A 115343-nucleotide genomic window follows, 5' to 3' on the forward strand; every position below is an offset into this window, starting at 1 on the left:
GAGCGTCCCGCCGCCGAGGTCGGCCCCCTCCGAGTTCGCCTCGGCGCGCGCCGCGCGCTGCGAAGGGGGCAGCAGGTCGGGGAACGGCTCCGACCAGTCGTTTTCGCAGTAGAAGCGCACTGCTGTGCAATATGCCTCAAACATCTGTTTGGCTATTTTGTCATCAAGCAATTCGGAAACGTAATCCCACGCCAAAAGCAACCCGTTTTTATGATCGTATATCTGATGATCCAGCAATACCTGTGGTGTTTCTGCTAGCATCTTCGACAAGGGACCGAAAACATCTTCCACTTTGTTGGAGATAAATTGGGTGCCGATATTGCTAGCGAATACAACAGGGGCTTTCTTGGGATCGTTTGGGCAACGGTGAGAAAGCTCTCTCAAAACCTCTACAGCTCCAAATGAAGAGTGCGCAACATCCTGCTGAAAGCGTCCTTGCATTTGAGAAGCTAGTTCAAGAAGGGAAATTGCGTTTGCGCAATCAGCCTCAAGAAGGATAAGAGAGGTGAAGTCGGATACGATCTTGTCAACGTCTGGGTGAATTGGTTTTCTGTTGAACAGCGGAAGGTTGAGAAGAAATTTCTTGTCTTCGCTCCATCGAGAAAGAGCCTTGGCATAAACAGCGGCGATGCCCATAGATTGGGTAACCCCGATTTGCCGTCCTTTCTCGGTGAAGTTCTTCCAAGACTTAGAATCAATTAAGTACTCCATACGAGTGAATTGAGATCTTTTGACACTCTCCATAGGGGCTTTCAGTGGCAAAGAGGGGCCGCCTGGCATGTTGTCTATTCGATTCAGCCAGTATTCTCTATCCTCGTTTCGTGCGTCTTCTCCGATTCCGGTTCTTCTCGCATACTCCATGAAGTCTATCTCGATGGGGGCGAGATCCGTTCCGTCGTAGAGATGCGCTAGATCCTCTAAGAGAACTTGGATGCTAAGCACATCAGCTGCAAGAAGATCGACGTTGATATGCATGATAGTGCGTTTCGGTGATACGACAGTAAGGCGTACATCTATGAGATCGTCTTGCTCGATGTCGAAACGTAGGTGACTTAATTCTTGGCGAATACCTTCAATCCTCGAGTCGGGATTGCCTGCTCCTTCCACTCTGTAGGTGGTTAGTCCCTTCCAAGTTACTTTGTCTTCGATGCGGGCTGTTCCGTCATCAGAGAACCGGGCGCGCAGCATGGGATGCCTTAGAATAAGAAGTTCCACTGCGCGTTCGAGTTTGGCCGCATCGAGAGATCCGCATTCGAATTCCATATAAGCGTGACAAGCGGTTCCCCCTAGCTCCTGTCCGTCTCGCCTTCCAACCATATAGGCATGTTGGACGGACGTGATCGGAAAGGGGTCGCCTTTGCTGTAATTTGCGGAACCGAGGAGAGGGCTGCCATTAGACGAGCTTCTCGCAGACCTCTCTCTTGCAAAATTTACCCAAGAAGCCATACAGGGATTCGAAACCAATTCTGAAAAGGTAACATTGCAGCCATTCTTTGTTAGCAACCCAGCTATTCTCATAATGTCAAGAGATCCTAGCCCCAAACTGATAAGATTATCCGAAGGGCTTAGTTCTTCTTTTGACAGTCCGAGCATTTCCCCAACAAGCTTTCCAACTAGCTCCACGCATACTTCAGACATGCCAACCGCCCTTTCAAGCAATAAGTCTTTGAATATAAGGCATACTAACATAATGTTAGCTATAGTATACTTATAGCGAAAGGGTTGTTGTTTGCAAATATTGCGCAAATATCTTCTAAGGCTTCGGATGGCAGAAGGGGGTTTTATGAGAAGGGCAACCGACGTTGGTTTCACTCTTGTTGAACGTATTGCGCAATGGGAGCGTGAATATGGGGCAAATATTGCGGTTCGCGACAGAGAAACCACGTATACTTACACTGAGCTATTTGATGCGGCAAGGCGATTCGCCTCTTGCCTTGCTTCGGAGGGGATAGAAGCTGGGGACAGGATCGTCCTTCAGCTTCCGAACAAAGCTGAATCTCTTATAATCTTGTTCGGGTCAGTAATGAGAGGATGCATCCCCGTACTTGCTTTGCCGACTCATCGCAAAGCGGAAATCTCTCATTTCTGCTCAAAGTCAAATGCATCCTGCCTAATTGTTCCGTGTTCTTCCCCGGCTTATGATTACGAGTCCTTAGCAAAAGCCATCAAAAAGGACAATCCAAGGCTAAAATGTTTTGTCATCGGATCTTCCGATCAATATCGATCAGTTTCGGATATGCGCGGAGAGCTCTGGCAAGCCACAGCACCCCACTCCTCATCAATTTTGTTCCTGCTTCCGTCGGGTGGTACAACAGGACTCCCTAAACTTATTCCTCGCTCAAATTTCAGCTATGTGTACAATTTCGTGGAAGCGGCTTCCCGATCGCTTTTTTCCGAAAAAACAAAATACCTAGCAGCTTTGTCGATATGCCATAATTTGCCGCTCGCATGCCCCGGCGCACTTGGTGCGCTAGAAAAAGGAGGCACCGTCATTTTGGCGGAAAGCGTGAGTCCCGATGAAGTGTTTCCATTGATCTCTTCTGCAAAAGTGACGACAATAACAGCAGTTCCATCGGCGGTAAACCTCTGGATGGACGCACTCGACTGGTATCCTGTTGATCTTTCAAGCCTTGAGTCCATCCATGTAGGAGGTGCGCGATTTACCGCAAAAGATGCCAAGAGGCTTTCTGCCGCTTTCTCTTGCGCTGTCCAGCAATCATACGGCATGACTGAAGGAATATTGACGCTGACAAGCCCTGAAGCGCCAGAGGAAATCGCCTTTACCACCCAAGGCTTCCCCCTTTCCGAAAACGATCGCCCTCTTATCATCGGACAAGATGGGCAACCTTGCGCAGACGGCGAAGAAGGGGAATTGATATGGAAAGGACCGTATCTGATGAGTGGATATTACGAAGATGAATATTCTACTCTGCGCTCTTTTGATTCGGAAGGATTTTATCATACGGGGGATTTAGCGGTGAGGGATCCCTGCGGCAACTTCAAAATCACGGGACGTCTGAAAAACACAATAAACCGTGGCGGTGAGACTTTCTCGGCGGAAGACGTAGAGGCAAGTCTTAGAGAAATGCCCGGCATCGTAGACGTAGCCGTCTGCGGGATACCGGATCAAGCCCTTGGCGAAAAGACGTGTGCGTTTATCGTTTGCAGCGGCGATGCGCCCAACTTGGAATCCATAAGGGAGTTTTTAAACAACATAGGAATCGCCCCATTCAAGCATCCAGACAGAGTAGAGATTCGTGAGTTGTTGCCCCTGACCCCCATAGGAAAAATTGATTTAAATGCTCTTAAGACCTCGATACGCTAGTCAGCCCTTTAAAAAAATCTCTTCCAATCCGCCGAGAAGAGCATCGAGAAGGACTGAGAACTGATGATCAAAAAAACTTCTCCTCAGGCTTTCTTCTTCGGTCAGGAGTTTGACCGTTTTTGCCAAAGCGGCAATACCGGGATCGGACGCAGAAAGCGCACTCGCATACGAACCCCCCACCTCTTTGCGCACATCGTCCATTTTGTCCCTGTCATCCTCGGTAGCAACGAACGCGCAAGTTTGGCAAAGCAAAACGGAATAAACAAGAGTGGACCAATCGCCAAACCCAGCATCTCTCAGCACTTGAATGCCGCAATTGATAATGCGGTCGGATTCCCCAAGGCCAGGACCTACGGCAGCGAGTCTACGAGCGACTCCGGGGTACTTTCTCAGGGTGGAACGCATCCCCTCAAGAAGAAGCTTGAACCATCGTTTCCAATTCTCGCGAGGCTCAGGAAGGTCGATTTCGGCATTAACGTGCTCGATAACAAGATGTACCACATCTTCTCTTCGACCAACGTGGTAATTAATGACACCTGGGTACGCGTTAATTTCTTTAGCCAGTTGACGAATAGACCAACCATCTATGCCAAATTCTTTGGTGAGCTTCAAGGCGGCATCGCAGATAGAAGTCACGTCAATTGCTGGCAAGCCGGCTGTCTGGCGCGTCGACCCCATATTCAGCACCTTTCTATTTGCTGGTTGCGACAGAATACCATTTTTTTGCACCCCCAGCGTAACGCGGTCAGTTTGCGGAAATATTCAAGTCGCTGCAAGTGCAAAACAACGTCCTGGTAATAGAGCAGGAGGAGAAATGACGGAACAAAGCCCAGAGAACAAAAAGTCGAAACGCAAAGCACCCCATCCGCTGTTCAGGTTGCTTGACTTCGCAGGGCCTTACAAAATCCTCACCGTGGTGGGCTGCGCCTTGTCTGGTCTGCATTCGTTGCTTGCTGTGATGCCCCTTGTGTGCGTCTGGTTTATCATGTCGCAGTTTGTCGCAGTGGCTCCTCAATGGAGCGAAGCGAGTGGCGCGGCCTTTTACGCATGGCTGGCAGTCGGATTCGCGGTGGCCGGAGTGGTGGTGTACTTCGCGGCGTTGATGTGCACTCATATCGCGGCATTCCGAACCGGCAACAACATGAGGAAGGCCGCGACCCACCATCTCTCCAAGGTTCCCCTTGGCTACTACGACGAGCATTCGACCGGCGAACTAAGGAGGGTGATCGACGGCTGCGCCGGCCAGACCGAGTCCGTGCTTGCCCATAAGTTCCCTGATTTCGTGGGAGCCCTCATCACCCCCGTTGTGTTTGTCGTCGTGATGTTCATCTTCGACTGGGCCATGGGTTTGGCGTGCCTGGTTCCCATCGCGGTGTCCTTCGCGTGCATTTGGAGGATGATGGGAGGGGGAGGCAGCGATGAGAACTCAAGCTATCTGACTTTCGTGTCGAACTACCAGCAGGCATTGAACCGAATGAACGCCGCTGCGACCGAATATGTTCGAGGCATGCCCGTCGTCAAAGTGTTCCAGCAAACGGTCGATTCGTTCAACGCATTCAAGGAGGCCATCCTGCAGTACCGGGATATGGCCCATGGCTATTCGAAGTTGTGCGAAAAACCGCAGGTCGTGCAGATCGTGGCGATCAACTCGACCTTTGCTGTGCTGGTTCCCGCCAGCATCCTGCTTGCGGGGGCAGCAGGGGACTTCGCGTCGTTCTTCACGGACTTCCTCTTCTACGTGGTGTTCAGCGCGGTGACGACATCGATGATGACCAAGATACTGTACGCCTCTGAAGCTGCGGCGATGGCCCAAGATGCCGTGATGCGAATCGAGGGGATCCTATCCACGCCGGAGATGCCTTGCTGTTCTGCGAAAGGCGGGAGGGCGAGCGGGACGTGCGATATCGTTTTTGAAGGGGTGTCTTTCACGTATCCGGGCGCTGACGCACCTGCCGTCAAGAACGTGAGCTTTGCGATTCCCGAAGGAGAAACGATGGCGCTCGTCGGGCCGTCGGGAGGAGGCAAGAGCACCATTGCAAGCCTTGTTCCGAGGTTCTGGGACGTCGATGAAGGACGGGTGCTTGTCGGCGGTGTTGATGTGCGGGATGTTCCCCGTTCGGAACTGATGGATTCCGTTTCCTTCGTCTTCCAAAACACACGGCTTTTCAAGCGCAGCCTCATTGACAACATCAGATTCGCGCGCCCGTCGGCTACGCGCGCGGAGGTGGAGGCGGCCGCGCACGCGGCGCAATGCGACGACATCATCGCGAAGCTGCCCGAGGGCTTGGACACGGTGGTCGGCGCGAAGGGCGTCTACCTGTCGGGCGGCGAATGCCAGCGTATCGCGCTTGCCCGGGCCATTCTGAAAGATGCGCCTATCGTGGTCTTGGACGAGGCCACAGCGTTCGCCGATCCGGAAAACGAAGCCCTTATCCAACGTGCGCTCGCGCGTCTTACGCACGGCAAGACCGTTCTCATGATTGCACACCGGCTATCGACCGTGGTGGGCGCGGACAGGATCTGCGTCGTGGAGAACGGGGCCATCTCGGAATCGGGATCCCACGGGGATCTTGTCGAAAGCAAGGGAGTGTATCGCCGGATGTGGGAGGACTATCAGAAATCAGTCTCTTGGAGAATCGGAGGGGGTGCCAACGATGCTGCGTGAGAAGTTCGCTTTGACCGAGCGGGGTGCTTTCGAGTTCAAGAGAGGCGCGTTCTTCTGCGCTCTCGCCAACCTCGTCATGATGGCACCCATTGGCGTGCTGTGCATGGCGACCAACGACTACCTGGATCATCTGCTCGACCCCTCGAAGCCCCTCCCTGCTCTTGGTGGCTATCTTGCAGCCATCGTCGTCATACTCCTGCTCATGCTGCTGACCCAATGGCTCGAATACCATTTCACCTACAATGTCGTGTACGGCGAGAGTGCCAGAAAGCGGATCGAGCTTGCCGAGGTGCTGCGCAGATTGCCCCTTTCCTTTTTCGGAAGGCGCGACCTCTCGGACCTCACCACCACCATCATGAAGGACTGCGCCGATCAGGAGCGCATGTTCTCCCATATCATGCCCCTTTTGTTCGGAACCGGCGCGTCGACCATATTGATCTCGATCATGCTTCTGCTCTTCAACTGGAAGATGGCCATCGCCGCCCTCTGGGTTCTTCCCATCGCCTTGCTCATCATCGCCTTCTCTCGGAAGAGCCAAGATGCGAAGGGGCAGTTTCTCATCGACCGCCAGCTTGACGTTGCGGACGGCTTGCAGGAGTACCTCGAATGCGCCCAAGAGATCACGGCGGCGAACCAATCGGAAACGTATCTCGAGCAACTGGATCAGAAGATCGATCGCGCGGAGAAGGCCCAGATCGTCTCGGAGCTTTCGAGTGCCGTTCCCGTGTCGGCCGCGCAAGCGTTCCTCAAGCTCGGAATAGCTTCGACCGTCCTCGTCGGAGCCCTGCTTTTGGCATCGGGGGAACTAGAGTTCATGGTGTACTTCTGCTTCCTTCTCGTGGTGACGAGATTCTACGATCCGATCAACACCGTGCTTGAAGTTGTGACGGAGCTTCTCAATCTCAAGCTCGGAATCAAGCGCATGCACTCCATCGAGCACGAGCGGCCTCAAACCGGGTCGATGGAATTCGAGCCGGCGAATCACGACATTTCTTTCGACAACGTGACTTTTTCGTACGAAGGAGGCGAGAAGGTTCTCTCGAACGTCTCATTTGTTGCGAAGGAGGGCGAGGTGACCGCCTTGGTCGGTCCGAGCGGGGGCGGCAAGTCCACCGCGGCCAAGCTGGCTGCCCGTTTCTGGGATGCCGACGATGGCGTTGTGAGCATCGGAGGCGTGGACGTTTCGACCGTCGACCCCGAGGCCCTTCTCGTCGATTTCGCCCAAGTGTTCCAGGATGTGGTTCTGTTCGACGACACGATCATGCAGAACATCCGACTCGGTAGGCCAGATGCCACGGATGAGGAGGTGTTTGCGGCGGCTCGGGCGGCGAACTGCGATGATTTTGTCTCCCGCATGCCGAAGGGCTATGAAACGAGGATAGGCGAGAACGGCGCGCTTTTGTCCGGAGGCGAGCGCCAGCGCATATCGATTGCCCGGGCGATCCTCAAAAACGCCCCCATTGTTCTTCTGGATGAGGCGACCGCTTCACTTGACGTTGAAAATGAGACGAAGGTGCAGGAGGCGCTATCGTGTCTCCTTGAACGCAAAACCGTGCTGGTCATCGCGCACCGGATGAGAACCGTGATGAGCGCCGACAAAATCGTGGTGCTGGATGGAGGCCGCGTTGCCGAGCAAGGAAAGCCGTCGGAGCTCATGGAGCGCGAAGACAGCCTGTTCAAGAAAATGGTGGAGCTTCAGTCGTCGACGGGTCGGATTTTGAATTAAGTGAGGTGGAACTGATGACTTTGAGTGAGTCAAGGGAAGACTATCTAGAAAACCTGCTTATTCTCGAAACTCGTTCTGGTGGTTTTGTAAGGCAAGTGGGTATGGCCAGTAGAATGGGTTTTTCCAAGGCGAGCATATCAAAAGCTATGTCCTCCTTGAGCGCGGAAGGATATGTTGAATTTAGGCCTCGAGGTTTGGTTCGCCTTTCAAATGGGGGACGCAAAATCGCTGAAAGAGTTTACGACCGCCATTGCTTCTTCTTCAAGGTTCTTACCAACCTTGGCATTCCGACTGAAATTGCACAAAGGGATGCCTGTCGCATGGAGCACGCAATGAGCGAAGAGTCATATCAGACTTTAAAAAAGGAGCTGTCGAGCAAGATGGACGTCCAATAAGGGTCATCAACCTAAATAAGCTGGATAATGGGCAATCTAAAGTATAGAGAGAATTGAAATGACGATAGAGCAAAGGCCAAGCTTATCGATCGCTTTGCCAAAATCCTACCTGTTCACGTCCGAATCCGTCACCGAGGGGCATCCCGACAAGATGTGCGACCAGATATCGGACGCCATCTTGGACGCCATCATCTCCAAGGAGATAGAGCTCGAGCGCGAGGGCTACATCGCCCCCAGCGGGCAGCCCGCCGACGTGTCGCGGATGCGCTGCGCGTGCGAGACGCTTGCGACCACGGGGCTCGTGGCCGTGGCGGGCGAGATCCGCACGCAGGCGTACGTGGACGTGCCGGCCATCGTGCGCGAGGTGGTGTGCGGCATCGGCTACGACCGCGCCAAGTACGGCTTCGACGGCACCACCTGCGGCGTGGTGAACGCCATCCACGAGCAGAGCCCCGACATCGCGCAGGGCGTGGACGAGAGCTGGGAGGCGGCCCACGGCGGGGCCGCGGACGACCCCTACGAGCGCATCGGCGCGGGCGACCAGGGCATGATGTTCGGCTACGCCTGCGACGAGACGAGCACCCTCATGCCCATGCCCATCTACCTGGCCCAGCGCATGAGCGAGCGCCTCGCCGCCGTGCGCAAGGACGGCACGCTCGACTACCTGCGCCCCGACGGCAAGACCCAGGTGAGCGTGCGCTACGAGGACGGCGCGCCGAAGTGGGTGGAGAAGGTGGTCGTGTCCACGCAGCACGCCGAGGAGGCGCCCTACGAGCGGCTGCGCGCCGACGTGGTGGAGCAGGTGGTGCGCCCGGTGCTGGCCGGCGAGGGCGTGGCGCTCTCGCCCGACGCGGAGATCCACGTGAACCCCACGGGCCGCTTCGTCATCGGCGGGCCGATGGGCGACTGCGGCCTCACGGGCCGCAAGGTCATCGTGGACACCTACGGCGGCATGGGACGGCACGGCGGCGGGGCCTTCTCCGGCAAGGACTGCACGAAGGTGGACCGCTCGGCGGCCTACGCGGCGCGCTGGGTGGCGAAGAACGTGGTTGCCGCGGGCCTGGCCGCGCGCTGCGAGGTGCAGGTGGCCTACGCCATCGGCGTGGCGCGCCCCGTGTCGCTCATGGTGGAGACGTTCGGCACCGAGAAGGCGGCGGTGGGGGCCATCGAGCGCGCGGTGGCCGAGGTGTTCGACCTGCGCCCCGGCGCCATCATCGACGCGCTGGATTTGCGCCGCCCCATCTACCGCAAGACGGCCGCCTACGGCCACTTCGGCCGCGAGCTGCCCGAGTTCACCTGGGAGCGCACCGACCGCGCCGAGGATCTGCGAAAGACCTGCAGGCTAGCATAAGGGGCTAGCACCCCCTTGGAAGGAGTTCCATGATTTACGATAATGTGCTGCAAGCCATGGGGCATACACCTCTCGTTCGTCTCAATCGGTTATCTGAAGCGAATGCCGCACAGATACTCGTTAAGTTTGAGGGCGTTAATGTAGGAGGCTCCATTAAAACGCGCACGGCATTACAGATGATTGAATCCGCCGAACGCCGCGGCGAAATTGGGCCAGATAGTATTATCGTTGAACCTACAAGCGGCAATCAAGGTATAGGGCTCGCGCTTGTGTGTGCTGTGCGCGGTTATCGTGCGCGCATCATTATGCCAGACAGCGTGTCGGAAGAGCGTCGTAAGCTTGTTCGCCACTATGGTGCTGAGGTAATTGTCGTACATGATGCTGGCGATATTGGAGAGTGCATATCCAAATGCATCGCTCTGGCTAAGCGTATGGCTAGCGAGGATCCTCGTGTTTACGTGCCACAGCAGTTCGAGAACAGGGATAATTTACTAGCGCATCGCTATCATACAGTACTTGAGATCTTAGAGGACGTGAAGGGGCCCATACATGGATTCTGCTCGGGCATTGGTACAGGTGGTACTATTTCCGGTATAGGGCAGGCACTCAAACGTCTTTTTCCTGATGTATGCATTTGGGCCGTTGAGCCGGAGAGCGCAGCGATTCTTTCGGGAGGAAGCGTCGGAACGCATTTGCAGATGGGTATCGGCGATGGGCTTATTCCCGATATCCTTGATCAGGGCATCTATGACGATATCTGCGTGGTTTCCGATGAGGAAGCTATCAACGAGGCTCGCGCGCTTGCTCGTGAGGAGGGTTTGCTTTGCGGCGTATCGGGCGGTACAAATGTGGTTGCCGCACGTCAGCTTGCTCGGCAACTTGGTTCGGGCAAGACAGTGGTTACTTTACTGCCCGATACGGGCGAACGATATTTTTCCACTGAATTGTTTGAGGATTAATCGACGCCAAACCAGACATAGGATCAGTCGATAACATAAGAAAGAAGCGCCATGACCGAGAGCTACGACATCAAAGACATCGACCTTGCCGACGCAGGGCTTGCCCGCATCGAGTGGGCGGCGCGCGACATGCCCGTGCTGGCGTCCATCCGCGAGCGCTTCGCGAAGGAGCGCCCGCTTGAGGGCGTGCGCATCGGCGCGTGCATGCACGTGACCACCGAGACGGCGAACCTCATGCGCGCGCTGGCGGCCTCGGGCGCCGAGGTGGCGCTGTGCGCCAGCAACCCGCTTTCCACCCAAGACGACACCGCCGCCTCGCTCGTGCGCGACTTCGGCATCAAGGTGTTCGCCGTCACCGGCGAGGACATGGACACCTACCGCCGCCACATCGACGCGGTCATCGCCACGAACCCGCAGATCATCATGGACGACGGCGCCGACCTGGACACCGCGCTGCACACCACCCACATTGACAAGCTGGAAGGCGTCATCGGCGGCACCGAGGAAACCACCACGGGCGTGGTGCGCCTTGTGTCCATGGCGAAGGAGGGCACGCTGGGCTACCCCGTGTTCAACGTCAACGACGCGAACACGAAGCACTGCTTCGACAACCACTACGGCACGGGCCAGTCCACGCTCGACGGCATCGTGCGCGCCACGAACCGCCTTTTGTGCGGGCGCACCATCGTGATCTCGGGCTACGGCTACTGCGGCAGCGGGCTCGCCCTGCGCGCCAAGGGCATGGGCATGCGCGTGATCGTGTGCGAGGTGGACCCGCTGAAGGCGCTGGAGGCGCACATGGAGGGCTACGAGGTCATGCCCGCCGCCGAGGCGGCGCGCTTCGCCGACGTGTGGGTGACGGTCACCGGCAACTGCAAGGTGGTGGACGCGCCCGCGTTCGAGAACATGAAGGACGGCGCCATCGTGTGCAACTCCGGGCACTTCGACAGCGAGATCAACCTGGAGTGGCTGCGCGAGCACGCCGTGAAGGTGGAGGAGATCAAGCCGCTCGTGGAGGAGTACACGCTTGCCGACGGGCGCACGGTCATCGTCCTGGCGCAGGGGCGCCTCGTGAACCTGAGCTGCGCCGAGGGGCACCCGGCGTCCGTCATGGACATGAGCTTCGCGAACCAGGCGCTCGCGGCCGAGTACCTCTTCCAGCATGCGGGCGAGCTGGAGAACAAGGTGTACGACGTGCCCGCCGCCATCGACGACGGCGTGGCGCGCGTGAAGCTGGAGACTCTGGGCGTGAAGATAGACACCCTCACCGAGGAGCAGATCGCCTACATGAACAGCTGGAACTTTTAAAGTGTATACAAGGGTGTATAGTTCATACTAGGGGTGGTGCTGTGATTGGCTTTCCTAAATTCAATTCCGGTTTTTTAGCCTCCTTACTACCAGAGGAAGTGTTTTCTTCAGAATACCTGGGGTCTTTTTACGGTTTTCCTCTTATTGGGAAAGAAAAGGAAATATCACGAAGTTTTTCTTCTAAACGCCTGAAAGAGTTTTCCGTTGGGCGCAAATGTGCTCGCAACGCTCTCTCGCATCTGGGCTTCAATGACCCTCCTATCCTCATCGGTACCAACCGAGAACCGATTTGGCCCAAAAACATATGCGGGAGCATTACGCATTGCAGAGGATATGCCGCTGCCGCAGTCACCTCAGATTACCGATTTCGAACTATCGGGATTGACGCCGAGCCGAATAACCCCATTGAATCAGAGATATACAGTTTGATAATGAGCAAGAAGGAGATAAAACAGATGGGTGAGCTTACCTGCAGTCAGCCAAATATATCTTGGGATAGGCTGACTTTCAGCGCGAAAGAATCTGTCTACAAGGCATGGTTTCCAACGTATGGGAAGTGGCTCGATTTCACTGATTGCGAGGTCATGTTTTATCTGGATTCACATCGTCCCAACAACCAACCCAAAGAACTGGTTGTTGGGCGCTACCATGCCCAACTGCTTAAATCAAAAAGATCATATTCCTGCAACGGACAATGGGCATTTGTGCCATTTTTCAATCTCCTCATAACGACAACAGCAGGCTCTTTGACGGAATCTTGATTCGATACGTCACTCCGTATTATAACTGTCGACATTCGCAGTTTAGCGCAAGTCGCAGATTTCACCCTCAGATTAAAGTCGCGCTTTGTACTTCGTTCATCAGGACTATCGCTTGGCTCTTTGCATCATAATGCAATTCATTTCTTTCTTGTTAAAGCTTGTCGAAAAGGATATCGAGTTAAACTCCCGCTCGATATTCCGTTCCAGCTTCATGCCAAAGACCGAAAAGTAGCAGAATCGCTCCAACAACCTTTAAGACAAAATATTGGATATTTATGCATTGTGCTGCAGCATGACGCCCAAGGGGTTGTTGTGGCGTAAGCAAAATCTCCCGCAACAACCCTAAACACTTGCGAACCGATAGACCGAGCGAGAATCTTCCGTCAGTTTAGCGGTGACGATGCATTACCCATCCGTCTCGTAGAGCACCCCAAGATCGACAGTCTGCGGAGCACCATTGTCGAACCAGACAGAATTTTGACTTTTCAAGTCGGGACGCTATGTGGTCAAACATGACATCATGCTCCGTCAGAGAGGAGGTGGCTGTATGCAAGACGTAAGGAATGCGCTCGGCAAGCTCGTCTGTCGGGCAGATAGAAAGCTGCGTCGCGTAGAAATAGTACGCAAGGGCCAGCTTACCGTGCTTACGTTCGAGAGCAATGGGACTATGCGCATAACGAATTTGCCCAAAACGTAGCACATCCTTGAGGATGTAAATAAATACCCGCCGATCCGCCAGACGGACAGGAGCCAAACGTCCTGCCCGTCCTTTTTTGCGCTTTCGGCCGGTTGCTCCTGCGGGTCTGAACCGAAGGAGCAATATATGGCCCGATTTTACGAAAGCAGGAACATTGACGACTCCCAAGCCCAATATCGCATTGTGGTGAGGACGCCTGACGGCAAACGAACCGAGATAAATCTGCCCAGGCAAGTATTCGAGGGCATAGAGGAACTTCAGCGTGAGTTCTGGCGAACGGAGCGCCGCGAGACAAGACACTCACTACACTTGGCGTCGATGGACGAAGCCTCTCTTGCCCCCAACAATCCCGAAAAAGACCCAGAGTTAATCTTTATGGAGAAGCTGGAATCCGAAGCGCTGTTTCAAGCGTTCCAGCAGATACCCGCCGCACAACGCAGGCGTTTTCTGATGAGGCACTTGCTTGGTATGCCCACGGCGAAGATAGCCGAAGTAGAGAGGTGCTCCGATCGCGCAGTGAGACGCAGCATCAGTCTTGCGCGAGAGAACCTGAAAGAGATTCTCTCTTCCGGTTTCTAGTGTTTTTCTCCGTGCGGGGTTCCGTTTCGCCCACCTAGCTGTCCGTCTCTATGAGGGAGGAAATCCCTCGATGGAACCTTGACAGCCCCATACCCGCCCGCCCTTGCAAGGTCAAGAGCGCGCCACGCCATGAGGGGCCTCGTGGGCGAGCGGGAGCCGCGGAAGCGGCGTTTCAGGCGGCCGCGGGTCGGACGACCCCGACTCTCGGCCGCAGTTACATATTGAAACGAAGGAGGTGCCTCATGGACGACCATCCGCGCAGGGGCGATGTGTTTTTCGCTTTCCTCGACCCCGTTCTGGGATGCGAGCAGGGAGGCACGCGTCCCGTCCTCGTCGTGCAAAACGATGCGGGCAACAGGCGCAGCAAAACTATCATCGTCGCCGCCATAACCGGCAAGCCCAAGGCGAACCTCCCCGTGCACGTACCCGTGCCCGCGTCGGCCGGGCTCAGGGAGGGCTCGGTCGCCCTCCTGGAGCAGCTGCGCACCATCGACAAGCTGCGCCTGCGCGGGAGGGCGGGGCACATCGGCGCCGAGCAGATGAGGCTTGTGGACGCTGCACTCGCCGTGAGCCTGGGGCTCAAAGGGCCGGGAGACGACTTCATGCTGCTCACGCTGTGCAGGAAGTGCCATCAGACGTTCTGCGACTCGGACGACTACCTGGTGTGGCGCGCGGACTTCGAGCAGGAGCAACGCGAGCCCTGCACCATCTGCAATACCCGCACGGGCTACGACTACAAGGTCGTGAGGAGATGACCGCGCGGCCTTTCGTCCCTTGTCAAGCATGCGATGCGGAAAATCGCATCGTTTCGCGCTCTGCCGAAATGGCTCATTATGAGCGTCGCGCGGAGGCGGCGTTTGACGACGAGGCGCTTTGCGGGGCCGACCCTGGCGGGCTGTTCCTGCCCGCGCTCGAACCGTACCCCTACATGATGACCCCCTGCCAGATAGCCGAGTTCACGGGCCTCACGTCGCAGGGCGTGAGGAAGCTGTTGGCGGCGGGCGAGATGCGCGGGGTCAAGTTCGGGTCGAAGTGGCTGGTTCCCAAGCTCTGCCTCCTACGCTATCTGAACAGGCGCGAAGATGGAGGAGAGAATGACGAAGACGCTCAAATGCGACAAGCCCGTGGATCTCGATGAGGCGAGGAAGGCGAAGGGGCTTCCCCGCAGGAAGCGCGACGACCCGAAAGCGACCGCCTACGAACTGCGCATCAGGGTGCCCGCCGAGTTCCAGGGGGTCATGGGGCGCAAGAAGCTGTCGCGGACGGTGTTCGCCCGCAACAAGCGCGAAGAACTCAGGGCGCGCATCGCCGAGTTCGAGGAAGATGCCAACAGAATGCTTGAAGATAGGACGACGGGGGTGGGCATTGGGGCGCAAGACGTTTCACCGCTGAGTCCCGCAACGCCTTTCGGAGAGTACGTTGAGCGTTACATTGCGCTCCGCAGCAATGGGGCCATAGGAAGGCAAACCCTAGCCAACGAGCGGCGATACGCCGAGTACCTGCGTGAGGTAATAGGGCTTATCCCCCTTCGCGATTTGACGGCGATGGACGTGGAGCGATGCCTGCTTCAGGTGCCCGAGATTTCGCGGCGGTGGGCAAACGAGCGCGTGGAGGAATGGAAAAGGAAACGCGAGCAGGCGGTGCGCGAGGGGAATCGACGGAAGAAGAAGCCGCTCGGCTCCCCGCGCGTTGCCGGGCCCGATATGCAGCACAAAATCCTCAAATTCTGCCGCGAGATCCTCAACGACGCGCTGGATAGGGAGCTCGTGCAGAAGAACGTGGCGAAGGCGCGCTTCCTCTCCAAGAACTTCAAGAAGAGCCGCCCGCTCATCGACCCTCTCATGGAGGAGGATGCGGCGCGGTTCCTCCACGAAGTGAAGGCGCTTCCCCTGTCGCCTTTCAAGGTGGCGTGCCTCGCCCTTTTCTCCAGCGGGATGCGCCCCGAGGAAGCACTCGCTTTGAAGATGGGCGGCGTCAACGTCGGCGGCGTCCCTTCGGCGAGAATCACCGGGTCGCTCGAACACGGGACGGCGGAAATCGTTGAGTATACGAAGTCCGATTCGTCGTACCGCACGGTTCCTATCGACGATTACACCTCCCGCGAGATAGGCAGATGGATAGAGGAGAAGAGCAGACGCCTGCGCGCCATGGGCATCAGGCCCGGCCCAAGCACGCCTCTCGTGGGAGAACTTGACAAGCCCCTCACCTACAACGTGCTCAAGAAGCAGTGGCAAAGGTTCGTGGAGAAGGTGGGGTTCGAGGGCGTGCGCCCCTACGCGCTGCGGCATACGTTCGCCACCATCAACCTCGCTCGCGGCGAGAACATCAAGACCATCTCCGTCATCCTCGGACACGCGTCGCCGTCCTATACGCTCGACCTCTATGTGGGCTACATCCCCTCGACAAGCAGGGAGCTATCCAACAGGTACGTCTCACGGCTCGAATCGCTGCCGCAGGCCGCATAGTTTTGGAACTTTTGTATTCCGCTGCGTTTTGCTTGGGATGCGTTATAATTCAAGCGCTGCGTTTAGTCAGCGAATGAATTGCGGGCGTCGCCAAGTGGTAAGGCCCAGGCTTCCCAAGCCTGTACCGCGGGTTCGAGTCCCGTCGCCCGCTCCAGCAATCAACGAAGGGCATCGGCGTTTGTCGGTGCCCTTCGATTTTTCTCTTGCAGATGTCCAGTTTTGAAAACAGTTGAAATTTGACGAACTTTTTGACGAACTTCTCGCCATGCGCTAAACTCTAAAAGCGATTTTGCAGGTGACGAGCGGTTTTCTCGGAAATGGAGCTCGGGATGGAAATAGCTTCCCAAGCTTGTATTCGCGGGTTCGAGTCCCGTCGCCCGCTCCATGAACTTCCCGACCCCGCCTTCCGGCGGGGTCGTTCGTTTTTTGGGACGCGGATATTGTTTCGAGAGCGAAAGACCGCTGCTTGGCGTGAGTCAGGGGGACGGCCCTCTGACTCACTGATGCGCGGGCGAGTTCCTTCTCGCCCATAGCCGGAGGTATGCGAAGCCGATGAGGGCGGGCGGAACCGGCGCCGCCGCCTGCGCCGCATAGATTCCGATGAATCCGCAGCCCAAGGAGGCCGCCAGGAGCCAGGCTAGCCCCATCCTCATGATGAAGGCGTCGATGAGAGAGACGTCGGAAACATCCTGCGCAAACGCGAGTACGGCGGGGAGTTGTTCGGAAGTTTTGTCGTCCACTACTCGCTCAAGGTCGGAGGATCAGGGAAGGACGTCTGGTGGGAAGACGGCAGATGGTTCTCTCGCGAAGGGGCATAAGGTATAAGGCAGAAGACCGAGGTTAACCTTCCCAGATCGGACTGAATTCCCCGCATGACTTCACAAGATCGTCGGCTATTGTGGCGCGCCCCTTTCGAGGACGCGCCACGAAACACTTTTGCTCGACCCCCGTACGGCAGACGAGCTCGGTCATACCAGCACTTCGGGTCATAGCCTGAAGGTCGTTGGCTCGAATGCAGCCCTCGCGACCAATAAAACACCAGGTCGGAACGTAATCTCTGACCATATTTATTCTCTTGAGCAGCTCTATGTGGGCGAATATGGGCTAATTATTTGGCTAAGATACCGTGGAACAACCTGCAACCTGGGAAACCCCGTGAAACGCCAGGGTCATTAACCCAAAACCCTGCCAATCGGCGATCCTGCGATTCCATATTGCGAACGCAAAGCTTCGCGTCCTCCTCCCTTCGTAGAAAAATCCTCTCGCGCCCCTCCGATGGGGCGAATAGAACCGAAAAACACCCCTCTCGTTTGCTGCTTACCCGTCCATTCCCAATAATCTAGCCAAGCATCAAAGAAGGGATGTTTCTTTTCGGAAAGCCGAAGACGGAGAAACGAGCGGGGGGATCTCAGCAGCTTTTTCAAATACCAAAGCGATGGGGGCCGCTAATGGGTCCGGCGATCGCAGCCCTGCTGGTTTGATTTGATAGGCAGGCCGTAGCGTTGCTCAATCTTGAATCGCGTTTGCCTCAGCCGCCCGGCGATGTGCAGATGAGCTGAATGACGGAGCAGATCCGGTGTTTTCCGGATCTGCTCGGTATCGCCAGGTCAAGTGGAAGAGCCGGTCTTCATAAGAACTCATGCTTCATCTGCAACTGCCCAGAAGAAAGGCGGCAGCCGCAATTGCTAGTTCAACGTTACGTCGTAAGATGCCAGCGTCTCGTAAGTGTCATTATCCCAGACCTCAATAACCATCTCGACGTTCGTCATTTCGCTAACGCTTGCGACATCATCGGAATCGGCATAGAAGAACGCGCCCTCTGCCAGCTTGCCAGGCAATACGACTTCGCCGCCCCAGAAATCGACCATCTTGCCATTGACGGAGCACGCATCAGAGGGAACCGTTACGTAGATGGGCTTGTCGGATTTATTGTTCACGTCAACAACGTAGCCCGAGCCTCCCCATTCGTCGCTCTTCTTCGCCACGACGTCAATCGTCCACATGTCGTCGTCAACAACGGTGACGGGAGTGAAGGAGGCATCGTAGGTCACTCCGCTGTCGGCAGAAGTAGCGTCATCTCCCTCGTCGCTAAGGATGCCCTCCATGCTCGCGGCATCTTCTTTGATCTTCGCTGCCTCTTCTGCGCTGACCTTCTGGAAGGTCATCTCCTCGCCATCAACAGCAATCGTAAGCTCTTCGCCATTCAGTTTGCCCGTTGCGGAACTGCCTTCGATGGTCAGCGTGAGTTCGGTACTGCTTTTTGCTTCCCAAGTGCCCGATATTTTCTCGCCCATCATATCAAGAACAGCAGTTTTGTCTTCGTTGAGGTCGAGTACGACGCTTATGCCGAACGCCTCCATGGCCGCAATGTCGTCTTCGGTTGCGCCTGCTACGTTCGTCATCTTCCAGCTTCCCTGGAAGTTCGCCGAAGCGTCTTTTTGCGCGCCGCTGCAGCCGGTAAACGCAAGGCTCAAAGCGATTACGAGCGCCAGCGCGGTGATCGATAACAGTCTCTTCATGATTTCCGTCCTCCTCAGTTCGAACGTTTTGTTCGTGAGACGGTTGCCTCACACCGCTATTGATACACTTCGAAAGTCTGCTAATCCATTACCTCGTTGGGTATTTTCTTGGGGCAAAAGAAAAAATACTTAAATTGAGTAGTGTCGCTGTCTTATGCATAACCGCAGTTCAATCACATGATTTCTGAATCCAAGGCCTAAATCGAATACTTCGGTTCTGAAAGTTGATGCGCGGACAATGTTTTGCTGGCATAATGAGCCGTGAGACTCGATCTTTTTCCTATCTGCTGCAAGCAACGATATGTATGGGGGGTTGTGCGTATGAGAAGGATAGTCGGCATCATTCTTTCGTTGGCGCTCGCCTGCGGGCTGTTGCTCGGTGCCGGCTGCGTCCGCTCGCAGAGCAACCAGCCGACCACCATCACCATCTGGCACGTCTACGGTGGCCAGACGGATTCTCCGCTCAACGATCTCATCGATGTTTTCAACAACACGGTTGGTGTCGAAGAGGGCATCCAGGTTGAGGTCGCCATGGTGTCGGACAACAAGAACATCCACAACGGCATCATTGCCGCAGCGGCGGGAGAGCCAGGGTCGCCGAAGCTGCCCGATATGTTCGTTTCCTACCCGAAGACCGTTCTTGCTCTGCCTGATCAGAGCATCCTTGTCGATTATCGCGATTACTTCACCGAAGACGAGCTTGCAGCCTTCGTGCCGGCTTTTCTGGAAGATGGCGAAGTCGACGGCCATCTTGTGTGTTTGCCCGTTGCCAAGTCAACAGAGTTGTTCTTCGTCAACAAAACCGATTTCGACCGCTTTTCCGCTGCAACAGGCGTAACCCTTGACAGTTTGAGAACGTGGGAGGGTCTCTTTGACGCTTGTTGCGTCTACGAGGAATGGACCGACAGCCTTACGCCGGATATCGAAAGCGATGGGAAGGCGTTTTTCGCCCATGATTACCACTTCGATTACTTCCAAGTGGGCATTGAGTCTCTCGGAACGTCGTTTTTCGACGGTGACGACATCTCGTTCAACTCGACGTTCGCCCGCGTGTGGCAGCCTTATGCGCGCGCGGCAATCAGCGGAGGCCTGTGGCTGGGAGGCGGCTATGCGACCGATCCCCTTCGGACGGGGGAGGTGGTTGCCAGCGTTGGCTCTTCGGCGAGCGTTCTGTATTACACCAACGAAGTTATTCGCGCCGACAACACCTCCGAAATCGTCGAGTTCGACATCATGCCCGTCCCGACATTCGCCGGCGGGGAGAAGATGGTGATGCAGCGAGGGGCAGGGATATGCACGGTAAAGTCGACGCCCGAAAAGGAGCAAGCCGCCATCCGGTTCCTGAAGTGGCTTACCGACCCCGAGCGCAATAGCCAATTTGCCGTAAGCACCGGCTATATGCCCGTTGTTCAGGAGGCGTACGATTCCTATTTGCCACAATGCATTGAAAAGCTAACCGACCAAAGATACGTTGAGCTTTATCGCGCCTACATAGAAACCCAGCGGGACTACCTGTTTTACAAAGCCCCTCAAACCGATTCGTATCTGCAGCTTGAAGATGCTTTCGAGTCGAACGTGCGAAAGCATCTCTCGGCGGCGCGCAACAGCTTCATCGAATCAGGAGACGAAAGCAGCGCGGCTCTCGACAGGCTCATCGCCGATAGCTACGAGCAGTTCAAGAAGGGAGTCTGATAATCCGGCAGCATGGATCCCGGTTACGAGCCATGCGATCGCGGAATGATGGCCTAGCATCTGTTTGTCGGGAGGTCAGATTCCCATAGATTGAAACCGGATTCTCGGTTGGCGAAAGGAGGGAGTCGCGCATGAACCGCATACGGCAGACGATCGAGCTTATGCATGCGACGTGCAAGGAAGTCTCCATGCGGCGCAAGCTTGTCGCATATTGGGCTTCGATGATCTTCGTCCTGCTTGCTGCGATGCTCATCCTCGCCAGCTTGTTCGGCGTGTTCTCCATCAGGGAGAGCAACCTCCGTCATGCGCTCGACGCCCATCATGCCAGCACAGTGGCAAGCGTCAAAAAGCAAACGAGCGTGCTTGCCGCCCATGCCATCGCGTTGTCTCAGGAATCTTCGAACGCCCTTGATCACCAGCTGCTCACCCATCCCACATCCAAGCTCAACGACGACCCGGAGGGCATTGCCCGCGCCGAACGCGCGTTGTTCTCCGTGTTGCGCACCGCGCTTGAGACGAGCCCGTGCAGCGGCGCTTTCGTCATCATCGACGCCACTGTCAACACACAGATCGACAACGCCGAAAACTCTCGCGCCGGCGTGTACATCAGGTTTGCGAATCTCAGTGTAAGCGAGGTTGTCGGTCAAGATATCGTTCTATTTCGCGGGACGCCCCAAATCGCTCGGGAAAACAGCCTCGAGCTCCATAATCGGTGGAGGCTGGAGTTCGACAGCTCTCTTATGCCCGGATACGAAACGATGCTCCGCGGTTCGACCGGGAGGGTTTCGGAAAGCTGCCGATGGACAAGCCGTTCGCAGCTTCCCGGCACCTGGGAGGGCGTGGCCATGGTCGTCGCTCCTGTCTGCTCTTCGAACGGAACGGTTCGCGGGGTGTGCGGTCTGGAATTGAACGATTTGCTTTTCAGCCTGTCCTATCCCGCGCAAGATAGCGAGTACGGCTCTGTGATGACGGCCGTAGCCCCTGTAAGCAACGACGTTGTGGACTTGCCCAAGGGCATGACCGGAGAGCTCAAATCAACGTATCTGTCCGACGCCGAAAAACTCTACGTTCGCGAGGACTCCGGCTTCAACGTGTATGAGGCGTCAAACGGCACGTTCGTCGGCCTTCACACGCCGCTTGGCCTGCAGACAACAGACGGCGAGGACGTGTGCGCCATCACCCTCGTTCCCCGAGAGTATTACAGCGCGATGGCCTTCGCCGACCGCATGAAGATCATCGTCGCCTCTTCGCTCCTGTTCGTCGTCGCGCTTATGCTGTCCCGGTATTTGTCGCGTCGATTCGTAAGGCCGATATCCGATGCGGTTGACGCCCTCAAGGCGGACGGATCCATCGGGGACGGCCTGACGGGTTTTTCCGAAATAGACGCGCTCGTTTCAGTATTGGATTCGAAAGCGGCGAGCATCAAGCCGAGCTTGCTTCCTCCCGATGTCGCCTCTTTGCTCGATGAGTTTTCGGCTCGTTTCGCCACGCTTACCGCCACGGAGCGCAAGATAGTAAAGCTTTATGCCGACAACTTGGAAACGAGCGAGGTCGCCGAGCGTCTGTTCATCAGCATCCATACCGCACGCAAGCACAATGCGAACATATATCGCAAGCTGAACGTCGGCTCGCGTGAAGAGTTGGTGCTCTATCTGGAGCTGTTCCGCCGATGCAAGAAGCTCGATGCCCTCTTCGGCGAAGGGGGCGCTTCGCAGAATCCGGAGGCTTAGCTGCCGGTCAGGCTCCTGATCAAATTAAGTACTTTCCCGCGTTCGCGTTGAAATACCCAATAAGGTAATGGAACTTCGCGGACCTCCCCCCGCATAATGCAGTCAACGGAAGGGCTCTCGCCCTGACCTCGCCCCGCAATTCAAACCCCGTCTCGGCGCTCGCCAAGAACTGCGCGGCAGCTATCAAGCGGGCTAGGAATGCAGGCGGCCCTTCCTCTGTGGCGTCGCAGTGGCTGAATGCTGCATTCGGTAAGGGAGGATGAACCATGGGACTGTTCGGGAAGCTTTTCGAGAAGAAAGAGTGCGCTATCTGCGGCGGAGAAATCGGTCTTTTGGGCAACCGCAAGCTTGAGGACGGCAACATGTGCAAGGCGTGCGCAGCCAAGCTGTCGCCATGGTTCGATGAGCGCCGGCACTCGACCGTCGCGCAAATCGAGGAGCAGCTTGAATACCGCGAATCTAACAAGGAAAACGTCGCCGCGTTTCGCACGACGCTATCGCTCGGTGAAACCGCCAAGGTTCTTGTCGACGAAGACGCAGGCCGCTTCATGGTTACCTCGGCGCGCAATTACTCGGAAGCGAACCCCGATGTGCTCGAGCTTTCCGATATCACGGGATGCACTTACGATATCGACGAGGGCATCGACGAGGTGACGCGTTTCGACGAGAACAACGAGGCCGTAAGCTACGATCCTCCGAGATTCACCCACTCCTACAATTTCTATGTAACCGTTTACGTCAACAACCCGTATTTCGACGATATGCGCCTCAAGGTGAACAGCCGAACCGTCGAAGTCGAAGAGAGGCGCGGGCCTGCGGTTTCTGCGAACCCGGGCAGCATCAACCTCGTTATCGGCTCGCTTTCGGGAGCAGAGACGTTCAATCCCGAAGCCAGCGTCGAGTACTGTACGTACCGCGACCTGTGCGAAAGGATAGTAGCAACCCTTCTTGAGAACCGCCAAAGCGCACGTGAGGAAATCGCAGCGGCGGCGGCGCCCAAAGCAGCGGTTGCGTGCCCGTATTGCGGTGCGACAACAACGCCCACAACGACGAACTGTTGCGAGTTCTGCGGCGGAGCCCTTGGCGATTAGGCTTCGCGCTGAATCGGACACCGGGCAACTGATCAACGGAGGCGGCCATGGCTTCGAGCGTGAAAAACTACCAGTGCCCTTCCTGCACGGATCCTCTCGGATTCGATGCGGAAACAGGGTTGCTCGTATGCCTCCGACGCCATAGAGGCCCTCTATGGCGTGCGCACCGAACCCGAGGCATCGGCTGAAAAGGCCGACATGGGTTCCAAAGAGGGCGGTTCGCCTTGGAGCCTGGCGAGAACAGGGGGTTCGACGATGCGGAAGAGCAGGAGATGCGATCATGCTGCTGCCCCTCGTGCGGGGCCGAGCTCGTTTGCGATCATGCGACCATAGCCGCGTCGTGTCCCTACTGCGACAATCCGACCGTGATCCGATCCAGGGTTGCAGGCGCGCTCAGGCCCGATCTCGTTATCCCGTTCAAGTTGGAGAAAGATGCGGCCGTTGCTGCGCTGAAGAAGCATTACGTGAAAAGGCCGTTTCTGCCGAGGTGCTTCAAGGATGAGAATCGAATTCAATCGATCAAAGGGATCTACGTCCCGTTCTTCTTGTTCGACTACACTGCTTCCGGGATCTCTGATTTATATAGTAAATAGTGCATATTTAGACAAAAGGAGAGGCCTCAGCCTCTGTATTTTTTGAGCTCATCTTTCTTGTGCTATGCTGGGCGCGGCAACTTCGCTGAAAGGACTTCCATGGCCGTCTCGCAACTCGACTCTTGTGCGCTCCTTCCCTTTTCCGCCGGACAGCTCACGCCGATGCAGGCGATTGAGGCGCGCCATGCCGTGCGCAGCTACATCGACGAGCCCCTCGCGCCCGAGGCGGTGGAGGTGCTGCGAGAGGCCATCGCCCGGGTGAACGAGGAAGCGAACCTGAACATTCAGCTTGTGCTTGATGAGCCGCGGGCTTTTACCGGCTTTAAGGCGCGGCTTGTGAACTTCACAAATGTGCGCAACTACCTGGCGCTTGTGGGGCCTGAGTGCAAGGAGCTCGACGGCATTCTGGGTTACTACGGCGAGCAGCTGATGCTGCTGGCCCAGTCGCTCGGGCTGAACAGCTGCTGGGTCGGGGGCACCTACAAGGTGGTGAACCGCGCTTACAATGTGGATCTGGGCCAGAAGCTGGCCGCCGTGATAGCGCTCGGATATGGGACCACGCAGGGGGTGCCGCACCGGTCGAAGGCGCCCCAGGCGGTGGTCCCGGGCTACGACGGGGCACCGGAGTGGTTCAAGCGCGGGGTGGACGCGGCCCTGCTCGCTCCCACAGCCTTAAACCAGCAGAAGTTCTCCTTCTCGCTTGACGGTGAAGTGGGCGACGTGCCGGTGGTGCGCGCGTCCACCAGGCGCGGTGCATTTGCCCAGATGGATCTCGGCATCGCCCAGTGCCACTTCGAGATAGGCGCCGGCCCAGCCCTCTACCGCTGGGCGGAATAACCGACTTGAAGAGCCAAGAGAACCGCTCTCTTGGCTCCCGCTCAGATCCCCGTAGGGGGCGACCTTGGTCGCCCCTGTTTTGTCGTGAGTGGTTGTCCCGCTCGCGAGGGCTGACCAAGGTCAGCCCCTACGGGGAGGTGCGGCGGGAAGAAGGGCGCAGCGCTCGCTACTTCCCCGGCATGACCAGCTTCAGCAGGCGCATCTTCCTTTCGTTGAAGGGCGGGTTGCGGATGCCGGTCTCGATGAGGGTCGACTTCTTCATGGTGGACTTGTAGTGAGTGAACGCGTCGAAGCCCACCTTGCCGTGATAGGCGCCGATACCGGAGTTCTGCACGCCGCCGAAGCCCATGGCGTTACTGCTCGCGTGAATGACCACGTCGTTGATGGTGGCCCCGCCGCAGCGCACCGCGTCCAGGATGTGCCGTTGGAACGCGCGGCTCTCCGAGAAGATATAGCAGGCCAGCGGATGCTTGATCGACCGCACAATGTCCAGCGCCTCGTCCACATCGCGCCAGGTGATGACGGGCAGCGCCGGACCGAAGATCTCCTGGCTCATGAGCGGGTCGTCAATGGACACGCCCGTCACCACGGTGGGCTCAATCTGCAGCGTCTCAGGATTGCGCCGGCCGCCGAAGGCGATGCGGGTGCCCTGGGGACGGTCGTCAATGAGCCGGCACACCATGTCGAAGTGCTTCTGATTGATCATGTGCGGGTAGTCGGGGCTGGCCAGCACGTCCTCGCCGTAGTACTCGTGAATCCACCGCTGCAATTCTTCCACGAACTCGTCGGCCGCATCCTCGTGCACAAGCGCGTAGTCGGGCCCCACGCAGGTCTGACCCGAGTTCAGGCACTTGCCCCAGGCGATGCGCTGGGCGGCGCGGCGGATGTCGGCATCGGCGGCGATGAACACAGGGCTCTTGCCGCCGAGCTCCAGGGTGACGCTTGTCAGGTTCTGGGCCGCGGCCGTCATGATCTCGCGCCCCACACGCGGGCTGCCGGTGAACATGATTTTGTCGAATTCCACCTGCAACAGCCAGTCGTTCATGTCGTTTGATCCGTGCCAGCAGTACACGTAGCGCGGGTCGAACAGCTCGCGGCACATATCGCGCAGAAACTGCGACGTGTGCGGCGAGGTCTTCGACGGCTTCATGGCCACGCAGTTGCCCGCGCCGATGGCGTCCACTAGTGGAATGAGCGTCAGCTGCAGCGGGTAGTTCCACGGCGAGAGCACGGCGGCCACGCCGAAGGGGTAGGGGTACACCGTGGACGAGGAGGGGAAGTGCGCAAGTGGCGTAGGCACGTGCCGCGGCCGCGCCCATTGACGCAGCTTCCGTAGGTAAAGGCGAATCTCGTCGTAAACGAGCCCCAACTCGGTGGCGTACGACTCGAAGGCGGATTTTCCCAGGTCGGCGTGGAGGGCATCCAAGGCTTCCTGCTCGTGGGCAAGCAAGTAGGCTTGCAGCCGGCGCAGCTGGCGCAGGCGGAAATCCACGGGTAAGGTGGCGCCGGTCTCGAAGAAGGCTTCCATCTCGTTGATCTGGTTCTGCACGTCAGCCATGGAGGTGGCAACGCCGTAGTTGTTGGGGATGGGGGTCGTGGAAGGCGTGGAAGAGGTATCGTTCATGAGGGGGTTCCTTTCGAGGGAAAGTTACAACCGACGCAGCACGTCCCAGCCGGCCATGGTGATGCAAGAGGGAACGACCTTGCCGATGAGGCGCAGCGCCGCCGACTGAGGGCTCGCGCAGGCCACAGCGAAATGGGCCTTGTTCGCGCAAAGCGCTCGGTGCACCACGTCCTGCGGCGTTTGCTCGCCGAGGAGGTGCCCCACGTCGTGGCCGCCGCCGGAGGTGCGCGCCACCTTCTCGAAGCCGGTCTTCACCCAGGTGGGGCACAGCGCCGTGGCGGTGATGCCAGTTCCGTGCAGCTCCCAGCGCAGGGCGCGCGTGTAGTGCAGCACGAACGACTTGGTGGCGGCGTACACATTCATATGGGGCAAGGGCGTGAAAGCAGCGGCGGAGGCCACCTGGATGATGCGGCTGCCCCGTTCCATATAGGGCAGCGTCGCACGAGTCATATCCACCAGCCCGCGGCAGTTCAGGTCGATCATGGAATCCACCGCGGCATCGGAGATGGTCTGCCAATCGCCGAACTTGCCGAAGCCGGCCGCGTTCACCAAGAACGTGACGCGGGGGTCTTCCGCGGAAAGCGTTGCGCGAATGTTCGCGATGTCGGCCTCGCTGGTGAGGTCGGCGGCTACCGCGCGGGAGGGCGTGTCCAGCTCGCCGGCCACGTCTGTCAGGGCCTTCTCGTTGCGCGCAACAAGCCACAGCTCGTCGGCCACCTGCTGCGCATCTAGCTGCCGCGCGAACTCGCGCCCCAGCCCGGAGGACGCGCCCGTGATGATGGCTACTCGTTTCGAAGGATTCATGGAAAGTCTCTTTTCTGAACAACCGTGGGTTTAACCTAACAGTCAGAAGGCTGTTTCCGCATTGGAAGCGGGCAACCGTTACAATGATGTGGCTCTATAAAAGCTTGAAAGGACCAAAGCCTCATGGCTGCTGAAAAACCAACGCCGCCCTTCGATACGTTTGTGTTCGATGTGGACGGCACGCTGCTCGACACGCTTGACGACCTCGTCGTGCTCACTAACGATGCGCTCGCCGAATTCAACCTGCTCCCGCGCACCCGCGAGGAGATCAACTCCTATGTGGGCAACGGCGTGAAGGCGCTCATGTACCAGGCAGTGCCCGAGGGCACGCCCCAGGACGTGGCCGACGCCTGCCTCGCCCGCTGGAAGGAGAACTACGGCACCTATCCCAACGACCTGACGAAGCCCTATCCGGGCATCCCCGCCCTGCTTGCCGAGCTGCGTCGGCGCGGTTGCAAGTTGGGTGTGCTGTCGAACAAGTTCGACGGCGGCGTGCAGTTCATCATGAACAAGTGCCTCCCCGATGCTGTGGATGTGCAGCACGGGGAAGGCGGCCCGCAGAACTTCCCGCGCAAGCCCGACCCCACGGGTCTGCTCGCCACCATTGAAGAGCTGGGAAGCACGCCGGCGCGCACGGTGTACATCGGCGACTCACCGGGCGACATCCACGTGGCTCGCAACGCCGGCTGTTATGCGGTCGGCGTGGATTGGGGCTATCACGACCCGGCCGATTTCGCCGCCGAAGGCTGGGAACCCGACCTGCTCGTAAGCGATCCGGAGCAGATTCTCGCTCTCGCTCCGGAAGCCTAGCGCCTGTGTCGCAGCGAGGCCGCCTCATACTCTCATGGGTTATCGTTGCCCTGTGGGCGGTCGTGATCTTTTTCATGTCCGCCCATACCGACAGCGATTTCGACGGCACCGGCCCCTTGGCCGCGATCAAACGCTGGCTCGTGGGTCTGGCGGCCCCCGTTTTCGGCCCCGACACCGACATCGTGAACGTGGCGGCCCACTTTACCGAGTACCTGGTGTTTGGTGGGCTGCTCGTTTTGGCCGCGCGGCGCACATGGCCTGCGCTGGGTTGGGGAAAGCTCGCCCTCGTCGCCATCGCCCTCGCCAGTCTTTACGCCGTGACCGACGAGTTCCACCAATCCTTCGTCCCCGGCCGCGTGTGCGACCCCGCCGACTGGCTCACCGACACCCTGGGAGCCGCATTAGGAGCTAGCGCTGCTGTTCTTGCGCTTGAAAAGATGTTGGCAAAGAGGCAAATGGGTTGATCGGGCGAGGCAAGCGGCGGGATCAGAGAGCGAAAGTCTCCGGCAGATCTGGAGGGCGATTTCGGGCGGAAATTTCGACTTGTTAGGCATGTGCATAGGTTCAAGTACGCACCGAATTGCTATGTATAATGTAATTCATGTATTAATATGCGAATCGAATACGATCATCTAATTCGCACTATTATTGAGCGCCTGGCAAACTCTAACAAGTCGAAATTATTGTCCTCGCAAAGCGCTAGTTCTGCGAGAAATGGGCACGAGAAGCTCCTGCGCCTATTCCGCGTCCCCGTAGCCGTCGGGGTTCTGGGACTGCCAGCGCCAGCCGTCTTCGCACATGCGGGCCATGTCGTATTCGGCCGTCCAGCCCAGCTCGTCGCGGGCCTTCGTGGCGTCGGCGTAGCACTCCGCGATGTCGCCGGGGCGCCGGGCCATGATGCGGTAGGGAATCTCGTGACCGCACGCAGCCTCGAAGGCGTGAATCACGTCGAGCACCGACGAGCCCTTCCCCGTGCCCAGGTTGAAGATACCCACGCCCCGGCGCGTTCCGTCTTCCGCCGGCTCGCCGGCCACCGAGCCCACGCCGATCGGCGCGCCGGTACCCACGCGCCCGGCCATCCAATCGAGCGCCGCCACATGGCCGCGGGCCAAGTCCACCACGTGAATGTAGTCGCGCACGCCGGTGCCGTCAGGGGTGGGGTAGTCGTCGCCGAACACACCGACCTGCTCCAGCTTGCCTACGGCCACCTGAGCCACATAGGGCAGCAGGTTGTTCGGAATACCCTTGGGATCCTCGCCGATGCGGCCGGATTCGTGGGCGCCGATGGGATTGAAGTAGCGCAGCAGCACGACGTTCCACTCGTTGTCGCCCGTGTACAGGTCGGAAAGGATCTGCTCGAGCATCGATTTGGTCCAGCCGTAGGGGTTGGTGGCGTCGTGCTTCGGGCAGCTTTCGGTGATGGGCACGAACTCCGGCTCGCCGTACACGGTGGCGCTCGACGAGAACACGATGTTCTTGCAGCCGTGCTCGCGAGCAACTTCGCACAGAACCAGGGTGCCGGCGATGTTGTTCCAGTAGTACTCAAGCGGCTTGGCCACCGACTCGCCTACGGCCTTGAAGCCGGCGAAGTGGATAATGACGTCCACGGCGTGCATGGTGAAAATGGTCTCCAGGGCGGCGCGGTCCAGAATGTTCGCCTCGTAGAAGGTGAGAGAGGGCCCCGGCGCAACCTCGCGTACCGCAGCGCCGGCCGCAGCCGCGACGGCCTCGGCCTCTTCCTCGTTGGGCAGATCGGCAAACACGGGCGCCACGCCGGTGATTTCGCCCACGCGCCGCACGGCCTCGCGACTGGAATTGCTCAGGTCGTCCACGATGACGACCTGGTAGTTACGCTCGAGCAGTTCCACCACGGTGTGGCTACCGATGAACCCGGCGCCCCCCGTCACCAGTACGCAGGTTTCGGCGGGATCTTTCGCAAGCAGGGCGTTCGCCATGGGAGCCTTCTTTCTTGGAAACGACGACGCAGGTTTTGCGCTCTTGAATCGCATGACGCTATGGTATCAGGTTGGGATGGCTTGCCGCTATATTTGATGGAAAGCGCATGGTCAGGGCGGCCAGCGAGTCAGGGGGGTCTCAGGAGTCAGGAGAACCGCCCCCCGACTCACGCCCCGCCTCACCCGCGCCCAAAGAAAGCCGCCTTCAACGAAAAAGCGACTTCCACGGCCCGCATCCTCTATAATCGTTCTCGCAACAAAACTCGCAGGAAAAGCCCAGGAGGCATTGCTCATGGCTGACATTCATTTCGGAACCGACGGCTGGCGCGCCATCATCGGCGAGGATTTCACGCCCGACAACCTGAACCGCGTCGTCGCGGCGGCGGCCCGCATCTTCAAGGAGGAGGCTGTGGCCGCAGGTCGCGACGCCGATGCGCCGGGTACGCTCATCGTCGGCCATGATTGCCGCCAGGATGCCCACGCCTATGCCGAGCTGGCGGCCCAGGTAGCCGCAGGCGAGGGCTTCAACGTGCTGCTCACCGAGGACTATTGCCCCACGCCCACGCTGTGCTGGTCGGTGGCCCATAACGACGACGCGGTGGGCGGCATCATGCTCACGAGCTCCCATAACCCCGCCGAGTATTTGGGCGTGAAGCTGCGCATGGCCGATGGCGGTGCGAGCCCCGCCGAGTTCACCGATCGCGTGGAAGCCGTGCTGCCGCCGGAGCCGACGGACATCCTCGGCCCCTTCCAAACGGCCGACCTCATGACTGACTACCTGGCCGCCCTGCGCGAGCTGGTCGATGTCGAGGCCATCCGCGGCGCCAACCTGCGCGTGGTGTGCGATCCGCTTTACGGCGCCGGCCGCCACTACCTGGCCGACCTTCTGCGCGACATGGGCGTGGAAGTCGTGGAAATCCACAACGCGGAAGACCCCACCTTCGCCGGGCTGCATCCCGAGCCCATTCAGCCCTGGGTCGATGAAGGCCTCACGAAAGTGGGCGAGCTGGGCTACGATGCCCTGTTCATCAACGACGGCGACGCCGACCGCATTGCCGCTGGCGACTCGCGCGGCAACTACGTGAACGCCCACCGCATCATCACGCTGCTTACCAAGCACATGGTCGACCGCGGCGAGACGGGCCGCGTGGTGTCCACGGTGACGGCGTCGGCTATGCTCGACCGCATGTGCCGCAAGCTGGGGCTGGAGCTCGTCAGTACGCCCGTCGGCTTCAAGTGGATCTACGGCGAGATGGAAAAGGGCGGCGTCATGATCGGCGGCGAGGAATCCGGCGGCATCGGGCTTCCCGATCACGTGAAGGAGCGCGACGGCCTGCTCATGGCACTCTTGCTCACGGAATGCATGGCCCAGTCGGGGAAGGACTTGGGCGCGATCATCGACGAGATGCTCGCCGATATCGGCCGCTTGGAGTTCGCTCGCCGCGGCCTTTCCATTACCGACGAGCAGATGGCCCGCTTCCGCGCCGAAACCGTGCCCGCGTACACGGCCGACGAGATCGCCGGCAAGCGCGTGCTGGACGTGGATCGTCGCGATGGCGTGAAGCTGCTTTTGGAAGGCGACGCCTGGGTGATGATGCGCCCCTCCGGCACCGAGCCGCTCGTGCGGATCTACGCCGAGGCGGCCACCACCGACGAGGTAAACGAGCTTCTGGATGCTGCCGAAGCGGTGGTCACGAGCCTGTAGGCCGTCTCGGCACAACGCGCACGAAAGGCCGCCAGAGCCACTGTGCCCTGGCGGCCGCCCGACTTTTGAAGTGCTGTTTGTAAAACAACCAAAATAGCGAAAAAATAGTGAAATTGGAGTTTCGCTATTCGCTATTCAGAAGGTCTCTCTACCGCAGCTTTTTTAGCAGGGCCCAGGCCCGTTGCTTGTCGGCGGGGGTGTTCATCATGCCTTCGAAGTCTTGGAAGATGATGGTGGTGCGGCCGAGGAGGCGATTGTCGGCATCCAGGGTCACGGGTGTGCGGTAGGCGGCCGAAAGCGCCTCGGCGGCGAAGGCGTCGCAGGCCACAAGCGCCACCGGGTCGAGGCCTTCCACGATAGTTCGCACGTCTTCCGCGCCCAGCTTGCCCTCGTCGGTTTCCACGACCACCTGCGCCAGAGGGGCAGTGCCGAACTCCAAGCTCACCGCCGATTTCTCTAGGGCCTCCAAGGCTGCGTCGCCCAAAGGGGTCTCGCTCAGCACGAGCAGCGTGGAGGTTGGCGCGCCGGTCAGGTGGCTGCCGTACAGCATGAGCACCGATTCGCCCGTTACCTCAAAAATGTTACTCTTCACGGAAGAAATCACACTCCCTCTTGCGCTGCGCTCGCACTCGCGATAAAACATTCCTGTATATAGTAGCAAATTCCAAGGAGGCGCCCATGTGCACCAATGGAGTCAACACCGGCCAGCTGGAAATGATGATCGACCAGATCGACGACCACATTAAGCTCGAGCGTCGCCATGCGCACGATCTGGGGCATTTGGCCTCCGACGCCGGGTTTGCCACGGTGGGGGAAAAGCTGCATGACGTGATGCGCCTGCTCGACGAGGTGCGCGCCGCACTTGACGAGGCCAAAGAGGCCATGGAAGATGACGCGAAGGATGCCGCCGGCTTCACCGTCGCCCGCGTCTAGGCGGCGCGACCGATGAGCAACGACCTTGTTCGTTTCTCCGTGGCCATGCCCGAGGGGCTGCTCATGGAATTCGACCAGCTGGTGGCTCGCCGCGGCCTGGCGAAGAACCGCAGCGAAGTGGTGCGCGATTTGGTGCGCGACGCCCTCGTGGAAGAAGAGTGCGCAACGCCTGGGGGCCTTGTCATGGGCACGCTCACCATTATTTACGACCACCACTCCAACGATCTGCAGGAGAAGCTGCACACCATTCAGCACGACTACTTCGACACCATCATCTCCACGATGCACGTACATGTGGACGAGCATATGTGCTTGGAGGTTATCGTCATGCGCGGTGAAGCGGGTCTCGTGCAAAGCGTGGCCAACCTCATTTTGGGCACCAAGGGCGTGAAGAACGGCAAGCTGGTGCTTACCACCACGGGAAGGTTTATGTAATGGCAGACGAGAAGGTAATGCTGGGGCATGGTTCCGGCGGTTCCATGATGAAGCGCATCATCGACGAGGTGTTCTTCGAGGCCTACGGCACCGACGAGCTTCTGCGCGGCGATGACGCGGCGGTGCTACCGGCCCTCGCGCCGGGTGAGCGCATCGCCTACTCCACGGACAGCTTCGTGGTGACGCCGCATTTCTTTCCCGGCGGCGACATCGGCCGTTTGGCTGTGTGCGGCACCGTGAACGACGTGGCCACCTCCGGCGCCCGCCCGCTGTATCTCTCCTGCGCCTTCATTCTGGAAGAGGGCTTTCCCATGGATGACCTGCGCCGCATCTGCGCTTCCATGGCCGAGGCGGCGCGCGAGGCCGGCGTACGGTTCGTCACCGGCGACACCAAGGTGGTGAACCGGGGCCATGGCGACGGCATCTATATCAACACGAGTGGCGTTGGCTCCCTTGCCGAGGGCGTGAACCTCGGTGGTGCGCAAATTCGCCCCGGTGATGCAGTGCTGGTGAGCGGCACCTTGGGCGACCATGGCATCACCATCATGAGCTGCCGGGAGGGCTTGAATTTCTCCGCGAACATCGAAAGCGATGCGGCACCGCTGAACCACCTCATCGCCGATGTGCTGGCCGCGGCGCCGCACACCCGTTGCTTCCGCGATCCCACGCGCGGCGGCATTGCCTCGACGCTGAACGAGCTGGCCGAGCAGTCCGGCACCGACATCACCGTGGACGAGGATGCCATTCCCGTGAAGGACGCCGTGCTGGGCGCCTGCGAGATGCTCGGCTACGACGTGATGCAGGTGGCCAACGAGGGCAAGATGGTCTGTGTGGTGGCCGCCGATGAGGCTGAGGCGGCGTTGGCCGCCATGCGGAAGAGTCCCTATGGTGCTGACGCCGCCATCATCGGGCGCGTGACCGAGGCCGACCCGGCCCGCGGCCCCAAGGTGTTCCTGCGCACCGCTTTCGGTAGCACCCGCATCTTGGACATGCTCGTCGGCGAGCAGCTTCCCCGTATTTGCTAGTTCGTTACGCACTCCTTAGCCGCCCCCTGAAAAGTTTTCTATTTCTACTTGCGCTTTGGCTCTTTCATGGTATCTTGCGCAGTGAAGTAACGGGGGGCGGAAAGCCCCTGCTTCATAGACGAGGATTATCACCCGAGAACGAAGGAGCTTCCCATGTCTCATCCCGTAATTGAAGCTGACGAGTGCATCGGCTGCGGCATCTGCGTTGACGCGTGCCCCCAGGAAGTGCTCGAGGTCGTCAATGGCGTTGCCGACGCCGTGAACGAGGAAGCTTGCATCGCTTGTGGCGACTGCGTCGAGGAGTGCCCCATGGGCGCTATCCCGGAGATCGTCGAGGACTAGCTCTCAATTTTCGGTAAGTGCGATTGAACGCGGAGTCTTCCGGAGTCTCTTTTATCGAAATCCATTGAAAGCCCGTTGCTGCTGCAGCGGGCTTTCTTGCGAATTGAGTAAATGAACACGCAAAATGAGGTAGCCTGTCGTACCTTAAAGGGGTAAAATTGGCGAAATGAAAATGAGTTACCCCACGAGAAGCAACATTCAGGAGTCACGTCGTATGCGAAAGAGCAACTGGATGATAGCCGCTGTGCTTCTGCTGGCTTCCGTTGCCTTCCTCTGGATTTGGCATGCGCTGCAGTTCGATCTCGTGGACAACCCTCTCGATATCGTGGTGACGGTTGTCTGGTGGGTCGTTATTGTCGCTGCCTGCGTTGCCATTCACTGGGCCGAAAAGAAGCGTCAGGAACGAATCCGCACAATCTTCGTTGCGCCGGGGCTGCTCTACAACAGCGAGATGGGAGTGGTGCGTCTGAGCCCCGATGATGAGGTGGTCGACGCGTTGCAGGCGATTCTCTCGAACCTTACCTATGGGTTCGAATTAGCCGAGCTGCCTGCCAACTCACGAGTGCGCTTCCAGCGCATCGTGCATTCCTCGAAGTTCGGTGACGCGGGAGCTACCTGGGAGGGCGATGTCGTGGAGGTTTCACGCCCCGATCGCCCCAGGGAGTTCCATGATCGCAATGAATTGGCCTCTCTGGTTCGCGGCGCCGTTTAGCAAATTTCTCTGAAGGACTTTCCTTATGGCGGCTTCGGCCGCTTTTTCTTGCCTGTCATTTCCATTTCAGAACAGAAGAATGACAAATTCATATCAAATGCAATGTCATTACCCTATCAATATCCTATCAACTTACCGCAAAAAGCGACTTCCTCTTTAAAGCTGCGTAGAATTCTCATCGATATTGAAATCACTCTGCATTATGCGTATCGCCAGTGTTTTCGGTATCGCACTCACAGCCTGAAATGTGAGGATGCAAGGCGGCGAAAAAGCCGCCGGGGTTAAGGAGAAGTTGGTGGAAATGAACACAATACAGCGATTCGCCGACGCGCGTAACTGCCTCGAGGGAAAGATCGTGGCGGTCGCGCTCTCTCTGCTTATGGCGCTCTCGTTCCTGAACGTCTCGGTGTTTGCCGATGCTGCGCTGGCCGTCGAAGGCTTCGATGGTGAAGTGGGCGAGAAGACGACGGAGCCAACGCCGCCTGAAAATGCTCCGGAGAAGGCGTCCGAGAGCGTTTCGACGCCGACGAATGATGGCGCCAGCGAGACGCCCGCCCAGAAAGACGACGGCCCCCTCGATTCTCCGACGTCCGATGGCCTGCAAAACAATGCGGCCGTCCTGACCGTCGACACCGATGATGTGACGGTGGAGCTGACCGCTGCGGGTGCGCTTCCCGAAGGAGCGCGGCTGACGGTTGATGTGGCGGTAAACGACGAAGGCAAGACCGCCATGGAGAAGGCTCTGGAAGAGGGATACGGGCTGTACCGCATCTACCGCCTCGGCCTTGTTGACGAGGCAGGCGACCCGCTCACGCTTTCTGACATGGGCTACCGCGTTACCGTGACGTGGAATGGCATGTTTGCGGGCGAAATGAAGGCGTATCGCATTGATGGTCCCGACACGGTCACTGAAATAACGCTGGAAAAGCCCCTTACGACTCAGGGCGATATCAACCCCAGCGCTCTCACGTTCTCCACTGATGTGCTCAATGCTCCCTTTGCGTTCGCCATGCCGACGCCCAGTGACGATGAGGGCGACAAGCCGAGCGGGCCTGCCGACCCGACCAATCCTGAGCAGTCCGTAATTCCGGATGAGAACACCGGTGAAGGCGACGGCGACAACGCCGAAAACGGCAACGGTTTCGGCAAAGAAGGCGACGTGCCCGGCACCGATAACGGCGATACCGGTACAGGCGCTGACGCTGACGTGGACGCTCCCGAGCAGCCTGTGCTGTCCGAGCCCGCCGCGAACAAGCCCGTCGATGACTCGGATAACGAGCATCAGCTCACCCTGTATGTGGGCGAGGTTCGCGATCTGCACCGTTTTGCCGCTTCTGGCGGCACGTGGACTTCCGAAAACCCGGCTGTGGCCGAGGTTGCCACCACAGGCAAGGTGACAGCGATCGCTCCGGGAGACGCGGTGGTGCGCTGCGGCGAGGTTACGATCAACGTCACGGTGCGTCCGGCTCTGACCGAAGACGCCGAAGGCCCCCAGCTTGCCTACTTCTACTTCCTGCCGCCCTCCGAGAATGGTTTGAACGGCGGTGCCGCGGTGGCGGCTGGCAGCGACATGAGCGGCGCTACGTTCCTCGGGTCGGGCGCCGCGCAACTGCCCTCGGGCTATGACGGACACAGCGCCCTGCTCAATGGCACGGTGCTGCCTCTCAGCAAGGATGCCAACGGCAACGAGATCCGCAACAATTACGACGTGCAGGTTGTTCCCGGTACCTTCACCATCGGCCCGGCCGGCTCTACGGTGGTGCCGCCGCGCAACCCGCTTCTGCCGCCGCGTTCGAGCCTGGGCGCGGGCATGCCGGCGGGGGCCACGACTCCGGCTGATGCCATTGCCGGCGTGGTGACGACGATGGTCGGAAGCCAGCGCGCTGCTGCCGTGGCCGAGCAGTTCGGGGCTGTGGCGGGCATCATTCTCGACGAGGACGTCCCCATGGCCGCAAGCGTCTCCTTCGATAACGAGGAGCCCGCGGTGACGCGTGTCGGCGGCGAGGTCATCGAGGACGACGCCACGGCTCTGGGCGCCTTCGACGAGCCCCACTGCTGGGTGCACTGGGTGATGCTCATTGGCGTTCTGCTCACGGTGGGCTACGCTGCCGTGGTAGTGGCGAACCGCCTCGGTTACGCCCGCAGGATTGACGACTTCAACAACTCGCTTACCAGCACGGTTACGACGGGAGCCGAAGATACTCGCGCGGCCCGAGTCGCCCATAAGGCCTAAGGGCGCAAGCGGCCGCAGAGGCCGACGAGTCGCACGGATCAGGACGCGCGACCGGCGGCCAACTCCATGGACTGCCCGCACGGATCAGGACGTGCGGGCAGTCTTGTTTTCAGATCTGGTTGAGCAAGTTCGAAGAAGGGTGCGACGGGCTATTGAACCTGCCAGAACCCCGACTTGTCGGAGCCGACGCGGGCGATGAGCCCCAAATCGCGCAGTCGGCGGAAGCTGCGGCGCACGGTGCTCTCGCTGATGTTGAGGTTCTTGGCGATGCGCGGTGCGGTAAGGCGTCCGTCGATATCGAGCATGGCGAGCACTTTCTCGTCATTCAGCGTGAGGCTCGTGTCCTGCTGGGTCGCCCGGGCTCGCGCCGTTTGCTGCACCTCGGGCAGGTCGGGTCGGGCCACGGGCGCGGCGTTGATGGCGTTCGCGTGCGTTATCGAGGCGGTCAAAAGGCTGTCTGAATCCATGGGGAAGCACACCATAGTCTCGTCGTCGCGTAGTTCGAAGATGGGCTCGGGCGTGCCGGCTTCCATGCAGCTCATGCGGATGCGCGAGACCCCGTTGCCCCAGCCGTCGATGATGCCGAGCGAGCGCAGGGCCGCCACGAGATTGGGGTTGTTGGGCCGCGATGTGTGGCGTCCGAGGAGCGCGCCCACGGTCCAGGTGCGGGGCGGTCGGCCCACGTTGTCGATGCAGAGGCGGTCGGTGAACACGCTCACCTGCACGGGGGCGCCGCTGTCGTAGTTCTTGTGGGCGAGCGCGTTCAGCACGGCTTCGTGCACCGCATCCCGAGGCGGTCGACCATGGCCACCGGCGGTGCCGAGACGGTAGGTGCCGTGCGGGGCCGGCTCCTCTTCCGGTAGGTACTTCTCAAAGAGCAGCTCGACGGTTGAGTGCACTTGCTCGATGAGGGAACCGAAGACCTCGTCCTCGTAGATGGGCGTGCCGCCGTGACTTCCAAAAAACCCGATGCGCACCGTGGCGCCGGGGATGTACTGGTGCGGCCGGTTATGCAGCAAAAGGATGCCGGCATTGGTGGGGGTGCCGACGCCGGTCATGAGGCCCGCATGGCGCAGCGTCTGCTCGATGGCCGAGGCCTCGTCAAGGTCGACCGTGAGGTCGGTATCGCGGGCCGCGCCGGTGAAGCGCGTGACGAGGCCCATGTTCAAATCGTCCAAGCTGGCCTGCACCACGGGACGCTGCTCCCACTTGACGTCGGCCTCCATATCGCGCTGCATGAGCCGATCGAGCGCCTCGTCGTCAAGGATGTGGTTCTCGCCATCTTTATAGAAGAAGAAAATACCGCGGAAGCTGATAGGGTCGTTGGCCGGCGGAATAACCACCTCCAAACAGAAACGACCGCTGTCGAGCACCAATTCCACCGCGCAGGTGAGGTTGAGCGATTGCGCGATAAGCCCGGGAATGGTTTTCATGAGGCGGCTTGTGCGTCGCTTCACGGCGCCGCGGCTGTCTACGTCGGCATCCAGAATGAGGCGACCTCCACCGGCGTTGGCGATGCCGCAGACCAGCTCGAGGCATTCCGTGTCACGCCAAGTGGCCCGGCGCGCGATAGGAAGCGAAGATTCGGATGGGAGCATAATGGCCTCTCTTACCCTGGCAGTACCGTCGCATTACATTATATATAAACAGCTGCTCTCTGTTCGACAGCGAGAAGAAGGGAATGCCGGGCTCGTTTTGCAATGAGCGATCGACTCATAGACATAAATCGTTCATATATCGCTTCACGAGAGGCGCTTAGGAAAGTGAAGAGGCACGCGCTCAATTTCTTTGAATTCCCCCTGATAACAGCATTGTTTTAGTTTGGCAACAGAAGCTTCGTGTCGTGTCTGCACCATATTTCGGCGCGTATTGTGCTGGGAAGTGAGCTTGTCTCACTGAATGTTGTTGAGAAAACTTGACAGCACCAGACTAAGGTTTTATAGTGCATCTCAACATCATTCATCTATACGTGAAACTGTGAAAGCGAGGCAGTACACAATGGCTAAGATTCTTGGCATCGACTTGGGCACGACGAACTCCGCCATGGCCGTCATGGAGGGCTCCGAGCCCGAAATTCTGGTGAACGCCGAGGGCGATCGCACCACCCCGTCTGTGGAGGGCTTCCGCAAGGACGGCGAGCGCGTCGTCGGCAAGGCCGCGAAGAACCAGGCGGTCACCAATCCTGAGAACACCGTCTCTTCCGTGAAGCGCTTCATCGGCCGCTCCTACGACGAGACTCCCGAAGAGCAGAAGACCGTCAGCTACAAGGTCCAGAAGGGCAAGGACGGCCGCGCGGTCATCGATATCGACGGCAAGGACTACACTCCCGAGGAGATTTCCGCCATGGTGCTTCAGAAGCTGAAGACCGATGCGGAGAAGCAGGTGGGCCAGCCCATCACCCAGGCTGTCATCACCGTGCCGGCTTACTTTAACGACGCTCAGCGTCAGGCCACCAAGGACGCCGGTAAGATCGCCGGTCTGGAGGTCCTGCGCATCATCAACGAGCCGACCGCTGCGGCGCTCGCTTACGGCCTCGACAAGGTCGACCATGACGAGAAGATCCTCGTCTTCGACCTGGGCGGCGGCACCTTCGACGTGTCCGTGCTGGAGCTCGGCGACGGCGTGTTCGAGGTGGCCTCCACCGCTGGCGACAACCACCTGGGCGGCGACGACTGGGATCAGCGCATCATCGACTGGATGGCCGACAAGTTCCAGGCCGAGAACGGCATCGATTTGCGTAAGGACCCCATGGCCCTGCAGCGTCTGAAGGAAGCGGCCGAGAAGGCGAAGATGGAGCTGTCCTCCACCACGCAGACCAACATCAATCTGCCCTTCATCACCGCCGACGCCTCCGGCCCGAAGCATCTTGACTACACGCTGACCCGCGCCGAGTTCGAGCGCATCACCAAGGATCTGCTCGACCGCTGCAAGAAGCCGGTGGAGCAGGCGCTGAAGGACGCTGGCCTGAAGATGGGCGAAGTTGACGAGGTCATTCTCGTCGGCGGCTCCACCCGTATGCCGGCCGTGCAGGAGCTCGTGAAGCAGCTGACCGGCAAGGCCCCGAACATGTCCGTGAACCCGGACGAGGTCGTGGCCATGGGCGCCGCTGTTCAGGGCGGCGTGCTCGCCGGCGACGTGCAGGGCATCCTGCTGCTCGACGTCACCCCGCTGTCCCTCGGCGTTGAGACCATGGGCGGCGTGATGACCAAGATGATCGAGCGCAACACCACCATCCCGACCCGCAAGACCGAAATCTACTCCACAGCGGCCGACAACCAGACCTCCGTCGAGGTGCACGTCCTGCAGGGCGAGCGCGAGATGGCCGCGGGCAACAAGACGCTGGGCCGCTTCCAGCTGACCGGCATTCCGGCTGCCCGTCGTGGCGTGCCGCAGATCGAGGTTACCTTCGACATCGACGCCAACGGCATCGTGAACGTGTCCGCTAAGGACCTCGGCACCGGCAAGCAGCAGCAGATCACCATCTCCGGCTCCACCGCCCTGTCCGACGACGAAGTGGATCGCATGGTGAAGGACGCCGAGCAGCACGCCGAAGAGGACGCCGCTCGCAAGGAAGAGGCCGAGGTGCGCAACAACGCCGACGCTCTGGTGAACGCCACCCAGCAGACGCTGGACGAGCTGGGCGACAAGGTGCCGGCCGACGCCAAGGCCCAGGCCGAGGAGGCCATCGCCGAAACCAAGAGCGCTCTTGAGGGCACCGACGTCGACGCTATCAAGGCGGCCACCGAGAAGATCCAGCAGGCCGGCTACAAGCTCGCCGAGGTCGTGTACTCCACCGAGGGTGCGGCCGCCGGCGCCCAGGCCGCCGCTGCCGAGACGGCTCCGGCCGATGACACCATCGAGGCCGACTACGAGGTCGTCGATGACGAGAACGAAGGGAAGTAAGAACGATGACTGAGCCCGAGAAGGACCAGGTCACCTCTTCTACTCCTCAGGACATGGCCGCCGATGTGGCGGCCACCGCCTCCGCCGATGACGCCCGCGCGGCCGAGGTGGTTGCCGACGCCGAGGTGATCGAGGCCAACGAGGCCGGTGAGCTGGATGCCGAGCTCGAGCAGGCCGCCGCTGAAGCGGTGGCGAGCGCGATCGAGGAATCCGAGGAGCTGGCCGCCGCCAAGGCCGAGGCCGCCGATTGGCAGGACAAGTACGTGCGCCTGCACGCCGAGTGGGATACCTACCGCCGGCGCATGACCGAGCAGCGCGAGGCCGAGAAGGTCCGCGCCACGGAGAAGCTCATGGAGAGCCTTATCCCGGTGCTCGACGACTTCGCCCGCACGGTGGACTACGCCGAGACCAACGGCGAGACCGGCTTGCTCGGCGGCGTAAAGGCCGTGCAGACCAAGCTGTCCGATACGCTGGCCAAGGGAGGCCTGGTCGTGATCAGCCCCGCCGGTGAGGCATTCGACGCCCTTGAGTGCCAGGCCGTGGGTACGGTGGACGATCCGAGCGTTCCCGATGAAACAGTGGCCCAGGTTTACCAGCCCGGATACAAAATGGGCACTAAGGTCATCAGGCCTGCCATGGTGACGATCACCACGGGCGGCCCCAAGAGGGAAAAGCCCGAAGAAGAGTAAGACGAACGAGGGCGGCCGCAGCTTGGCCGCCCTCGTGCTTGAAAGAGCAATTCTAAGTAACTAACTAAGGTAATGGAGGTGGAACGAATGGCGTCTACGCCCGATTATTACAAAACGCTAGGCGTTCCGCGCACCGCCACGGCCGATGAGATAAAGAAGGCGTTTCGCAAGCTCGCTCGCAAGCATCATCCCGATGCCGGCGGCGACGAGGCCAAGTTCAAAGAGCTGAACGAGGCCTACGAAGTCTTAAGCGACGAGAAGAAGCGCGCGCTTTACGACCAGTACGGCACGGCGAACGAGAACCAGATCCCCCAGGGATGGGGCGGTGGCCAAGGCTTTAACGTCGAGGATATCTTCGGTGGCGGTGGGGCCGGCGGCTTCGGCGGCAGTTGGGCCGACATTCTGGAGAGCATTCGCCACGGTGAAGGTGCGTTTGGGGGCAACTGGGACTTCGGCGGCGGTTTTGGCGGCCAGCCTCAGCCCCGTCGCGGCCAGGATATGAACGTGACGTTGAACGTGACGTTCGACGAAGCGTTCAACGGCACGGAGAAGCGCATCACCGTGCGCATTCCCGGCAAGAGCGAGTCCGACACCCACACGGTGAAGGTGCCCGCCGGTGCTGTCGATGGCGGCCGCGTGCGCCTGAAGGGCCAGGGAGCTCCTGGCGAAAACGGTGGTGCGGCGGGCGACTTGCTCATCACCACTAAGATTGACGCGCATCCCTACTTCGGTCGCGATAAGGCCGACGTGACGGTTGATTTGCCGATCAATGTGGCGGAGGCAGCGCTCGGTGCTTCCATCGTGGTGCCCACGCCCGACGGCAAAAAGATCAAGGTGAAGGTGCCCGCTGGCACGCAAGACGGCAAGGTGCTCACCATTAAAGGCAAAGGAGCGCCCGATCTGAAGAACAAGGGGCAGTTCGGCAACTTGAAGATTCAGATTCACGTTGAAGTGCCCACGGACATGAACGACGAGCAGAAAAAGGCCATGGAGGACTTCCTCGCCGCGACGGGAGAGGAGAAGCGCCCATGGGCCTAGATGACAAGAACCGGCCGCTGTACATGATCAGCATTGCCGCGGAACTGGCGGGCGTGCACCCGCAGACCCTGCGCTCCTACGAGCAGAAAGGTCTGGTCACGCCGCGGCGAACCAGTGGCAACACGCGCATGTACTCCCAGGCCGATATCGATCGGCTCAACCTGATCAACGAGCTGACGAGTGAGGGCATCAACCTCGCCGGTGTCACGCGCATCCTTGATCTGCAGAGCCGGTTGGATGAGCGCGAGGAAGAAGTGGAAGACCTGCACGCGCGGGTGCGCCGCCTCGCCGATCGCGTTCGCGAACTTGAGAACCGCACGACCGTCGGCGCCATCGTCCGCGTAACGCCGACGCGACGGCTCCCCTGACCTGTCCGGCGCGAGCTGCGGGGCATACCTCCCGTGCTCAAACAGCATTGAAGTGCAGGTCCCTTCGAGGGCCTCGGACTTTCCCCCGTGCACTTCAATGAACTGCGCGCGGGAGGCACGCCCCGCATCTCGCGCCTCCTCAGCCAAGGTTGAGCGAAGCGGGATGCGGGGTGCCGCTCACCAAGCGAGTTCCGCAGATGGTATCGAAGGCGGTAAGTGAAAGGGAGCGAGTAGCCTCAGCGCCTTCGATACCAGCGAGGACTGTCTGAGCGACTGAGCGGTACCCCGCAGCCCGCCCCCGGGAGTTTCAACAATAAAAAGGAGAACGCACATGAGACTAGATAAATTGGCGGTGACGGCGCAAGAGGCTTTCCAGAACGCGATGGGCGTTGCTGGTGAGGCCGATGCCGCCGTTATCGAGCCCATTCACTTGCTGAAGGCGCTGCTCGATTCCGACGAGAACAACCTCGCCGCTATCGTGAAGCGCATCGGCGCCGACCCGGTCTGGCTGTCCCAGAACGTGGCCGACGAGATTGCCAAGATGCCCAAGCAGACCGGCGCCACTCCCATGGCCATCCCTGGCCAGGACCTTATCAAGGTCATCGACAACTCGGTGAAGATCGCCGAGAAGCTCGGTGACAGCTACGCGACGAGCGAGCACCTGCTCATTGCCCTGTCCGAGGACAAGGGTGCCGCGGGTCGCATCCTCACCACGGCGGGCGTCACCCGCAAGAACATCGAGGCGGCCTACGAGAGCCTGCGCGGCGACACCCGCGTGACCTCGCAGACCGACAAGACCCAGTTCGAAGCGCTGGAGCAGTACGGCCAGAACCTCACCCAGCAGGCCCGCGAGGGCAAGCTCGATCCGGTTATCGGCCGTAACGAGGAGATTCGCCGTACCATTCAGGTGCTGTCGCGCCGTACGAAGAACAACCCGGTGCTCATCGGCGAGCCCGGCACCGGCAAAACCGCTATCGTCGAGGGTCTGGCCCAGCGCATCGTGGCCGGCGACGTGCCCTCGTCGCTGAAGGATCGCGAGATCGTCTCGCTCGATCTGGGTGCGATGATGGCCGGCGCGAAGTACCGCGGCGAGTTCGAGGACCGTTTGAAGAACGTGCTGCGTGAGGTGAAGGAGGCTGATGGCAACATCATCCTGTTCATCGACGAGCTGCACACTATCGTGGGTGCCGGCGCCGGCGGCGATTCGTCGCTGGATGCGGGCAACATGCTGAAGCCGGCTCTGGCTCGCGGCGAGCTGCGCGCCATCGGTGCCACCACCCTGGACGAGTATCGCAAATACATCGAGAAGGATGCCGCCCTGGAGCGCCGCTTCCAGACGGTGCTGGTGAGCGAGCCCACGGTGGAGGACACCATCGCCATCCTGCGCGGCCTGAAGGAGAAGTACGAGATCCATCACGGCGTGCGCATCACCGACGGCGCCATCGTGAGCGCGGCGGAGCTGTCCGACCGCTACATCACCGATCGCTTCCTGCCCGACAAGGCCATCGACCTCATGGACGAAGCGGCCAGCCGCCTGCGCATCGAGATCGACTCCATGCCGGAAGAGGTGGACGCCGCCGAGCGCAAGCTCATCCAGATGCAGATCGAGGAGCAGGCCCTCATGAAGGAGACCGACATGGCCTCCCAGGAGCGCCTGGAGAAGCTGCGCCACGACATCGCGGCCGCCCAGGAATCTCTCGATTCCCAGAAGGCCGAGTGGCAGAACGAGAAGGACGCCATCGTTGGCGTGCAGAACCTCAAGGCCGAGCTCGAAAGCGCTCAGCTCGATGAGGAGCGCGCCACCCGCGAGGGCAACCTGCAGCTCGCCTCCGAGATTCGCTACTCGCGCATTCCTCAGCTGCAGCAGCAGCTGCACGTGGCCGAGGAAGCCGTGAAGATGAAGCAGCAGGACGGCGCTATCCTGAAGGAAGAGGTTTCCGAAGAGGAGATCGCCTCCGTTGTGGCCGCCTGGACGGGCATCCCCGTGGCCAAGATGATGCAGGGCGAGATGGAAAAGCTCGTCGACCTGGAGGAAGTGTTGAAGGGCCGCGTCATCGGCCAGGACGAGGCTGTGGGTGTGGTGGCCGGTGCCATCCGCCGCAACCGTGCGGGACTTTCCGACCCGAACCGTCCCATTGGCTCTTTCCTGTTCCTCGGCCCCACCGGCGTGGGCAAGACCGAGCTGGCCAAGACGCTGGCCGAGTACCTGTTCGATTCCGAGAAGGCCATGGTGCGCATCGACATGTCCGAGTACATGGAGAAGTTCTCCGTGCAGCGTCTGATCGGAGCGCCTCCGGGATACGTGGGCTACGACGAGGGCGGCCAGCTGACCGAGGCCGTGCGCCGCAACCCCTACTGCGTGGTGCTGCTCGATGAGATGGAAAAGGCCCATCCCGACGTGTTCAACATCCTGCTGCAGGTGCTCGATGACGGACGCCTCACCGACGGCCAGGGTCGCGTGGTGAACTTCAAGAACTGCATCATCATCATGACCTCCAACGTGGGTTCGCAGATCATCCGCGAGCATGCGGCCGAGGGACGTGCCTACGACGAGGCTCAGGCCACCGGCGGCGAGACCATGGGCGAGATGGCCGAGAAGATGATGTCCATGACGCCTGAGCAGGCCGCCAAGCGCATGCAGGAGTTCACGAACAAGATCCAGGACGCCCTTTCCACGACGTTCCGCCCCGAGTTCCTGAATCGTATCGACGACGTGATCACCTTCAACGAGCTGTCCATCTCGGCTATCGAGCCCATCGTGGATTTGCAGCTCGAGCAGGTGCGCGACCGCCTGCAGGCCCGCCACATCACCTTGGACGTGACGCCGGCGGCCATGGAGCACTTGGCCATCGACGGCTACGATCCGGTGTACGGCGCCCGTCCGCTGAAGCGTCTCATCCAGCGCGAGGTGGTCGACCGCATCGCCGAGAAGGTCATCTCCGGCGAGCTGCGCGACCGCAGCCACGTGCTGATCGACCTGGACGCCGAGGGTGATTACACCTGCCGAGTGGAAGGCCCCATGGACTTGGACGGCCTGAACCTGGACGACCCCAGCTTCCTCACGGCCGGCTCCGATCCGAAGGAGACCTTGCAGGATCTGGATACCCTGAGCAACGGCGACCTCGGTGAGGATCCCATCGCTTAATCCGCATACCCCTTTCACAGCAAGCGCCCGGGCAGCCAAGACCCGGGCGCTTTTGCGCGATTGCCGTCGCCTATTGTGCCCCCTATGCCGTTTTCGACTGCTTCTCAGCCTTCCGCGGCTTGCTGGTGACGCAAACCGGTGGCGCCAACACCTATCCAACTTATATAGGCACTCCCTGAGCGGGGGCTTGGTGTTCGAGATCGCACTCACCCTTCCTGGTGACAAAAACGTCTTCTCTGGCGCACATTTTTCGACTTATACAGGCATTTTGATTCTCGCTAAGATTCCGCATAGTGCAGTTTGCTCGATTGAAGCTCCGGTGACCTGGGGTAATACGCCAACCTTCATTCATGGTTAAGCCTCCGGGTGTTTTGGTGATTTAAGAATGCCTGTATAAGTCAAAAAACGTGCGTAGAAGGCCCTTGTCGTGTCACCGTATCTCCGAGAGAGAAGTTAGGACGAAGTTGAGCAAGGTTCGAGATGTGTGACATTTACGATCTTGCAAGCAGGCAATGGCATTCAATGTGCGCTATGTTATAAACATCGCCTATGAATATCTATCTCTCACATATCAGCGCATGGTTGTTCTGGATTTGGTGGTCCAAGATGAATGCCATCCCTTTGGGGCTGTTTCATTCGGGAAAGTGCTTCGCACGCGATCGAATGCCGTCGTTTTCGTTGCCGACGGTTTCAATAATCAAGAATGCCGCCGGTTCGAAGCGCGAAGTTCGGCAAATACTCAATGCCAATGGCCAGAGCGTGCGACAGCTGTTGGTGCGCGCTGGTATTGGCACTGGAGCTGATGGCTGTCTGTACGTTTGCGTTCCGTACGTGAAGGGCAGGCGCTGTTCGGAGAAAAATATCCACTTCCACCAAGTGAGTTGCGCGCTGCCTCGGCGATCGTTTGTGAAAGTGGCAGAAGGCTTGTATGTTGCTTCGCCCGAGCTCACGTTTGTGCAGATGGCGAGCGTCCTAGAAGAAGGGGCACTGTGCGCCTGCGGTATGGAATTGACGGGTGGGTATCCTCTGGATGCCGAGTTTCGCCCCGATGGAGAAGTCGTCTACGTGCGGGCGCCCGTCACGTCGCAAACGCTCCTCGCGGCTTACGCTGATCGCTACCAGGGCCGAGGCGGTACCAATAAGGCCCGGCGGGTGACGCGGCATCTTTGCGACAAATCCGCGTCGGTGAAGGAAACTGAGCTGGCGCTCCTCGCTCTTCTCCCGCGCCACTATGGAGGTCTCGGCGCGAAGGAGGCGCTTCTGAATGAAGTTGTGACGCTCAGTCCCGAGGCGGCAACGATTGCGCGCCAGAAGAAAGTCGTCTGCGACCTTAAGTTCAAAGATTCGAATGTTGTCGTGGAATACGATGGTGCAACCCATGGTGACGCCGAAGCGCGAACAACCGATTCTCGTCGCCGGGATGCCTTGCGAGCAGAAGGCTACAACGTGGCTACGCTCACCAACGCGCAGCTGCAGAGCCCGACGGAATTCCAGGCGATCATCGTGCCGGCCTCGCGGAAGGCGGGAAAGAGAACGCGCTACCTCTCCGAGTGCGACATGCCGCGCCATCGGGCCCTCCGCTCGCAAATCGCCCGCTATCATGCGCGAGGATTTTAGAAGATCGTTTATGCCCTTTCTACCTTCACGGCGGTGCCGGTGACGGTGGCACCGAAGAGGTCTTGGCTCAGAGCTTGGTTCAGCTGGCTCAGCTGCTCGATGGCCACCGCCGTGCCGGTGACCGAGGCGCCGAAAAGTCCCTTCGGCAGCATGTACACGTCGTAGCGTATGGCCAGAATGCCGTTGGCCCCGGCTTCGTGGGCGCGGAACAAAAGCTCGTTCCAGGCGATCCGCTTGGCCCGTTCCATCTTGCTGCCGAGCAGAAGGGAACGCTGGTCGGTGAGGTCGGAGACGATGGCGTCAGCCTCGGCGGGAAGGCCCGCGCCCACGACGGCGTCGGTGGACAGCGTGCCTCGGTACTCCGTCACGCGCCAGCCCTCGAAGGAGCTACCAGCCGTGGTCATCATGAGGGAGGGGTTCTTTTCCAGCGCGTCGAGGAACGCCTGTTTGGCCTGCTCGCGCTTCTCGTCGGCCTCGAGGGCCTGCTTGCGCTCTTGGGGAGAAGCGTCCGCGAGATCAGATCCGAAGTCCTCATCCAGCTCGTCGCGCTTTTCCAGCGCTTCTTCTAAGCTCATGACAGAAGTCGCCTCCCATAGACATCGCCAGCACATAAGAAACAATGTCGAAAGTATAGGCCGCCCGCTCCCGTGCAAGGAGAGCGCCCGGCAACGGTTGCGAAGCCTTAACCTGCGCGATTTTTCGGCAGCTTATGGGACGTTTGATTGAGGCGACCTATACCAGCCCGGCACGAAAGTTCTACGCCGCCTTTGCCAGCTTCTCGGCCTTGCGGGCGCGGCGGGCGGCGGCGCGCTTCTGCATGGCATCCACGCAAGTGGCCACGGCGGCGTCGCCGGTGACGTTCACCGTGGTGCGCATCATGTCCAGGATGCGGTCGACGCCGGCTACGAGAGCCACGCCCTCTACAGGCAGGCCCACCGACTGCAGCACCATGGCCAGCATGATCATGCCGGACCCGGGCACGCCGGCGGTGCCGATGGAAGCGAGCACGGCGGTCATCACGATGGTCAGCTGCTGGCCGATCGAAAGGTCGATGCCGAACACCTGGGCGATGAAGATGGCGCAGACGCCCTGGTAGATGGCGGTGCCGTCCATGTTGATGGTGGCGCCGAGCGGCAGCACGAACGAGGTGACCTCCTTCGATACGCCCATTTTCTCGGTGCATTCCATGTTGATGGGCAGCGTGCCCACTGACGAGGCCGATGCGAACGCGAAGCCCATTACCGGCATTTCGCCCTTCAGGAACTTAAGCGGGTTCATGCGGGCGAAGATTTTGATGATGCCCGAGTACACCAGGAGAATCTGCACGATCATGGCCACGTAAGCTACCACGATGAGCCACAGAAGGGGCCGCAGCACATCGATGCCGTTGCTGGCGATAACGGGGCAGATGAGTCCGAACACGCCGAAGGGCGCCACCAGGATGATGCCGCGCATGATGGCGATGCACACGTCCGACATGGCGTTGCAAATGTCGATGACCGGCTTGGCTTTCTTCCCAGCGGCGATCATGCCGAAGCCGAACACCACGGCGATGACGATGACCTGCAGCATAGTGGCGTCGGCCATGGGCTGGAAGAAGTTCGACGGGAACATATTCACGATAGTGTCGATGAGCGACGGCGGCTCGGTGGCCTCGTAGGAAAGCTCGCCTGTGGGCATCGTGTAGCCGGCGCCGACGTTCATGAGGTTGGCGAACACAAGCCCCAGCGTAACGGCGCAGGCGGTGGTGGCCAGGTAGAACAGCACGGTTTTGCCGCCGATGGCGCCAACCTTCTTCACGTCATCCAGCGACACGACGCCAGCGATGATGGAGAACAGCACCAAAGGTACGACGATCATCTTGATGAGGTTCAAGAAGATGGTGCCGAAGGGCTTGATGTAGGTGTCGGCGATCTCTGGCGAGCCTTGCAGCGCGAGACCCGCCAGCACGCCCAGGATGAGCGCGATGAAGATCCAGGTGGTCAGCGACAGGCGCTTGAACCAGGGCTTTGGCTTGCTATGTTCGCTCCCACTGTCGCTGTTGTTGGGCGTCGGTGCGGCCGTCTCGGCGGCGTCGACGGGTGCCGAAGTGATGGAGTCGTCGGCCATGGCGGTGCGTCCTTTCCCTTTGTGCGAAAACCGCCACCATTATAAGCGTATTCGCAGGGAAAATAGGGCACGCGGCCCAGCGATCTAACGGCCCTGCAACAAATGACGGAACGGCCTGCGCTGATTTCGCGGAAGGGCCATAATGGCAACGGAGAGTAGCCGGGAACGTGCCGACGCGAGATGTGTGGAATACGTTTTTGCTCGAAGAAGGTAGAAGCGCCATGCTATGGTGTGCCGCGCTTCAGGGGACAATATATATGAAAGGAACGTCTATGGACCGCAAGGAAATTGTCGCTGCTGCCGAGGCTTATTGGGATGAACATCGCGATGCGATTGTGGCCGATATCGCCAAGCTCGTGGAAATCCCCTCGACGGAGGATCTGGCCGCTGCCGCTCCGGGCGCGCCGTACGGGCCTGGGCCGGCCGCTGCGTTGGATGCGGCGCTGGAAATCGCCGAGGGTATGGGCATGACCGTCACGAACTGCGAGGGGCATATCGGGTTTGCGGATCTTGCCGGCAAGACCGAGAAGCAGCTGGGCATCATCGGTCACGTGGACGTCGTGCCCGCCGGTCCTGGCTGGTCGTTCGAGCCTTTCAAGGTGACCGAGAAGGACGGTTACCTTATGGGCCGTGGCTGCCTGGACGACAAGGGCCCCTCGGTGGTGGCTCTGCATGCCGTGAAGTGCTTGAGTGACCTTGATGTGGAGTGCCCCTATTCCATGCGCTTCATCTTCGGTGCCAATGAGGAAACGGGCATGGCCGACGTGACGTGGTATCTCGAGAAGTACGAGAGCCCGGCCTTCTTGTTCACGCCCGACGCCGACTTCCCGGTGTGCTATGGTGAGAAGGGCGGCTATGACGGCTGCATCACGAGCGCACCTATCGCCGATCCGGTAATCTTGGATATCTCCGGCGGCGTGGTGACCAACGCCGTGCCTGGTGAAGCCTGGGCCGTCGTGCGCGCGGATGCCTCTGCGCTGCCCAGCGCCGAGCGCATCACGGTAGCCGACGCCGGTGACGGTACGGCGCGCGTTGATGCTGAGGGAGTGAATGCTCACGCCGCCTGGCCCGAGCGCGGCATCTCCGCCATCATGCTGCTGGCGAACTACCTGCTGGAAAACGGCTTGTGCAACCAGCAGGAGCGCGAGTTCCTCGAGCTGGTGCAGAGCCTCGTGTCCGATACGACCGGTGCTGGCGTGGGCATCGCCACGGCTGACGAGTACTTCGGGCCGCTGACGGTGGTAGGTGGCACCATCCGCAAGGAAGGCGATCGTCTCGTGCAGACCATGGACAGCCGCTGGCCTACGTCCATCACAGCCGAGGAGATCACCGCCGCGCTCACGAAGCTGACCGACAACATTGGTGCCACCTTCGAGAACACCCTGCTCATGGTGCCCTTCCTCGTGAAGCCCGATGACCCGGAGATTCAGGTGCTCCAGGATGCCTTCCAGTTCGTGACCGGCGACACCGAGCACAAGCCCTTCACCATCGGCGGCGGCACCTACGCTCGCGAGTTCAAGAAGGGCGCCTCCTTCGGTGTGAACATGCCTTGGATCGAGAACCCCGACTGGGTCGGCGGCGAACACGGCCCCGACGAGGGTGTCTCCGAAGAGCTGCTGAAGACCTCCTTCAAGATCTACGTCCTAGCTCTAGCCGAGCTGCAGGGACTAGAGATTCAGTAATTGAGTACAGCTTACAGCGTATGTCTGCAATGGCCCCGCATCTGCGGGGCCATTTTACGATTGAGCGACGGGAGCGATGAGGGTATCGGCAATTTCAATGTCCTCATCTGGAATTAACCCGTGATTTCCTCATGATCGGGCATGACGGGGCGTCAGCTGTGCTATAGAATAGTATGAATGCAATCAGAGATTTCTTTTGGAGGACGACGTGCTTAACGCAATTATCGTTGACGACGAGGCGCCTGCCCGTTCTGAACTGCGCTTTCTTCTCGATGAGGTCGGCGGAGTTGAAGTGACAGCCGAAGCTGCCAACGTGCGCGAGGCTATCGAGAAGCTGAAAGAGTATCCCTGCGACGTTATGTTCATGGATGTGAACATGCCCGAGGCCACTGGCCTTCAATTGGCCGAGGCTCTGCAGCATCTGAAGTTCCCTCCGGCGGTGGTGTTCGTGACCGCCTATTCCGAGCACGCGCTGGACGCCTTCAAGGTGAGCGCTATCGATTATCTGGTTAAGCCGGTGGAGACCGAGCGCTTGGCTCAGGCCATCGCCCGCGTGCGCGAGCAGGTGGCTCTGCACTTGCAGGCTCACAAGTCCGAGCGCATCCCGGTGGAAAAGGGCGGCAAGAAGATTCTCATCGGCATCGATAAGATCCGTTTCGTCATGGCTCGCGATGACTACGCTTACCTGCAGACCGATACCGACCGTTACTTCTCCACGGTGAGTCTGGCCCAGCTGGAGAAGCGTCTCGATGGCCACGGGTTCTTCCGCGTACACCGCGGCTATTTGGTGAACCTGTCCATGGTGGAGGAGATCGAATCCGTTTCCGGCGGTACGCTGCTGCTGACCTTGAACGGCGTGGAGGAGAAGATTCCCGTTTCGCGCCGCCGCGTCAGCTCCCTGAAAAAGGCGCTGAACCTGTAGGACGCTTCGCTCTGAATGATGCGCTGACGAGCCCCGCCCAGGGGCTCGTTTCGTTCACAGAACCGCCATAGGGTTGTGGGGATGTGGGCGCGTTTTGGTGGCGTTTGCTAGAATATTTCCACTAGATTAACGAGGAGGAGCCCCAGTGCAGCGCGTACGGGGCTCGTTTGCAATTCTGCTGGCTGGCGGAAATTGCCCAGAGAGAAGAGGAGCGCCATGCTCTCCGTTGACGTTGAGAAGCTGTATCCGGCGGCAAAGACCCTGGTGAAAGCTCGTGCAGCAAGCCGCATTCACGCCAAGGACGCCACGCTGTACGATTTCTCCCCCGAGGCGCAAGCTTGCGCGAGCGACTACATGGGATGGGCCGATCTGGCCACGAGTCCGCTGTGCGACATGGACGCCATCCAGGCTTTTGCCGACGAAGTGGTGGAAGCGGGTCTCGATACGATTCTGCTTATCGGTCAGGGCGGCTCCACTCAGGCGCCCATGACCATCACGAAGTACAACAAGCACGATTCCAACCGCGTGAAGTTCCGCACGTTGGACTCCGACTCGCCCGTGCGCGTGCGCGAGATGCTCACCATCTGCGATCCCCATCGCACGCTGGTCATCATCTCCTCGAAAAGCGGCGGCACCATTGAGCCGCGTATGCTGCTAGAGGCGGTGCGGGCCTCCTTCGAGAAGGAGTTGGGCGATCATGTGGTGAAGCACCTGGTGGCCATCACCGACCCGGGCAGCGATTTAGATCGGCAGGCACGCGAGGAAGGCTGGCGTGCGGTGTTTTCCGGCGAGCCCACGGTGGGCGGCCGGTTCTCTGCGCTCTCGGTGTTCGGGTTGGTGCCGGCGGCGCTCACAGGTATCGACATGGAAGCGTTCATGGCCCACGCTCGCGCGGCCGAGGAGGCCTGTTCGGAGGACGCCATCGATAACCCGGCCATCAACCTGGCGGCATTCCTCTACGACAACTACCTGAAGGGTCGCAACAAGTTCTCGTTCCTCACTCCCAAGCGCGGGCGCGTACTGGGTCTGTGGATCGAGCAGTTGGTGGCCGAATCGCTGGGGAAGAACGGCGAGGGCATCCTGCCGAACATCGAGATCGACTCGCTGCTGCTTACGGAGGATCCGGGCGACAGATCCATCATCATGTACCAGACCCAAACCGACCTGTGGGACGAGCGCCGCAATTTCGAGATGAGCCTCGCCTACATCGATAACGCTATTCCGCGGCTGAACTACCGCATCGACACTGTGGAAGAACTGGCTGAGCATTTCGTCATGTGGGAATACGCCATCGCCATGTGCGGCTATCTCATGCAGGTGTGCCCCTTCGACCAACCTGACGTTGCCTCCGCCAAAGCTGAGGTGCTCGATATTCTGAAGAACGGACAGCCGGAGCCCGATTTCACCGAGGTGTTCACCGACGAGGTGGACATGGGCCGTGTGGAAGTCTCCTTCGCCCCCATGTTCGAGGGCTGTGAGGACTTGCACGAGACGCTGTATGCGCTGCTGTCCTCCATTCAGCCGGGCGACTTCTTTGCGCTGAACGCGTTTCTTCCGTTTACGGGAGAGGGGCGGCGCGAGGCCATCGAGCAGATTCGCCACGGGGTAGCCGAATCTTTCGGCTGCGTGTCGTGCTTGGAGGTGGGGCCGCGCTACCTGCATTCCACGGGCCAGCTGCAGAAGGGCGGTCCGAACATGGGCGTCTTCCTCATTTTGTCGGCTGACGAATTGAAGGACATTCCGCTGCCGGGGGAAGCTGCGGCACCCAGCCTTGGCGAGCTGGCGAAGGCCCAGGCTGCTGGCGATTTGGCGACGCTCGCCAAGCGCGGGCGCCGCTGCGTGCATCTGCATTTGCCGGACAACTCCGGCGTAACGCTGCGCCAGTTGGCCCAAGTAGTCGACGATGTGATTGCCGACATCCTGACCGATCGGGCGTTGGCTGAGGCCGCCGCCATGGCCGAGGACGAGGAGCTGGCCGAAGCCACCGTGGTTGTGGAAGCTGCCGAGGCCAGCGAGACTGCCGTGGAAGCCGAGTTTGCCGATGCGCCCCAGGATGCCGAGGTGGAGGCTGCGGAGGTCGCCGTCCCCGAAGGCGAGGCGGACGAGGCGTAAGCGGCAAAGCAAAGCGCAAGGCAAGGGAGCTTACTCATGATCGATGCGGTCGATATTCATGTAAAGGGTATTGTGCAGGGGGTAGGTTTTCGACCCTTTGTGTACCGGATGGCGAAGAAGTACCTCATCAACGGCTGGGTGCTGAACGCCACCGATGGCGTGCATATTCACGCCGAGGGCGAGAGCGCGCTGGTGGACGAGTTCATCATGGAATTATCTGACAACGCGCCGGCGGCATCGAAGGTGGAGGAAATCGACATCAAGGAAGTGCCTCTGGAGGATTTCGACAGCTTCGAGATTCGTTTCTCCGACGATGAGGACGTGGCAGAGACCACACTTGTGTCGCCCGAGCTTGCCACCTGCGACGACTGCGTAGCAGAGCTGTTCAATCCGAACGACCGTCGTTACCGTTACCCGTTTGTCAACTGCACGAATTGCGGGCCACGCTTCACCATTATTGACCACTTGCCCTACGACCGCGCTGCCACCTCCATGGCGGCGTTCCCCATGTGCGAGAAGTGCGCCGCCGAGTATGCCGATCCGCTCGACCGCCGCTTCCACGCCCAGCCCGATGCCTGCTTCGAGTGCGGGCCTTCGGTAACGTGGCGTGTTGGGGCGGACGGGCCGATTTCGCTAGGGAAAACCCGCGAGGAGTCCGACGCCATTTTTGCGGCTGCGGTGGAAATGCTCATGGCGGGGAAAATCTTGGCCGTGAAAGGGCTCGGCGGCTTCCATCTCGTATGTGACGCCAACAATGCCGATGCGGTGGCTGAGCTGCGCCGGCGCAAGCGGCGCGATGGGAAGGCCCTGGCGGTGATGGCCCAGGGAATGGGCGATGTGCGGGCGCTTTGCGAGGCGAGCGAAGAGGAAGAGGCGGTTCTGGCGGGGTCGACGCGACCCATTGTGCTGCTGCGCAAACGCCCTGGCGCGGCTATCGGCGCAGGCTTGGCCGATGGATTGTCCGAATTGGGGGTCATGCTGCCTTACACACCGGTGCAACATTTGCTCATGCACGATTTCGCTGAAGCGTGGTATGCGGCGAATCCGGCGGTGGACGAAGCGGGCGACGAACCGGGACGCCTGGTGCCGCTGCTTGTGATGACCTCGGGCAACGTACACGACGAGCCCATCTGTATCGCCGATGAGGAGGCGCGCGCAAAGCTGGCCGGCATCGCCGATGCCTTTTTGGGTAACAATCGCCCCATCCTCACGCGCTTCGACGACTCCGTCGTGCGGCTGATCCAGGTGGATGAGGTCGACGAAAAGCCCGTGTGCGCCATTCAGTTCCTGCGGCGGGCACGCGGCTATGCTCCCGTACCCGTGTCGGTGACGGCCGAGGGCGTTGCGCCTGCCGAGGGCATCATCTTCGCCGCCGGCCCCGAGCAGAAGAATACCTTCACGCTGCTGCGCGGCACCGATGGCTTCGTGTCCCAGCACATCGGCGACGTGGAAAACGCCGAGGCCTACGATGCGTGGCTGGCCACAAAGGATCGCTTTGAGAGCCTCTTCGAAACGATTCCCACAGCGGTGGCATGCGACTTGCACCCCGAGTATCTCACAAGCAAATGGGCCCATCACCAGGGACTTCCCGTGACCGAGGTGCAGCACCATCATGCCCACATCGTGTCGGTTATGGCCGAGCATGGGCTGACTGATGCCGTCTGCGGCATCGCCTTCGACGGCACAGGCTACGGTGAGGATGGGGCCATCTGGGGCGGCGAGGTGCTGCTGGCGAACCGCCAGGCCTTCGAGCGTTTCGCGAACTTCGCCTACGTGCCCATGCCCGGAGGGGCTGCGGCCATCAAGCATCCGCTGCGCATGGCCTATGGCGTGCTGTGGGCCTACGACCTGTTGGAGCATCCTGCTGCTGCGGCGGCTTTGGCGCCTCTGGGCGATGAGGCCGAGGTGTGCGACACCATGATCGAGCGCGGGCTGAACACGCCCATGACGTCCTCGGTCGGGCGCCTGTTCGATGCGGCCAGCGCGCTGCTCAGCATCTGCACGAAGCCGAGCTACGAGGGCGAGGGAGCCATCCTTCTGGAGGCGGCTATGGAAACCGCCGGGGCCGACGTGGCCGGCGCTGCGGCTGTCGAAGAGGCCGCGGGCGTGGCAGGCGAGGACGAGCTGGCGGCGAAGGAGCGCTACGCCGTCATCGTCGAGAAGAACACCGCCACCGAGACGAGTACCGCGCAGGACACCTCGGTGCTGCTCCTGGATGCCGAGCCCACCTTCCACGCGTTGCTGGACGACCTGGCGGCGGGAGTGCCGGCGTCCGTCATCAGCCGCCGCTTCCACGATGCCATGGTTGGCGCCATCGTCATGAGCGCCGAGTTGGTGCGAGCCATGTACGACATTTCCACGGTGGCGTTGTCGGGCGGCGTGTTCATGAACCGCTACCTTGTGGAGCACGCGCTGGCTGACTTGGCCGCTGCTGGTTTCACCGTCGCCATCAACCGCGATCTGCCTCCTAACGACGGTTGCATCAGCCTGGGCCAAGCCGTGGTGGCTTCCGCTCGTTCGGGCGAGTAGGGCGCCTCTCGAAACCTCGCCGACTTCCTTGGGCGAACCTGCGACAATGGAGCATTGAGAGACGAATCGAAGGAGCAGCGTATGTGCTTGGCAATTCCGGCGAAGGTGGCGGCCCTGGAAGAGGGGAACTTGGCCACCGTTGACATTTTGGGTGTGACCCGCGAGATTTCCGTCGACCTGACGCCCCAGGCGCAGGTGGGCGACTACGTGCTCGTGCACGCCGGCTTCGCCATCGAGGTGGTGGACGAGCAGTTCGCCCTAGAGACCATCGAGCTGGTGAAGCAATTCCCCGAACTGGCCGATTTGAACGAGGCTCCCACGCCGGCCTAAGGAGCGAAAACAGTGCATTTTGCCTGTTGAATCCGCCCGTGTATTACACTAGACTGACCGCACGGACGAGCGGACTGCTTCTTTCGTCGAAGGGAGCAGCTATGTACGTAAGCTGGATGGAACTCCTCACGTTTTGTTTGGTGATCGTAGCGGTGATTGAGTTGACCGCGCGTTTGCGGCAGTAGTCGCAGCGGGCGGCAATGAAAAAGCCGCCCCTCGCATAGGAAGAACGGCTCTTCATCACATTAATAGGAGTAATGTGAAGCAGTCGTGCCCGGTGCCACGGGCATTCCGCTTGTCCGTATTCTACACCCTTGAAGGAGTGGTTGCAAGAATGGACGCCATGCAGCAAGAACTGAAGGCATTCAAGGATCCGGCGTTGGCGCGGGGGCTCATTGAGTCCATTCAAGCGCTGGCCCCGGAGTCTGCTACGCTGATGGAAGTGTGCGGCACCCACACCGTGGCCATTGCGCGCAACGGCATTCGCGGTCTTATGCCCGAGGGGGTTCGTCTGGCGTCGGGCCCTGGATGTCCGGTGTGCGTGACGAGCAACCACGACATCGACAAGGTAATCGCGCTGGCCCGCGTGCCGGAAGTGACCATCGCAACCTTCGGCGACATGACCCGCGTGCCCGGCTCCACGTCCAGCCTGCTGGCCGAGCAGGCGGCGGGACGCGCGGTGGAAATCGTTTACTCGCCGCTGGATGCCCTGCGCCTGGCGCAGGAGAACCCCACGCGGCAGATCGTCTTCGTCGGTGTGGGCTTCGAAACCACCACGCCGCTGGTGGCTATGGCCATCAAGCGGGCGCGCGCCATGGGGCTCACAAACTTCACCGTGTACGGCGCCCACAAGAACATGCCCGGGGCGCTGGAAGTCATCATCAATGATCCGGCGCTGAAGCTGGATGCGCTCATTCTGCCGGGGCATGTGTCCACCATCATCGGCGCCGAGCCCTACCGCTTCCTGGCCGAGAAGTACGGCATCCCCGGCGTCATTACCGGGTTCGAGCCGGTAGACGTGCTTCAGGGCATCGCCATGATCATGCGCCAGCTGCACGAGGGGCGCGCCGAGATCGAGATCGCCTACGCCCGCGGCGTCATGCCCGAGGGCAACCCCGTGGCGCTCGCCGCCATCGACGAGGTCTTCGAAACCTGCTCCGCCACCTGGCGCGGCTTGGGCGAGATTCCCGGCAGCGGCTACCGCATCCGCGAGGAGTTCGCCGACTTCGACGCCATGCGCCGCTTCCAACCAGACGTGGAAGAGGTGCGCGAGCATAAGGGCTGCCGCTGCGGAGACGTGCTCCGCGGCATTATGGCGCCGAGCGAGTGCCCACTGTTTCGCAAGATCTGCACGCCGGAGAACCCGGTTGGCCCCTGCATGGTTTCCAGCGAGGGCAGCTGCGCCGCGTACTACCGCTATTACTAGAAATGCTATTTTCCCTTCGAAAGTGGTTTCAAAGCATCTATTGGCATTGTACTAATTGTATTTTTCCTAAAATAGTATAATTAGCGTGGCAATTTCGGAAACGAAAATATATAAGGGGATAGCATGGATTATCAGGAGCTCTCGAGGGCCTTTTATAAGAGTGCTTCGACCGACCGTTTCACTGAGCTTGATGAGCAGGCCCGCTATCGTCGCACGATGCCGTCTTCATTTGATTTAGGCCTTGAGACGCCCGATGGAGTTCTGTTTATCGCCATGCCCCGCGAACTCTTTGTCCTTTACGAGCAGATTCTACGCACGGAACGAAAAGTATCGTCGCTCATGCGATCGATTCCCCCCATTGCGCAAATGGCGCTCGTGCGTGGTCTTGTGTTTGACGAAGTTGTGAATTCAAACGCTATCGAAGAAGTTCACAGCACGCGAGCCCAAGTGAAGGAAGCTCTGGATTCGCGCGCAGTGCAAGAGGGAGGATTTCGCCGTTTCAAGGAGTTGGCTCAGCTGTATCTTGAGCTTGGCAAGTCAGAACATGAGATGCCGAAGACTCCTCAAGAGATAAGGACGATTTACGACAAGATCATGGACGGGGAGCTGCCGGATTCCAAGCTTCCCGATGGAAAGATCTTCCGCGCCGAAGGAGTTGACATTACTGCTGGTGGAGTGAAAGTCGTTCATAAGGGAGTGGAGCCCGAAGACAAGATCATCGAGGTCGTCGAGACGATGCTGCAAACGGTGCAACGTGATGACATGCCGGAGATGATAAGCGCCTTGGCCTCGCACTATCTCTTCGAATACGCCCACCCGTTCTATGACGGGAACGGGAGGACGGGCCGCTATTTACTGGCGTTATTCCTGTCGGAAGCGCTGTCTGTTCCCACGGTTCTGTCGTTGTCGCGAGCAATTGCCGAAAACCGCAGCATTTATTATCGGGCGTTTTCCAGCGTCGAGAATGCGCTCAATAGAGCCGAGATGACCTTTTTCATTTACGACATGTTGACGCTGGTCCGCATTGCCCAGGTCAATATCCTTGAAAGGCTTTCAAAGAGCAAGGAGGCGTTTGGGTCGATCAGCGCTCGAATGGATGCCTTCATGGAGGAGCAAGATCTGAGCGACAAAGAGGGATCCATTATGTTCGTACTTGCCCAATTCGAGCTTTTCGGTATGTACGGAACGGCGATCACGGAGGAACTGGCCGCGAACATTAGGCTGGGAAAACAGATGACGCGCAAGCACCTGTCCTCGCTCGAGGCGAAGGACTTGGTTTGGAAGGCGCGGGCGCGCCCTGCCGAGTTTGCCCTCACTGACCATGCTCGCTGCCTCCTTGGAATGGAAGAAGCGAGTGTCTCGGAAGAAGCGTCGTGATAGGGCGGGGCTGGAGAAGGGGCGGCGTATGACTGGGAAACACTACATGTATGTGTTGGAATGCGCCGATGGGTCACTGTACACGGGCTATGCCGTGGATGTGCAGGCGCGGCTGGCAGTGCACAACGCCGGCAAGGGCGCGAAGTACACCCGTGCGCGGTTGCCCGTGAGCCTGCTCGCCTATGCCGAGTTCGCTACCAAACACGATGCCATGCACGCGGAATACGCCTTCAAGCAACTTTCCCGCAACGAAAAGGACGCTTTGCTCGCTGCCGCCTCGCATTCAAGCTTCGAGGAGGCCCTGCGCGAGCTGCTTGCGTGAACCGGGGGTTCCATTTCTGTCCTTAATTGGCATTTTTTCCGAGAAAACGGGAATAGCGCCGAAAGATGGTCTAAACAGGAAGGCCTCCCATGCGGGAGGCCTTCTTTGCGTTGGATGGGTATACGGCTTAGCTCAGCTTGCTGCCGAGAACCTGGGCGGCGCCGGCTTTGTCGAAGTTGCCGCCAGTGCGGCGGGTGAGCTCGCCCATGACGCGGCCCATGTCCTTCTTCGTGGAGGCGCCGGTGTCGGCGAGCACCACTTCAATGAGGGCCGCCAGCTCGTTGCCTTCCACCTGGCGGGGCAGGTACTCTTCCAGGATGGCCACCTGCTCGGTGAGGGTATCGGTACGCTCCTGGTTGTTCCCAGCCTTGATGGAGCCGTCGAGCGTCTCCTTCGTCTGCTTGATGGTGCGCTTGAGCATGGCGTCCACGTCGGCCTCGTTCACCTCGCGGCGCTCGTTCACCTCGATGGCCTTCAGCTCGGTATGTACCTGGCGCAGAATGTCGCGACGATGGTTGTCGCGCGCCTTCATGGCCGCCTTGATCTCGTCCTGCAGCTGCTGGTATTCCATGAGCGTCCTTTCTCGGAAAATGATCGCTCCCATTATAGCGCGGCTTGCCGCTTCGCTGCCCCCCCGTAGGGGGCGACCTTGGTCGCCCCTCTCGAGTGAGTAAGACCATCTTGGTTGCGGAGGGCGGACCTTGGTCAGCCCCTACGGGACAAAGAAGTGAGGGATAGAGCGGAAGGAGACGGGGGCTACCCTTGCTGGAGCGAGCTCTTCACGATGCCGCGGGCGGCGAGGTAGGTCACCAGCATGTAGCCGCCGTAGATGACGAGCGTGAGCGCTGCAGCCATGGTGATAGGGCCGGCCGAGGACACGCCGATAGCGTCCAGCATGGAATCGGACAAGACGCCGATAGCGCAGGCCGAGTGGCACACCGCCAACCCCAGCGGCACGAGGAAGTACACGAGCACCTGGAACAGCAGCGAGCGGTTGATCATGGCCCGGTCGCAGCCGAGCTTCCACAGGGTGCGGTAGCGCGGTGCCGAGTCGGAGGTTTGGGAAAGCTGCTGGATGGCCAGGATGGCGGCGGTGGACACGAGGAAGATGAAGCCGATGTAGAGCGCCAGGTAGGTGATCATGAGGCGCAGGCCAGCCGATTGGGTGAGCATTTCGTTGGCCGTGAGAATGCGCGTGACCGGCCACAAAAGGCTCGCGTAGGGGTCGTCGGCGCCGCTCGTGCCCTTCTCGAACCCGCCCATGTCGCGGGGCTGCAGGGCGGCCACGATGTCGGCCAAGGCCGCGTCGTTCTCGCCGGCAGTCTTGCCGTTGTCGGCGTACATCACGTTCAGGTACTGCAGGTCGGGAATGCAGCCGGCCGCCTTCAGGGCCTCCACCGCCTCGTCGGGGACGACGATAATCATGGCCGTGGCCGCCATGGCGTTGTCCTCCAGCTGCGTGTCATACAGAGGGCCGGCCAGTGCGTACTCTTTGCCGGCGATGGTCACGGTGGGGGCGGCGTCCAGCACGGCACGGGCCAAGGGCTCCACGATTTCCATATTGTTCGCCAAAGCGCAGGTGCCCGCCTCGAGGGTCACGGGCTCTTGGCCCTGCAGCGCGCGGGCGCCGTTGAAGTCGGACAGCGACACAACGGTCAGGTGCGTCGTGCGCACGGAGCCCAGATCGTCCAGGCGCAGCGCCTCTGGATCGGCGCCAGTGGCCTCGGCGGCCGCAACGAGCGGGTCGTAGGTCATGTCCGGCGCCGCGTAGGTGCTCACCTGGGCCCACGCGCCCACGGTCTCGGCCCACAATTCCGGCGAGGCCTCTTCCAGAGCGGCGGCCATGTCCCAGTTGTAGGACTCGGCCTGGGCCAGGCGATCGGGAGCCTCGGCCTCCATCCCGGCGCGGCGCTCGAGCGGATCGCCCGACGACGAGGCCTCCGACCCGCCGGGCCCGTACCATACGGCCGCGTCCAGGCTGGCGGAATAGGGGTTCGCCCGTTCCGCGCCGCCGACGAACACCTCCACAAGCCCCATGCCCGAGGAGAACACCGTGATGGAGAAGAACAGCAGCACACACACGGCCCACAGCGACAGAAACGCCGTGTTCACCTTGCTGGCGATCTGGCGTATGGTGAACAGGTTCAGCTTGCGCAGGTACACGCCGCGCATCCGCGTGAGCACGGCGATGGCGAAGCCAGCGAGCGACAAGAAGAACAGAAGCGATCCTACGAGCATGCCGATGGTGGCTCGCAGAAATTCCGGCTGATCCAGCATCACCAGGCCGTTTTCGATGAGTTGCTCGTAGGCGTAAGCGAGGATGGCGATGGCTGCGACGAACCCCACGAGGCAGACCCACGGGTTGCGCACGCCGGCGCGCTCGTTCTTCTCGCCGGCGCGGATGAGGTCGATGAGCTTGCAGCGGCTCACGGTGATGGTGTTGAAAGCGGCCACCACCACGTAAATGGCGGCGAAGCAGGCGAGCGTGACGAGGAAGGCGTCGGGGGAGAACACGAACTGGTAGTTGGTCATCGTCGTGCCGAACAGCGCGGCGGTGAAAAACGACAGTCCCTGGGAAAGCAGCACGCCGCAGATGAGGCCCACGGCCAGGGAAAGCATCCCCACGAGCACGGTCTCGTACAGCACGATGCGCGACACATGGCCCGGCGTCATGCCCAGCACCAGATAGGTGCCGAACTCCCGCTTGCGACGGCGGATGAGGAACTGGTTGGCGTACAGAATGAGGAAGCCCAGCACGCAGGCCACCACCACGGAGAACATGCCCAGTATGTAGGTGGTGGAGTCGAACACACTTCGTGAGGCCGAGGTTTCCATGTCGAAGAGAATCTGCTGGCTGCCGATGGAGTTGAAGGCGTAGAACACCGCCACGCCGAACAAGAGCGTGATGAAGTAGACGGCGTAATCGCGCACCGACCGGCGGATATTGCGCAGGGCGAGCTTAAGATACATGGCCGGCCTCCCCGCCGAGGAACGACACGACCTCCATGATGCGCGAGAAGAACGCGTCGCGGCTCTCGTCGCCCCGGCGCAGCTCGTTGAACACGGCGCCGTCCTTGATGAACAGCACGCGGTTCGTGTAGCTGGCGGCGAAGGCGTCGTGGGTGACCATCATAATAGTGGCGCCCATCTGCTCGTTCATCATCTCCATGATCTCCAGCATCACCGTGGCGGCGCGGGAATCGAGGGCGCCGGTGGGCTCGTCGGCTAAGATGAGCTTCGGGTCGGTGACCATGGCGCGGGCCGCGGCCACGCGCTGCTTCTGGCCGCCGGACATCTGGTAGGGATACTTCTGCAGCACGCCATCCACACCGAGGCGCGCGGCCATGGCGTTCACCTTGCCGGGAATGGCGCGGGCCGGCTCGCCCTTGATGGTGAGGGCCAGCGAGATGTTCTCGAAGCCGGTGAGCGTGTCCAGCAGATTCGAGTCTTGGAAGATGAAGCCGAGGTCGTCGCGACGGAACTTCGCCAACTGGCGCTTCGACATGCCGGTGATATCGCGGCCGCCTACGATGATGTGCCCGCTCGTGACCGTATCGATGGTAGAGACGCAGTTCAGAAGCGTTGTTTTGCCGGAGCCCGAGGGACCCATGATGCCGACGAACTCGCCGGCGGCCACGTCGAAGCTGACACCGGCCAGCGCGTGGGTGACCGAGTCGCGGCTGCCGAAGACTTTTTCGATGGAGCGCACCGAGAGGATGGGGGAGCCTGCGTTGACGGGGCGAGCGGCTTGGGGGGCGCGGAAGGGGTCGGCCGCACGGTGGGCGCCATGGGCGGTGTGGGCTCCTCTTCCGCTGGCGGCGCTGGCTGCGGAGGCGGCGCCAGCCACGTAGTTCTCGCGGGAGAAAGCGGCGGCGATGCCGTCGAGGGTCGTCGTGCCGTCGCCATCGAGGGGCACAGGCGTGCCAGGATCGGTCGGACGCGGGCCGAAGGCCGAGGGGGTGGGTTCGGTGTACACTTCGGCCATTAGTAGCTCCTCTCGGTTTTGGGCAGCTGGTGGGAGATGAAGGCTCCCACGGCCCCGATGATAGCAAGCGTCAGGATGATTTTCCCTGCAGTGTTCACGACAGTCCTTTCTCTCGGATGTGCGGCTCGCGTTCCGTCTGTCCGGAGGCGGCTCGATGGATCGTCCCATCCCTCCGGAGACGGCTACGCGGCATTCCGATTCGCTCAGACAGTCCTCGCTGGTATCGAAGGCGTTGGGATTGCCTGTTCCCTTTCATGTTCTGCCTTCGATACCATCTGCGGAACTCGCTCGGTCGGAACGCCGCGTATCCGTCTCCTGCATGCTGGAGGTTAGCACCCTGCATGGCCGGAGGTTGTCTCCGTCTTTTGCGTTCGCGAGCCTGAATTCATCCTAAGGAAGGTACGGTTTTGGCTCCATCGATCGGGCTTACGGTTGACTTACGAATGTGTTAGGTTCTATGCGCCGAAGAGTTCCTTGCGGGTGCGGTCGTGGGGGAATGTGAGGATGACGCGGGTGCCCGTGCCCTCTTCGCTGGCGAGGCCTACGTGCAGTCCCATGGAAGCGCACAAGCTCGCTACCAAGTAAAGGCCCATGCCCGTGGCCGAACCATGGGCGCGGCCGACCTGGCCGGTGAATCCGCGCTCGAAGACGCGGGGCACGTCGGCGGCGGGGATGCCGCAGCCGTTGTCGCGCACTTCAAGCACCGTGCGGCCGCGAGAGGTGCCCGCCTCCTCTTCGCGGGCGGTGAAGATGAGGGCGCCCGCGCCGTATTTCGCTGCGTTGGTGACTACTTGCCCTAAGATGAACACGAGCCAGGGCTCATCGGCCAGCACCGTCATGGTGTCGGGAATGTCGAATGTGGGGACGCATCCCTTCTCGATGAGGAAGCGGCTGTGGCGCTTGCAGGCCTCGCGCGCCGCCGAGGCCAAGTTGATCTCGCGGATGGCGTAGTCGCGCTCGACGGAAGTGGAGCGGGCATAGTAGAGCGCCTGGTCCACCTGGGCCTCGATGCGCTCCAGCTCGCGGGCCACCTTGGCGGATTCCGGCCCGGGATGGTTGGCCAGCATGAGCTTGATGGCGGCGATGGGCGTCTTTATCTCGTGGATCCAAAGCTCTACATAGCGGCGATAGGCGGCCGCGTCATCACGCAGGGCCGCTGTCTCCTCGGCGGAAAGCTGGGAGAGGCGACGGGCCACATCGTAAGCGATCTCACCTTCCAGAAAAGGCGGCTCGGCGATGAGGGAGGGATGCACGCAGGCTTGGCGCAGCTGCTCGGTAAGGTGGTGCAATTCGTGATAGAAGGCGGCTTTGCGGCGGTAGTCCAGAAAGCCGGCGCCCAGCGCGATGAGCGTAAGAATGTCGGCGACGAGCAGAACCCCCGACGAGTTCACGCCGAGCGCAGGCAGAATGAGCACGGTGCTGGCGAGGGCGAGCAAAAAAGCCGCGAGACCGATGACGTTGTCGCGCACATAGGAAGCGGGCGTGAAGGCGGCGATGGGCGCATTGGCGGTGTGCGCGTTGACGCGTTCTCCTGCAGCGCTCGCGTCGCGGCCCCCTTCCGCAGCATGCGACGCGCAAGAGCTCTCGCAGTCCTCGCGTGCCACTGTGTTGTGCCCGCTCATACCGTGTACCCCACACCGCGGCGGGTAGCGAGGAAGTCCTCCGGAACGCCTAGGGAACCGAGGGTTTTGCGCAAGCGGTTCACATTCACGGTTAGCGTGTTGTCGTCGATGAAGGCGTCGGATTCCCACAGGGCACACATGATCTCGCTGCGGGGCACCACCACGCCGGGGTTACGCATGAGCGTCTGTAGGATGCGCAGCTCGTTGCGCGTGAGTTCGGCGGTGCGTCCTTGGAATTCCACGGTGCCGGCGCCCATGTTCAACGTCACGCCTTTGTGGAGGATCGTCATACCGGCAGCAGGGCTCGCGCTGCGCCGTAGCAACGCCTGCAGATGCGCGAGCAGCACGGCGGGCCGATAGGGCTTGGTCACGTAATCGTCGGCCCCCAGGTTCATGGCCATGACCTCGTCGAACTCGCTTTCCGAAGAGGTGAGCATGAGGATGGGCACCGAGCTTTTGCCCCGGATGTCGCGGCAGATGGAATGCCCGTCGGCGCCGGGCAGCTTCAGATCGAGCACGATGCAGTCGGGCTCGGCAGCGAGGGCGCGTGCCGCGGTGTCGCCCCAGGTGCCCTCGTAAGCCGCCACGGCGTAGCCGGAGAGCTCCAGCACGTGGGCCAGCTCCGTGCGCAGGGCGGTATCGTCTTCGATGAGATAAATGCGCTGGGCCATGGCTGCCTCTCTTTCGGCGGTGTTCGCAGGTGCCGTTCGCGCAGGGCGTGGCGCTCGGGCATAAGGCCCAGGCGCGAGGTTCGGACGTGGGGCTCGCGCGCAAGGCTCGGGCGCGGTAGCGTGGGCGCGAGGTTCGTGCGCTCAAGCGCGACGGCAAGCATCGCAGCCCATTGTAAGCCTGCGCGCCGTTCCCGCCCCCAGCAACTTCCAACCTTACGCAACCGTAAGTTGGTTACCAGCTTCCTCGGAAGGCGTGCTCGACTGCTCGATAGTAAGCGAATGGGCAGAATTTGCCTGAGATCTTGAGTTATAAGCGTCTGCAGAAGAAAAATGTGGATGAAATTAACGAGTAATGTATAAAGAAGGGGTGAAAATGTGTGCTCAGGCGCTTATAACTGGCGATCTCGTGCAATTCAGGGCTGGTTCGCCGACGACGACGCTTTTTCGCAGCATTGCGACTTCGTTGCGGTCGGCGCAGGGAACGGATCGGGACATTCCCGCGTCATTTCCGCGGTCGTGCTCTGGCAGAATGCCGTCATCGACCGAATCGAGACGGGAGGTTCGCCATGGGAGAGCGGAAGCTCAAGTTCCAGGATCGCTGGATGTTCAACCGCGTGCTATGCGAGGAGGAGGTGTGCCGCAAGGTGCTGCGCGCCGCGCTGGGGATAGAGGCGGGGGAGATCGCCTACCTGAACGCCGAGCAGTGCTTCGAGCCGCTCGCCGCCGGACGAGGCGTGCGCCTGGACGTGTTCGCCCGGGGCGACGGGCGGGTCTACGACATCGAGATGCAGGTCGCCAGGGAGCGAGACCTGGGGCGCCGCATGCGCTACTACCAGGCCGCCATGGACGTGGGGGAGTTGGGGTCGGGCGAGGACTTCGGCGCGCTGCCCGAGAGCTACGTGCTGTTCTTCTGCCGCCACGACGCCTACGGCAAGGGCGAGCCCGCGTACGTGATCGAGCGCAGGTGTGGGGCCCATCCCGACCTTGCTGTGGGCGACGCCTCCCCGTGGGTAGTGCTGAACGCCTCGGCGTGGGAGGCCTCCGCCGACCCCGGGCTGCGGGATGTGCTACGATACCTCCGGACCGGGGAGGCCGAAGGGCCCTTGTCGTCGGAGATCGACGCCCTGGTCGGCGTGTTCAACGAGGACAGGGAGTGGGTGGACCGCGTGCTTACCTACGAGCAGGAGACCGAGATGCGCTGCCGAAAGGCGCGGGAGGAAGGTCGGGAGGAAGGTCGGGAGGAAGGTCGGGAGGAAGGCGAGGCCCGTCTCGCCGTGCTCGTGGGCGCTCTGCTGGCCGACGGCCGTTCCGAAGACGTGGCCGCTGCGGTGGAGGACAAGGTGCGTCGCGAGGAGCTCTACGCCGAGCTCGGAATATGAGGCCAACGCGCCTATGCCGTGCGCATTACGCCTGAAGGCGATGCGCTGGCCGAGAAGCGCTGCGCCGCGCAGTCCGAGGTAGCCGATCGCATCCTGTCGACCCTGACGCCCGAGGAGGTCGAGTCGTTGAACGTTCTCACGGAGAAGATCATCCACCAGTGCAAGGACATGGGCGTCCGCGGTGAGCGCAAGCATGGTCGCCGTCATCGTCATGGCAAGGGCCGCAGCTGCCGCAAGTAGCGTTCGGCACCCTTCTGGCACCTTCTCGATAATGGCCTCCCAGGGGGACATTATTTTTCTCAAAGATTATTCTTGACATAGAATAAAGCATCGTTATAATAGATTTCGACAGAGCGGGAGATGCGAAGTCTCCTCCTCTCTCCTCTTCTCTCGTCCGCATGCGCCTCTCCCCCTCGGGCGCCAAGGACACTCATTTGCGAGCCCGGGATCCCCCCTCCCCGGGCTCGCAGCATGTCAGGGGCCGGCTGCTTCGGAGGGAAGCCGGCCTCTCGGCTCTCTGCCGCTCTCCATCGAGGCGCACCGGCGCGTTGGCGCATGCGCTTTTCTTCCTTAAGAATCCCTGAGGTTTCGTTGCGAAGGCGAAAAGTGGGGTAGTATGGTCGAGAAAACGTGGCGGCCTTTGCGGGGCCGCCTGCACGTGGCGACTTCCAGAGGCACCAGAACGGGGAGCCGCCTGGATAGGGAAGGATTCGGCTATGCGAGAAATGCCCGCCAATCAGTTGAACCCGCGCATTAAGAGCGTTTGGCGCATCAACGATGCCATTTGGATCGTTGTCTCATTCCTGTGCTGCTTTCTGCCCTTCGCTATCATAGCGTTGGTGGCGCCAGAAGAAGCGTGGGCCGGGGTGGTGGCTCTTATTGTCGCTATCTTGTTCGTGGCGCTGCTTGTGCTGTGCGTGGTGGTGCTGCCGCCCATTCGCTATGCTCGTTGGCGCTACGAGCTTACGCCGGATTACCTGGATATTGCTCGCGGCATCTTCTGGCGCAAGCGCTTCGTCATTCCGTTCATCCGCGTGCAGAACACCGACACGCGCCAAGGGCCCATCCTGCGCGCCTTCGGGCTGTCCAGCGTCACCGTGGCAACTGCCGCCGGCGAGCACGAGATTCCCGGCCTCGGCATCGAAGAGGCCGACGTGCTGCGCGATCGTGCCGCCGAGCTGGCGCGTCTGGCCCGAGAGGACGTATAAATGAGCGCGCCGAACGTGCCCCCGCAGGTGCCCGCGCCCGCGCCGATGCCCCCTGCGGCGGCTGCCCCATCGACTGAGCTGCCGCGCCACCATGTGCACCACAGCTATATCTGGCTCGAAAGCGTGCGCACGATCTTCATCATTGCCGTATGTGTTGTGGTGGCGAACTTCTCCACCATCATTGGGCTTGTTGCCGAAGAGGGCATGGGCGCCGAGGCAGGGTTCATCATGGCGGTGGCTGGCATCGGCACGCTGGTGGTCATCCTCATTACGTTTGGCATCGTCGCCGGGCTGCGCGTCGTTGGCTACAAGCACCTGTACTTCACCGTCGGCCCCGACGAGTTCACGCTGTGCTCCGGCATCTTCAACAAGAAGCAGGTGCACGTGCCCTACCAGCGCGTGCAGTCCGTGGACCAGCGGGCGACGCTCCTTCAGCGATTGTTCGGCGTGTGTACGGTTTCCATCGACACGGCCGGAGGCGCGGCGAACAAGGCCGTCGTGGTGCCCTACGTCACCAAGGCCCAGGCCGAGTGGCTGCGCGCCGAGCTCTACAACCGCAAGAACGCTCTGGCCGCTCAGGCTGCCGTTGCGTCGGGCATGGCGGGTGCAGCGAGTGCGACCGCGACGGGCATGGCGGGTGCGGGCGACCCGATTCCGCAGTCGGTGGGGGCCGGCATTGCGGCTATGGCCCAGGGGGCGGCGACCTTTGCCGGCAACGTGCCGAGCCCGGCCGCCGCGGGCAACGTGCTCGATGTGGGCGCCGAGGCATGGAACCAAGTGGGCGGCGTGTTCGCCGGCCCTGCTCAGGATACCGGCCGCGTTACCTACGAGTACGGTCTCACTAACAAGGAGCTGTTCCTCGCGGGTCTTTCCAACACCACATCGGTGGGGCTCATCTTCGCCGGTCTGGTTGTCGGCGTGCTGCAAATCGTCGGTTTCATCTTCGACGTGATGGGGGGTGCGGCCGATGGTGCCGTGGAAAGCGCCCTAGTTTTTGCCGGCTCCCAGGCTTCGGCCTACCTGATCGGGGCCGTTTCGGCGGGGGTCATCGTGCTGGTGCTCGTGCTGTGGGTGCTCTCGGCGGTGGGTTCCTGCATTGGGTACGGCGGCTTCAAGGCGCGCCGCCGCAACAACCGCATCGAGGTGGAATACGGCTTGCTGCAGCACACCTTCCAAGGCATCGACATCGACCGCGTGCAGTCCGTGGTCGTGAAGCAGAGCTTCATCCGCCGTCTGCTCGGCTACTGCGAGCTGTCTCTCGGCAAGATTGACGCCGGCACCGACGAGGACAGCAGCAATCAGAAGAACACTCTGGCCAATCAGGGGATCATCATCCACCCCTTCGTGAAGATGAACCGTGTGCCGGAAATCCTCGCCGGGCTCGTGCCGGAGTTCTCCGACCTTCCCCATGAGGCGAAGCCTGTCGCGAAGGTGGCGCTGCGCCGAGCCGTGCTGCGCCAGAGCATCTGGTTCGGCGGCGGCTTCTGGCTGGCCGTGTTTGCCGTGGCTTGTATGGCCGGGCTTGCGGCGCTCGTCGGCGGCATTGAATCGGGTGCGATTCTTCTGGAAGAGGGCGACGAGCGTTTGATAGGGCTGCTGTACACGTTTGGGGGTGGGGTATTGGTGATTCTGCTGGTTCTGGCGGCTATTCTCTTCATCGTCGATGTAGTGAACGCCGTGCTGTGGGCCCGCGAGTCCAGCTTCGCCTACAACCACCGCTTCATGCAGGTGAGCAACGGCGGCCTTTCTCGAGAAACAGTGAGCTTCCCGCGCCAGAAAATCCAGTTCGGCTGCACGAAGAGCAACCCGTTGCAGCGCCGTGCGGGCACCGACACGCTGCTCGCCACGACGGCGGCCGGTTCCGGCGGCACCACGACGACGCTCATCGACGCCTCTCACGCCGACGCCATGGCGTGGCTCGACTGGCTGAAGCCCGGCGGCAACCAGTAATCCCGGAAAATATGGTAAAGTACCGCTCATGAGTAAAACAGACGACACTGCAAATTCGAAGCCGGCCTTCCTCGATTTTCTGCGCCCCAAACGCGAAAGCGTTACGGAGGACGAGATCAAGGACATGGTGGCCGAGAATATCGAGCTTCTCGAAGACGAGAAGCGCATGATCAACGACATCCTCGATTTGGCCGACATGACGGTGCGCGAAATCATGAAGCCGCGCGTCGATATGATCATGGCCGAGGACACCGAACCGGCCCGCGCGGCGCTCGACCGCATGCGCGGCACGGGCTATTCCCGTCTGCCGGTCTATCACGAGGAAGTGGACGAGGTCATAGGCCTCGTGTCCTACAAAGACCTCATCGGCCCTCTGTTGGACGGCCGCATTGAAGACCCGGTGGCCGAGTTCATGTACGAGCCGCTTTACGTGCCCGAGACGAAAAACGTACTGAAGCTGCTGTCGGAGCTGCAAGAGGCACGTATGCAGCTGGCCATCGTCGTGGACGAATACGGTGGCACCGACGGCCTCATTACCATGGAGGACATCATCGAGGAGATCGTCGGCGAGATTGCCGACGAGACCGACAACGATCGCGACCTCATTGTGCTTGTCGAGCCGAACCAGTGGCGCGTCGACGGTCGCTTTCCCGTGGAGGATGCGGTGGAGCTCGGCTGGCCCGTGGAAGAATCCGACGACTACGAGACGCTTGCGGGCTGGATCATCCACGAGCTGGACTCCGTGCCCCGGGTGGGCGACGAGCTGCTGGTCGACGGCTACGCCTTCAAGGTGGTGAAGATGCGCCGCTCGCGCATTTCCATCGTGCAGGTGAAGAAGTTGCCATCGGTAAGTTGTGAAGAGTCGGTAACGACTGCCTGACAGCGCTCAGGGTCGCACCCGCGAGACCTGCGGGAACCCAGAAAGTGCGTTTTGTCAAGCGAACAAAGCGTGGATGTCGGCTACCGCCTCGGCACGGTTTCAGCCAACTAGGGTAAAATATCCGCGACATAAAACAGCATAGCATTCTTTACTGCAGCAATCCCACACCCTAATCCAGCACGCTGCGCCGCTTGAGCGGTTTAGTTTCGTGCTGTCGAGAAAGGGAATGAGTGGTCACAAGGCGCAAACAGAGTCATCGCAAAACCGTCGTGCTGGCGATGGTTGCGCTCTGCGTGCTGCCGATGCTGGCCGTGGGCTTCCTTGATGCTGGTTGGGCGTCCGCCGGTTCTCACGACATGGGGGCGACCACCTTCGGTCTCGCTCGTCAGTCCGCCGAGAACCCCAGCGCTTCCGATGTTTCCCCCGACACCGTGCAAGACAAGTCCGACGCGGACGTTCTCGCTGTGGAAGACGTCGCCGAGGAAGCAGCGCTGAAGACCGCCTCGTCCCGCGATGTGAGCGCCGGCGTGCAGGAAATCGCCGACGAGGAAGAGGCCGCGCGTCTGGCCGCCGAGGAAGCCGCTCGCGTCGCCGAGCAGGAGGCCATCGATCGGGCCGACGCCACGCGCTCCCGCTACTACGCTACCTTCGGCAGCCTGCCGGCCGGCGATGTAGATTTCTCCATCGGTCGCGAGGCGTTCATCGAAGAATGGTCCGCGCGCATCAACGATTACCTGTTCGGCAGCCCTCTGTCTGGCTACGGCGAGACCTTCGCCGAGGCGGCCTGGGAAGCGGGCATCGACCCGCGCTGGTCTCCGGCCATTTCCAACACCGAGTCCACCAAGGGCCGTGTTTGCTTCAAGTCCCACAACGCTTGGGGCTGGGATCAGACCAACTGGCCCGATTGGGACACGGCCATCCGCTCCCACGTGGCCGGTCTGGCTCGGGGCTATGGTTTCACCATCAGCTACTCCTACGCCATGCGCTACTGCCCCCCGAACTACGACAACTGGTATCGGGATACGCTGAATCAGATGCAATTGATCTAAATTAGTGAGAAAATGCCGCAAGGCATTTTCTTTTGTAGGAGGACGAGCAACCTATGAGCAACGTGATTGTGGTCGGGTGCGGGCGCGTGGGGTCGCAGCTGGCCAATATGCTCTCGGACAACGGCAACAACGTCTGCTGCATCGATAAGAACGCCGACGCCTTCGCGAACCTCGGCCGCAACTTCAACGGCAGCACGGTGCAGGGCGTGGGGTTCGACGAGGACGTGCTCATCCGTGCCGGCGTGGAAGAGTGCGATGTGCTGGCCGCCGTCACCCAGCTGGACAACACGAACCTCATGTGCGCGGAGGTGGCCAACCATCTGTTCGGCGTGCCCCATGTCATCTCGCGCCTGTACAATCCCGACCACGAGCGCGCCTATATGCAGCTGGGCATCGACTACGTCTGCGGCACGTCGCTGGTGGCCGAAGATGTGTTCTCGAAGATTGTGTCAGGCCACGGCTCCCACATCGACACGTTCGGTGAATTCGAGGTGCTCCGGTTCACGCTGGATCTTTCCAGCCGCGACAACGCCAAAACGATCCGCGTCTCGGAACTCGAGCGCGATCACGAGGTGCGCATTATCGCCTTCGAACGTGCCGACGGCTCCGCGTCCTCCATCCCGACGCCCGATTCGCTGCTGTACGCCGGCGACTCCATTCTCGCCTGCGTGCGCCACGACGTCATCGCGCAATTCTCGCGCTACATTCTGGATTAGGTGATACCCATGTACATCGTTATCGCTGGCGGCGGCAAAATCGGGTCGTATCTGGCTGGCATCATGTTGAAGAGCGGCAACGAGGTGGCGGTCATCGAGCAAAGGCTCGCCACGGCCGATCGCCTCTCCGTGCAGCTGACAGGCCCGTACCTCGTCATTCACGGCGACGGCTGCGACTCGCGCTACCAGGAGGACGCGGGCATCCGCCAGGCCGATGTGTTCGTGGCCACCACGGGCCAGGACGATTCGAATCTCGTATCCTGCGAAATCGCCCAGCGCGTGTTCCGCGTGCCCCGCTGCATCGCTCGCGTGAACAATCCGAAAAACGAGCGCATCTTCCGCAAGGTGGGCATCGAATGCGTGTCCTCTACGACGCTCATTGCGAACCTCATCGAGGAGGAAGCGCTTTTGGGCTCGGTATCCGTCGTGTCGTCGCTGACTCACGGCAACGTGGCCTTAGCCGAGGTGATGGTGCCGCGCATGCGCCACTTCTCCAACGAGGACGGCGTGCTCATCAACGAGGTGCTGCTGCCGGACAACGCCATCATCGCGGCCGTGGCTAGCGGAGGGGACGTGGAAGTGGCCAACGACGAGACGGTGCTGCATCCGGGAGATAAGGCCATCGTAGTGGCGGATGAGGACGTGCTGGACGACGTGCGGCTGGCGTTTCGGGGGCTCTAGTGGTTGTGGAAAGGGCCGGTTGCATGTCGCTTGGGGCGGAATCAGGGGGTACCTTGATTCGCGGCTGCGAGTCCGCTGGGGAGGAGCTACGGGGTATTCGAATTCGCTCAGACAGTCCTCGCTTGGTGAAACAGCCCACTGGGCTGTTTCAGTCGCTGCGGAACTCGCTCGGTCAAGGCACCCCCTGCTTCCTATTGGCTCTCACGTTGCTGATCGTTCTTCTCGTTGTCCTTTGCGCACCTGCAACAGCTCTGGCGGCGGATTATCGGTGCTCGGAGGTGGACTTGCTGGCGTCGGTGGAGACTGACGGGTCGGTGCACATGACCGATCAGCGCATCTTCGATCTCACGGAGGGGGAAAGCGCGCCGGAGCGGTTGAAGTGGCTCTACGATGGGTTCATCGAAGGGGCTGAGGTTACTATCGAACGGGTGCGCATGGCGCCGGTGGATGGCGATGGTGCGCTTGCCGGGGAGTGGACGGAGCTTCCCGAGACGACGTTCCTTTTGCCCTGGCGCGGCGGCGGAGGGCCCGAGCACGACGCGTGGGCCTACGACAAGTTCCAGCATACGCTCTACGCTTTCGTGGATGCCATGCCCGAGCGCGTCATGTTCGAGGTGGTCTACCGCGTGGAAGACGCCATCGAGGCCTTTGACGACGCGGCTGACTTCCAATGGCTTTATGTTCCCCAGGACTACGATGTGGCTTTGGCCGATGTGCGGGCAGAAGTGGTGCTGCCTGTAGCGGCCGACGACTCCGTGAAGGTCATGGAAAATGTTTATGCGTGGGGTCACGGCCCTGCCGATGGCGAGGTGGATATTCGCTCCGACGGTACGGTGATCTTCACGGATCCTGCGGTCGAGCCCACGATGTACGCCAAAGCGCGGGTGATGTTCCCCGTCGAGTGGCTGACGAACCTGAGCGAGGAGGCGCGCCTGGCGAATCAGGGCACCCTGCAGTACTACTGGACGAGCCGTTACGAGGAAACGTGGGTCGATACGGATACGTCTCAGGAGGTTATTCGTCTTGGGCTGGCTTTGGGGCTGCTGGGCTTGTCTGCGGCGTTGCTGCTGGCGGCGCTCATCGTTTGGTGGCGCTGGGGCCGAGAGCGGCCGCCGGCGTTTCGCGACGATTATTGGATGAACCCGCCTGCCGACGCCATGGCGCCAGCCGTGCTCGGTCGTCTGTGGCGCTGGAACCACGAGAGCCCCGACGACATAGTAGCTACGGTGCTCGATATGGTGCGTCGCGGTGTTCTTGAAGTGCGAGACGATGAGCTGGTCATACCTGCTGCGGGAGAGGAGTCGGCGAAGAGGATCGAGGGTGAGTCGTCTGTCGCCCTTGCTGCGCCTCGGGCTGCTGATGCCAATGCGCCCGATGCGCCCGACGCAGCCGTCGCGGCCGTCGCGGCCAACGCAGAGCAGGCCGCTCTCGATGCGGCCACGCTGCGGCTGATGCGCATGGTCGCCACGGGCGGTCGGACGCTCAGCCGCGCCAAGCTTTCCGTTTTGGCTCACGAACATCCGCGCGATCTTTTGGAGGCCAGTGCTGCTTGGCAGCGCCGCCTCACCGCTTTGGTTGAGCCCTACGGCTTCTTCGATACAGTCTCCCGTCGCGCTCAGCATATCGTTTTGGGGGCAGCGATTTTCCTGGCGGTTGTCGCGGTAGCGGCCATCATTTGGGTCAGCTGGCGTGCTGGCGTGCTCGCCCTGGCCACGGCGGCGGCCATGGGGGTGCTCGGCAACTACACCATGCGGCGCTCCCCCGAGGGCAACGACATCGCCGCCCATGCCAAGGCCCTGCGCAACTGGATGCGCGATGGCGGCTGGTCGTTCGAGGGCGACAAGCTCGCACCCGACGAGCGCGCGGCGCTCATTCCGTACGCTTATCTGTTCGGTGCGCTTAAATCCCTCGGGTTCGGTGCTTCCGCTGACGCGGGGGACGCCGATGCCGGAGATGCCGCTACGGCGGTTCGGGAGAAGGCCCCGATGGCTGCCCCCGCTGCCCCTGCCGCTGCCCCTGCCGCCCCTGTCGATGAAGCGGCGTTCCTCGCCGCCTTAGCTCCGGTGTTTTCCCAATCCTTAGACGAAGCGTTACGTGCCGCCCATAAGCGCGCTGAAGTATCATAGGGGCGAAGCTGCCCATCCGTTTCGGCGACCATAGCCCGGCCGTCGGCACCTTCTACGAGAAAGGCCCTAATATGAAAGAGAAGTCCTTCGAACCCGGTCGCGACAACATCGTGCTCATCGGCATGCCCGGTGCGGGCAAGTCGACCTTGGGCATCGTGCTGGCGAAGATTCTCTGCATGGATTTCGTCGACGCCGACCTGCTCATTCAGCAGTCCTGCGACAAATCGCTCCAGCGTCTCATCGATACTCTGGGACCCGATGCCTTCCTCGAGATTGAAAACCAGGTGCTTTCCGAAATGTCCTTCGAGCATTCCGTCATCGCCACCGGCGGCTCGGCCATCTACAGCGAGCCGGCCATGAAACACCTGTCCGAAATCGGCCGCGTGGTGTATCTGAAGATCAGCTTCGACGAGCTGAAGTGCCGTCTGGCCGACTTCTCCGAGCGCGGCGTGGTTATGCGCGACGGCATCGGCATGAGCCTGCGCGAGCTTTACGACGAGCGCTTGCCGCTCTACGAGAAGTACGCCGACATTACCGTGGATGTGAACGATCTGTCCATCACCGCCGCCGCCCGCAAGGTCGCCGCTGCGCTGAAGTAGCGGCTCGGCTTCGCATCGACGGGAAACCGGCGGAAAACAGCGCCACTTTTCGCGGGGCGTTCAAAATACCCTGATAATATCGCCTAACTTTAGCCCGCTGTAGGGTAGAATACAGGCATGTCTTGCGTCGGAAAGAGGCCGGCGCGTATATCCGAGGCCGTTTTCCTGCGACGAATCCCTGGTTTGGGCGTGTCTATCGCGCTCTATTGGATTCGACCGCAGAAAGGCGAGCCCGTTTGGAAGGCGATCCAGGTTGCAGGGCCTGGCGCGCTTTCGGAAAGGAAGCATCTATGGCCGATTTGAACGAGATGCTCGTCGCTTGGACTGGTGAGATCGACTCCTTTATGTACACCTACATTCTGGTGATCTTGCTGGTGTTCGTGGGCATCTACTACACCATCCGCACCAAGGCGGTGCAAATTCGCTACATCAAGGACATGTTCACTCAGCTGACGGAGAAAAAGCATGTCCAGGGCGAGAAATCCATCTCATCCTTCCAGGCCCTCATGGTGTCCACCGCCTCGCGCGTGGGCACGGGCAACATCGCCGGCATCGCCACGGCCGTGGCCACGGGCGGTCCGGGCGCCATCTTCTGGATGTGGCTCATGGCGCTTATCGGCGCGGCTTCGGCCTTCATCGAGTCCACGCTCGCGCAGATCTACAAGATTCGCGGCAAGGAGGGCGAGTTCCGGGGAGGTCCGGCCTACTACATCCAGCAGGGCCTCGGGAAGCGCTGGCTCGGCATCATCTTCGCTTGGGCGCTCATCCTGTGCTTCGCTTTTGGCTTCAACGGCCTGCAGGCCTTCAACATGACCTCGGCGCTCGAGTACTACATCCCCGACTACGCCACCAACGGCACGGCGGTCGGTGTGGGCATCGTGCTCATCGTGTTCACCGCTTTCGTCATTTTCGGCGGCGCGAAGCGCATCTCCATCATCACCTCCATCATCGTGCCCATCATGGCCATCGCCTACATTCTTATTGCACTGTGGACCACGATCACCAACATTGGCGAGCTGCCGGCCGTGTTTGCCACCATCTTCCAGTCGGCCTTCAACTTCCAGTCCATCGCCGGTGGCTTTGCCGGTTCGGTGGTCATGCTCGGCATCAAGCGCGGCCTGTTCTCCAATGAGGCCGGCATGGGCTCGGCCCCGAACGCCGCCGCCACCGCCAGCGTGTCGCATCCGGTGAAGCAGGGCCTCGTGCAGAGCCTGTCCGTGTACATCGATACGCTGCTCATCTGCACCTGCTCAGCTATGATGGTCATGGTGTTCTGGGTGCAGGATCCCGAGGCTGCCATGGCGCTCAACGGCATGCCGCTCGTGCAGATGGCCGTGAACAACGCCGTCGGCGAGGTGGGCATCCACTTCATCACCTTCGCCATCTTCGCCTTCGCGTTCTCCAGCCTCATCGGCAACTACTTCTATGCCGAGACGAACTTCCGCTACATCTTCAAGAACACCAAGTGGGGCATGCTCATCTTCCGCGTGCTGTGCCTGGCTGCCATCTTCTACGGTTGCGTGAACAGCTTCGATCTGGCGTGGAATTTGGCCGACATCTTCATGGGCTTCATGGCCATCATCAACCTCGTGGCCATTCTGCTGCTCGGCAAGTGGGCCTTGGCCGCGCTGGATGACTACACCCGTCAGCGCAAGGAGGGCAAGGATCCGGTGTTCATCGCTGCCAGCGTGCCTGGCATGCCCGCCTGCGAGTGCTGGACCACTGCGGATCTGCCGAACTTCGGCGACAATCCGGTGGAGGAGTACATCGAGGAAGCCGCATCGCTCGACTCGGAGGGCTTGAGGTAGAGGCTTTTACCCGTAGGGGCGGTGCTTGCGCCGCCCCGCAATCGACACCTTGCGCCCTAGTGCTATACTTTCCCGGAACAAAAGGCGGCCCAGGCGGCCGCATTAGGGGAGGGCGTAACAGCTATGATCGATATTCCAAGTCCGGCTGTGGCCGTCGTGGGGCGGCACAACTCCGGCAAAACGACGCTCATCGAGCGGCTCATCGCCGAGCTGGTGGGCCGCGGGCTCGACGTGGGCTCCATCAAGCACCATTCCCATCGCGGGTTCGATATCGATATTCCCGGCAAGGACTCCTACCGCCACAGGGCCGCCGGCGCTTCCGAAACGGTTATTGCGGCTCCGGGGCAGGTGGCGCGCATCAAGACCGTGGAAGACGAGGTGGAGTGCAGCGAGCTGGTGCGCTCGATGCCGAATCACGACATCATTGTGGTGGAGGGCTACCGCAAAAGCGGGTTGCCCACCATCGAGATCATGCGCTCGGGCAACGAGGCCGACTGCCGTGCGGCTCGCCTGTTCGTGAAGGCGGCCCGGGAGGGCCTGCCTTTGACGACGGACTTCACGCAGCTGGGGCGCGCGGTCGACCGCGCGGGCAACGCGGCTGGGCGCGACGGCGCGGGCGAAGTACCGGGTTTGGGCAAGATGCCGGGTGCGGGCGAGGTGTCGGGCGCGTCCGACTACTCGGCTGCCGCTGATGCTGCGGCCAAGATGCCTTCCACCAACACGGTGGCTGTGGTGACCGACATTCCCGAGGCCGAGGAGGCTGCGGCGCTCTATGGCATTCCCGCCATCGGTCTTGAAGATGTGGCCGCTTTGGCCGACTTCCTTTCCGAGCACTACGTGCGGCCGCGCGTCACGGTGGTCATCCAGGCCGGTGGCGAGTCGCGGCGCATGGGGCAATCCAAGGCGACGGTGCCCTTCGCGGGACGTCCCCTCATCTGCCGTCTCGTCGAGCGTCTGTCGCCCGTGGCCGATGAGCTTATCATCACCACTAACGAGGCCGACAGGCTGGGCTTTCTTGCCGATCTGTATCCCGATCTGGACATCAAGCTCGTGGGCGATGCCTATAAGGAGCGTGGCGCGCTGCCGGGCCTCTACACGGCGCTCGCCGCCGCCGAGAACCCGTACGTGGCCGTCGTGGCCTGCGACATGGTCTTCGCTAGCGCCCGCTTAGTAGTGGCCGAGGCTTTGTCCATGCACGAAAGCGGAGCCGACGTGGTGGCTCCCTCCAACAAGCACGGCTTCGAGCCGCTGCATGCCATGTACCGCAAAGAGGGCTGCCTCGGCGCTGTTCACGCTCGCACCGAGCGGGGCGAGAAGCGCGTGCAGAGCTTCTTCGACGACCCGGCCGTCACGGTGCTGCCCTTTAACCAGGACCGCGTCCTGGAGGTCGAGCCCCGCGGTGGCTGCTTCATCAACGCCAACACGCCCGAAGAGCTGGCTCGCATCGAGCAGTCCTACCTCGGCGAATAGCAGAAAGGGGTTCGCGCCATGCCGAACTTGAACGATATCATGGAGATGATGGACGCCCTGGAGACGAAGGCCATCATCACGATCCCCACGTTCTGCGTGGCTGTGCGCAACCGCCACTCCTCCTGCTGCAAATGCGTCGACGCGTGTTTGGCCGACGCCATCACCATCGAGAAGAACGAGCTGAATATCGACGCTGGGGCGTGCGTGGCCTGCGGGGCCTGCGTGGCGGTGTGCCCTACCTCGGCGTTGGTTCCCATGGATCCGATGCCCGACGACTTGGCCGGCGCTGTGGCCGAGACGACCAACGCGGCTAATGGCCTGACGGTCATCGCCTGCGCCCGCAAGGCGGCCCGCAACGTGGGCGACCCCGATAAGTACGCGGTGGTGCCCTGCCTCGCCCGCATGGAGGAAGAGCTGCTGGTGGAGCTGGTGGCTCGCGGCATTCCGGAGATCTGCCTGGTGGACGGCGACTGCCGCACCTGCAAGTACCGGGGCGCGGTGCCCGCCATCGACGATACCGTGGAGTCGACCCGCACCCTTATCGAGGCCATGGGGTCGGACGCGCAGATCACGCGCACCTCGGAGTTCCCGGCTTCGGTGCAGGTGGAAGATATGCGCAAGGCCGTCGGCGCCGCCCGGCGCGAGTTCTTCACTTCCTCGGGCCACTACGCCAAGGACGTGGCGAAGTCGGCCGCCGAGAAGGTGGTGAACGAGAAGCTGGCGCAACTGCATCTGCAGAAACAGGAGCAGACGCTGCGGGAGAAGCTCGGCGTGAAGAACGGCGCGGGCAAGATGCCCACCATCGAAGCCGAGCGCAACATCGCTATTCTGGATGCCATGAGTCGCATCGGCGATCCCGATGAGCCAGTTGTCGACGAGATGTTCACGCGCATTTTCGGCGATATCGCCATTGATGCCGAGAAATGCTCCGGTTGCGGCATGTGCGTCATGTTCTGCCCCACCGACGCCCTGCGCAAGGCGGTCGATCGCCATCCGGACGAGGGCAAGGCGTATCTGGAGTTCCAGGTCTCCGACTGCGTTCAGTGCAACCTGTGCGCCGATGCCTGCTTGAAGAAGTGCATCGAGATCGTACCCGTCGTCTCCATGGAAGAGCTGTTCGATTTCGAGCCGCGCCTCGTGGAGATTTCCGCCGCTAAGAAGGGCAACAAGCTCTTCAATCGGAACAAGTAGCAAAGATTTTCTTGTTTCTGGTCACAAAATCGAGTTCTGGGTTTTTCTGAGAGCAAACTGTCCTCACGTCCCTATGTACGCCCTAGAAAAATAGATATAATTAATCGTTGTGTGCACACCTTTCATGAGAGTGCTCGGGAAAATCCGCTCGACGAAACCCAGAACTCGATTTTGTGACCAATTCTCTGATTAAGATTGTCTGTGCTATACTAGCGAGCGCTCTAGTGCTTTAGCACAGTAAAGAAGTAAAGTGGGGAAGGCGAGAGACTTTCCTGGCGTACCTTTTAGGGAGGACGGAATGAAGAAACTGACGAAGATCGCCGCTGCAGCTGCGGCTCTGTGCCTGGGGGCCGCGCTTCTGGCCGGCTGCTCGGGTTCCAACGACGCGGCCGATAACGCGGCCGACAATGGCGCTGCCGCTAACCCCGATGCCACGACGCTCATCGTGGGCCTGGACAACGCTTACCCGCCCTATGGCTTCATCGGCGACGATGGCAACCTGACCGGCTTCGACATTGATCTGGCCACCGAGGTGGCCGCGCGCAATGGCTGGAACCTCGAGCTTGAAGCCATCGACTGGGACGCTAAGGACGCGCTGCTGAACCAGGGTACCATCAACTGCATCTGGAACGGCTTCACCATGGAGGGCCGCGAGGCCGACTATACGTTCTCGAAGCCCTACATGCACAACGAGCAGGTCGTTGTGGTGAAGAAGGACTCGGGCATCAGCTCGCTGGATGATCTTGCTGGCAAGAACGTCATGACGCAGGTCGACTCCGCCGCCCTGGACGTGCTGGAGGGCGACCAGAAGGATCTGGCCGACACCTTCGCAGGCGGCAAGGCGCAGACCATCGGCGACTACAACAACGCCTTCATGCAGCTGGAGTCCGGTGCGGTGGATGCCGTGGCTTGCGACCTGTCCATTGCGGACTACCAGATGGCCGCCAAGCCCGATATGTTCGTGAAGCTCGAGCCCCTGTCCACTGAGAACTACGCCGTGGGCTTTGCCAAGGATGGCGACGCGGCCATGGTCGACGCGGTGAACAAGACGCTGAAGGAGATGTACGACGACGGCACCATCGCCAAGCTGTGCGAGAAGTGGGGCGAGTACGGTATCTCGATCGACAACTGGGTTCTCGTTGATTAATTGCTTCGCAATTAATCAACGCTGACGCTGCGGTTCCGACGCTTTGGGTTCGTTCGCCCTGGCGGGACGAACGAACCGGCCGACGCTGCGGCTCCGACAGGCACCTGCCCTTGCCATTCAGCGCTTTCCCTCACGGCCCGAAGGCCGCTCGGCCGCGCTTCAAGTCAATTGCAGGCACCTGTCGAACCCTCGCTGATTTCCTTGGGCGAACCAGCGAAGGGAAGAGTTTTAATTAATCGGGAGGGCGAGGCTTTTTGGAGGCCTTGCCCTTCTTGTGGGTTTAAGAGCGACGATGAGAGGACGTGGAGATGGAATTCTCGGTCATGATGGGGATTCTCATGGAAGGTTTCGCCCTGACGGCGGAGATCTTCCTCATCACGCTGGTGGGCTCGCTGCCTTTGGGCGTGGTGGTCGCTCTGGCGCGTATGAGCAAGTTCAAGCCGCTGGCGTGGCTGGCGCAACTCTACATCTCCATTCTGCGCGGCACGCCGCTTATGTTGCAGCTCATGGCCATCATGTTCGGGCCTTACTATCTGTTCGGCCTGAATATGGGCAGCGATTGGAAGTTCTGGGCCTGCGCTATCGGCTTCATCCTGAATTACGCCGCCTACTTCGCCGAAATCTACCGTTCGGGCATCCAGTCTATTCCGCGCGGCCAGTACGAGGCGGCCGAGGTGCTGGGCTACACCAAAGCCCAGACCTTCATGAAGATTGTGCTTCCCCAGGTCATCAAGCGTATTCTGCCGGCTATGGGCAACGAGGTCATCACGCTGGTGAAAGACACGTCGCTCGCCTTCGTGCTTGGCATCATGGAGATGTTCTCCGCCGCGAAGGCCTTGGCCGCCAGCGAGGTGTCCATGGTTCCCTACGCCATCGCGGCTCTCATCTACTGGGTGTTCTGCCTGCTCATCGAATTCATCCTGAACCGTGTCGAGAAGCGTCTCGATTATTACCACGACTAGGAGGCGTTTCATGGAAAGCAAAGCGGTCGTAAGCCTCACCAACGGCAAGAAGGCGTTCGGGGACAACGAGGTTCTGAAGGATATTTCGCTGACGGTGAATGCCGGCGATGTGCTGGCCATCATCGGGCCCTCGGGCGGCGGCAAGTCGACGCTTCTGCGTTGCATGACGCTGTTGGAGACGCTCGACTCGGGTGATTTGTCCTACGGCGATCTCACGGTGTGCACCAACGATGCCGCGGGGCGCGCTGTGTACGGGGGCAAGGACGTCATCGCCGCCGCAAAGACCCGTTTCGGGCTCGTGTTCCAGAATTTCAACCTGTTCCCGCACTACACCGTGCTGCAGAACGTCACCGATGCGCTCATCTGCGTGCAGAAGATGCCGAAGGACGAGGCGCTCGCTCGCGGCCGCGAGCTTCTGGCTCGCATGGGGCTGGCGGACAAGGAGTCGATGGTGCCGTGCGACTTGTCTGGCGGTCAGCAGCAGCGTGTGGCCATCGCCCGGGCCATGGCCATGAACCCGGACGTGCTGTTCTTCGACGAGCCCACGAGCGCGTTGGATCCGGAGTTGACCCGCGAGGTGCTGAAGGTCATCCGCGATCTGGCGGCCGAGCACATGACCATGGTCATCGTCACCCACGAGATGGGCTTTGCCCGCGATGTGGCCGACCACCTCATCTTTATGGACGGTGGCGTCATCGTGGAGCAGGGCCCGGCCAGCGAGGTCATCAACAATCCCCAGCACGATCGCACCCGCGCATTCCTGGCGAATTACGATCGCGACTAGGCGCTCGCTTGCGTTCTCGCATCGCCTCGAGGACGCCTTGAAGGCGACTCGAAAGCGGCTCGGCGGCGGTCGGCGCGGGGTGCGGTGGCCCATGCACGGTCGGCGTGCGTCGTTGCATCTCCGCAGTGGTTGGCGCGCGTACACCGATTGGTGTATCTCTGTGACGCAAGCGTGACGATGGGTTGCCATAACGGTTGAGAAGTTCTAGAGCGTGCTAAGGTTTGGCGCACATAAGGACAACCTTACGCGAAGGAGCCTTCCATGACCGACACCAATAGCACCCCCACGCCTCCAGGCGACTCTGCCTCGGGCGGCCACACCCTCGCATCGCAGCAGCCGGTACCGCTGCAGCCGACTCAGCCTGCGCCCTACAGCGCCCAGGGCACTCAGCCCTACGGCGGTCAGCAGGCTTATGCGGGCCACGCAGGCTACGGAGCCCAGCAGCCCTACGGCTACGGAGCCCAGCAGGCGCCCGGCTCCGCGCAGCATTCCGCCAGCCAGCCTTATGGCCAGCAAACTTACGAGGCCGAGCCCGTGTCGATGCATGCCCAGCACGCGGCTCCCAAGGGCAACGGCGGCAAGACCTTCCTCATCGCCTTCGCCGGCGCGCTCGTGGCCTGTGTACTCGCCTTCGGCGTGTGGGGCATTACGAGTGCGATGATTCCGGGCAGTTCTGGCTCGGGTACTTCAACGGTCGTCACCGACCCCTCCACCGGCGAGACGACGGTCATCGCGCCCAGCGAGGATCCGACGCTGGCCGAGGCCGTGTCCGCGAAGTGCTTGCCCTCTGTGGCCGCCATCACGGTGTACGCCGAGGCTTCCCAGAATGACGCGATGAGCCAGTACTTCGGCTACCAGTACGGTGGCCAGGGCGACGGGTCGGGCGATCTGGTGGCCTATTCCCAGGGATCTGGCGTCGTGCTGACCGAGGATGGCTACATCATCACCAACAACCATGTGGTGGAAGGCGGCAGCGCCTACGAGGTCATGGTCGCCGGAGAGACCTACGAGGCCGATCTCGTGGGCACCGATCCCTCCTCCGACGTGGCCGTGCTGAAGGCCAAGGACGCCAGCGGTCTTACGGTTATGGAGCTTGGCGACTCCGACAACCTGACCATCGGCGAGTGGGTTATGACGTTGGGCAGCCCCTTCGGCTTGGAGCAGTCGGTGGCCACGGGCATCGTATCTGCCACGAGCCGCTCCCAGATTATGGACGCCCAGGAATCGATGCAGTCCGGCGGCACGGGGGAGATTACCATTTACCCGAACATGATCCAGACCGACGCGGCCATCAACCCCGGCAATTCCGGCGGCGCGCTGGTGGATGACGAGGGCAAGCTCATCGGCATCAACACGCTGATCACCTCGTACTCCGGCAACTACTCCGGTGTCGGGTTTGCCATTCCCGTGAACTACGCCATCAACTTGGCCCAGCAGATCATCGCCGGTGAGACGCCGACCCATGCTCAGCTCGGCGTGAGCCTCTCCACGGTGAGCGCGGCGACGGCATCCCGCTACGGCCTGCCCGTCGACGCCGGCGCCTACGTGGCCGCCGTCACCCCCGACTCCGGTGCGGCTGCGGCGGGCATCGTGCCTGGCGACATCGTCACTGCCTTCGATGGACAGGCGGTTGAGTCGGCTTCCGACCTCATGCTGGACGTGCGCACCAAGAACCCCGGCGACACCGTCACCCTCACGGTGAACAGCGGTGGTCAGGAGAAAGAGGTGCAGGTGACCCTGGGCGACGACTCCGCTAGCCAAAAGGCCAAGCAGGAGCAGCAGAGCCAGGAGCAGTCGATGAACGGCTACAGCCTGGAAGACCTCTTCGGCCGCCAGCGCTAACCGGCGTGACGCGCGGGCGTGTGCCGCTCACTGCGTCCACGTCACAGCTCGATCAATCTCGGCCCCTCCTCGGAGGGGCCATTTTAATGGCTAATAATCCTGGCGCACCATGGGAAATATAGCGCCATCTGCTAAGATGCGCCGCAAATCATGTCATATTCGGCATTCGAGGTCTTGCGTCTGCCGCATACTAACTGCACTATCCCATGATGCGCAGAGGAGCGTGCAGTGAGGTTCGGCCCTAACGTAGTGGAGCACGCTCCCTTTTCCATCCCCATGATCGGCAACACCGCGACTGGCTACTCCATCGGGCTCACGCCGGAGGGCGCCGCCGTGTGCCATCGCATGTTTTCCGAGGACGTGACCGAAGCAGAGGTCGCCGCAGTGCATGCGGATTTGCCCGCCCATTTGCGCCGTGGCGGCTTTGTCGTGGAAGATGTGGAGGCCGACGACGTAACATTGGGGAAAGGCGTGGAAGGCGTCGAACGTGCGGAAGGCGTCGGGGCTGGGAATGCCGCTGCGGCTGCATCCGCGCCGTCCGCGTCCGCTGTGCCCGCGCCGCTGCAGTCGGCGTACCTGCACGTCACCCATCATTGTAACTTGAACTGCATCGGCTGCTACTCGGCGGTGGACGCCCGCAATGCGCGGTGCGATCTTACGCTGGACGAGCTGCGGGGCATCATTGACGCCCTGGCCGATGCAGGCTGCCGGCATGTGGTTATTTCCGGCGGTGAGCCCTTTCTGCGCGACGATTTGCCCGCCATTGTCGCTTACGTGCGCGAGCGCGGCATCGCTTCGGTGGACGTGCTTACCAACGGCACGGCCGTCACGCCGGAGAAGCTCGCCGCCATCGCGCCCTACGTGGGCCGCGTCTCGGTGTCCTTCGACGGTCCCAACGCCGAGGCGGCGCCGGTCATCCGCCGCGAGCCTTTGTTCGAGCGTCTCGTGGCAGCGGTTGAGATGATCCGCGAGGCGGGCATTGCGCCGCACATCATTCCGACGGCCCATGCGGGCAACATCGACGCTTTGGGCGAGTACGTGGCTTTGGCCGACTCGCTGGGGGCCACCATGAACTTCAGCCTGCTGTCCGCACCCGTGGAAAGCGACGAGTTGGCAGCGGTTCTTCCTGACGATGCGGCGCTCGAGCGTTTGGCGCAGGCAACGCTGGCCCTGTCGCGCGACGGGGTGCCCGTGTTGTCCGACACGCCGGTGAGCACGCGCTTGACGACGACGTGCGGCTGCGGGGCGGGATGCGCCATGGTAAGCGTATCGGCCGATGGCGAGGTGTTTCCCTGCCACATGATGCACGACGAGGCCTTCAGCCTGGGGTCGCTTGTGGAAGACCCCAGCTGCTTGAGCGCGCGCCATGCTCCTGCCCCGCGCGTGGACGAGCTGGCCGCCTGCGCCGACTGCGACATCCGCTACCTCTGCGGCGGCGGTTGCCGCGCTCGCGCCTATTTCGCCACGGGCGACGTCGAGGCCCGCGATCCCTATTGTGCCCTCATGCGGACGTTCTACCGTCTGCTTTTTGAGGCCATGTTAGGTCGCAACCAAAGAAAGGAGGAGGAATCATGCTGTTCTATAGCGATGCAGAGCCGCTGAGCATCTGTGCGGTGATTGGTCCCGACCACACCCATTGTGTTCAGATCGGGTTTTAGCTGTACATGGATCTGTGCAATCCGGCGTTGGCCTTTTGCGTCGGATTGCGCTTGACTGCGAAAGGAGGTCTGAGAAGTGACGAAGAGCAATACTTTAGAGCAATCGCTTAAACACGCCTCGCATGTATGTCGAGTGATCAATGTGATGCTGACGGTATTGCTAATAGGCGCTGGTCTCATTTGGTTAACGGCATTGGTCATGTCTTTCGCTCAGCTTGGCGCGGCAGGATTCGATGGCATGTCGCTTGTTGCGTATATAGTGCTTTATGGAGTCCTTGTACTTGGCGTTTTGGCAATGCTGAAGCTTATCTTCAAGGATGCAGTCAATAGCGAAACGCCATTTACAGAAAAGCAGGCAGATCGCCTCAGATTCATTGCGTTCCTTGCGCTCATGTTTGCACTTCTCGAATTTGCATTTACCCTCGGGGTGACATTCGAGGTAGTTCCACGCATAGGCTACGATGTGATAGTAAATAGAGGGTCAACTGAGCCTGTTATAAGTATTAATGTTGGAGTACTCGTCTTTTCTGCTATTATGTACTCACTTTCGGCAATATTTCGATATGCTGCGCTGCTCCAGCAACTCAGCGACGAAACCGTGTAAGGGAGCTGATGTGCCTATTATTCCTCGTCTCGACCGAGTGATGGCGGATCGTAAGATGTCTGTCAACGAACTCTCTCAGCGCATCGACATCTCGCCGGTGAACATTTCGCGCATGCGCCGCGGCCACATCAAGGCCGTGCGTTTCTCCACCATGGAGCGCATTTGCGAAGTGCTCCAGTGCCAGCCGGGCGACCTGTTTGAGTACGTTTCCCCCGAGCCGGGCACCGATGAGGCCGTCGAGCTGGATGCCATCATCAACCGCCCCATCGAGGAGCCGGCCCGCAAGCCCATCGGCGCCGTCTCCCGCATCCCTGTGAACGTGGCCAACTAGTCTTTGCCACAACCCGCACCTCACAGGACGCCTCACCGGGCGTCCTTTTTCATGCCCGCGAAACACCCCCGAAAAGTGCTCCCCGAGAGCTGCACCCCCGAGAAACACATTTTCAGGAAACGCGCCTGTGCTCCGACGCCCCTTTTTGCAGCATCGAGGAGGTTCCGTAGAGGCAGAAGGATCGACCTCGTCAGATGAAGGACGTCTTTCTGGCAAGTTTTCCAAGCTTTTCGACATGGCCTGTTTGCAGTGGATCAACTGATGACATTCAAGCTGTCTAGATCTCGCCGAAGATTGCTGGGAACGTCATCGGGAGCAACACGGCGGGCACGATTCGGGCCGGCGAGCGTCTCGACAGGACTGTCGATCTTGTGCTGAAGAGGAAGGACATCTGGGACGAGATCCAGATGTCCCAGGCGACGAGGAAGGCTCGGGATCTGTCGAGAGCGGACACAGTGAAGACGACCGTGGGGAAGAGGAATGGGTCGGCAGCCGATGCTTTCAAGAAGGAATACGGGAAAGACTCGGTGCCTGCTGGTTACGATGTCGATCATGTAATAGATCTTCAGCTGGGAAGCGCCGACCATGTGAGCAACATGCGCCCCCTCGACGCCAGCGTCAACCGGAGCATGGGAGCTCAGATACGCTATCCGATAAAGGATCTTCCAGAAGGCACCAAATCGGCAACGTGATATTCGAGTGAAAGGAAGCGAGATGTTCGACTTGTTCAAGAGGAGGAAGGGCCGCGGGGCCCGGCGGAGGGCGACCCCCTCGATGTTCGCGGAGTTTCTGGAGTACTTCGGGGAGGCCCCGGTCCTCGAGGACGGGGCGGCCGATCCCTACGACGCGTTCATCGACGGCCTGGGCGGCCGGTCGTTCGGCGATGGAGTGTTCAGGGTGTTCGAGCGCAGTGATCTCGAGGGATGGCATCGGGTGGTGTCCGGATGCTTCACGAAGCTTCGCAGTGAGTTTAATCTGATCGGATACGATTGGATGGGGCGGTGCTTTGCGGTTGATCAACGGGACGGCGATGGGAAGGAGCTCGTGGTTCTCCTGGAAATCGCAACTCTCGATATGTACTATATCGGGAAAGACGTGGCAGTCTTCCTGAACGAGGTTATGCCGAATCAGAGCGAGGCGTGTCTTGGGGTCGGGAGGTATCGGGAGTGGCTGGAGGGGCATGCGCCCGTGGGACGCATGGAATGCGGCGGCTACAGGATCCCTCTCTTCCTCGGCGGGGAGGACTCCCTGGAGAACATGGAGGTCTCCGACATGGAGGTGTACTGGGATATGACTGACCAGCTGTGGGAGGCCGTGAAGGACCTGCCCGAGGGCACCAAGATAGGCAACATCAGCTTCGAGTAGGGCGAGTCCCCCCCCCAAACCGGAATGAGGCCTTTGAACGGCGATCTGAGCGAGGTGCTCGATGATTTGGGTCTCCGCTACTTCGAGGGAAATGCCAATTCGCTTCGTGCGGGGCAGGTCTTTATGAAAGCCGGCGCTTGAACCTCACGCTGCTGACGTTGTGCGCGATGGTCAAGTACCCATGGGGCGTTCGCGAGGCCGTCTTTATCTCCGCATCCTGTTCGCCAAGGATGGTAGAGGAAGGCGACGGGGGAAGGGCATGGCCGCGGTCGAGATCGTCCCCTGCGTGAGGCTCGGTTCCATTGTCTTCGGCGAGAAATCATATGAAATGGATGCGAATGCGGAGCTGTCGGAAGGCCCTATTGTGACGAAAGGTCGATAGCCGAGGTCGGCGAGGGGCGGGCGGGGACTCCGATGCGACTCTGCTGCGGCACAAGTGCGGTCGGCGCGGGGAACTGACCGGGGCATTCCCGCGTCATTTCTGCGGTCGCTCTGTCGTAGGCTTGGGGAATCGTGATGTCCGATGAGAGGATTCCGCCATGCCGAAGAGATTTCTGAAGTTCTCCGATCGATGGATGTTCAACCGCGTGCTATGCGAAAAGGAGGTGTGCCGCAAGGTCCTGCGCGCCGCGCTGGGGATAGAGGTGGGCGAGATAACCTACCTGAACGCCGAGCAGGCGAAGGAGCCGGCGGCGGCGAGCCGCGGCGTCCGCATGGACGTGTTCGCGCGGGAGGGAAGCCGCGTGTTCGACATCGAGATGCAGGTCTCCCCCGAGGACCGGATAGGGCGCCGGATGCGCTACTACCAGGCGGCGATCGACGCGACGGAGCTGGGCCCCGGGGAAGATTACGGGCTGCTCCCGGAGAGCTTCGTCGTGTTCTTCTGCGCGACCGACCCCTTCAGGGCGGGCGAGGCCGTCTACTCGATCGAGCGGGTCTGCTTGGAGGCCCCGGAGCTGGTCGCGGGGGACGACTCGCACTGGCGCGTGTTCAATGCGTCGGCCGCCGAGGATGTCGCCGACCCCGACCTGCGCGATTTGCTACACTACGTGGCGACGGGGCGGCCCGAGGGCGCGCTGTCCCGAGAGATAGACTCCCTCGTGGAGGAATACAACCGTGACCGGGAGTGGGTGACCAAGGTGCTGACCTACGAGCAGGATACCGAGATGCGCTGCCGCCGGGCAGAGGCCAGGGGCATGGAGCAGGGCATGGACAGGCTGGGAACTCTCGTCGGCCTCCTTCTGGACGCGGGGCGCCTCGACGATGCCAGGCGGGTTTCCGAGGATGCTGCCTATCGCGATGAAATGCTCGCGGAGTTCGGGCTGAAAGCGAGCGAGTAGACAACGGGAAAGCGTCGCGGAGAGTTGCCCTCCGCTGCGAATGCTATCGGCCTGGTATGAAACTATCACCTTAAAATTATTGAAAACGTGCTAGTATATTAAATACATTATGAGGTTACCGTACCGCAGCGGAGAAGAGGCGGCCGTGTGGGCGCCTGCAGGATCACGCAAAAAGCGGCTTTCTGGGCGGATGGGAGCATGCTATGCCTATTGTGTCGAAGTTGAAGGTGGTCATGGCCGACCGCGACATCAGCGTCAACGAGCTGTCGGAGAAGGTGGGGCGTTCGGCGGTGAACCTCTCCCACTTGCGCTGCAATCGCTCAAAAGGTATTCGGATCTCGCTGCTGGAGGATTTGTGTCGCGAGCTGCACTGCCAACCGGGCGATTTACTCGTGTACGAGCCGCCCGCTCGCGAGGAGCAGGACTGACCGAGCCGGCGGGTGTCGCCGAGGCGTCTTTCGTCATCTTTCCTTTAAAAAGACACGGGAAAGATGCTTAAGAGCTTGCACGAGCCTTTCGCTCGCTCGCTCGCTCGATTGATGGGGGGCGAGAGGAAGTTCTTCGCCTTAGAAGTTGATGAGGGCGCCCAAGGGAACATCGAGGGCATCGGCGATTTCGATATATTTGGCGATGCCCGTGTTGTGCTTGCCGGCCTCGATGCGGGCGATGACGGCTTGGTCGGTGTGCACCATGAGGGCAAGCCTTTGCTGGGAAAGGTTCTGGGCAATGCGATGCGCCCTGATCTGCTGACCAAGCGAGTGAATGCGGGCTTGCACCTTTTCCTGTTCGTCGTTCATGGGGCCAAGAGTACGTTGATGACGAATCAGTCATAGGTCATATATGACATAACTCGGCAATTTCTGAAGAATGGGCGCACGGGAAGAGTGGCTGCCTGGCGTCTGCGCGATATGCGTTTCTGCCCGCAGTGGTCTGCACGACGGTTTGCGGTTCAGCGGGAGAGGGTTCGGGTAAGCCCCTATGCTCGCGCCTCAGCACTGAGCTAATTCTTTGATCTTGGAAGGCTGACGCTGCGTTGGCGAGGGACTTCGGGTAATATGTATCCGTTTACAAGATCCTGCCGACGAAGGGATGTACTCGATGGCGAACGAATACAAGTACGATCGCGTGCTGCTCAAGCTATCTGGCGAGGCGCTCGCCGGCGATCAGGGGTACGGCATTGACCCGCGAGTGGTCGATGACCTTGCCGAGGAGATCGCCGAGATCGTTCACGATGGCGTGCAGCTGGCTGTGGTTGTCGGCGGGGGCAACATCTTCCGCGGTTTGGCCGGATCGGCCGAGGGCATGGATCGCTCCCAGGCCGATTACATCGGCATGCTGGCCACGGTGATGAATGCGCTCGCTCTGCAGGACGCCTTCGAGCGCCACGGCATCTTCTCCCGTGTGCAGAGCGCCATCAATATGCAGGAAGTGTCCGAGCCCTACATTCGCCGCCGCGCGATCCGCCATTTGGAGAAGGGGCGCGTCGTCATTTTGGCGGCCGGCACGGGCAATCCCTATTTCACGACCGATACGACGGCGGCCCTGCGCGCCTGCGAGCTGGACGTCGATTGCGTCATGAAGGCCACGAAGGTCGACGGCGTCTACGATGCCGACCCGATGAAGAATCCCGACGCGCACCGGTTCGACCATATCAGCTATATGGAGGTGCTGAGCCAGGGGCTGCATGTCATGGATGCCACGGCCACCTCGCTTTGCATGGACAACGACGTGCCCATGATCGTCTTCGATCTCACCAAGCCGGGCAACATCAAGGCCGCTCTGCAGGGCGAGCCGGTGGGCACGGTGGTCGAGTAGGCACCTGGGGCGCAGGCCGCGCCGGAGCCGCTTGTCGGCGCGACAGCGAGGACGAGCGTATGCCGCGGGTCGCGAGGCTCGTGGCGGATTCTAGAAGGATTTCAGGGGGAGGAGCCCCTGAGTGATTAGGGAGGAAACCCTCATGGCAGATATCGACGAGATTCTGATGAGCGCGGAAGAGCGCATGGAAAAGGCCATCACGGCGCTGAAGGAGAACTTCATGGGCGTGCGCACGGGCCGCGCCAACGCCATGGTGCTCGACCGCATCAAGGTGGACTACTACGGCGTGCCCACGCCGGTGAACCAGATGGCTGGCGTGAAGACGCCCGAGGCCCATCTGCTGGTCATCGAACCTTGGGACAAGGGCATGCTGCGTGCCATCGAGCACGCCATCCTCGAGAGCGATTTGGGCGTGACCCCGAACAACGACGGCTCGGTCATTCGCCTGCCGTTCCCGAGCCTGACCGAGGAGCGCCGCCGCGATCTGGTGAAGCAGTGCAAGACCTACGCCGAGGAAGCGCGCGTGGCCGTGCGCAATGCGCGCCGCGACGCGAACACCGCGATCGAGAAGGCCGTGAAGAACGACAACCTTCCCGAAGACGAATCGAAGCGGGCCGAGGCCGAGATCCAGAAGATGACTGATCGGTTCGTTGCCGAGGTCGATGAGGTTCTGAAGAAGAAGGAAGCCGAGGTCATGGAGATCTAGGGGGTTCACTGGCTTCACGAACGACCGGTGGGTAGGGATGAATAAGGATTTAGATTACATATTTCCGGATCCGCCCGAGGGGGTTGATCCTCGGGCGCTTGATCCGGAGAGGATTCCCGAGTCGGTGGCCATCATCATGGATGGCAACGGGCGCTGGGCCAAGAAGCGCGCGCTGAATCGCCTGAAGGGCCATAAGGCCGGCATCGAGGCGGTGCGAGAGGCCATTCGCTGCGCGTCGGATCTTGGGGTGCGCTATCTGACCATCTACTCGTTTTCCACGGAGAACTGGAAGCGGCCCGAAGATGAGGTCGTGGGGCTGATGGATCTGTTCGCCAAGACCATGCTCGCCGAAGTGGACGGCCTTCATGAAGAGGGCGTGCGCGTGCGGACGATTGGCGATCTCTCGGCGCTTCCCGCAGAGACGCGTGAGGCCTTCGATGAGGCCTGGGAGAAGACGCGCGACAACGACGGTATGACGCTGGTGGTGGCCGTGAACTACGGTGGCCGTCAGGAAATACTGCGCGCTTGCCGGGGCTGCATGCGCGAGGCGGTGCTTTTGGGCGAAGAGACCGGGGAAGTGATAGAGCCCACCGAGGAGATGTTCGAGCGGGGGCTGTACACGTTCGGGATGCCCGACCCCGATCTGGTCATTCGCACTTCGGGCGAGATGCGCATCTCGAACTTCCTGCTGTGGCAGATCGCCTATTCCGAATTCGTGGTCACCGATGTGCTATGGCCCGACTTCAACCGCTACACCTTCCTGGAGTGCCTGCTCGAGTATCAGGGGCGGAACCGCCGTTTCGGGGGCGTGGCCTAAATGCGCGGGGGGATTTCCGACGAAGAGAAGAAGGATCGAGCCCGAGCGGCGCGCGAGCGATTGCGCCGAGGCGACCATGGCCGTCGTGTGCGTTCGGAAGAGCGCGGAAGCGTGTCAGCTGCGCGTGGGGCGGCGGCTTCTGACGGGATGAGTGCGTCCCCTGACGAGGTGAGTGCGCCCTCGGAGGAGCGCACTCATTTGCTCGACCGGCTGCAGCCCGATGAGGAACGCGACTTGCCTCCCGTCGTCTGCGATGCGGAATCGGCCCCCGAAGGCCCTCCCTGGCACTACGACCTCTCCGATGAGGAGCGCGCCGCCCGCGAGGAGAAGCGCGAGACGCGCCAGGAGAAGCGCGATCGCCTGAAGCAGAAGGCGCTGAACAAGACGCCGGACAAGCTGCGCAATCCCTCCGATCTTCAAGTGCGTTTCCGTACCGGGGTAATTTACACGGCGGCGACGGTCATCTGCGTGCTGGCCGGCAACATCCCCATGGTGCTCATGCTGATGGTTGTCGCTGGCATCTGCGCCGGCGAGTTCTTCTACATGCTGCGCTCCGATGCGAAGCTGCCCAACGAGATGCTCGGCATTATTGCGGCCGTGCTCTATCCCCTAAGTGTGTACATTGCCGGTCTGGTGGGCGCGATGCTGGTGAGCTTGGCTCTTCTGCTGGCCCTCTTGGTGTGGTACGTGTTCTGGCTGCGGGCCCGCATCCCCGATGTGGGGGTGAGCTTCTTCGGTGCTGCCTACACGGGCCTTCTGCTGTGCGGACTGGTGATTATCCGTGTGTCGCTGCCGGCGCCGTGGGGCGGCGCCTGCGTGCTTCTGCTGTTCTTGTCGGTGTGGGCCAACGATGCCTTCGCCTATTTGGTGGGAAGCAAAATCGGGAGGCACAAGCTGGCACCGCGCACGAGTCCGAAGAAGAGCTGGGAAGGGTTCATCGCAGGTCTGGTGGGGTCGGTGATATTTTGGTGCCTCATGACGCTGGTGCCCGGCATCACCATGGCCATTCCTCAGGCTATTGTCTTCGGCATCATTTCCGGCTGCATGGGAGTGCTGGGCGATTTGGCGGAGAGCCGCATCAAGCGGAATTCCGGGTTCAAGGACTCCGGCACCATCATGCCCGGCCACGGCGGCCTGCTCGATCGGAGCGACTCGCTGTTCCTCACCTCCATCACGGCAGCTATCCTTCTGATAGCCGGCGGTTGCATTCCCTATGCTCTTTTCTAGGCGATCCGTCCCGGTTCGCTCTTTGCGTGTCCTGTCATAGTGAAAGGGGTTCTCATGGCCAAACGGCGCATTGCGGTACTCGGCTCTACGGGATCCATCGGTACCCAGACCCTCGATGTCGTGCGTCAGCACGGCGATAAGCTGGAGATCGTCGGTCTTGCGGTGAACAGCTCCTTGGATGTTCTGCTCGCTCAAGCCCGGGAATTCGGCGTGCGCCATCTGGCGGTGGGGAATGCCGCTTTGGCGAACGATCCCCGTTGCGATGAGGCGCGGGCCCTCGTGCGGTCGCTGGCCGTTCCCGAGGGCCAGGAGGACGCGGAGGCGAGCTTCGGCGTGGGCTCCGAAGCCGTCGTGGCTCTCACCCAACTGCCCGAGGTGGATGTCGTCGTGAACGCCCTGGTAGGGGCAGCTGGCTTGGAGGCGAGCTATACGACGCTGAAGGCGGGCAAGGTGCTCGCTTTGGCCAACAAGGAGTCGCTCGTGGTGGGTGGCGACCTCATTATGCCGCTGGCAGCAGCGGTGGATGCGGATCGTCGGGCCTCCGGCGTAGCTCCGGCGACAGGGCCGGCCGGGGCGCTCATGCCCATCGATTCGGAGCACGGGGCCATCTACCAATGTCTGCTCGGAGAGAATCCGCGCGAGATCTCGAAGCTGTGGGTGACGGCTTCGGGCGGCCCGTTCCGAGGCAAGACGATCGCCGACCTGGAGGCGGTCACGCCAGCTCAGGCACTGGCCCATCCCACCTGGAACATGGGGGCGAAGATCTCCATCGATTCCTCGACGCTGATGAACAAGGGGCTCGAAGTCATCGAGGCGCACCACTTGTTCGCGATGTCCTACGACCAGATCGAAGTGGTAGTGCAGCCCCAGAGCGCCATCCATTCGATGGTGGAGTTTACCGATGGGTCGGTTCTGGCTCATTTGGGTACGACCGATATGCGCATTCCCATTCAATTTGCTCTCTCCTATCCCGAGCGGTGGGAGGCTCCCGTGAGACCGCTCGATTTTCGGACGTTGGGCTCGCTGGAATTTGCGGCGCCCGATGTGGATACGTTCCGCTGTCTTGCTCTGGCTCGTCATGCAGGTGAGGTGGCGGGCACGCTGCCCGCCGTCATGAATGCCGCCAACGAAGTGGCGGTGGCAGCATTTCTCGCCGAGCAGATCGGCTACCTCGATATCGCCTGCTGCGTCGAGGCGACCATGGACGCCCACGAAGGGGCAGGCGTCCAAGTCGTGGAGAGCCTCGAGCAGCTGAAGGCCGTCGACGCATGGGCCCGCGCCTTCGCAAGCGAGTGGGCCCGGGGGCGGCAGAGTTAGCGGCGCCGCCCCCGGAAGCGTTCTCAGCGGCGCTTGCGGTAGGCGACGAAGGCAGCGCCGGCGCCGGCGACGGCGAGCAGGGCGACCAAACAAATCACCGTAAGGCTCTCGTCTCCCGTTTGAGCGAGGCGAGAGGCTCGGGCGACGCGCGTCGGCTCGGGCTCGTCGGCCTCGGGCTCTGCGGGCTTTTCCGGCTCGTCGCCGCCGGTCGGCGGCAGCGGCAGGTCTGGATAGGCGTAGGAGACGGTCTGCCCCTCATCCTCGATATCGGCGTGGAGGGCCACCTCGATGTCGTCGTGCAGCAGCGATTCGAAGACCACGAGGCTCACGCCATCCAAGTTGGCGCCGGGAATGGTGATCTCGACATCCACCGTGCCCGAGGGTTCCTCGGGGATGAACCGGTGGCTTACCATGACCACTTTATCCTCCACGAGCCACGGGGCGTTTTCCTCTTTGTCCATGAGCACGGCGGATAGCTCGTACTCCTCGCCGGGGGTCAGTCCCTGGTAGCTGACGGTGTCGATGATGGTGACCTCTTCGGCTGGCACGCCTTCGTGAGTGCCGGTGGCGGCGTCGACGGCCGTTGTGCCGATGGCGATAGGGCTTACGGCGATGGTCTGCTTGCGGTCGGCGAGATCGCGGTGCGAGGCTACTTCGACGCCATCTTGCAGAAGCGTCTCGAAGACGACGAGGTTGGTGTCCTCGGTGATCGCCGAGGCGTCGAAGGCGAAGGTCACGTTCGCGTACCCGTTGTAATCCTCGGGAGTGAACTCAAGCTCGGCGGTGACTTCTTCCTCATTCACGAGGAACGGCTCTCCGGTGGCTTTGTCCATGAGGGTTCCCCGAAGCAGATAGGGCTCTTCGGGTTCTAGGCCAGAATAAGTGACTCGGTCGATGACGACGGCCTTGGTGTCGGCGCTGATCTGCGTGTCGTACAGATCGTCGGACAGACCGTCGTAGGCACTCGTGCGGATCGTGGGCTTGTCGGTGCCCGTGTTGTTGAGAGTGCCTAAGTCGACGACGAGCCCCTCATCGCTCTCGTCAACCACGATTTCATCGCGGATCATCTCGAAGATTGCGTTGGCCGGGCATCGAAGCTCTTCCAGCTCGTACGTGTCAAAGGGCAGTGCGCCCAGTCCATTGTCCGCAGCGACGGACGCCCCTTCGGCATTGAGACCGAACCAGATCCCCGCTGTGGCATCAAGGGCCTCGGTGTCCAACGTAAGCGGCATCTGGAAGCTGCCGTCAGGAGCGGTGAACTGCGCGTCGTTGGCGTTCGTGTTCGCGTCGTGGGGATGCCCCGGGGTAGATTCCGTGGAAGCGAGCCCGTTCTTGTCCGTGACGAGGATGTGCCATTCGCCGGTCGTCTTCGAGGTGAGCTTGAAGGGGATGCCGGCCAGCTTTGCGGCGCCGTCGACGCGCTTCATGAAGCGCAGATCGGTGCGGGCGACGCGGTCGGTGACGAGATCGCCGTTCTGTTCCGCATCGAAGGTCTCGATAATCTCGCCATCGGTGTCGGCATCGGTGACGTGGCGCACGTGCACGGTCTCGTCGAGAAGGTAGCCACGCGGCGCTTTCACTTCCTGGATGGCATAGGTGCCGATGGGAAGCGCGATGCGACCGTTGGAGAGCTTGTAGAACGCATCGCCTGCCACCTTGTAGGGAAGCTCTTCGGTCGTTCCGTCGGCCAAAGTGTGCGTGAAGCTGCCCTCCGCCTCGTCGAGCAAGAAGGCGCCCTCGTCGTTGGTGCGCACGACCCAGCTTGCTTGCGGCTCGAGGGTCTTAAGGGCATCCAGAGAAGCATTCTTTGTCGCATAATAATCGATGCGGAAGTGGGCATCGCCGAGGGTGGCGGCACCCTGCGCATGGCTCTGACCGCTTTGAGCATCCTTCTTCTGGATAAGAAGGGAGAGGGGATTCAACTTTGCCTTGTCGCTGACGGCAGTGGTATTCACGCGGGTGACGGAACGATCAGCGACGGTCACGGCATAGGTTCGGCTATCCAGAGCATAGCCCTCCAGAGGGCGCTTGGTCTCGCGCACCCAATAGGAGCCGATGGGCATCTCGTCGATGCGTCCGTAGCCGTCGGCATCGCCGTTCAGGCTCGTACGGATTTCGCGGACGAGCTTTGTGCAGGCCGAGTCCGCGTACACGCCATAGACGGCGCCCGCCAAGGTATAGCCGGGGTGTCCCATCGTGACCTCGGGATAGCCCGACTGCTTGAGCAAGTCGATGGAGCCGCGCATGGGTTCATCGGCAAAGGATACTTGGCACACGACGCTCTCGTCGCTGGTTGCCTCCACGGTCGCCTTCTGGACGGCGCTATTCAGGCGGAATCCGGGCGGGGCGAACAGTTCGCAGAAGTAATAGTCGCCGCCCTCGATGTCCTCGGCGACCGCACTTCTGCCATCCGCCCCGGTAACGAGGGTAAACGAAGCATTGGCCTGAGCCCAGGTGCGGGCCGCCTGCCAGCTTCCCCAGGCGCCCTTGGCAGCCTGCTCGGCCGCCGCTTCGGCGCTTGCACGAGTGGAGAAGGCGCCGAACACCGCGTTGGCGAGCGAGTAATTCCCGTTGGCGTTGGAGATGGCGGGGTTGGCGGAGGTTTTCACGACCTGGGCGCGCCCGGTGTTGATGGGCTCCACCAGCAGGTAGCCGACAACGTCCTGGAACTCCTTGTTGGTGGCAGCGGATCGAGCATCGATTTTGTAGTAGAACTTGTACCATCCGTTGTACGCGGATTGCGAGCCGGTGTAGGTGCCCTTGTAAGTGATGTAGTTGTCGCCGTTGGGGTTGCTTGCCACGGCGCCGTAGCCGTTGGAAACGCCGGCAGTACCGCAGGTGGCTTGGGCCATGGCGCGGTTGGTGGGTGCGCTTCCCCCGCTGTAGTTGGTGTCCTTGTAGTCGTTGCCCGTGGTGAGGAAGCGAGCGCGGTAGTCGCTGCCGGTGCGCGAGGTGGCGAAGGGCGCATCGGCGCCGTTGCGGGCGGCGATCGTCTCGTAAAGGAACGCGTCCACGACGGCGTCGAAGCTGCTCGATGCGGTGTTCAGCACGTAGTCGTTGAAGTTCGTTCCCTGGGAAACTCCGTTCACCCAGTGCTGAGAGGTGCCGAAGAAAGCGCCGAACCCATAGGAGCCTACCAGATCGCTGGGGAACCCATAGGCCTCCTGTTTGCGGGGCATGTCGACATCGAAGGTTTCGAGGCGCATATAGGGGTTGAGCGCGTAGTGCTTCTCGGTCTGGCCGGGGAAGGCGGCTGCGAAGGGGGCGATGCCGCCAGCCTCGGCGAGGATATCGGGAATGTCCGAGGCGATGGTCGTTGTCTCTTCGCCGATGGTGAGCTCCTGCGGACTCGTGTCGAGATCGGCGAGCACAAAGCGCTCATAGGCGGGATGTGCGGGCGACAGCTCGAAGACGATGCCGAGGGTTTCCAGAGTGTCCGCATAGGACTCGGGGATGCTTACGGTGCCCGCTGCGGCATCAAGAGAGCACTCATCGGTAATGTCGCGCTGGCGGTCGCCGAAGGTGGCGTAGTGCTCGTACACGGCGAAGCTGAGCGCCTCGTCGAGATCAAGCGCTCCACCCTCATCGACCGTGGCGACAATGTGCCCTTCTTGCAGGTCGTATGGCGCGGTGATGCTGGCGAAGTCGATGGTCTCGCCCGCAGAGTCTTTAAAATGGAACATGACGGGCACCCCCTCGGTTTCCGTGGCGACTGCCGAGGTCGCAGGGGCACACATCGCGGGGATGAGGCCCACGAGCAGTAGGAAGGCAAGAACCATGTTGAAAAGGGCGCGGCCTCCTTGGAGGGGCGGGCGCGCGGGGACGGGATCGAGTGAATCCACGGTGACTCCTCTCTGCGCGGCCACGTGTCCGCGCTGCTCGATTGACGAAAGAGAGTCAGGCGTGGGGCGCAATCGTGACGTCCGTGTCTCGAAGGAATGCGGGCTGGAAGGTTTGGCGTACGGCGCCCGATGCCTGACGCCGATAACCTTACGAGAGCCGAACCGTAGAAATGACGCGGGAATGTCCCAGTTCGTTCCCTCCCTCGACCGTGCGGAAGTCGTATTTTTTTGCGACGAAAAAGCGGTCGGCGCGAGGAGCTAAAAGGGACTTCGACGGGTTTTCAGTGAGAAAAGGGCGGGACTTCGAGGCGCTCGATTCTCAAGCGGCGGTAGCAAAGACGCGTGCTTCGCGCTCGCCGAGACGGCAGTCAAGGTGGCGGGCGCAGCCGGCAGATTCGGTGTACGTCCCTCCGAAACCATGGAGGGATCGTAGCCAGCTTGTAGTTATTTTCCGAGACGGCTCTCCAAGGGAAAGACAAAGGGTGCCCGCTTTCTATAATGACCAGCGACACCCGTTCCTGCCCCGCGAGGCAGGAAATCTCTCATATATAAGGAGACATCTGTGGACATCCTCATCATGATCGTCTGCGCCGTTATCAGCATCGGCTTCCTCGTGTTCATCCACGAGGGCGGCCACTACCTGGCCGCTCGGGCCTTCGGCGTGCGCGTGACCGAGTTCATGCTGGGCCTGCCCGGCCCCTCCATCGGCTTCACGAAGGGCGAGACTCGTTATGGCGTCACGGCCGTGCCCCTCGGCGGCTACGCGAAGGTGTGCGGCATGGAGGCCGGCCCTTTGCAGCCGCACCTGCAGGAGGCGCTCGCGTCGCTTTACCGCCGCGGCACCGCCAACATGGAGGACGTGGCCCGCGATTGCGGCATCAGTGACGATGAAGCGTACAACGCCCTGGAAGAGCTGGTGGAATGGGGCAGCGTCATCGGGCCTTCCAAGGCCGATCAGTACAACACCTACCGCGCCCCGCGCGTTGCGCCCGGCAAGCGCGCTCTGAAGAAGGCGGCCGCGGCGGGGCTGCCGGCGCCCGTCTCCTACGAGCTGGGCCAAGCTCGCGAAGTGGCCGACCCCCATGCGCTTTACGAGTCCGAGTACCGCCAGCAGTACCGCTCGCTGCCCTTCTGGAAGCGTTCGGTCATCCTTTTGGCGGGCATTTTCATGAACCTGCTGTTCGCCATGCTCGTGTTCATTATCGTGTTCTCGATCATCGGTTTTCAGGTGCAGCATCCTGAAACGGGCGAGATCACGACCATCCATGCCTCGGTGCTGCAGGCGCTGCAGGCTGGCTTCATGTACATCGGCATGGTGATTCAGGCGGTCGCGGGCCTGTTCAACCCGGCTACGGCGGCTCAGACGGTGTCCGATTCCACCTCCATCGTTGGCATTGCCGTCATGTCGAAAGACTACTTCCAGGCGGGCCTTGTGGAGGCACTGGAGTTCATGGCTATGATCTCGGTCTCGCTGGGCATCATGAACCTGCTGCCCATCCCGCCACTCGATGGCGGCCGCTTCGTGGTGGAAATCTTCCAGAAGGGCACCCGCAAGACAGTGTCCCAGAAGGCCATGAACTATATGTCGCTGGCCGGTATGGCGCTCTTCCTCGGCTTCTTCGTCATCATGCTGAACCAGGACATCCAGCGGTTCGTCTTTGGCAACTGGGGCTAGGGGTTTAAACCTGTCGGACCCTCGCTGACTTCCTTGGGCGGATTCCGGACTTATAATTGGTGAAAGATAACGGTTGGAAAGGAAGTGGTCCGTGACCAAGGAACTGAAGCCCCATGACCGCACGCGGCGTGTGATGGTGGGGGATGTGCCGGTGGGCGGAGGCGCGCCGGTGGCGGTGCAGTCGATGTTGAACGCCCCGGCCGACGATGTGGCCGCCAACCTCGCGCAAATTGAGGCGCTGGCCGAGGCCGGCTGCGAGATCGTGCGCATGGCCATTCCGCGTCGGGACTGCCTGGACGCTTTCGAAGCCGTGTGCGCCGCGTCACCCTTGCCCGTGGTGGCCGACATCCATTTCGACGCCCGCATCGCCATCGAGGCGGCGGCCCGCGGCGCGGCCAAGCTGCGCATCAACCCCGGCAACATCGGCGGCCTGGAGGCCACCCGTGAGGTGATCGCTGCGGCGTCGGCGGCGGGCATCCCCATCCGCATCGGCGTGAACGCCGGCTCGCTCGACGACGCGCTGGCGGCCCGCGACGACCTGACGCTGCCCGAGAAACTGGCTGCCTCCGCTACCGAATACGTGCGCTTCTTCGAAGACGAGTGCGACTTCCACGACCTTGTGGTGTCAGCCAAGGCCCACGACGTGCAGACCACCATCGACACCTATCGCCTGTTGGCCGCCGAGCTGCCCGAGGTGCCGCTGCACATCGGCGTCACCGAGGCGGGCACCGCCTTCCAAGGCATCATCAAAAGCGCATGCGGCCTGGGCGTTCTTTTGGAAGAGGGTATCGGCGACACCATGCGCATCTCGCTCACGGACGACCCTGTGGTGGAAGTGCGGGCTTGCTGGACGCTGCTCGGCGCACTCGATTTGCGCCGCCGCAGCCCCGAGCTCATCAGCTGCCCTACCTGCGGCCGCTGCCAGGTGAACCTCATTGGGCTCGCGCAAGAAGTGGAAGAGCGCCTCGCTGCGGTGGACAAGCCGGTGAAGGTGGCAGTCATGGGGTGCGTGGTGAACGGCCCGGGCGAAGCCGCCGATGCCGATATCGGGGTGGCTTGCGGAGCGGGCGCGGGCGTTGTTTTCTCCCATGGTAAAATCGTCCGCAAAGTGCAAGAGTCGGAAATTGTTTCTGCCCTTATGGAGGAGTTGGAGAACCTATGACCCAGATTCTGCGTATGAGCAACCTGTATGCCCCCACCCTGAAGGAAGACCCGTCGGACGCCGACATCGACAGCGCGCGCCTGCTTTTGCGCGCGGGCATGCTGCGCAAGGCGGCATCGGGCCTGTACACGTTCCTTCCTTTGGGCTTCCGCGTGCTGAAGAAGATCGAGAACATCGTGCGCGAGGAAATGGACGCTTCTGGTGCCCAGGAAATTCTCATGCCGGTGCTGCAGCCGGCGGAGCTGTGGGAGGAAAGCGGGCGCTTGAACGACTACGGCCCCGAGCTCATGCGCCTTACCGACCGTCACGATCGCGAGATGTGCCTCGGTCCCACCCATGAGGAGATCATCGTGGCGCTCGTGCGCAACGAGCTGCGTTCCTACAAGGAGCTGCCCCAGAACCTCTACCAGATTCAGACGAAGTACCGCGATGAGATTCGCCCGCGCTTCGGCCTGTTGCGCTCTCGCGAGTTCGTCATGAAGGACGCCTACAGCTTCAACGCCACCCAGGAGTCGCTGCAGGAGACCTACGACGCCATGGGGAAGGCCTACGGCGCCATCTGCGACCGTTGCGGTTTGGATTACCGCGAGGTGGAGGCCGATGGCGGCCAGATCGGCGGCAAGGTGACCACCGAGTTCATGGCGCTGGCCGAATCGGGCGAGGCCGACCTGGTGTACTGCTCGTGCGGCTATGCGGCCGATGCCGAGGCCGGCGCGTGTTTGGCCCGCCCCACGCTGTACGAAGTGGACGCCATGGAGAAGATCGCCACGCCCGACGTGCACACTATTGCCGAGCTGGCCGCGTTCCTGAACATCCCCGAGTCCTCCACGGTGAAGGCGCTGTCCGGCAAGGACGCCGAGGGCAACCTCGTGTGCCTGTTCATCCCCGGCGACCATGAGCTGAACGAGCTCAAGATCGAGGGCCTCGTGCCCGGCTTCACGCTGCTGACTGACGAGGAGATGCTCGCCTTCGGTCTGTGCAAGGGCTCCATGGGGCCGGTGGGGCTGCCGGAGGGCGCCCGCATCATCGCCGCTACCAGCTTGCAGGCCATCCCGCAGTGGGTCGTGGGCGCCAACGAGGACGGCTACCACTACGTGGGCGCGCGTCTGGGCGAGGATTTCCAGGTGGACGAGTGGGCCGATCTGGCCACGGTGAAGCCCGGCGACTGCTGCCCTACGTGCGGACTTCCGTTGGAAGGCGCTCGCGGCATCGAGGTGGCCCAGATCTTCCAGCTTGGCGACAAGTACTCCCGTGCCATGGGCGCCACCTTCATGGACGAAGACGGCGAGGAGAAGCCCTTCATCATGGGCTGCTACGGCGTGGGCATCTCGCGCACGCTGGCCGCCATCGTCGAGCAACACAACGATGAGCACGGCATCATGTGGCCGCTGTCCGTGGCACCGGCCCATATTTGCGTGGTGCCGCTCACAGTGGGCGATAGCGAGGTGCAGCCCATGGCCGAGAAAATCGCGAAGGATCTGGCCGAGCTCGGCTTCGAGGTGGTCATCGACGACCGTGACGAGCGCGCCGGCGTGAAGTTCAACGACGCCGACCTCATCGGCTGGCCCGTGCAGATTGTCGTGGGCAAGCGCGGCCTGAAAGAGGGCAAGGTGGAGATGAAGCTGCGTCGCACGGGTGAGAAGAAGGAAGTAGCGCTGGACGCTTTGGCCGAGATGATGGGCTTTGCCCGCCGCGCCATGCGCGACAACGTCCTGCACGGCGCCGGCACCGGCGCCTTCGCCGCCATTTTCGGGTAGGGCAATAGACTCCTCAATCGACGAAGACCCCGGATCGCCTCTCGCGTTTCGGGGTCTTTCTCGCATTCGCGCCGAATGGACGCGAGCCGCGCCGAAAGCGCCCAATGTTCCATGAGCGCTTTCGGCTACCGTTTTGGCGAGCGGAGCTCCCGTTCGCGGCTCCCGTCAAAGTTTTGAGGCTTCCATCAAGGGAACGGTTTTGCCATCGCTCGAAATCGAGAGTGCGGTCGCTGATCGTGGCTTAGAATTCACGAAACATCGGAAATCGCGAGTCGGATCGAGGATTTTGGCTTGGAAAACACGAAACATCGGGCGAAAAGGATCCAAGAACCGCAAATCGTAATACGCCACCTGGGGAAACGTTCTTTGCTGTATTGCAAAAAGTTGAAAATCGGGCCTAATTTCTGATGTTTCGTGATTTCTAAGCCATTTCAGCGCCTCGAGCTTCAGTTTTTAATTGTGATCAAGTCAATCAACCTTTGACGGGGCAGTAACAGTGCTGCCCCGTCGTCGCGTCCAGGCGCCATGGCCACCTATGATGGAGAAGCTAACTCAACGAGAACGGAGGCTTCGAAATGACGACGATTGCCGATGGATTGAAAGACGTGTTCCTGGCCGGCGTGGGCGCCATGGCACTTGGTGCGGAGAAAACCCAGGAACTGGTGGAACAGCTGATCGCCAAGGGCGAGATCACCGTGGAGCAAGGTAAGGCCATTAACTCCGAGGTGCTGAAGCAGGCTCAGGCTACGGCCGAGCGCGTGGGACGCGACGCGCAGACGGCAGCTGGCGAGGCGGCCCACCAGGCCAAGACCGCAGCCAGCCATTTGAACGATCAGGCCAAGACGGCCGTAGAGTTGGCTCACGAGCAGACCGAGGCTGCCGTGTCCATGGCGCGCTCCCAGGCCGAGATGGCTGCCGATGCGGCCAAGAAGGCGGCGGGGGAGGCCAAGAAGGATTCCGCCGATTTCGCTACGGCCCTGAAGCACGACGTGCTGGAGGCTCAGATGGCCATGATGACCCCCGAGCAGCGCGCCGAGTTCGCCAAAAAAGCCGCCGAAATCGCCGCCCGCGACGCGAAAGCAGAATAACTGGCAGGAAATCTTGCCCCACAGTTCTTCATTTAGGAACAAAAAGGAACCCGCATGTCGCGGGTTCCTTTCGTAGGGAGGGCTTTAGGGCGCTTCTTACCAAGTGCCGGCGGGCAGGTTCTTGCCCAGCAGGTAGCCAAAGGTGGTGCAGGCGCCACCGAGGTTGATGCCCGGTACGTGGTAGTCGTACACATCGCCGTACATGTCGCCGACTACGGTGCCCACGCCGTAAAGGCCGGGAATGGGATCGTTGTTCGAGTCGCACACGTGCATCTGGATGTCGGTGTTCAGGCCGCCGGTGATGCACAGGGTGTAGGGCTCGTTGCGAATGCCGTAGAAGGGCGGCTGCTTTACCGGCAACAGGAAGCGCTTGTCCTTGTGGAACTCATCGTCAAGCCCGGTCTCGCAGTAGCCGTTGTAGCGTTCCACCTGGGCGAGGAAGGCGTCGCGGGGAAGCCCCAGGCCGTCGGCCAGCTCTTCCAAGGTGTCGGCCTTCACGGCTGTCTCGGCCATGGTGGCGTCGAATCCGGCGTACTCGTCGGTGGTGGTCCAATCGGTGTTCGGGTCGAACAGCATCTCGATGGCGTCTTTTACTTCCTGGGTGTCGCGGGGCTCCCCTCCGATGCGGTCGCCCTGCCAGGGAGCCGAGGCCTCTACCCAGTTGGCGTCCCAAATGAGGAAGGCGCATCCGTCGGGCTGCACGCGCTGGGGATAGGGCATATAGCCGTAGGTGCAGTTCTCGTTGGAGTAGCGCACGCCCTTGTTGTTCACGAGCAGGCCGGGGAAGGTGGTCAGTGCGCCCTCTGCCCACCAGCGGCAGGGAAGTACCTCGTCGCCCATGGTGGCGAGCATGGGCGCATTGGGGGTGTACTTCTGCCAAGCCGCACCGATCCACAGGGCCAGCTTCAGGCCGCTGCCGTCGTACACACCGCCGTTGCCGAAGGGCAAGGCGATGGGGCAGTACTTCGCTACCATGTCCTTGTCCTGGGAGAAGTCGCCCGTGGCCAGCACGACGCCCTTCGAGGCGTTGTAGCGCGTGTACTTGCCGTCGGCCTTGGCGACACATCCGGTGACGCGGCCGGTGTTGTCGCCCTCGCGGTCGAGCTGCACGGCGGTGGTGTTGTAGAAGATGCGGCCGCCAGCCTTCTGAATCTCCTCGGCCAGGGCCTCTACGACGATCTGCTGGGAAGCGCCGGCGGCTTGGGCTCCCTCGGCCACGAAGGAGTGGGACACGTTCAGCGTCTTCAGCGGGCCGCCGTCCCACCAGTTCTTGCCGCCGTCCTGCTGGTTGTTCTCGATGACGGCGGTGATGCCGTAGGGCTCCACCTTGTCCATGAGCCAGTTCATGGCGTTGCCGGACTCATCGTAAACCAGCCACCATTTCTCCTGATCCAGGCGGAAGCTGTTGGCGGCGAAGATGTCTTGGAAGATAGGTTCGATTTCCTCGCGGGTGTAATCCATGCCCAGCTCGTGGGTCAGCCGCGTGTTGAAGGCGGCGTTCGAGCCGCCGCGAGACACTGGCCCCGAGCTAGAGGCGATGAGCACCACGTCAGCCCCTTCCTCGACGGCCGAGGTAGCCGTCACCAGACCGCCCACGCCGGCGCCGATGACCAAGATCTCGCAATCGACGGTCTCGGTGATCTCGCTCTCATCGATGGGCTCGGGCGGAATTTCGAAGTTCCACTTCGCGTTCGTGAACTTCTCGGCGTCCAGGATGAGCTCGCCCTCGCCGGTCGAAGATAGCTCGCCAGGCTCCTTCGGCGCGCAGCCGGCCAGCCCCAGCGTGCCCGCGGCCACAGCGGCCGCCCCTGCCACGCCAGCGCCCTTCAAGAAGCTGCGTCGATCCATGTTTGTCTGAGTCATTGAAGTTCCCTCCTTGGGTCGTTCCCTGGCCTCGCTGCTTGTTGGCGATAGCCGTTTCCGCGTTCCGCCTCGGATTCGGCGGGACGCAGGTTCACCTTAGGGCTGCCGCCTCCCTGTCGCGTCACTCGCTTTGGACGAATTCTGGCTGGTAGGCGCCGTTGCGCGGACTATCTCACTCGAAAGGAGTGATGGACGATGCGGGGCATCTTTTATACTGAGACATTGGAGGATAAGGTGCGCTGTCGGGGAGGGCAGGCCATGGAGAATCGGAAAGCAAAGAACAGCGGCCTCTTCGGTCGTCCGACTCAGTTCGATGTGGGCGTCGGCGTGCTGTACTTCTTCACATCGCACATGGTTATCCGGGCGTTGTACTACGTGGGCATCGACCGCACGCCCTGGGAGCTTACGGTATTCTTTCTCACCGTGATTCTCTCCATTATTATCGCCCATGGACTCGCCGGGCCGCTCTTGCGGGGGCGCCTGTTGGTAGAGACAAGCTTCGGCGTGCCGGCGGTCAGCGTGTTGGCAGCTGTGGGTGCGCTGGTGGCTCTCGTGTCGGTGCTGCCGGTGGTGGGCGTGGGCTTCTTCTACGCCTCGGGGGCGCTTTTAGGGTTCGCCTGCGGATGGATCGTCGTCATTTGGTCATCCACTATTCGGCCGGCTCATCCCGACCGAAACTCGTTCCATATTGATCCGTCGCTCCTCGTGGCTGTGGCGGTATACTTCCTGTTCCGCTGCGTGAGCTCGCTTTCCGAGGCGGTGGGCGAGGGCTTTCTGCTTGCGTTGCCGCTGGTAGCTCTGGCATGCATCGTCCGCAGCGACAAGGAAGGCGGGGCGTCGGCAGTGAGCGAGCGGGCGCAGTCGTTGGAAGTCCTCGTCGTGGTAGCTGCCGCTTTCGCTGTTGGCTGCAGCTTGGTGGTGTACCTGTCGGGGCACGAATCGGAGATGCTCTCGTCGGGCTTGAACTACATGGTGCTGTTCGAGGTGCTGGCCGTGACCCTCATTATTTGCTGCTGCGGTCTTTTGCGGGCTTTCGCGGAACGCTCGAATGGGGAAGGTTCGAAGGTGGCGACGGTCGTTACGCTGGTTCTGTGCTATGGACCCGCATTCGCCATCGGGCTGCTCATGGGCAGTGCGGGCATTCCCTCGCACTCGCCGGATGCGTTGTGGGAAAGCAACATGTGGGTGCTTGTCATCGCCATCTTCGCCTATGACATCCGCGACTCTCCCTATGCGGTGCGCGGTCTGGCCGTGGGCCTCATGTTCGAAGCCATGTGCGTTGCGCAGTTGATCGCGCGGTTCTCGACGCTCGACTTCACGCTGAATTCTGTTGCGGTGGCCGTGGCGCTGGCGGCGTTGTACCTGCTGTGCGTGGTCAATCAGTTGGTGCGCGGGGCGGGCCGGCAGGATGCGCGTGCTCTCGATCAAGTGGGGCGGCGGCAGTGGCGTGGGCCGGCGTCGGCCAGGCACGAGGTGAACACTTCAATGGATATGGGCGTTCGGCTAGCATTGAGCTCTCCGGGACTTGCGGAAGAGGTTGCGGCATTGGAAGCCGACTCCGATGAGACCGCCGAAGGGGCGGCCGCATCCGATGCGGCGACGGATGACGCTCCGATGGTTTCCGAGCCCGATGGCGACGAGGGTGTTCCTGCAGAGATAGCCGCTTATTGCCAAGATTTGGCGGTCGAGTACGGTCTCACGCCGCGTGAGGCGGAGATCCTCGCTTTGGTGGCCTTGGGCCGCAGTGCGAAGTACATTTCCGAGGAGCTGACCGTCTCCTACAACACCACGCGCACCCATGTGCGCCACATCTACGAGAAGCTCAACATTCACAGCAAGCAGGAGCTCATCGATCTCGTGCTCTTTGGCTCGGGCGTGATGTAGGGGAGCGTTACTCAAGTGAACTTTAGTAAAGTCGACTTGAGTAAAATAGATTTGAGTAATTTGATCATTCGGACGAGGGAGCGATTGAGGCTCAGGCATGCTCGGGCGTCATGATGCCGTCTGAGCGGCAGTCGACGTTGATTTGGCGTGATTGGTGGCGCAGCTACAAAGGAGCTGCAGCCCCGTGGTAAACTTCTCGATTACCATTGAACTACCACGACGAAAGCGATTCCATGGCTGATTTCATTGAAGGCAAGCGTCCTGTTATTGAGGCGCTGCGCACTCACGTGCCGCTGAAGTACATCCTCATGGCCGACAACCTGAGCCAGGGCGACAGCCTGGTGCGCGACATCCAGCGCAAGGCGAAGAACCTGGACGTGCCTATTAAGAAGGTATCGAAGAAGAAGCTCGACGAGATTTCCGAGCGCGGTAGCCACCAGGGCGTCATGGCCGAGACGGCTCCATTCAACTACGTGAACGTGACGACGATTCTGGACGCGGCGAAGCAGTCGGCCGAGGAGCACGACGGCCGCGCGCTCATTGTGGTGCTCGACCACATCACCGACGCCGGTAACTTGGGGGCCATCGCCCGTTCGGCCGAGTGCGTGGGCGCTTCCGGCATTGTCATTCCCAACAAGCGCGCCGCCCGCGTGACCGCCGCCACCTACAAAAGCTCGGCCGGGGCTATTTCTCACATTCCCGTCACCCAGGTGGCGAACCTCGTGAGCACCATCGAGCGTCTGAAGGACGAGGGCTTCTGGGTGGCCGCCGCCACCGAGCACGCTTCCGATCTCATTTGGCAGTCGAACCTCAAGGGCAAGATCGCGCTCGTGATGGGCAACGAGGGTGAAGGCGTGTCGCGCCTTGTGCTGGAGAACTGCGATTTCGGCGTGAAGCTGCCCCAGGTGGGGGAGATTTCCTCGTTGAACGTGGCCCAGGCCTCCACCGCCTGCATGTACGAGTGGCTGCGCCAGAACTGGGAATAGGCCGCAGATCGCGTCATGGCCAAGCAGCGGAAAAAGCTCCTCATCGTTGACGGGTACAACGTGCTGCGGTCGGGCAGCCGGTATCGGTGGCAGCCGCGGGCCGATGAGGACTACACCGACGATTTCTTCAACGCCGCCCGCGACCGGCTTATCAACGACGTGGTGAACTATGCCGGGCGCGACATGGGCGCCATCGTCGTCTTCGACGCCGCCGACAACGAGTTGTCCCAGGGCAGTCGCACGAAGATCGGCGGCGTCCAGGTGATCTTCTCGCCGGCGGGCCAGTCGGCTGACAAGGTGATTGAGAAGCTGGCCTATGACGCGGGCAAGCGCGGCGTGGAGACCATGGTGGTCACGAGCGACGCCGCCATCCAGGACACGGTGTTCGGCGGCGGCGTCGATCGCATGAGCGCCGACGGCTTCTCCCATGAGATGGGCGAGTACTACGAAGATGCGCGTTTGGATGACGCCCCGAAGGTGGCGCGCAAGAACACCGTCGCCGAGCGCATTCCCGCCGACACCCTAGCGCGCCTGAAGGCACTGCGGGACGGCCGCTAGCGAGCGCGAATGCTGCCGTGCGTGTGGTGACTGCTGGGGTATTGTCCCAGTTCAGCGCTTCCGCAACCAATAATTGCGGAAAATGACAACGCGAATTGGTTCCGTGGCAAAGAGGTTTTCGGTAGGCTCCAAGGCGTTTTTGAGAGGCAATCGCAGAAGAAAGGCAGCACACCATGAATGTCGAAATTGCCGAGCGCTTGGCCGCGCGCCGGAGGCTTGCGGGACTGTCGCAGGAGGCCCTGGCGGAGAAGCTGGGCGTGTCGCGCCAGGCCGTTTCCAAGTGGGAGCGCTCCGAGTCGTCGCCCGACACCGACAACCTCATTGCCCTGGCGAAGCTCTACGGCGTGTCGCTGGATGAGCTTCTGTACGTGGACGAATCCATCGAAGACGACGTGGCCTTCGAGGCCGCCGACCGCGCGGAAGCGCGTGGCGCGAGCAGGGTTGTCGTCGCGGAAGCTTCGGAAGAGACGGCTTCGCCAGAGGGTGGTGGCGTTGGCGATGCATGTGATGCCGAGACAGCCGAGGGCGTTGACTTCGAAAAGGAGGGCCGCGGCAAGGTGCACTTCGGGCCCGGTGGCATTCACGTGGACGACGGCAAGGACCATGTGCACGTGTCCTGGGCCGAGGGCGTGCACGTGGTCGACCGCCACGGCGAAGAGGTGCACGTCGGTTGGGACGGGGTGCGCGTCAACACGACGGATCCTGAGACGGCAGAGCATATCTTCACGCGCGACAATCCCTTCGGGGTATCGCCCGGTGGCTTCGATGCCGAGCGAGCCAAGAAGTGGCTGAAGTTCCCCTTCTGGGCCTTGGTGATCGTGGCTTATCTCGCCTTCGGTATGCTCAGCGGCATTTGGGGGCCGACGCTCTTTCTGCTGTTCCTCATTCCCGTGTATTACATTGTGGGCGCGGCAGTCGCATCTCACCGCATCGCTCCCATGCTGTGCGCGTTGTATCCTATTGGGTCGATCGCCTGGTTTCTTTGGATGACCTTCGTTGATGTCCATTGGCATGGTCCCGCCTGGGTCATCTTCCTCACCATCCCGCTCGTAGAGGTCATCATCGTTCAGCTCTCCAAATGGTGGAACGGCCGCAAGAGCGGCACTTTCAAAAATAGCGCCATCTAGGCTCCTGCGGTACACTAAGCGGAATTTTTTGGCGCGCCTCAAGCTATCTCTCCAGAGATATCCGTGCTATACTCTGGGAAGTATCTCTGGAGAGATAGGTAGACTATGGAACCTATGACATTATTTCACGGTTCGCCTCAAATAGTGGCTCACCCCTTCTATGGCGGTGGCAGGTCCTATAACGACTATGGCCACGGATTCTATTGCACCGAGCATATTGAATTGGCGCGCGAGTGGGCCTGTTCAGAGGAAGGCTACGACGGCTATGCCAATGAGTATCGCTTCGACGGCCGTGGCTTTAAGGTTCTCGAGCTTTCCTCTCCGGAATATTCGACGCTTCATTGGCTGGCGTTGTTGCTGGAGCATCGCAAAATCGATCTGCGCACTCCGGTGGCTCAAGCGGGCAGCGAGTTTCTTCGTGCCCACTACCTGTTGGATGCGGAATCGTTCGACGTCATCGTGGGGCACCGCGCCGATGACAGCTACTTTACCTTTGCCCGCGCCTTTTTGCGCAACGATATTTCTTTGGAGCAGCTGACGCGCGCTCTGCGTCTTGGTGATTTAGGCCAGCAGATTGTGCTTAAAAGCCCGAGAGCATTCGAAGCCATCGAATTCGTTGAAGCCACGGTGGCTCCCAGTGCTGTTTACTACCCCAAGCGGAAAGAGCGCGACGAAAAGGCGCGAGCGCTCTATCGCGAGGAGGCTGCCCGGGAGGGCATTGATGGCATTTACCTGCGCGACCTTTTGCGAGATGAGGTGACCGATCTTGCGGGCCTATAGCGAAGACTATCTGTTCGATGCCATGGAAGTGCTGGGAGAGGCGTTCGATTGCGCGGCCAACCGTGCCGGCCTGAGACTCGGCCAGTTCTTCGAAATGTTCGTAGCGACGGGGGTCGCCGATGCGTTCGGTGCCGGCGCTCCGCGCTATGTGAGCGGTTCGTCGGGCATCGAGCTGGTGCTTGACGTATGCTATCGGGCCGGGTTAGATGTCGGCATTCCCCTCGCCGATATGACGGCCGATGGGGAAGGTCCCGACTATTGGTGCGGTTGGGTTCTAGCTTACTGGCAGTGGGAAACGGGGCGCCCTTTCCGGACCATAGGACGCGTGACGACCATGGAGGAAATTCGTGCGCTATACTGGCCACTTCACGAAGCAGCCGAGCAGAAATTCGTCGAAGTGATCGAAGAGCGTGTGGCCCGGCGGGGCGCTCCTCTGAAATCGTGGCGCGAGCAAAGGGGTCTTTCTCAAGTGGCGTTGGCGGAGAAATCGGGCGTCTCGTTGAGGGCGATTCAGCAGTATGAGCAGCGATG

At 61.0% G+C, this 115343-nt stretch carries 98 protein-coding genes and 1 tRNA gene (1 of these 99 running past the window's edge); 80 read left to right on the forward strand and 19 right to left on the reverse strand.

Going from position 1 to position 115343, the window contains the following annotated elements; genetic code table 11:
• The coding region (locus ACW4LP_RS02940) for a condensation domain-containing protein (protein ID WP_316329056.1) at nt 1-1638 on the reverse strand (1638 nt) is incomplete at its 3' end.
• A 145-nt stretch (nt 1639-1783) separates the two neighbouring features.
• On the opposite strand from ACW4LP_RS02940, the gene ACW4LP_RS02945 reads away from it, so the two are divergent.
• Nucleotides 1784-3325: a (2,3-dihydroxybenzoyl)adenylate synthase gene (locus tag ACW4LP_RS02945; RefSeq protein ID WP_009305505.1), complete on the forward strand. Its 1542-nt coding sequence runs from the start codon at nt 1784-1786 to the stop codon at nt 3323-3325.
• Here the strand turns inward: ACW4LP_RS02945 and ACW4LP_RS02950 are convergent, their stop codons facing one another.
• Nucleotides 3326-4003 (reverse strand): TetR/AcrR family transcriptional regulator, encoded by a 678-nt coding sequence (locus ACW4LP_RS02950; protein WP_009305504.1) that lies wholly within the window; start codon nt 4001-4003, stop codon nt 3326-3328.
• A gap of 136 nt (nt 4004-4139) precedes the next feature.
• Between ACW4LP_RS02950 and ACW4LP_RS02955 the strand changes: the two genes are divergently transcribed.
• From ACW4LP_RS02955 to ACW4LP_RS02995, 9 genes are all read left to right on the forward strand, one after another.
• A complete protein-coding gene (locus tag ACW4LP_RS02955; RefSeq protein WP_009305503.1) occupies nt 4140-5990 on the forward strand; it encodes an ABC transporter ATP-binding protein in 1851 nt (616 codons plus the stop codon).
• Nucleotides 5980-7716, forward strand: coding sequence for an ABC transporter ATP-binding protein (locus tag ACW4LP_RS02960; RefSeq protein WP_009305502.1), 1737 nt, complete (start codon nt 5980-5982; stop codon nt 7714-7716). Before ACW4LP_RS02955 ends, ACW4LP_RS02960 begins: the two co-directional genes overlap by 11 nt.
• Nucleotides 7717-7730: 14 nt before the next feature.
• Nucleotides 7731-8111, forward strand: coding sequence for a metal-dependent transcriptional regulator (locus ACW4LP_RS02965; RefSeq protein ID WP_455803458.1), 381 nt, complete (start codon nt 7731-7733; stop codon nt 8109-8111).
• 58 nt (nt 8112-8169) lie between these two features.
• Nucleotides 8170-9462: a methionine adenosyltransferase gene (gene metK / locus ACW4LP_RS02970; protein ID WP_009305500.1), complete on the forward strand. Its 1293-nt coding sequence runs from the start codon at nt 8170-8172 to the stop codon at nt 9460-9462.
• A 29-nt stretch (nt 9463-9491) separates the two neighbouring features.
• Nucleotides 9492-10421 carry a PLP-dependent cysteine synthase family protein gene (locus ACW4LP_RS02975; RefSeq protein WP_455803459.1) on the forward strand — a complete coding sequence of 310 codons (930 nt, stop codon included), beginning with the start codon at nt 9492-9494 and terminating at the stop codon, nt 10419-10421.
• Nucleotides 10422-10472: 51 nt separating this feature from the next.
• Nucleotides 10473-11729: an adenosylhomocysteinase gene (gene ahcY / locus ACW4LP_RS02980; RefSeq protein ID WP_009305498.1), complete on the forward strand. Its 1257-nt coding sequence runs from the start codon at nt 10473-10475 to the stop codon at nt 11727-11729.
• A 41-nt stretch (nt 11730-11770) separates the two neighbouring features.
• The gene (locus ACW4LP_RS02985) at nt 11771-12490 is read left to right on the forward strand and encodes a 4'-phosphopantetheinyl transferase family protein (protein ID WP_009305497.1); all 720 of its coding nucleotides are present in this window, start codon (nt 11771-11773) and stop codon (nt 12488-12490) included.
• Nucleotides 12491-13313: 823 nt separating this feature from the next.
• Entirely contained in the window at nt 13314-13766 is a 453-nt protein-coding gene (locus ACW4LP_RS02990) for an RNA polymerase sigma factor (RefSeq protein ID WP_013981114.1), read from the forward strand.
• A gap of 242 nt (nt 13767-14008) precedes the next feature.
• A complete protein-coding gene (locus ACW4LP_RS02995; RefSeq protein ID WP_009305495.1) occupies nt 14009-14521 on the forward strand; it encodes a type II toxin-antitoxin system PemK/MazF family toxin in 513 nt (170 codons plus the stop codon).
• A 169-nt stretch (nt 14522-14690) separates the two neighbouring features.
• Here ACW4LP_RS02995 and ACW4LP_RS03000 read toward each other — a convergent pair whose 3' ends face one another.
• The gene (locus ACW4LP_RS03000) at nt 14691-14813 is read right to left on the reverse strand and encodes a hypothetical protein (protein WP_255346938.1); all 123 of its coding nucleotides are present in this window, start codon (nt 14811-14813) and stop codon (nt 14691-14693) included.
• Between ACW4LP_RS03000 and ACW4LP_RS03005 the strand changes: the two genes are divergently transcribed.
• From ACW4LP_RS03005 to ACW4LP_RS03015, 3 genes are all read left to right on the forward strand, one after another.
• Nucleotides 14755-14904 (forward strand): hypothetical protein, encoded by a 150-nt coding sequence (locus tag ACW4LP_RS03005; protein WP_227791079.1) that lies wholly within the window; start codon nt 14755-14757, stop codon nt 14902-14904. The two genes, ACW4LP_RS03000 and ACW4LP_RS03005, sit on opposite strands and share 59 nt — an antisense overlap.
• Complete coding sequence (locus ACW4LP_RS03010) at nt 14861-16231, forward strand: tyrosine-type recombinase/integrase (protein WP_009305493.1); 1371 nt, start codon at nt 14861-14863, stop codon at nt 16229-16231. The genes ACW4LP_RS03005 and ACW4LP_RS03010 overlap by 44 nt, the downstream gene beginning before the upstream one ends.
• Nucleotides 16232-16311: 80 nt before the next feature.
• Nucleotides 16312-16385 (forward strand) — tRNA-Gly (locus ACW4LP_RS03015).
• Between the two features lie 1531 nt (nt 16386-17916).
• Here the strand turns inward: ACW4LP_RS03015 and ACW4LP_RS03020 are convergent.
• Complete coding sequence (locus tag ACW4LP_RS03020; protein WP_278980017.1) at nt 17917-18750, reverse strand: hypothetical protein; 834 nt, start codon at nt 18748-18750, stop codon at nt 17917-17919.
• A gap of 321 nt (nt 18751-19071) precedes the next feature.
• Here ACW4LP_RS03020 and ACW4LP_RS03025 point away from each other — a divergent pair, with 321 nt between their 5' ends.
• The 5 genes from ACW4LP_RS03025 (at nt 19072) to ACW4LP_RS03045 (ending at nt 24693) form a co-directional block, all read left to right on the forward strand.
• Complete coding sequence (locus ACW4LP_RS03025; protein WP_302383639.1) at nt 19072-20442, forward strand: extracellular solute-binding protein; 1371 nt, start codon at nt 19072-19074, stop codon at nt 20440-20442.
• 188 nt (nt 20443-20630) lie between these two features.
• Nucleotides 20631-22172: a helix-turn-helix transcriptional regulator gene (locus ACW4LP_RS03030; RefSeq protein ID WP_278980019.1), complete on the forward strand. Its 1542-nt coding sequence runs from the start codon at nt 20631-20633 to the stop codon at nt 22170-22172.
• 266 nt (nt 22173-22438) lie between these two features.
• The gene (locus ACW4LP_RS03035) at nt 22439-23263 is read left to right on the forward strand and encodes a DUF4428 domain-containing protein (protein ID WP_302383638.1); all 825 of its coding nucleotides are present in this window, start codon (nt 22439-22441) and stop codon (nt 23261-23263) included.
• Between the two features lie 224 nt (nt 23264-23487).
• Entirely contained in the window at nt 23488-23856 is a 369-nt protein-coding gene (locus tag ACW4LP_RS03040; RefSeq protein WP_302383637.1) for a hypothetical protein, read from the forward strand.
• A gap of 99 nt (nt 23857-23955) precedes the next feature.
• The gene (locus ACW4LP_RS03045; protein ID WP_202427879.1) at nt 23956-24693 is read left to right on the forward strand and encodes a nitroreductase family protein; all 738 of its coding nucleotides are present in this window, start codon (nt 23956-23958) and stop codon (nt 24691-24693) included.
• Nucleotides 24694-24859: 166 nt separating this feature from the next.
• Here ACW4LP_RS03045 and ACW4LP_RS03050 read toward each other — a convergent pair whose 3' ends face one another.
• Both ACW4LP_RS03050 and ACW4LP_RS03055 read right to left on the reverse strand, forming a co-directional pair.
• On the reverse strand, nt 24860-26317 hold the full coding sequence (locus ACW4LP_RS03050; RefSeq protein WP_161128030.1) for an aldehyde dehydrogenase family protein: 1458 nt from the start codon (nt 26315-26317) through the stop codon (nt 24860-24862).
• 24 nt (nt 26318-26341) lie between these two features.
• On the reverse strand, nt 26342-27121 hold the full coding sequence (locus ACW4LP_RS03055) for an SDR family NAD(P)-dependent oxidoreductase (protein WP_161128029.1): 780 nt from the start codon (nt 27119-27121) through the stop codon (nt 26342-26344).
• Nucleotides 27122-27244: 123 nt separating this feature from the next.
• Between ACW4LP_RS03055 and ACW4LP_RS03060 the strand changes: the two genes are divergently transcribed.
• A complete protein-coding gene (locus ACW4LP_RS03060; RefSeq protein WP_114548272.1) occupies nt 27245-27931 on the forward strand; it encodes an HAD family hydrolase in 687 nt (228 codons plus the stop codon).
• Nucleotides 27932-27936: 5 nt separating this feature from the next.
• A complete protein-coding gene (locus ACW4LP_RS03065) occupies nt 27937-28395 on the forward strand; it encodes a VanZ family protein (RefSeq protein ID WP_451917120.1) in 459 nt (152 codons plus the stop codon).
• Between the two features lie 273 nt (nt 28396-28668).
• Here ACW4LP_RS03065 and galE read toward each other — a convergent pair whose 3' ends face one another.
• On the reverse strand, nt 28669-29886 hold the full coding sequence (gene galE / locus ACW4LP_RS03070; RefSeq protein WP_455803460.1) for a UDP-glucose 4-epimerase GalE: 1218 nt from the start codon (nt 29884-29886) through the stop codon (nt 28669-28671).
• Between the two features lie 292 nt (nt 29887-30178).
• Here galE and ACW4LP_RS03075 point away from each other — a divergent pair, with 292 nt between their 5' ends.
• A complete protein-coding gene (locus tag ACW4LP_RS03075) occupies nt 30179-31591 on the forward strand; it encodes a phosphohexomutase domain-containing protein (RefSeq protein WP_417179138.1) in 1413 nt (470 codons plus the stop codon).
• A gap of 148 nt (nt 31592-31739) precedes the next feature.
• Here ACW4LP_RS03075 and ACW4LP_RS03080 read toward each other — a convergent pair whose 3' ends face one another.
• On the reverse strand, nt 31740-32183 hold the full coding sequence (locus ACW4LP_RS03080; RefSeq protein ID WP_451917121.1) for a hypothetical protein: 444 nt from the start codon (nt 32181-32183) through the stop codon (nt 31740-31742).
• Nucleotides 32184-32269: 86 nt separating this feature from the next.
• On the opposite strand from ACW4LP_RS03080, the gene ACW4LP_RS03085 reads away from it, so the two are divergent.
• The 6 genes from ACW4LP_RS03085 (at nt 32270) to ACW4LP_RS03110 (ending at nt 37271) form a co-directional block, all read left to right on the forward strand.
• Nucleotides 32270-32524 carry a dynein gamma chain protein gene (locus ACW4LP_RS03085; protein WP_114538587.1) on the forward strand — a complete coding sequence of 85 codons (255 nt, stop codon included), beginning with the start codon at nt 32270-32272 and terminating at the stop codon, nt 32522-32524.
• A gap of 12 nt (nt 32525-32536) precedes the next feature.
• Nucleotides 32537-32959, forward strand: a complete 423-nt coding sequence (gene nikR, locus ACW4LP_RS03090) for a nickel-responsive transcriptional regulator NikR (protein ID WP_451917122.1) — start codon at nt 32537-32539, stop codon at nt 32957-32959.
• Nucleotides 32959-33984, forward strand: a complete 1026-nt coding sequence (gene hypE / locus ACW4LP_RS03095) for a hydrogenase expression/formation protein HypE (protein WP_452039345.1) — start codon at nt 32959-32961, stop codon at nt 33982-33984. Before nikR ends, hypE begins: the two co-directional genes overlap by 1 nt.
• Nucleotides 33985-34137: 153 nt before the next feature.
• The gene (locus ACW4LP_RS03100) at nt 34138-34326 is read left to right on the forward strand and encodes a 4Fe-4S binding protein (protein ID WP_022738207.1); all 189 of its coding nucleotides are present in this window, start codon (nt 34138-34140) and stop codon (nt 34324-34326) included.
• 232 nt (nt 34327-34558) lie between these two features.
• Entirely contained in the window at nt 34559-35038 is a 480-nt protein-coding gene (locus ACW4LP_RS03105; protein WP_455803461.1) for a hypothetical protein, read from the forward strand.
• Nucleotides 35039-35339: 301 nt separating this feature from the next.
• Entirely contained in the window at nt 35340-37271 is a 1932-nt protein-coding gene (locus tag ACW4LP_RS03110) for a hypothetical protein (protein ID WP_455803462.1), read from the forward strand.
• A 149-nt stretch (nt 37272-37420) separates the two neighbouring features.
• Here the strand turns inward: ACW4LP_RS03110 and ACW4LP_RS03115 are convergent, their stop codons facing one another.
• The gene (locus tag ACW4LP_RS03115; RefSeq protein WP_114538591.1) at nt 37421-38869 is read right to left on the reverse strand and encodes an ATP-binding protein; all 1449 of its coding nucleotides are present in this window, start codon (nt 38867-38869) and stop codon (nt 37421-37423) included.
• Nucleotides 38870-39269: 400 nt separating this feature from the next.
• Between ACW4LP_RS03115 and dnaK the strand changes: the two genes are divergently transcribed.
• The 6 genes from dnaK to ACW4LP_RS03145 all read left to right on the forward strand — a co-directional run bounded on the left by dnaK (nt 39270) and on the right by ACW4LP_RS03145 (nt 48031).
• On the forward strand, nt 39270-41174 hold the full coding sequence (gene dnaK / locus ACW4LP_RS03120) for a molecular chaperone DnaK (protein WP_114538592.1): 1905 nt from the start codon (nt 39270-39272) through the stop codon (nt 41172-41174).
• A gap of 5 nt (nt 41175-41179) precedes the next feature.
• Entirely contained in the window at nt 41180-41863 is a 684-nt protein-coding gene (locus ACW4LP_RS03125; RefSeq protein ID WP_114538593.1) for a nucleotide exchange factor GrpE, read from the forward strand.
• A gap of 87 nt (nt 41864-41950) precedes the next feature.
• Nucleotides 41951-42901 (forward strand): DnaJ C-terminal domain-containing protein, encoded by a 951-nt coding sequence (locus ACW4LP_RS03130; protein WP_022738233.1) that lies wholly within the window; start codon nt 41951-41953, stop codon nt 42899-42901.
• The gene (locus tag ACW4LP_RS03135; protein ID WP_114548259.1) at nt 42892-43269 is read left to right on the forward strand and encodes a heat shock protein transcriptional repressor HspR; all 378 of its coding nucleotides are present in this window, start codon (nt 42892-42894) and stop codon (nt 43267-43269) included. The genes ACW4LP_RS03130 and ACW4LP_RS03135 overlap by 10 nt, the downstream gene beginning before the upstream one ends.
• Nucleotides 43270-43600: 331 nt before the next feature.
• Nucleotides 43601-46414, forward strand: coding sequence for an ATP-dependent Clp protease ATP-binding subunit (locus ACW4LP_RS03140; RefSeq protein WP_114548258.1), 2814 nt, complete (start codon nt 43601-43603; stop codon nt 46412-46414).
• Nucleotides 46415-46963: 549 nt separating this feature from the next.
• Complete coding sequence (locus tag ACW4LP_RS03145) at nt 46964-48031, forward strand: DUF559 domain-containing protein (RefSeq protein WP_451917899.1); 1068 nt, start codon at nt 46964-46966, stop codon at nt 48029-48031.
• Nucleotides 48032-48039: 8 nt separating this feature from the next.
• Here the strand turns inward: ACW4LP_RS03145 and ACW4LP_RS03150 are convergent, their stop codons facing one another.
• Nucleotides 48040-48606 (reverse strand): YbjQ family protein, encoded by a 567-nt coding sequence (locus ACW4LP_RS03150; RefSeq protein ID WP_418238395.1) that lies wholly within the window; start codon nt 48604-48606, stop codon nt 48040-48042.
• Between the two features lie 181 nt (nt 48607-48787).
• Nucleotides 48788-50140 carry a dicarboxylate/amino acid:cation symporter gene (locus tag ACW4LP_RS03155; RefSeq protein WP_117283729.1) on the reverse strand — a complete coding sequence of 451 codons (1353 nt, stop codon included), beginning with the start codon at nt 50138-50140 and terminating at the stop codon, nt 48788-48790.
• Nucleotides 50141-50412: 272 nt separating this feature from the next.
• On the opposite strand from ACW4LP_RS03155, the gene ACW4LP_RS03160 reads away from it, so the two are divergent.
• The 8 genes from ACW4LP_RS03160 to ACW4LP_RS03195 all read left to right on the forward strand — a co-directional run bounded on the left by ACW4LP_RS03160 (nt 50413) and on the right by ACW4LP_RS03195 (nt 60840).
• On the forward strand, nt 50413-51822 hold the full coding sequence (locus ACW4LP_RS03160) for a Sapep family Mn(2+)-dependent dipeptidase (protein WP_451917900.1): 1410 nt from the start codon (nt 50413-50415) through the stop codon (nt 51820-51822).
• 208 nt (nt 51823-52030) lie between these two features.
• Nucleotides 52031-52744: a LytR/AlgR family response regulator transcription factor gene (locus tag ACW4LP_RS03165; RefSeq protein ID WP_041714276.1), complete on the forward strand. Its 714-nt coding sequence runs from the start codon at nt 52031-52033 to the stop codon at nt 52742-52744.
• Nucleotides 52745-52960: 216 nt separating this feature from the next.
• Entirely contained in the window at nt 52961-54856 is a 1896-nt protein-coding gene (locus ACW4LP_RS03170) for a glucose-6-phosphate isomerase (RefSeq protein ID WP_455803463.1), read from the forward strand.
• A gap of 36 nt (nt 54857-54892) precedes the next feature.
• Nucleotides 54893-57385, forward strand: a complete 2493-nt coding sequence (gene hypF, locus ACW4LP_RS03175; RefSeq protein WP_455803464.1) for a carbamoyltransferase HypF — start codon at nt 54893-54895, stop codon at nt 57383-57385.
• An 81-nt stretch (nt 57386-57466) separates the two neighbouring features.
• A complete protein-coding gene (locus ACW4LP_RS03180) occupies nt 57467-57715 on the forward strand; it encodes a HypC/HybG/HupF family hydrogenase formation chaperone (RefSeq protein WP_022738267.1) in 249 nt (82 codons plus the stop codon).
• 334 nt (nt 57716-58049) lie between these two features.
• The gene (hypD, locus tag ACW4LP_RS03185; protein ID WP_161128015.1) at nt 58050-59141 is read left to right on the forward strand and encodes a hydrogenase formation protein HypD; all 1092 of its coding nucleotides are present in this window, start codon (nt 58050-58052) and stop codon (nt 59139-59141) included.
• Nucleotides 59142-59264: 123 nt separating this feature from the next.
• Nucleotides 59265-60518, forward strand: a complete 1254-nt coding sequence (locus tag ACW4LP_RS03190; RefSeq protein WP_455803465.1) for a Fic family protein — start codon at nt 59265-59267, stop codon at nt 60516-60518.
• 28 nt (nt 60519-60546) lie between these two features.
• Nucleotides 60547-60840, forward strand: a complete 294-nt coding sequence (locus ACW4LP_RS03195; RefSeq protein WP_161128013.1) for a GIY-YIG nuclease family protein — start codon at nt 60547-60549, stop codon at nt 60838-60840.
• Between the two features lie 127 nt (nt 60841-60967).
• On the opposite strand, the gene ACW4LP_RS03200 is transcribed toward ACW4LP_RS03195, so the two are convergent.
• From ACW4LP_RS03200 to ACW4LP_RS03220, 5 genes are all read right to left on the reverse strand, one after another.
• Nucleotides 60968-61411 carry a GatB/YqeY domain-containing protein gene (locus tag ACW4LP_RS03200; protein WP_455803466.1) on the reverse strand — a complete coding sequence of 148 codons (444 nt, stop codon included), beginning with the start codon at nt 61409-61411 and terminating at the stop codon, nt 60968-60970.
• A 185-nt stretch (nt 61412-61596) separates the two neighbouring features.
• On the reverse strand, nt 61597-63810 hold the full coding sequence (locus ACW4LP_RS03205) for an ABC transporter permease (RefSeq protein ID WP_455803467.1): 2214 nt from the start codon (nt 63808-63810) through the stop codon (nt 61597-61599).
• Nucleotides 63800-64558 carry an ABC transporter ATP-binding protein gene (locus tag ACW4LP_RS03210; protein WP_041714745.1) on the reverse strand — a complete coding sequence of 253 codons (759 nt, stop codon included), beginning with the start codon at nt 64556-64558 and terminating at the stop codon, nt 63800-63802. Before ACW4LP_RS03210 ends, ACW4LP_RS03205 begins: the two co-directional genes overlap by 11 nt.
• A 722-nt stretch (nt 64559-65280) precedes the next feature.
• Nucleotides 65281-66447, reverse strand: a complete 1167-nt coding sequence (locus ACW4LP_RS03215) for a sensor histidine kinase (RefSeq protein ID WP_114548247.1) — start codon at nt 66445-66447, stop codon at nt 65281-65283.
• Nucleotides 66444-67118 (reverse strand): response regulator transcription factor, encoded by a 675-nt coding sequence (locus ACW4LP_RS03220; protein WP_114548246.1) that lies wholly within the window; start codon nt 67116-67118, stop codon nt 66444-66446. Before ACW4LP_RS03220 ends, ACW4LP_RS03215 begins: the two co-directional genes overlap by 4 nt.
• A gap of 566 nt (nt 67119-67684) precedes the next feature.
• On the opposite strand from ACW4LP_RS03220, the gene ACW4LP_RS03225 reads away from it, so the two are divergent.
• From ACW4LP_RS03225 to ACW4LP_RS03340, 24 genes are all read left to right on the forward strand, one after another.
• On the forward strand, nt 67685-68497 hold the full coding sequence (locus tag ACW4LP_RS03225) for an Rpn family recombination-promoting nuclease/putative transposase (RefSeq protein ID WP_114548245.1): 813 nt from the start codon (nt 67685-67687) through the stop codon (nt 68495-68497).
• Nucleotides 68498-68515: 18 nt separating this feature from the next.
• Nucleotides 68516-68737, forward strand: coding sequence for a hypothetical protein (locus ACW4LP_RS03230; protein WP_417177776.1), 222 nt, complete (start codon nt 68516-68518; stop codon nt 68735-68737).
• A 476-nt stretch (nt 68738-69213) separates the two neighbouring features.
• Complete coding sequence (locus ACW4LP_RS03235; protein WP_022738317.1) at nt 69214-69705, forward strand: PH domain-containing protein; 492 nt, start codon at nt 69214-69216, stop codon at nt 69703-69705.
• The gene (locus ACW4LP_RS03240) at nt 69706-71655 is read left to right on the forward strand and encodes a PH domain-containing protein (RefSeq protein ID WP_241521310.1); all 1950 of its coding nucleotides are present in this window, start codon (nt 69706-69708) and stop codon (nt 71653-71655) included.
• Nucleotides 71656-71683: 28 nt separating this feature from the next.
• Nucleotides 71684-72535, forward strand: a complete 852-nt coding sequence (locus ACW4LP_RS03245) for a hemolysin family protein (RefSeq protein WP_114548242.1) — start codon at nt 71684-71686, stop codon at nt 72533-72535.
• 230 nt (nt 72536-72765) lie between these two features.
• On the forward strand, nt 72766-73584 hold the full coding sequence (locus tag ACW4LP_RS03250) for a hypothetical protein (RefSeq protein ID WP_022738328.1): 819 nt from the start codon (nt 72766-72768) through the stop codon (nt 73582-73584).
• Nucleotides 73585-73637: 53 nt separating this feature from the next.
• Complete coding sequence (locus ACW4LP_RS03255; RefSeq protein WP_114538628.1) at nt 73638-74300, forward strand: potassium channel family protein; 663 nt, start codon at nt 73638-73640, stop codon at nt 74298-74300.
• A 9-nt stretch (nt 74301-74309) separates the two neighbouring features.
• Complete coding sequence (locus ACW4LP_RS03260) at nt 74310-74981, forward strand: potassium channel family protein (protein ID WP_417177774.1); 672 nt, start codon at nt 74310-74312, stop codon at nt 74979-74981.
• A 194-nt stretch (nt 74982-75175) separates the two neighbouring features.
• Nucleotides 75176-77107: a DUF2207 family protein gene (locus ACW4LP_RS03265; RefSeq protein WP_451917914.1), complete on the forward strand. Its 1932-nt coding sequence runs from the start codon at nt 75176-75178 to the stop codon at nt 77105-77107.
• A 71-nt stretch (nt 77108-77178) separates the two neighbouring features.
• Nucleotides 77179-77706, forward strand: coding sequence for a shikimate kinase (locus ACW4LP_RS03270; protein ID WP_417177772.1), 528 nt, complete (start codon nt 77179-77181; stop codon nt 77704-77706).
• A 290-nt stretch (nt 77707-77996) separates the two neighbouring features.
• Nucleotides 77997-79514, forward strand: a complete 1518-nt coding sequence (locus tag ACW4LP_RS03275) for an alanine/glycine:cation symporter family protein (protein ID WP_288219720.1) — start codon at nt 77997-77999, stop codon at nt 79512-79514.
• A 123-nt stretch (nt 79515-79637) separates the two neighbouring features.
• Nucleotides 79638-80984: a molybdopterin-guanine dinucleotide biosynthesis protein B gene (mobB, locus tag ACW4LP_RS03280; RefSeq protein WP_417177770.1), complete on the forward strand. Its 1347-nt coding sequence runs from the start codon at nt 79638-79640 to the stop codon at nt 80982-80984.
• 18 nt (nt 80985-81002) lie between these two features.
• Nucleotides 81003-82175: a 4Fe-4S binding protein gene (locus ACW4LP_RS03285; protein ID WP_455803468.1), complete on the forward strand. Its 1173-nt coding sequence runs from the start codon at nt 81003-81005 to the stop codon at nt 82173-82175.
• Between the two features lie 298 nt (nt 82176-82473).
• Nucleotides 82474-83322 carry an amino acid ABC transporter substrate-binding protein gene (locus ACW4LP_RS03290; protein ID WP_223901194.1) on the forward strand — a complete coding sequence of 283 codons (849 nt, stop codon included), beginning with the start codon at nt 82474-82476 and terminating at the stop codon, nt 83320-83322.
• 308 nt (nt 83323-83630) lie between these two features.
• Nucleotides 83631-84284 (forward strand): amino acid ABC transporter permease, encoded by a 654-nt coding sequence (locus ACW4LP_RS03295; protein WP_114538636.1) that lies wholly within the window; start codon nt 83631-83633, stop codon nt 84282-84284.
• Nucleotides 84285-84294: 10 nt separating this feature from the next.
• The gene (locus tag ACW4LP_RS03300; RefSeq protein ID WP_256156363.1) at nt 84295-85068 is read left to right on the forward strand and encodes an amino acid ABC transporter ATP-binding protein; all 774 of its coding nucleotides are present in this window, start codon (nt 84295-84297) and stop codon (nt 85066-85068) included.
• Nucleotides 85069-85329: 261 nt separating this feature from the next.
• Complete coding sequence (locus tag ACW4LP_RS03305) at nt 85330-86910, forward strand: S1C family serine protease (RefSeq protein WP_256156364.1); 1581 nt, start codon at nt 85330-85332, stop codon at nt 86908-86910.
• A gap of 228 nt (nt 86911-87138) precedes the next feature.
• Nucleotides 87139-88512, forward strand: coding sequence for a radical SAM/SPASM domain-containing protein (locus ACW4LP_RS03310; RefSeq protein WP_256156365.1), 1374 nt, complete (start codon nt 87139-87141; stop codon nt 88510-88512).
• Nucleotides 88513-88644: 132 nt separating this feature from the next.
• Nucleotides 88645-89172, forward strand: a complete 528-nt coding sequence (locus ACW4LP_RS03315; RefSeq protein ID WP_114538640.1) for a DUF2975 domain-containing protein — start codon at nt 88645-88647, stop codon at nt 89170-89172.
• Nucleotides 89132-89503: a helix-turn-helix domain-containing protein gene (locus tag ACW4LP_RS03320; protein WP_455803469.1), complete on the forward strand. Its 372-nt coding sequence runs from the start codon at nt 89132-89134 to the stop codon at nt 89501-89503. The genes ACW4LP_RS03315 and ACW4LP_RS03320 overlap by 41 nt, the downstream gene beginning before the upstream one ends.
• Nucleotides 89504-89874: 371 nt before the next feature.
• The gene (locus ACW4LP_RS03325; RefSeq protein ID WP_114538642.1) at nt 89875-90195 is read left to right on the forward strand and encodes an HNH endonuclease signature motif containing protein; all 321 of its coding nucleotides are present in this window, start codon (nt 89875-89877) and stop codon (nt 90193-90195) included.
• Between the two features lie 22 nt (nt 90196-90217).
• Nucleotides 90218-90868: a T6SS immunity protein Tdi1 domain-containing protein gene (locus ACW4LP_RS03330; protein WP_114538643.1), complete on the forward strand. Its 651-nt coding sequence runs from the start codon at nt 90218-90220 to the stop codon at nt 90866-90868.
• A 539-nt stretch (nt 90869-91407) separates the two neighbouring features.
• Nucleotides 91408-92208, forward strand: coding sequence for an Rpn family recombination-promoting nuclease/putative transposase (locus ACW4LP_RS03335; protein ID WP_451917917.1), 801 nt, complete (start codon nt 91408-91410; stop codon nt 92206-92208).
• Between the two features lie 203 nt (nt 92209-92411).
• Entirely contained in the window at nt 92412-92636 is a 225-nt protein-coding gene (locus tag ACW4LP_RS03340; protein ID WP_114548230.1) for a helix-turn-helix domain-containing protein, read from the forward strand.
• A gap of 138 nt (nt 92637-92774) precedes the next feature.
• Here ACW4LP_RS03340 and ACW4LP_RS03345 read toward each other — a convergent pair whose 3' ends face one another.
• Nucleotides 92775-93005, reverse strand: a complete 231-nt coding sequence (locus ACW4LP_RS03345) for a helix-turn-helix domain-containing protein (protein WP_114548229.1) — start codon at nt 93003-93005, stop codon at nt 92775-92777.
• A 301-nt stretch (nt 93006-93306) separates the two neighbouring features.
• Here ACW4LP_RS03345 and pyrH point away from each other — a divergent pair, with 301 nt between their 5' ends.
• From pyrH to dxr, 5 genes are all read left to right on the forward strand, one after another.
• On the forward strand, nt 93307-94023 hold the full coding sequence (gene pyrH, locus ACW4LP_RS03350) for a UMP kinase (RefSeq protein WP_114538647.1): 717 nt from the start codon (nt 93307-93309) through the stop codon (nt 94021-94023).
• 142 nt (nt 94024-94165) lie between these two features.
• Complete coding sequence (gene frr, locus ACW4LP_RS03355) at nt 94166-94729, forward strand: ribosome recycling factor (protein ID WP_114538648.1); 564 nt, start codon at nt 94166-94168, stop codon at nt 94727-94729.
• Between the two features lie 37 nt (nt 94730-94766).
• The gene (locus ACW4LP_RS03360; protein ID WP_022738414.1) at nt 94767-95546 is read left to right on the forward strand and encodes an isoprenyl transferase; all 780 of its coding nucleotides are present in this window, start codon (nt 94767-94769) and stop codon (nt 95544-95546) included.
• Between the two features lie 111 nt (nt 95547-95657).
• Nucleotides 95658-96773 (forward strand): phosphatidate cytidylyltransferase, encoded by a 1116-nt coding sequence (locus tag ACW4LP_RS03365; protein ID WP_306506244.1) that lies wholly within the window; start codon nt 95658-95660, stop codon nt 96771-96773.
• 54 nt (nt 96774-96827) lie between these two features.
• Complete coding sequence (gene dxr / locus ACW4LP_RS03370; protein ID WP_451917918.1) at nt 96828-98090, forward strand: 1-deoxy-D-xylulose-5-phosphate reductoisomerase; 1263 nt, start codon at nt 96828-96830, stop codon at nt 98088-98090.
• A gap of 23 nt (nt 98091-98113) precedes the next feature.
• Here dxr and ACW4LP_RS03375 read toward each other — a convergent pair whose 3' ends face one another.
• The gene (locus ACW4LP_RS03375; RefSeq protein WP_452039356.1) at nt 98114-101932 is read right to left on the reverse strand and encodes a VaFE repeat-containing surface-anchored protein; all 3819 of its coding nucleotides are present in this window, start codon (nt 101930-101932) and stop codon (nt 98114-98116) included.
• Nucleotides 101933-102494: 562 nt separating this feature from the next.
• On the opposite strand from ACW4LP_RS03375, the gene ACW4LP_RS03380 reads away from it, so the two are divergent.
• From ACW4LP_RS03380 to ACW4LP_RS03395, 4 genes are all read left to right on the forward strand, one after another.
• Nucleotides 102495-103607, forward strand: a complete 1113-nt coding sequence (locus ACW4LP_RS03380) for a site-2 protease family protein (RefSeq protein ID WP_451916853.1) — start codon at nt 102495-102497, stop codon at nt 103605-103607.
• Between the two features lie 91 nt (nt 103608-103698).
• On the forward strand, nt 103699-104769 hold the full coding sequence (gene ispG, locus ACW4LP_RS03385) for a flavodoxin-dependent (E)-4-hydroxy-3-methylbut-2-enyl-diphosphate synthase (RefSeq protein ID WP_418712528.1): 1071 nt from the start codon (nt 103699-103701) through the stop codon (nt 104767-104769).
• On the forward strand, nt 104766-106526 hold the full coding sequence (locus ACW4LP_RS03390; RefSeq protein WP_161128357.1) for a proline--tRNA ligase: 1761 nt from the start codon (nt 104766-104768) through the stop codon (nt 106524-106526). The genes ispG and ACW4LP_RS03390 overlap by 4 nt, the downstream gene beginning before the upstream one ends.
• A gap of 575 nt (nt 106527-107101) precedes the next feature.
• Complete coding sequence (locus ACW4LP_RS03395) at nt 107102-107614, forward strand: hypothetical protein (protein WP_270356474.1); 513 nt, start codon at nt 107102-107104, stop codon at nt 107612-107614.
• 96 nt (nt 107615-107710) lie between these two features.
• Here the strand turns inward: ACW4LP_RS03395 and ACW4LP_RS03400 are convergent, their stop codons facing one another.
• Nucleotides 107711-109477: an FAD-dependent oxidoreductase gene (locus ACW4LP_RS03400; protein WP_270356473.1), complete on the reverse strand. Its 1767-nt coding sequence runs from the start codon at nt 109475-109477 to the stop codon at nt 107711-107713.
• Nucleotides 109478-109735: 258 nt separating this feature from the next.
• Between ACW4LP_RS03400 and ACW4LP_RS03405 the strand changes: the two genes are divergently transcribed.
• From ACW4LP_RS03405 to ACW4LP_RS03430, 6 genes are all read left to right on the forward strand, one after another.
• A complete protein-coding gene (locus tag ACW4LP_RS03405; protein ID WP_418712530.1) occupies nt 109736-111361 on the forward strand; it encodes a helix-turn-helix transcriptional regulator in 1626 nt (541 codons plus the stop codon).
• Nucleotides 111362-111594: 233 nt separating this feature from the next.
• The gene (gene rlmB / locus ACW4LP_RS03410; RefSeq protein ID WP_418712531.1) at nt 111595-112347 is read left to right on the forward strand and encodes a 23S rRNA (guanosine(2251)-2'-O)-methyltransferase RlmB; all 753 of its coding nucleotides are present in this window, start codon (nt 111595-111597) and stop codon (nt 112345-112347) included.
• 15 nt (nt 112348-112362) lie between these two features.
• Complete coding sequence (locus ACW4LP_RS03415; protein WP_114548217.1) at nt 112363-112905, forward strand: NYN domain-containing protein; 543 nt, start codon at nt 112363-112365, stop codon at nt 112903-112905.
• A gap of 173 nt (nt 112906-113078) precedes the next feature.
• Nucleotides 113079-114032, forward strand: a complete 954-nt coding sequence (locus ACW4LP_RS03420) for a helix-turn-helix domain-containing protein (RefSeq protein WP_114548216.1) — start codon at nt 113079-113081, stop codon at nt 114030-114032.
• Between the two features lie 105 nt (nt 114033-114137).
• The gene (locus tag ACW4LP_RS03425; RefSeq protein WP_114548215.1) at nt 114138-114812 is read left to right on the forward strand and encodes a DUF3990 domain-containing protein; all 675 of its coding nucleotides are present in this window, start codon (nt 114138-114140) and stop codon (nt 114810-114812) included.
• Nucleotides 114799-115343, forward strand: partial view of a helix-turn-helix domain-containing protein gene (locus ACW4LP_RS03430; protein WP_114538663.1) — the 5' portion only. Its footprint extends 94 nt past the window's final position; the window shows 545 of its 639 coding nt (coding positions 1-545); its start codon is at nt 114799-114801; its stop codon lies off the right edge, out of view. The genes ACW4LP_RS03425 and ACW4LP_RS03430 overlap by 14 nt, the downstream gene beginning before the upstream one ends.

This window comes from Adlercreutzia sp. CNCM I-6215 (assembly GCF_977072315.1).

Coding starts and splice junctions, on each gene's coding strand:
- ACW4LP_RS02945 (WP_009305505.1), top strand. CDS start 1,784: ATGAGAAGGGCAACCGACGTTGGTTTCACTCTTGTTGAACGTATTGCG.
- ACW4LP_RS02950 (WP_009305504.1), bottom strand. CDS start 4,003: ATGGGGTCGACGCGCCAGACAGCCGGCTTGCCAGCAATTGACGTGACT.
- ACW4LP_RS02955 (WP_009305503.1), top strand. CDS start 4,140: ATGACGGAACAAAGCCCAGAGAACAAAAAGTCGAAACGCAAAGCACCC.
- ACW4LP_RS02960 (WP_009305502.1), top strand. CDS start 5,980: ATGCTGCGTGAGAAGTTCGCTTTGACCGAGCGGGGTGCTTTCGAGTTC.
- ACW4LP_RS02965 (WP_455803458.1), top strand. CDS start 7,731: ATGACTTTGAGTGAGTCAAGGGAAGACTATCTAGAAAACCTGCTTATT.
- metK (WP_009305500.1), top strand. CDS start 8,170: ATGACGATAGAGCAAAGGCCAAGCTTATCGATCGCTTTGCCAAAATCC.
- ACW4LP_RS02975 (WP_455803459.1), top strand. CDS start 9,492: ATGATTTACGATAATGTGCTGCAAGCCATGGGGCATACACCTCTCGTT.
- ahcY (WP_009305498.1), top strand. CDS start 10,473: ATGACCGAGAGCTACGACATCAAAGACATCGACCTTGCCGACGCAGGG.
- ACW4LP_RS02990 (WP_013981114.1), top strand. CDS start 13,314: ATGGCCCGATTTTACGAAAGCAGGAACATTGACGACTCCCAAGCCCAA.
- ACW4LP_RS02995 (WP_009305495.1), top strand. CDS start 14,009: ATGGACGACCATCCGCGCAGGGGCGATGTGTTTTTCGCTTTCCTCGAC.
- ACW4LP_RS03010 (WP_009305493.1), top strand. CDS start 14,861: ATGACGAAGACGCTCAAATGCGACAAGCCCGTGGATCTCGATGAGGCG.
- ACW4LP_RS03020 (WP_278980017.1), bottom strand. CDS start 18,750: ATGAAGAGACTGTTATCGATCACCGCGCTGGCGCTCGTAATCGCTTTG.
- ACW4LP_RS03025 (WP_302383639.1), top strand. CDS start 19,072: ATGAGAAGGATAGTCGGCATCATTCTTTCGTTGGCGCTCGCCTGCGGG.
- ACW4LP_RS03030 (WP_278980019.1), top strand. CDS start 20,631: ATGCGGCGCAAGCTTGTCGCATATTGGGCTTCGATGATCTTCGTCCTG.
- ACW4LP_RS03035 (WP_302383638.1), top strand. CDS start 22,439: ATGGGACTGTTCGGGAAGCTTTTCGAGAAGAAAGAGTGCGCTATCTGC.
- ACW4LP_RS03045 (WP_202427879.1), top strand. CDS start 23,956: ATGGCCGTCTCGCAACTCGACTCTTGTGCGCTCCTTCCCTTTTCCGCC.
- ACW4LP_RS03050 (WP_161128030.1), bottom strand. CDS start 26,317: ATGAACGATACCTCTTCCACGCCTTCCACGACCCCCATCCCCAACAAC.
- ACW4LP_RS03055 (WP_161128029.1), bottom strand. CDS start 27,121: ATGAATCCTTCGAAACGAGTAGCCATCATCACGGGCGCGTCCTCCGGG.
- ACW4LP_RS03060 (WP_114548272.1), top strand. CDS start 27,245: ATGGCTGCTGAAAAACCAACGCCGCCCTTCGATACGTTTGTGTTCGAT.
- galE (WP_455803460.1), bottom strand. CDS start 29,886: ATGGCGAACGCCCTGCTTGCGAAAGATCCCGCCGAAACCTGCGTACTG.
- ACW4LP_RS03075 (WP_417179138.1), top strand. CDS start 30,179: ATGGCTGACATTCATTTCGGAACCGACGGCTGGCGCGCCATCATCGGC.
- ACW4LP_RS03085 (WP_114538587.1), top strand. CDS start 32,270: ATGTGCACCAATGGAGTCAACACCGGCCAGCTGGAAATGATGATCGAC.
- nikR (WP_451917122.1), top strand. CDS start 32,537: ATGAGCAACGACCTTGTTCGTTTCTCCGTGGCCATGCCCGAGGGGCTG.
- hypE (WP_452039345.1), top strand. CDS start 32,959: ATGGCAGACGAGAAGGTAATGCTGGGGCATGGTTCCGGCGGTTCCATG.
- ACW4LP_RS03100 (WP_022738207.1), top strand. CDS start 34,138: ATGTCTCATCCCGTAATTGAAGCTGACGAGTGCATCGGCTGCGGCATC.
- ACW4LP_RS03105 (WP_455803461.1), top strand. CDS start 34,559: ATGATAGCCGCTGTGCTTCTGCTGGCTTCCGTTGCCTTCCTCTGGATT.
- ACW4LP_RS03110 (WP_455803462.1), top strand. CDS start 35,340: ATGAACACAATACAGCGATTCGCCGACGCGCGTAACTGCCTCGAGGGA.
- ACW4LP_RS03115 (WP_114538591.1), bottom strand. CDS start 38,869: ATGCTCCCATCCGAATCTTCGCTTCCTATCGCGCGCCGGGCCACTTGG.
- dnaK (WP_114538592.1), top strand. CDS start 39,270: ATGGCTAAGATTCTTGGCATCGACTTGGGCACGACGAACTCCGCCATG.
- ACW4LP_RS03125 (WP_114538593.1), top strand. CDS start 41,180: ATGACTGAGCCCGAGAAGGACCAGGTCACCTCTTCTACTCCTCAGGAC.
- ACW4LP_RS03130 (WP_022738233.1), top strand. CDS start 41,951: ATGGCGTCTACGCCCGATTATTACAAAACGCTAGGCGTTCCGCGCACC.
- ACW4LP_RS03135 (WP_114548259.1), top strand. CDS start 42,892: ATGGGCCTAGATGACAAGAACCGGCCGCTGTACATGATCAGCATTGCC.
- ACW4LP_RS03140 (WP_114548258.1), top strand. CDS start 43,601: ATGAGACTAGATAAATTGGCGGTGACGGCGCAAGAGGCTTTCCAGAAC.
- ACW4LP_RS03145 (WP_451917899.1), top strand. CDS start 46,964: ATGAATATCTATCTCTCACATATCAGCGCATGGTTGTTCTGGATTTGG.
- ACW4LP_RS03150 (WP_418238395.1), bottom strand. CDS start 48,606: ATGAGCTTAGAAGAAGCGCTGGAAAAGCGCGACGAGCTGGATGAGGAC.
- ACW4LP_RS03155 (WP_117283729.1), bottom strand. CDS start 50,140: ATGGCCGACGACTCCATCACTTCGGCACCCGTCGACGCCGCCGAGACG.
- ACW4LP_RS03160 (WP_451917900.1), top strand. CDS start 50,413: ATGGACCGCAAGGAAATTGTCGCTGCTGCCGAGGCTTATTGGGATGAA.
- ACW4LP_RS03170 (WP_455803463.1), top strand. CDS start 52,961: ATGCTCTCCGTTGACGTTGAGAAGCTGTATCCGGCGGCAAAGACCCTG.
- hypF (WP_455803464.1), top strand. CDS start 54,893: ATGATCGATGCGGTCGATATTCATGTAAAGGGTATTGTGCAGGGGGTA.
- ACW4LP_RS03180 (WP_022738267.1), top strand. CDS start 57,467: ATGTGCTTGGCAATTCCGGCGAAGGTGGCGGCCCTGGAAGAGGGGAAC.
- hypD (WP_161128015.1), top strand. CDS start 58,050: ATGGACGCCATGCAGCAAGAACTGAAGGCATTCAAGGATCCGGCGTTG.
- ACW4LP_RS03190 (WP_455803465.1), top strand. CDS start 59,265: ATGGATTATCAGGAGCTCTCGAGGGCCTTTTATAAGAGTGCTTCGACC.
- ACW4LP_RS03195 (WP_161128013.1), top strand. CDS start 60,547: ATGACTGGGAAACACTACATGTATGTGTTGGAATGCGCCGATGGGTCA.
- ACW4LP_RS03200 (WP_455803466.1), bottom strand. CDS start 61,411: ATGGAATACCAGCAGCTGCAGGACGAGATCAAGGCGGCCATGAAGGCG.
- ACW4LP_RS03205 (WP_455803467.1), bottom strand. CDS start 63,810: ATGTATCTTAAGCTCGCCCTGCGCAATATCCGCCGGTCGGTGCGCGAT.
- ACW4LP_RS03215 (WP_114548247.1), bottom strand. CDS start 66,447: ATGAGCGGGCACAACACAGTGGCACGCGAGGACTGCGAGAGCTCTTGC.
- ACW4LP_RS03220 (WP_114548246.1), bottom strand. CDS start 67,118: ATGGCCCAGCGCATTTATCTCATCGAAGACGATACCGCCCTGCGCACG.
- ACW4LP_RS03225 (WP_114548245.1), top strand. CDS start 67,685: ATGGGAGAGCGGAAGCTCAAGTTCCAGGATCGCTGGATGTTCAACCGC.
- ACW4LP_RS03235 (WP_022738317.1), top strand. CDS start 69,214: ATGCGAGAAATGCCCGCCAATCAGTTGAACCCGCGCATTAAGAGCGTT.
- ACW4LP_RS03240 (WP_241521310.1), top strand. CDS start 69,706: ATGAGCGCGCCGAACGTGCCCCCGCAGGTGCCCGCGCCCGCGCCGATG.
- ACW4LP_RS03245 (WP_114548242.1), top strand. CDS start 71,684: ATGAGTAAAACAGACGACACTGCAAATTCGAAGCCGGCCTTCCTCGAT.
- ACW4LP_RS03255 (WP_114538628.1), top strand. CDS start 73,638: ATGAGCAACGTGATTGTGGTCGGGTGCGGGCGCGTGGGGTCGCAGCTG.
- ACW4LP_RS03260 (WP_417177774.1), top strand. CDS start 74,310: ATGTACATCGTTATCGCTGGCGGCGGCAAAATCGGGTCGTATCTGGCT.
- ACW4LP_RS03270 (WP_417177772.1), top strand. CDS start 77,179: ATGAAAGAGAAGTCCTTCGAACCCGGTCGCGACAACATCGTGCTCATC.
- ACW4LP_RS03275 (WP_288219720.1), top strand. CDS start 77,997: ATGGCCGATTTGAACGAGATGCTCGTCGCTTGGACTGGTGAGATCGAC.
- mobB (WP_417177770.1), top strand. CDS start 79,638: ATGATCGATATTCCAAGTCCGGCTGTGGCCGTCGTGGGGCGGCACAAC.
- ACW4LP_RS03285 (WP_455803468.1), top strand. CDS start 81,003: ATGCCGAACTTGAACGATATCATGGAGATGATGGACGCCCTGGAGACG.
- ACW4LP_RS03290 (WP_223901194.1), top strand. CDS start 82,474: ATGAAGAAACTGACGAAGATCGCCGCTGCAGCTGCGGCTCTGTGCCTG.
- ACW4LP_RS03295 (WP_114538636.1), top strand. CDS start 83,631: ATGGAATTCTCGGTCATGATGGGGATTCTCATGGAAGGTTTCGCCCTG.
- ACW4LP_RS03300 (WP_256156363.1), top strand. CDS start 84,295: ATGGAAAGCAAAGCGGTCGTAAGCCTCACCAACGGCAAGAAGGCGTTC.
- ACW4LP_RS03305 (WP_256156364.1), top strand. CDS start 85,330: ATGACCGACACCAATAGCACCCCCACGCCTCCAGGCGACTCTGCCTCG.
- ACW4LP_RS03320 (WP_455803469.1), top strand. CDS start 89,132: ATGCTGCGCTGCTCCAGCAACTCAGCGACGAAACCGTGTAAGGGAGCT.
- ACW4LP_RS03330 (WP_114538643.1), top strand. CDS start 90,218: ATGTTCGACTTGTTCAAGAGGAGGAAGGGCCGCGGGGCCCGGCGGAGG.
- ACW4LP_RS03335 (WP_451917917.1), top strand. CDS start 91,408: ATGCCGAAGAGATTTCTGAAGTTCTCCGATCGATGGATGTTCAACCGC.
- ACW4LP_RS03340 (WP_114548230.1), top strand. CDS start 92,412: ATGCCTATTGTGTCGAAGTTGAAGGTGGTCATGGCCGACCGCGACATC.
- ACW4LP_RS03345 (WP_114548229.1), bottom strand. CDS start 93,005: ATGAACGACGAACAGGAAAAGGTGCAAGCCCGCATTCACTCGCTTGGT.
- pyrH (WP_114538647.1), top strand. CDS start 93,307: ATGGCGAACGAATACAAGTACGATCGCGTGCTGCTCAAGCTATCTGGC.
- frr (WP_114538648.1), top strand. CDS start 94,166: ATGGCAGATATCGACGAGATTCTGATGAGCGCGGAAGAGCGCATGGAA.
- ACW4LP_RS03360 (WP_022738414.1), top strand. CDS start 94,767: ATGAATAAGGATTTAGATTACATATTTCCGGATCCGCCCGAGGGGGTT.
- dxr (WP_451917918.1), top strand. CDS start 96,828: ATGGCCAAACGGCGCATTGCGGTACTCGGCTCTACGGGATCCATCGGT.
- ACW4LP_RS03390 (WP_161128357.1), top strand. CDS start 104,766: ATGACCCAGATTCTGCGTATGAGCAACCTGTATGCCCCCACCCTGAAG.
- ACW4LP_RS03395 (WP_270356474.1), top strand. CDS start 107,102: ATGACGACGATTGCCGATGGATTGAAAGACGTGTTCCTGGCCGGCGTG.
- ACW4LP_RS03400 (WP_270356473.1), bottom strand. CDS start 109,477: ATGACTCAGACAAACATGGATCGACGCAGCTTCTTGAAGGGCGCTGGC.
- ACW4LP_RS03405 (WP_418712530.1), top strand. CDS start 109,736: ATGGAGAATCGGAAAGCAAAGAACAGCGGCCTCTTCGGTCGTCCGACT.
- rlmB (WP_418712531.1), top strand. CDS start 111,595: ATGGCTGATTTCATTGAAGGCAAGCGTCCTGTTATTGAGGCGCTGCGC.
- ACW4LP_RS03415 (WP_114548217.1), top strand. CDS start 112,363: ATGGCCAAGCAGCGGAAAAAGCTCCTCATCGTTGACGGGTACAACGTG.
- ACW4LP_RS03420 (WP_114548216.1), top strand. CDS start 113,079: ATGAATGTCGAAATTGCCGAGCGCTTGGCCGCGCGCCGGAGGCTTGCG.
- ACW4LP_RS03425 (WP_114548215.1), top strand. CDS start 114,138: ATGGAACCTATGACATTATTTCACGGTTCGCCTCAAATAGTGGCTCAC.